This window comes from Ruania albidiflava DSM 18029, assembly GCF_000421225.1.
GTDB classification, from domain to species: Bacteria; Actinomycetota; Actinomycetes; order Actinomycetales; family Beutenbergiaceae; genus Ruania; species Ruania albidiflava.
Genome location: NZ_ATWL01000006.1, coordinates 114,742 through 228,098, shown reverse-complemented (window position 1 = coordinate 228,098; position 113,357 = coordinate 114,742). Strand labels below are relative to the sequence as shown.

Annotated in this window: 108 protein-coding genes (2 of these 108 only partly in view); 54 read left to right on the top strand and 54 right to left on the bottom strand. The window is 69.8% G+C overall.

Features of this window, described 5'->3' with window-relative positions:
• On the top strand, positions 1-77 hold the end of the coding sequence (locus K338_RS26190) for a type I restriction-modification enzyme R subunit C-terminal domain-containing protein (RefSeq protein WP_245542937.1). The gene continues 1,471 nt to the left of window position 1, outside the view; only the last 77 of its 1,548 coding nucleotides appear in the window; its start codon lies off the left edge, out of view; it ends in the stop codon at positions 75-77.
• A gap of 95 nt (positions 78-172) precedes the next feature.
• Here K338_RS26190 and mqo read toward each other — a convergent pair whose 3' ends face one another.
• Positions 173-1,642: a malate dehydrogenase (quinone) gene (mqo, locus tag K338_RS0109655; RefSeq protein ID WP_027286660.1), complete on the bottom strand. Its 1,470-nt coding sequence runs from the start codon at positions 1,640-1,642 to the stop codon at positions 173-175.
• Positions 1,643-1,725: 83 nt separating this feature from the next.
• Between mqo and K338_RS0109650 the strand changes: the two genes are divergently transcribed.
• Positions 1,726-2,163: an HIT family protein gene (locus K338_RS0109650; protein ID WP_022917971.1), complete on the top strand. Its 438-nt coding sequence runs from the start codon at positions 1,726-1,728 to the stop codon at positions 2,161-2,163.
• Between the two features lie 4 nt (positions 2,164-2,167).
• On the opposite strand, the gene K338_RS0109645 is transcribed toward K338_RS0109650, so the two are convergent.
• Positions 2,168-2,446, bottom strand: coding sequence for a PLD nuclease N-terminal domain-containing protein (locus K338_RS0109645; protein WP_022917970.1), 279 nt, complete (start codon positions 2,444-2,446; stop codon positions 2,168-2,170).
• Positions 2,447-2,545: 99 nt separating this feature from the next.
• Between K338_RS0109645 and K338_RS21690 the strand changes: the two genes are divergently transcribed.
• The 5 genes from K338_RS21690 (at position 2,546) to K338_RS0109620 (ending at position 7,324) form a co-directional block, all read left to right on the top strand.
• Complete coding sequence (locus tag K338_RS21690; RefSeq protein WP_084480917.1) at positions 2,546-4,033, top strand: MFS transporter; 1,488 nt, start codon at positions 2,546-2,548, stop codon at positions 4,031-4,033.
• 69 nt (positions 4,034-4,102) lie between these two features.
• Entirely contained in the window at positions 4,103-4,897 is a 795-nt protein-coding gene (locus K338_RS0109635; RefSeq protein WP_022917968.1) for a 2,3-bisphosphoglycerate-dependent phosphoglycerate mutase, read from the top strand.
• A 128-nt stretch (positions 4,898-5,025) separates the two neighbouring features.
• The gene (locus K338_RS21685) at positions 5,026-5,643 is read left to right on the top strand and encodes a P-loop nucleotide/nucleoside kinase family protein (RefSeq protein ID WP_157612337.1); all 618 of its coding nucleotides are present in this window, start codon (positions 5,026-5,028) and stop codon (positions 5,641-5,643) included.
• Positions 5,640-6,173 carry a P-loop NTPase family protein gene (locus K338_RS0109625; RefSeq protein WP_040653517.1) on the top strand — a complete coding sequence of 178 codons (534 nt, stop codon included), beginning with the start codon at positions 5,640-5,642 and terminating at the stop codon, positions 6,171-6,173. Before K338_RS21685 ends, K338_RS0109625 begins: the two co-directional genes overlap by 4 nt.
• On the top strand, positions 6,170-7,324 hold the full coding sequence (locus K338_RS0109620) for an AAA family ATPase (protein WP_022917965.1): 1,155 nt from the start codon (positions 6,170-6,172) through the stop codon (positions 7,322-7,324). The genes K338_RS0109625 and K338_RS0109620 overlap by 4 nt, the downstream gene beginning before the upstream one ends.
• A 60-nt stretch (positions 7,325-7,384) precedes the next feature.
• On the opposite strand, the gene K338_RS0109615 is transcribed toward K338_RS0109620, so the two are convergent.
• The 5 genes from K338_RS0109615 to K338_RS0109595 form a co-directional block, all read right to left on the bottom strand.
• Positions 7,385-9,940, bottom strand: coding sequence for an MMPL family transporter (locus tag K338_RS0109615; RefSeq protein WP_022917964.1), 2,556 nt, complete (start codon positions 9,938-9,940; stop codon positions 7,385-7,387).
• Positions 9,941-10,001: 61 nt separating this feature from the next.
• A complete protein-coding gene (locus K338_RS0109610; protein ID WP_022917963.1) occupies positions 10,002-10,652 on the bottom strand; it encodes a TetR/AcrR family transcriptional regulator in 651 nt (216 codons plus the stop codon).
• 138 nt (positions 10,653-10,790) lie between these two features.
• A complete protein-coding gene (locus tag K338_RS0109605) occupies positions 10,791-11,765 on the bottom strand; it encodes a C-terminal binding protein (RefSeq protein ID WP_022917962.1) in 975 nt (324 codons plus the stop codon).
• A 12-nt stretch (positions 11,766-11,777) separates the two neighbouring features.
• Positions 11,778-12,800: an L-idonate 5-dehydrogenase gene (locus K338_RS0109600; RefSeq protein ID WP_022917961.1), complete on the bottom strand. Its 1,023-nt coding sequence runs from the start codon at positions 12,798-12,800 to the stop codon at positions 11,778-11,780.
• 42 nt (positions 12,801-12,842) lie between these two features.
• A complete protein-coding gene (locus tag K338_RS0109595; RefSeq protein ID WP_022917960.1) occupies positions 12,843-13,616 on the bottom strand; it encodes a glucose 1-dehydrogenase in 774 nt (257 codons plus the stop codon).
• Positions 13,617-13,917: 301 nt separating this feature from the next.
• On the opposite strand from K338_RS0109595, the gene K338_RS0109590 reads away from it, so the two are divergent.
• The gene (locus K338_RS0109590) at positions 13,918-15,255 is read left to right on the top strand and encodes an enolase C-terminal domain-like protein (protein ID WP_022917959.1); all 1,338 of its coding nucleotides are present in this window, start codon (positions 13,918-13,920) and stop codon (positions 15,253-15,255) included.
• Positions 15,256-15,303: 48 nt separating this feature from the next.
• A complete protein-coding gene (locus tag K338_RS0109585; protein ID WP_022917958.1) occupies positions 15,304-15,993 on the top strand; it encodes a FadR/GntR family transcriptional regulator in 690 nt (229 codons plus the stop codon).
• A gap of 24 nt (positions 15,994-16,017) precedes the next feature.
• On the opposite strand, the gene K338_RS26580 is transcribed toward K338_RS0109585, so the two are convergent.
• Positions 16,018-16,314 (bottom strand): 5-deoxy-glucuronate isomerase, encoded by a 297-nt coding sequence (locus K338_RS26580; RefSeq protein ID WP_245542934.1) that lies wholly within the window; start codon positions 16,312-16,314, stop codon positions 16,018-16,020.
• A gap of 5 nt (positions 16,315-16,319) precedes the next feature.
• Entirely contained in the window at positions 16,320-16,592 is a 273-nt protein-coding gene (locus tag K338_RS26575) for a hypothetical protein (protein ID WP_051154731.1), read from the bottom strand.
• 150 nt (positions 16,593-16,742) lie between these two features.
• On the opposite strand from K338_RS26575, the gene K338_RS0109575 reads away from it, so the two are divergent.
• Genes K338_RS0109575 through K338_RS0109560 form a run of 4 tightly spaced genes read left to right on the top strand, consistent with a single transcriptional unit; the run spans position 16,743 to position 20,731 of the window.
• A complete protein-coding gene (locus tag K338_RS0109575; RefSeq protein WP_245542933.1) occupies positions 16,743-17,456 on the top strand; it encodes a FadR/GntR family transcriptional regulator in 714 nt (237 codons plus the stop codon).
• Positions 17,453-18,877 carry an MDR family MFS transporter gene (locus K338_RS0109570; protein WP_022917956.1) on the top strand — a complete coding sequence of 475 codons (1,425 nt, stop codon included), beginning with the start codon at positions 17,453-17,455 and terminating at the stop codon, positions 18,875-18,877. Before K338_RS0109575 ends, K338_RS0109570 begins: the two co-directional genes overlap by 4 nt.
• Complete coding sequence (locus K338_RS21675) at positions 18,874-19,101, top strand: GNAT family N-acetyltransferase (protein WP_022917955.1); 228 nt, start codon at positions 18,874-18,876, stop codon at positions 19,099-19,101. The genes K338_RS0109570 and K338_RS21675 overlap by 4 nt, the downstream gene beginning before the upstream one ends.
• A gap of 10 nt (positions 19,102-19,111) precedes the next feature.
• Entirely contained in the window at positions 19,112-20,731 is a 1,620-nt protein-coding gene (locus K338_RS0109560; RefSeq protein ID WP_022917954.1) for an FAD/NAD(P)-binding protein, read from the top strand.
• A 5-nt stretch (positions 20,732-20,736) separates the two neighbouring features.
• Here the strand turns inward: K338_RS0109560 and K338_RS0109555 are convergent, their stop codons facing one another.
• The 4 genes from K338_RS0109555 to K338_RS21670 all read right to left on the bottom strand — a co-directional run bounded on the left by K338_RS0109555 (position 20,737) and on the right by K338_RS21670 (position 24,350).
• Complete coding sequence (locus K338_RS0109555) at positions 20,737-21,351, bottom strand: response regulator transcription factor (RefSeq protein ID WP_022917953.1); 615 nt, start codon at positions 21,349-21,351, stop codon at positions 20,737-20,739.
• Positions 21,348-22,469, bottom strand: a complete 1,122-nt coding sequence (locus tag K338_RS0109550) for a sensor histidine kinase (RefSeq protein WP_022917952.1) — start codon at positions 22,467-22,469, stop codon at positions 21,348-21,350. Before K338_RS0109550 ends, K338_RS0109555 begins: the two co-directional genes overlap by 4 nt.
• Positions 22,470-22,569: 100 nt before the next feature.
• Positions 22,570-23,331 carry an ABC transporter permease gene (locus tag K338_RS0109545; protein WP_022917951.1) on the bottom strand — a complete coding sequence of 254 codons (762 nt, stop codon included), beginning with the start codon at positions 23,329-23,331 and terminating at the stop codon, positions 22,570-22,572.
• Positions 23,328-24,350: an ABC transporter ATP-binding protein gene (locus tag K338_RS21670; protein ID WP_084480894.1), complete on the bottom strand. Its 1,023-nt coding sequence runs from the start codon at positions 24,348-24,350 to the stop codon at positions 23,328-23,330. Before K338_RS21670 ends, K338_RS0109545 begins: the two co-directional genes overlap by 4 nt.
• 162 nt (positions 24,351-24,512) lie before the next feature.
• On the opposite strand from K338_RS21670, the gene K338_RS24430 reads away from it, so the two are divergent.
• Positions 24,513-25,142 (top strand): nitroreductase family protein, encoded by a 630-nt coding sequence (locus K338_RS24430; protein ID WP_169579539.1) that lies wholly within the window; start codon positions 24,513-24,515, stop codon positions 25,140-25,142.
• Positions 25,143-25,255: 113 nt separating this feature from the next.
• Here K338_RS24430 and K338_RS0109530 read toward each other — a convergent pair whose 3' ends face one another.
• Entirely contained in the window at positions 25,256-26,164 is a 909-nt protein-coding gene (locus K338_RS0109530) for an HNH endonuclease (RefSeq protein WP_022917948.1), read from the bottom strand.
• 40 nt (positions 26,165-26,204) lie between these two features.
• A complete protein-coding gene (locus tag K338_RS21660) occupies positions 26,205-26,981 on the bottom strand; it encodes a FadR/GntR family transcriptional regulator (protein ID WP_022917947.1) in 777 nt (258 codons plus the stop codon).
• A 144-nt stretch (positions 26,982-27,125) separates the two neighbouring features.
• On the opposite strand from K338_RS21660, the gene K338_RS0109520 reads away from it, so the two are divergent.
• The 11 genes from K338_RS0109520 to K338_RS0109470 all read left to right on the top strand — a co-directional run bounded on the left by K338_RS0109520 (position 27,126) and on the right by K338_RS0109470 (position 36,341).
• Complete coding sequence (locus tag K338_RS0109520) at positions 27,126-28,517, top strand: ABC transporter substrate-binding protein (protein WP_022917946.1); 1,392 nt, start codon at positions 27,126-27,128, stop codon at positions 28,515-28,517.
• Positions 28,517-29,479 (top strand): carbohydrate ABC transporter permease, encoded by a 963-nt coding sequence (locus tag K338_RS0109515; RefSeq protein ID WP_022917945.1) that lies wholly within the window; start codon positions 28,517-28,519, stop codon positions 29,477-29,479. Before K338_RS0109520 ends, K338_RS0109515 begins: the two co-directional genes overlap by 1 nt.
• Positions 29,476-30,315 carry a carbohydrate ABC transporter permease gene (locus K338_RS0109510; RefSeq protein WP_022917944.1) on the top strand — a complete coding sequence of 280 codons (840 nt, stop codon included), beginning with the start codon at positions 29,476-29,478 and terminating at the stop codon, positions 30,313-30,315. Before K338_RS0109515 ends, K338_RS0109510 begins: the two co-directional genes overlap by 4 nt.
• 36 nt (positions 30,316-30,351) lie before the next feature.
• Positions 30,352-31,470, top strand: coding sequence for a Gfo/Idh/MocA family protein (locus K338_RS0109505; protein ID WP_022917943.1), 1,119 nt, complete (start codon positions 30,352-30,354; stop codon positions 31,468-31,470).
• Between the two features lie 51 nt (positions 31,471-31,521).
• Positions 31,522-32,466: a dihydrodipicolinate synthase family protein gene (locus K338_RS0109500; protein ID WP_027286652.1), complete on the top strand. Its 945-nt coding sequence runs from the start codon at positions 31,522-31,524 to the stop codon at positions 32,464-32,466.
• Between the two features lie 13 nt (positions 32,467-32,479).
• The gene (locus K338_RS0109495; protein WP_051154746.1) at positions 32,480-33,427 is read left to right on the top strand and encodes an ROK family protein; all 948 of its coding nucleotides are present in this window, start codon (positions 32,480-32,482) and stop codon (positions 33,425-33,427) included.
• On the top strand, positions 33,427-34,110 hold the full coding sequence (locus K338_RS0109490; protein ID WP_022917940.1) for an N-acetylmannosamine-6-phosphate 2-epimerase: 684 nt from the start codon (positions 33,427-33,429) through the stop codon (positions 34,108-34,110). Before K338_RS0109495 ends, K338_RS0109490 begins: the two co-directional genes overlap by 1 nt.
• A gap of 69 nt (positions 34,111-34,179) precedes the next feature.
• Positions 34,180-35,019, top strand: coding sequence for an AraC family transcriptional regulator (locus K338_RS0109485; protein WP_084480836.1), 840 nt, complete (start codon positions 34,180-34,182; stop codon positions 35,017-35,019).
• A gap of 67 nt (positions 35,020-35,086) precedes the next feature.
• Entirely contained in the window at positions 35,087-35,671 is a 585-nt protein-coding gene (locus tag K338_RS0109480) for a dihydrofolate reductase family protein (protein WP_022917938.1), read from the top strand.
• A 53-nt stretch (positions 35,672-35,724) separates the two neighbouring features.
• Positions 35,725-35,955, top strand: coding sequence for an antitoxin (locus tag K338_RS0109475; protein WP_022917937.1), 231 nt, complete (start codon positions 35,725-35,727; stop codon positions 35,953-35,955).
• Entirely contained in the window at positions 35,952-36,341 is a 390-nt protein-coding gene (locus K338_RS0109470; RefSeq protein WP_022917936.1) for a TA system VapC family ribonuclease toxin, read from the top strand. Before K338_RS0109475 ends, K338_RS0109470 begins: the two co-directional genes overlap by 4 nt.
• Positions 36,342-36,360: 19 nt before the next feature.
• On the opposite strand, the gene K338_RS0109465 is transcribed toward K338_RS0109470, so the two are convergent.
• Both K338_RS0109465 and K338_RS21655 read right to left on the bottom strand, forming a co-directional pair.
• Positions 36,361-38,796, bottom strand: a complete 2,436-nt coding sequence (locus K338_RS0109465; RefSeq protein ID WP_022917935.1) for a leucine--tRNA ligase — start codon at positions 38,794-38,796, stop codon at positions 36,361-36,363.
• 175 nt (positions 38,797-38,971) lie between these two features.
• A complete protein-coding gene (locus K338_RS21655; RefSeq protein ID WP_051154745.1) occupies positions 38,972-40,750 on the bottom strand; it encodes a BCCT family transporter in 1,779 nt (592 codons plus the stop codon).
• A 490-nt stretch (positions 40,751-41,240) separates the two neighbouring features.
• Between K338_RS21655 and K338_RS0109455 the strand changes: the two genes are divergently transcribed.
• Entirely contained in the window at positions 41,241-41,831 is a 591-nt protein-coding gene (locus K338_RS0109455; RefSeq protein ID WP_157612335.1) for a DUF2510 domain-containing protein, read from the top strand.
• 41 nt (positions 41,832-41,872) lie between these two features.
• On the opposite strand, the gene K338_RS0109450 is transcribed toward K338_RS0109455, so the two are convergent.
• Together K338_RS0109450 and K338_RS0109445 are read right to left on the bottom strand one after the other, a co-directional pair.
• The gene (locus K338_RS0109450; RefSeq protein ID WP_022917932.1) at positions 41,873-43,126 is read right to left on the bottom strand and encodes an MFS transporter; all 1,254 of its coding nucleotides are present in this window, start codon (positions 43,124-43,126) and stop codon (positions 41,873-41,875) included.
• Positions 43,126-43,638 carry a MarR family winged helix-turn-helix transcriptional regulator gene (locus K338_RS0109445; RefSeq protein WP_022917931.1) on the bottom strand — a complete coding sequence of 171 codons (513 nt, stop codon included), beginning with the start codon at positions 43,636-43,638 and terminating at the stop codon, positions 43,126-43,128. The genes K338_RS0109450 and K338_RS0109445 overlap by 1 nt, the downstream gene beginning before the upstream one ends.
• A 146-nt stretch (positions 43,639-43,784) precedes the next feature.
• On the opposite strand from K338_RS0109445, the gene K338_RS0109440 reads away from it, so the two are divergent.
• Positions 43,785-44,498, top strand: a complete 714-nt coding sequence (locus K338_RS0109440) for a hypothetical protein (RefSeq protein ID WP_027286649.1) — start codon at positions 43,785-43,787, stop codon at positions 44,496-44,498.
• A 42-nt stretch (positions 44,499-44,540) separates the two neighbouring features.
• Here K338_RS0109440 and K338_RS0109435 read toward each other — a convergent pair whose 3' ends face one another.
• Positions 44,541-46,880, bottom strand: a complete 2,340-nt coding sequence (locus tag K338_RS0109435; protein WP_022917929.1) for a HelD family protein — start codon at positions 46,878-46,880, stop codon at positions 44,541-44,543.
• Between the two features lie 172 nt (positions 46,881-47,052).
• Between K338_RS0109435 and K338_RS0109430 the strand changes: the two genes are divergently transcribed.
• Complete coding sequence (locus tag K338_RS0109430; protein WP_022917928.1) at positions 47,053-47,952, top strand: sulfurtransferase; 900 nt, start codon at positions 47,053-47,055, stop codon at positions 47,950-47,952.
• Complete coding sequence (locus K338_RS0109425; RefSeq protein WP_022917927.1) at positions 47,949-48,416, top strand: SufE family protein; 468 nt, start codon at positions 47,949-47,951, stop codon at positions 48,414-48,416. Before K338_RS0109430 ends, K338_RS0109425 begins: the two co-directional genes overlap by 4 nt.
• Here the strand turns inward: K338_RS0109425 and K338_RS0109420 are convergent.
• From K338_RS0109420 to K338_RS21645, 3 genes are read right to left on the bottom strand one after another with little or no spacing between them, the layout of a single operon-like run.
• On the bottom strand, positions 48,413-48,760 hold the full coding sequence (locus K338_RS0109420) for a hypothetical protein (RefSeq protein WP_022917926.1): 348 nt from the start codon (positions 48,758-48,760) through the stop codon (positions 48,413-48,415). The two genes, K338_RS0109425 and K338_RS0109420, sit on opposite strands and share 4 nt — an antisense overlap.
• Positions 48,761-48,810: 50 nt before the next feature.
• Positions 48,811-50,328: a multicopper oxidase family protein gene (locus tag K338_RS21650; RefSeq protein WP_022917925.1), complete on the bottom strand. Its 1,518-nt coding sequence runs from the start codon at positions 50,326-50,328 to the stop codon at positions 48,811-48,813.
• Positions 50,325-50,759: a hypothetical protein gene (locus tag K338_RS21645; RefSeq protein WP_022917924.1), complete on the bottom strand. Its 435-nt coding sequence runs from the start codon at positions 50,757-50,759 to the stop codon at positions 50,325-50,327. The genes K338_RS21650 and K338_RS21645 overlap by 4 nt, the downstream gene beginning before the upstream one ends.
• 178 nt (positions 50,760-50,937) lie before the next feature.
• On the opposite strand from K338_RS21645, the gene K338_RS0109405 reads away from it, so the two are divergent.
• The 3 genes from K338_RS0109405 to K338_RS0109395 all read left to right on the top strand — a co-directional run bounded on the left by K338_RS0109405 (position 50,938) and on the right by K338_RS0109395 (position 53,483).
• Positions 50,938-52,074 (top strand): sensor histidine kinase, encoded by a 1,137-nt coding sequence (locus K338_RS0109405; RefSeq protein WP_022917923.1) that lies wholly within the window; start codon positions 50,938-50,940, stop codon positions 52,072-52,074.
• Entirely contained in the window at positions 52,071-52,730 is a 660-nt protein-coding gene (locus K338_RS0109400) for a response regulator transcription factor (RefSeq protein WP_022917922.1), read from the top strand. Before K338_RS0109405 ends, K338_RS0109400 begins: the two co-directional genes overlap by 4 nt.
• A 102-nt stretch (positions 52,731-52,832) precedes the next feature.
• Positions 52,833-53,483: a hypothetical protein gene (locus K338_RS0109395; protein ID WP_022917921.1), complete on the top strand. Its 651-nt coding sequence runs from the start codon at positions 52,833-52,835 to the stop codon at positions 53,481-53,483.
• Positions 53,484-53,520: 37 nt separating this feature from the next.
• Here K338_RS0109395 and K338_RS0109390 read toward each other — a convergent pair whose 3' ends face one another.
• Together K338_RS0109390 and K338_RS21640 are read right to left on the bottom strand one after the other, a co-directional pair.
• A complete protein-coding gene (locus K338_RS0109390) occupies positions 53,521-53,976 on the bottom strand; it encodes a GNAT family N-acetyltransferase (protein ID WP_022917920.1) in 456 nt (151 codons plus the stop codon).
• A gap of 172 nt (positions 53,977-54,148) precedes the next feature.
• A complete protein-coding gene (locus K338_RS21640; RefSeq protein ID WP_040653503.1) occupies positions 54,149-55,345 on the bottom strand; it encodes an Nramp family divalent metal transporter in 1,197 nt (398 codons plus the stop codon).
• A 520-nt stretch (positions 55,346-55,865) separates the two neighbouring features.
• Here K338_RS21640 and lpdA point away from each other — a divergent pair.
• Entirely contained in the window at positions 55,866-57,266 is a 1,401-nt protein-coding gene (gene lpdA / locus K338_RS0109380) for a dihydrolipoyl dehydrogenase (protein WP_022917918.1), read from the top strand.
• Here lpdA and K338_RS21635 read toward each other — a convergent pair.
• Entirely contained in the window at positions 57,263-57,793 is a 531-nt protein-coding gene (locus tag K338_RS21635) for a DUF4188 domain-containing protein (protein ID WP_022917917.1), read from the bottom strand. The genes lpdA and K338_RS21635 overlap by 4 nt on opposite strands.
• An 87-nt stretch (positions 57,794-57,880) precedes the next feature.
• On the opposite strand from K338_RS21635, the gene K338_RS21630 reads away from it, so the two are divergent.
• From K338_RS21630 to K338_RS25535, 6 genes are all read left to right on the top strand, one after another.
• Positions 57,881-58,654, top strand: a complete 774-nt coding sequence (locus K338_RS21630) for a MerR family transcriptional regulator (RefSeq protein ID WP_022917916.1) — start codon at positions 57,881-57,883, stop codon at positions 58,652-58,654.
• 96 nt (positions 58,655-58,750) lie between these two features.
• Positions 58,751-60,112 (top strand): ABC transporter substrate-binding protein, encoded by a 1,362-nt coding sequence (locus K338_RS0109365; RefSeq protein ID WP_022917915.1) that lies wholly within the window; start codon positions 58,751-58,753, stop codon positions 60,110-60,112.
• Positions 60,109-61,230 (top strand): carbohydrate ABC transporter permease, encoded by a 1,122-nt coding sequence (locus K338_RS21625; protein ID WP_022917914.1) that lies wholly within the window; start codon positions 60,109-60,111, stop codon positions 61,228-61,230. Before K338_RS0109365 ends, K338_RS21625 begins: the two co-directional genes overlap by 4 nt.
• A gap of 53 nt (positions 61,231-61,283) precedes the next feature.
• Positions 61,284-62,132, top strand: coding sequence for a carbohydrate ABC transporter permease (locus K338_RS0109355; protein ID WP_027286646.1), 849 nt, complete (start codon positions 61,284-61,286; stop codon positions 62,130-62,132).
• Between the two features lie 35 nt (positions 62,133-62,167).
• The gene (locus K338_RS0109350; RefSeq protein ID WP_022917912.1) at positions 62,168-62,740 is read left to right on the top strand and encodes a 1-acyl-sn-glycerol-3-phosphate acyltransferase; all 573 of its coding nucleotides are present in this window, start codon (positions 62,168-62,170) and stop codon (positions 62,738-62,740) included.
• A complete protein-coding gene (locus K338_RS25535; protein ID WP_027286645.1) occupies positions 62,691-62,924 on the top strand; it encodes a hypothetical protein in 234 nt (77 codons plus the stop codon). Before K338_RS0109350 ends, K338_RS25535 begins: the two co-directional genes overlap by 50 nt.
• Here K338_RS25535 and K338_RS0109340 read toward each other — a convergent pair.
• On the bottom strand, positions 62,921-63,751 hold the full coding sequence (locus K338_RS0109340; protein ID WP_022917911.1) for a MerR family transcriptional regulator: 831 nt from the start codon (positions 63,749-63,751) through the stop codon (positions 62,921-62,923). The genes K338_RS25535 and K338_RS0109340 overlap by 4 nt on opposite strands.
• A 225-nt stretch (positions 63,752-63,976) precedes the next feature.
• Between K338_RS0109340 and K338_RS0109335 the strand changes: the two genes are divergently transcribed.
• The 5 genes from K338_RS0109335 to K338_RS0109315 all read left to right on the top strand — a co-directional run bounded on the left by K338_RS0109335 (position 63,977) and on the right by K338_RS0109315 (position 68,643).
• Positions 63,977-66,187: an HNH endonuclease signature motif containing protein gene (locus K338_RS0109335; RefSeq protein ID WP_022917910.1), complete on the top strand. Its 2,211-nt coding sequence runs from the start codon at positions 63,977-63,979 to the stop codon at positions 66,185-66,187.
• Between the two features lie 98 nt (positions 66,188-66,285).
• Positions 66,286-67,038, top strand: a complete 753-nt coding sequence (locus K338_RS0109330) for a sulfite exporter TauE/SafE family protein (RefSeq protein WP_022917909.1) — start codon at positions 66,286-66,288, stop codon at positions 67,036-67,038.
• Positions 67,039-67,077: 39 nt separating this feature from the next.
• A complete protein-coding gene (locus tag K338_RS0109325) occupies positions 67,078-67,512 on the top strand; it encodes a hypothetical protein (protein WP_022917908.1) in 435 nt (144 codons plus the stop codon).
• A gap of 73 nt (positions 67,513-67,585) precedes the next feature.
• Positions 67,586-68,053 carry an RNA polymerase sigma factor gene (locus K338_RS0109320; protein ID WP_022917907.1) on the top strand — a complete coding sequence of 156 codons (468 nt, stop codon included), beginning with the start codon at positions 67,586-67,588 and terminating at the stop codon, positions 68,051-68,053.
• A complete protein-coding gene (locus tag K338_RS0109315; protein WP_022917906.1) occupies positions 68,050-68,643 on the top strand; it encodes a methylated-DNA--[protein]-cysteine S-methyltransferase in 594 nt (197 codons plus the stop codon). The genes K338_RS0109320 and K338_RS0109315 overlap by 4 nt, the downstream gene beginning before the upstream one ends.
• A gap of 10 nt (positions 68,644-68,653) precedes the next feature.
• Here K338_RS0109315 and K338_RS24425 read toward each other — a convergent pair whose 3' ends face one another.
• The 3 genes from K338_RS24425 to K338_RS0109295 are packed head-to-tail and all read right to left on the bottom strand — an operon-like array spanning position 68,654 to position 70,151.
• The gene (locus K338_RS24425; RefSeq protein WP_022917905.1) at positions 68,654-69,130 is read right to left on the bottom strand and encodes a pyridoxamine 5'-phosphate oxidase family protein; all 477 of its coding nucleotides are present in this window, start codon (positions 69,128-69,130) and stop codon (positions 68,654-68,656) included.
• A 53-nt stretch (positions 69,131-69,183) separates the two neighbouring features.
• On the bottom strand, positions 69,184-69,672 hold the full coding sequence (locus tag K338_RS0109300) for a MarR family winged helix-turn-helix transcriptional regulator (RefSeq protein WP_022917904.1): 489 nt from the start codon (positions 69,670-69,672) through the stop codon (positions 69,184-69,186).
• A 41-nt stretch (positions 69,673-69,713) separates the two neighbouring features.
• Positions 69,714-70,151 carry an MmcQ/YjbR family DNA-binding protein gene (locus K338_RS0109295; RefSeq protein ID WP_022917903.1) on the bottom strand — a complete coding sequence of 146 codons (438 nt, stop codon included), beginning with the start codon at positions 70,149-70,151 and terminating at the stop codon, positions 69,714-69,716.
• Between the two features lie 87 nt (positions 70,152-70,238).
• On the opposite strand from K338_RS0109295, the gene K338_RS21610 reads away from it, so the two are divergent.
• Positions 70,239-71,600, top strand: a complete 1,362-nt coding sequence (locus tag K338_RS21610; protein WP_084480828.1) for an LssY C-terminal domain-containing protein — start codon at positions 70,239-70,241, stop codon at positions 71,598-71,600.
• A gap of 64 nt (positions 71,601-71,664) precedes the next feature.
• Entirely contained in the window at positions 71,665-72,846 is a 1,182-nt protein-coding gene (locus K338_RS0109285; protein WP_022917901.1) for an MFS transporter, read from the top strand.
• 37 nt (positions 72,847-72,883) lie between these two features.
• Here the strand turns inward: K338_RS0109285 and K338_RS21605 are convergent, their stop codons facing one another.
• From K338_RS21605 to K338_RS0109265, 4 genes are all read right to left on the bottom strand, one after another.
• The gene (locus K338_RS21605) at positions 72,884-74,032 is read right to left on the bottom strand and encodes a PP2C family protein-serine/threonine phosphatase (protein ID WP_022917900.1); all 1,149 of its coding nucleotides are present in this window, start codon (positions 74,030-74,032) and stop codon (positions 72,884-72,886) included.
• Positions 74,033-74,157: 125 nt separating this feature from the next.
• On the bottom strand, positions 74,158-76,899 hold the full coding sequence (locus K338_RS21600; protein WP_157612333.1) for a lysylphosphatidylglycerol synthase transmembrane domain-containing protein: 2,742 nt from the start codon (positions 76,897-76,899) through the stop codon (positions 74,158-74,160).
• A 115-nt stretch (positions 76,900-77,014) separates the two neighbouring features.
• Entirely contained in the window at positions 77,015-77,743 is a 729-nt protein-coding gene (locus tag K338_RS21595) for a CPBP family intramembrane glutamic endopeptidase (protein ID WP_084480827.1), read from the bottom strand.
• Positions 77,744-77,904: 161 nt separating this feature from the next.
• A complete protein-coding gene (locus K338_RS0109265) occupies positions 77,905-79,209 on the bottom strand; it encodes a BNR-4 repeat-containing protein (RefSeq protein WP_022917897.1) in 1,305 nt (434 codons plus the stop codon).
• A gap of 76 nt (positions 79,210-79,285) precedes the next feature.
• Here K338_RS0109265 and K338_RS24420 point away from each other — a divergent pair, with 76 nt between their 5' ends.
• A complete protein-coding gene (locus tag K338_RS24420) occupies positions 79,286-79,897 on the top strand; it encodes a tetratricopeptide repeat protein (RefSeq protein WP_022917896.1) in 612 nt (203 codons plus the stop codon).
• A 219-nt stretch (positions 79,898-80,116) separates the two neighbouring features.
• On the top strand, positions 80,117-80,587 hold the full coding sequence (locus tag K338_RS0109255; protein WP_022917895.1) for an Hsp20/alpha crystallin family protein: 471 nt from the start codon (positions 80,117-80,119) through the stop codon (positions 80,585-80,587).
• A 96-nt stretch (positions 80,588-80,683) separates the two neighbouring features.
• On the opposite strand, the gene K338_RS0109250 is transcribed toward K338_RS0109255, so the two are convergent.
• Positions 80,684-80,905, bottom strand: a complete 222-nt coding sequence (locus tag K338_RS0109250) for a heavy-metal-associated domain-containing protein (RefSeq protein WP_022917894.1) — start codon at positions 80,903-80,905, stop codon at positions 80,684-80,686.
• Between the two features lie 31 nt (positions 80,906-80,936).
• Complete coding sequence (locus K338_RS0109245) at positions 80,937-81,248, bottom strand: metal-sensitive transcriptional regulator (RefSeq protein WP_022917893.1); 312 nt, start codon at positions 81,246-81,248, stop codon at positions 80,937-80,939.
• Positions 81,249-81,423: 175 nt separating this feature from the next.
• Between K338_RS0109245 and K338_RS21585 the strand changes: the two genes are divergently transcribed.
• Positions 81,424-82,566 carry a DUF2330 domain-containing protein gene (locus K338_RS21585; RefSeq protein WP_022917892.1) on the top strand — a complete coding sequence of 381 codons (1,143 nt, stop codon included), beginning with the start codon at positions 81,424-81,426 and terminating at the stop codon, positions 82,564-82,566.
• A 37-nt stretch (positions 82,567-82,603) separates the two neighbouring features.
• Here K338_RS21585 and K338_RS0109235 read toward each other — a convergent pair whose 3' ends face one another.
• From K338_RS0109235 to purB, 4 genes are all read right to left on the bottom strand, one after another.
• Positions 82,604-84,037 carry an NCS2 family permease gene (locus tag K338_RS0109235; RefSeq protein WP_022917891.1) on the bottom strand — a complete coding sequence of 478 codons (1,434 nt, stop codon included), beginning with the start codon at positions 84,035-84,037 and terminating at the stop codon, positions 82,604-82,606.
• 119 nt (positions 84,038-84,156) lie between these two features.
• Complete coding sequence (locus tag K338_RS0109230) at positions 84,157-86,112, bottom strand: ABC transporter ATP-binding protein (RefSeq protein ID WP_051154729.1); 1,956 nt, start codon at positions 86,110-86,112, stop codon at positions 84,157-84,159.
• Entirely contained in the window at positions 86,081-88,018 is a 1,938-nt protein-coding gene (locus tag K338_RS0109225; RefSeq protein ID WP_022917889.1) for an ABC transporter ATP-binding protein, read from the bottom strand. Before K338_RS0109225 ends, K338_RS0109230 begins: the two co-directional genes overlap by 32 nt.
• A gap of 255 nt (positions 88,019-88,273) precedes the next feature.
• Positions 88,274-89,707 carry an adenylosuccinate lyase gene (gene purB, locus K338_RS0109220; RefSeq protein WP_022917888.1) on the bottom strand — a complete coding sequence of 478 codons (1,434 nt, stop codon included), beginning with the start codon at positions 89,705-89,707 and terminating at the stop codon, positions 88,274-88,276.
• Positions 89,708-89,855: 148 nt separating this feature from the next.
• Here purB and K338_RS0109215 point away from each other — a divergent pair, with 148 nt between their 5' ends.
• Both K338_RS0109215 and K338_RS0109210 read left to right on the top strand, forming a co-directional pair.
• Positions 89,856-90,143: a hypothetical protein gene (locus tag K338_RS0109215; protein WP_157612331.1), complete on the top strand. Its 288-nt coding sequence runs from the start codon at positions 89,856-89,858 to the stop codon at positions 90,141-90,143.
• Complete coding sequence (locus tag K338_RS0109210; RefSeq protein WP_022917886.1) at positions 90,140-91,630, top strand: hypothetical protein; 1,491 nt, start codon at positions 90,140-90,142, stop codon at positions 91,628-91,630. The genes K338_RS0109215 and K338_RS0109210 overlap by 4 nt, the downstream gene beginning before the upstream one ends.
• 40 nt (positions 91,631-91,670) lie before the next feature.
• Here the strand turns inward: K338_RS0109210 and K338_RS0109205 are convergent, their stop codons facing one another.
• From K338_RS0109205 to chvE, 6 genes are all read right to left on the bottom strand, one after another.
• Positions 91,671-92,084, bottom strand: coding sequence for a phage holin family protein (locus K338_RS0109205; RefSeq protein ID WP_022917885.1), 414 nt, complete (start codon positions 92,082-92,084; stop codon positions 91,671-91,673).
• A 12-nt stretch (positions 92,085-92,096) separates the two neighbouring features.
• Positions 92,097-92,933, bottom strand: a complete 837-nt coding sequence (locus tag K338_RS21580) for an ATP-binding cassette domain-containing protein (protein ID WP_022917884.1) — start codon at positions 92,931-92,933, stop codon at positions 92,097-92,099.
• Positions 92,930-94,108, bottom strand: a complete 1,179-nt coding sequence (locus K338_RS0109195) for an ROK family transcriptional regulator (RefSeq protein WP_022917883.1) — start codon at positions 94,106-94,108, stop codon at positions 92,930-92,932. The genes K338_RS21580 and K338_RS0109195 overlap by 4 nt, the downstream gene beginning before the upstream one ends.
• A 108-nt stretch (positions 94,109-94,216) precedes the next feature.
• Complete coding sequence (gene mmsB, locus K338_RS0109190) at positions 94,217-95,395, bottom strand: multiple monosaccharide ABC transporter permease (protein ID WP_022917882.1); 1,179 nt, start codon at positions 95,393-95,395, stop codon at positions 94,217-94,219.
• Positions 95,392-96,933 (bottom strand): multiple monosaccharide ABC transporter ATP-binding protein, encoded by a 1,542-nt coding sequence (gene mmsA / locus K338_RS0109185; RefSeq protein WP_022917881.1) that lies wholly within the window; start codon positions 96,931-96,933, stop codon positions 95,392-95,394. The genes mmsB and mmsA overlap by 4 nt, the downstream gene beginning before the upstream one ends.
• A gap of 64 nt (positions 96,934-96,997) precedes the next feature.
• Complete coding sequence (chvE, locus tag K338_RS0109180) at positions 96,998-98,158, bottom strand: multiple monosaccharide ABC transporter substrate-binding protein (RefSeq protein ID WP_022917880.1); 1,161 nt, start codon at positions 98,156-98,158, stop codon at positions 96,998-97,000.
• Positions 98,159-98,818: 660 nt separating this feature from the next.
• Between chvE and pdhA the strand changes: the two genes are divergently transcribed.
• The 3 genes from pdhA to K338_RS0109165 are packed head-to-tail and all read left to right on the top strand — an operon-like array spanning position 98,819 to position 102,537.
• Positions 98,819-99,967, top strand: a complete 1,149-nt coding sequence (gene pdhA / locus K338_RS21575) for a pyruvate dehydrogenase (acetyl-transferring) E1 component subunit alpha (RefSeq protein ID WP_051154742.1) — start codon at positions 98,819-98,821, stop codon at positions 99,965-99,967.
• Entirely contained in the window at positions 99,964-100,986 is a 1,023-nt protein-coding gene (locus K338_RS0109170) for an alpha-ketoacid dehydrogenase subunit beta (RefSeq protein WP_022917878.1), read from the top strand. The genes pdhA and K338_RS0109170 overlap by 4 nt, the downstream gene beginning before the upstream one ends.
• 27 nt (positions 100,987-101,013) lie before the next feature.
• A complete protein-coding gene (locus K338_RS0109165) occupies positions 101,014-102,537 on the top strand; it encodes a dihydrolipoamide acetyltransferase family protein (protein ID WP_022917877.1) in 1,524 nt (507 codons plus the stop codon).
• Between the two features lie 49 nt (positions 102,538-102,586).
• Here the strand turns inward: K338_RS0109165 and K338_RS0109160 are convergent, their stop codons facing one another.
• From K338_RS0109160 to K338_RS21560, 8 genes are all read right to left on the bottom strand, one after another.
• Positions 102,587-103,957, bottom strand: a complete 1,371-nt coding sequence (locus tag K338_RS0109160; RefSeq protein ID WP_022917876.1) for a sn-glycerol-1-phosphate dehydrogenase — start codon at positions 103,955-103,957, stop codon at positions 102,587-102,589.
• A 100-nt stretch (positions 103,958-104,057) separates the two neighbouring features.
• Positions 104,058-106,427 (bottom strand): carbohydrate-binding protein, encoded by a 2,370-nt coding sequence (locus K338_RS25980; protein WP_211218209.1) that lies wholly within the window; start codon positions 106,425-106,427, stop codon positions 104,058-104,060.
• Between the two features lie 239 nt (positions 106,428-106,666).
• Positions 106,667-107,710: an extracellular solute-binding protein gene (locus tag K338_RS21565; protein WP_022917874.1), complete on the bottom strand. Its 1,044-nt coding sequence runs from the start codon at positions 107,708-107,710 to the stop codon at positions 106,667-106,669.
• A 95-nt stretch (positions 107,711-107,805) separates the two neighbouring features.
• Complete coding sequence (locus K338_RS0109145) at positions 107,806-109,497, bottom strand: ABC transporter permease (protein WP_022917873.1); 1,692 nt, start codon at positions 109,495-109,497, stop codon at positions 107,806-107,808.
• The gene (locus K338_RS0109140; RefSeq protein ID WP_022917872.1) at positions 109,494-110,606 is read right to left on the bottom strand and encodes an ABC transporter ATP-binding protein; all 1,113 of its coding nucleotides are present in this window, start codon (positions 110,604-110,606) and stop codon (positions 109,494-109,496) included. The genes K338_RS0109145 and K338_RS0109140 overlap by 4 nt, the downstream gene beginning before the upstream one ends.
• A 202-nt stretch (positions 110,607-110,808) precedes the next feature.
• A complete protein-coding gene (locus K338_RS0109135) occupies positions 110,809-111,738 on the bottom strand; it encodes a sugar-binding transcriptional regulator (RefSeq protein WP_022917871.1) in 930 nt (309 codons plus the stop codon).
• Between the two features lie 90 nt (positions 111,739-111,828).
• On the bottom strand, positions 111,829-112,737 hold the full coding sequence (locus K338_RS0109130) for a hypothetical protein (RefSeq protein ID WP_022917870.1): 909 nt from the start codon (positions 112,735-112,737) through the stop codon (positions 111,829-111,831).
• On the bottom strand, positions 112,734-113,357 hold the 3' portion of the coding sequence (locus tag K338_RS21560) for a vWA domain-containing protein (protein WP_022917869.1). It continues 453 nt past the right edge of the window; 624 of the gene's 1,077 nt are visible here — the last part of the coding sequence; its start codon lies off the right edge, out of view; the stop codon is at positions 112,734-112,736. The genes K338_RS0109130 and K338_RS21560 overlap by 4 nt, the downstream gene beginning before the upstream one ends.

The following is a 113,357-nucleotide window of genomic DNA, read 5'->3' as shown; positions in this document are numbered from 1 at the left end:
TCCCCGACGCGGTCGAGAACCTGGTCACGATCATCGACGAGGTGCGTGCCAATGCTGCGCCGGCAGGCGTGGCGTGAGCACAGCGGGGTTGCGCAGCTGGAGACTGTCTCCTACAGGCGCCCAGACACCTTAGGAACGTTAGGGCACTTTATTGGTTCTACCTAAAGCTGGCTCACACACCCGCCAGGCCGAGGGCGTCCGCCGTCTCCCGACGGATGTCCATCGCCCAGTCCTCGTCGGTGTTCATCGCGCGGCCCAGTGACGGCACCAGCTCGCGCAGCGGGCCGTCCCACCGGGTCGAGCGGTCCGGGAAGGCCTGCTGCAGCAGCCGGATCATCACCGAGACCGCTGTGGAAGCGCCGGGGGAGGCGCCGAGCAGACCAGCCAGGCCGTTGTCCGGCGAGACCACCAGCTCGGTACCGAACTGCAACCGGCCACGTCCCCGGGAGTCCTTGGCGATCACCTGCACCCGCTGGCCGGCGGTGATCAGCTCCCAGTCCTCCGCCTCGGCGCTGGGCATCATCCGGCGCAGCGCCCGCATCTGCTTCGCCTTGGAGGCGGTGATCTCCCGCACCAGGTAGGCCACCAGGTCGAAGTTGTCGACTGCGACGTTCAGCAGGGCGCCGATGTTCCCAGCGCGGATGGTGCGCAGCAGGTCCAGCCGGGAGCCGTTCTTCAGGAACCGAGGGTCGAACCCGGCGAACGGGCCGAACAGCACCGACCCCTCTCCCTCCACGGTCCGGTAGTCCAGGTGCGGTGCGCCGAGCCCCGGGACCCCCTGCTCGGCCCGGCCGTAGGCTTTCACCCGGTGCGCGGCGACCACCTCGGGGGAGCGGGTGCGCAAGAACTTCCCGCTCACCGGGAACCCGGCGAACCCGTCCGCCTCCGGGATGCCGGCCCGCTGCAGCAGCTGCAGCGCCCCACCGCCGGCGCCGACGAACACGAAGCGGGCCCGGCTGGTGCCAGTGCCTGCGGGGGAGCGGTGCGTGATCCGCCACGCGTCCCCGTCGCGGTCCAGGTCCACCACCCGGTGCTGCAGGTGCACTGCTGCGCCGGCGGGGGCTGCTGCATCGATGAGTGCCCGGGCCAGAGCGCCGTAGTCGACATCAGATCCGGACGCCTCATAGGTGGCGGCGATCGGCTCGTTCGCATCGCGGCCCTGCACCAGGGCGCTGGACCACTGGCCGATCTCGTCACGGGAGTCGCTGTAGCGCAGGTTCGCGAACAGCGGCTCGCCCTTGAGTGCGTCGTACCACTGCCGCAGGAACGCCACGTCCTGCGCACCGGAGACGAACGCCAGGTGCGGAGTGCTGTGCACGAACGTCTCCGCCGTCGGCAATACCCCCTTGGACAGCAGCGAGGACCAGAGCTGGCGAGTGATCTGGAACTGTTCGTTGATGGTGACGGCGTTGGTCACCTCCAGCGTGCCGTTCGGCAGCGGGGTGGCGTAGTCCAGCTCGCAGAACCCGGCGTGCCCGGTGCCGGCGTTGTGCCACGCGTTCGAGCTCTCCTGCGCGGCGCCGTCGAGCGCCTCGAAGACCTCGACCGACCAGTCCGGTTCCAGCCGCTGGATCAGTGTGACCAGCGTGGCACTCATGATGCCGGCGCCGACCAGGGCGACGTCAGCGGTGGTGGAGCTCATGCTCGAAGGGTACCCACGCAGCGCAGCGGTCACCGCTCCGGCGTCTGCGATGCGTCGGTGCATGGTTTTGACATGATCTGAGGATGACGGCTGAGACACGGACCGACTGTGTGTTCTGCGCGATGGTCGCCGGCAGCGAGCCCACCCCGGTGGTGCTGGACGAGCCGGACGTTTTCGCGTTCCTCGACTTCCGACCGCTGTTCAAGGGGCATGTGCTGGTGATCCCGCGGGAGCACCACGTCACCCTGCCGGACCTGCCCGCTGAGCAGGTCGGGCCGTTCTTCGCCGCGGTGCAGCGGGTGGCCGCCGTGCTCCCGGACGCCCTGGACGCGCACGGCACGTTCGTGGCGGTGAACAACGTGGTCAGCCAGACCGTGCACCACCTGCACGCGCACGTGGTGCCGCGCCGCCGCAAGGACGGGCTGCGCGGCTTCTTCTGGCCGCGACAGAAGTATGCCGAAGGCGAGGCGGCGCAGTACGCGGAGCGGATCGCCGCAGCGCTGAGTGCTTCGAGAAGCTGAGCGGTCAGCGCTTCCTGCCGAAGGCGAAGTAGCTGATCGGTCCGACGAGGTTCACGAAGCTCACCGCCGCCCAGATGCCCTTGCGGCCCCGCACCTCCTCGGCCGGCCGACGCTTCAGGTCCACCAGAGCAGCGACCAGCAGGCTGATCTCGACCAGGGCGGCCGCGATGATCGTCACCTGCTGCACCGGGGTGAAGTCCTGCCAGCGCACCTGTCGTTGCTCGGGTTCCACCTGCTCGTGCTCAGGTTCGACGTGCTCGGGTTCCGTGTGCTCGACGTCCATGTTTCTCAGCGTACGACCGGAGCATCCGTAGGGCCGGGTGTGGCCGGATCTACACTCGACCCGGGATGAAACGGGCCAGAGACAGTGTTCTCGCCGGTGATGACCAGGAGGGAACAACAGGTGCAGGCGCGCAGCGAGACCGGGGACGCCGACTTCGCTCCGCAACCCGTTCGCTGGCGCATCCTGATCGTGCTCCTCGCGGCGATCTTCATGTCGTTGATCGCGGTGAGCATCGTCAACGTCGCCCTGCCGTCGATCCAGAGCGGTCTGGGCGCCAGCGAGTCGGACCTGCAGTGGGTGCTCTCCGGTTATGCGCTCACCTTCGGTGTGGTGCTCGTGGCCGCGGGTCGCGCGGGCGACATCGTCGGGCGCGGCGGGATCTTCGTCATCGGGGTCGTGGTGTTCACTGCCGCATCGGTGGCGTCCAGCATCGCGCCGAACCCGGAGATGCTGAACGCGGCCCGGTTCGTGCAGGGGGTCGGCTCCGGCCTGCTCAACCCCCAGGGCGTGGGCATGATCCAGCAGTACTTCCGCGGGGCCGAACGGGGACGGGCGTTCGGATACTTCGGCAGCGTGGTCGGAGTGGCGGTCGGTATCGGCCCGGTGCTCGGTGGCCTGCTGATCCGGCTCGGCGGACCCGACTTCGGCTGGCGACTGACGTTCTTGGTGAACGTGCCGGTCGGCATCGTGACCATCATCTTGGCGTTCCTCTGGTTCCCCAAGCCGCTTTTCCGGCGTCGTCCCGCCGGGGAGGTGAGCAGCGCCGGCCGTACGTCGATCGACCCGGTCGGTTCTCTGCTGCTCGGGCTGGCAGTGCTGGCGATGCTCTTCCCGTTCATGGAGTCTCGGACCGCGGCAGGTACCTGGTTGCTGTTCCCGGTCGGTGTGCTCCTCGTGGTCGCCTGGGTGAAGTGGGAGCGTCGCTATGCCGCCCGTGGGCGCAGCCCGATGGTCGACCTGCGCATCTTCCGTACGAAGAGCTTCACCAACGGCAGCGTGATCGTCACCCTCTACTTCCTCGGGATGACCAGCATCTGGGTACTGGTCGCGATGTACATGCAGCAAGGTGCCGGGAAGTCTGCGCTCGAGGCGGGGACGGTCGGCATCCCCTCAGCGATCCTGTCCGCGATCGCGGCGAACTGGGCCGGCAAACGAGTCACTCAGCTGGGCCGGAAGATCGTCATCGGTGGGCTGTACTTCGCCCTGTTCGGCCTCGCCCTGAGTGTCGCGGTAGCGGTGCTGCACGAGGCCATCGGGCTGAGCGTGTGGTGGCTGATGCTCAGCCTGGCGTTCATCGGGATCGCCCAAGGGTCGGTGATCAGCCCCAACCAGACCCTCACCCTGGCCGAGGTGCCGTTGCAGTACGCAGGCAGCTCCGGGGCGATCATGCAGACCGGTCAGCGGATGGGCACCTCGATCGGCATCGCGGTGATCACCGCTGCGGTGTTCGTCTCCCTGGAGAGCACCAGCTGGTCGACGGCGGTGGCCATCGGCTTCGGCCTGATCGCCCTGGTGGTGACCACGGCTCTGGTGATGGCGTACAAGGACCAGTGGGACCGGCGGCGGGCTGGTACGCCGTACGCCTGAGGGAGGCACCTCGGTACGCTGAGTCCCGATGACCTGCGCACCGACCTACCGCCCTGCGCTGCTCCGGCCGTGCACCCGTTGACGGCAGCGGCCGGCGGTACGCCGTCGGCGGCGAACGTGGTGCTGCTGCGGCACGGGGAGTCGGTCGCCAATGCCCGGGAGCTGTTCACCGGCGTGATCGACGTCGGCCTCACCCCGGCTGGAGAGCAGGAGTGCCTGCTCGCTGGACGACGCCTGGCTGAGACGGGCTGGGCACCCGACGTGGTGTGCACCTCGGAGCTGGTGCGGGGCTGGCGCACGGCCGAGCTCGCCGTCACCGCCTGGCCGGAGCCCATCACCGTGGAACGGGACTGGCGGCTGAACGAACGCAACTACGGGGCACTCTCCGGCTACCTGAAGGCCGAGATCGCCGACCGGTTCGGCTACGAGCAGTTCCTGCACTGGCGCCGGTCTCTGCAGGGACGGCCACCGGAGCTGCCGGCTGAGACGCTCGCGCTGTGGCGCCGGCTCCCGCCGTTCGACCGGCTGCCGGAGGAGGCACTGAGCGCCACCGAGTCGCTGGCGGACGTGGTCGAGCGGGTCCGCCCGTGGACCACCGACGTGCTCGGCGGCCATCTCGCGGCCGGCCACCGCGTGCTGGTGGTGGCACACGGCAACTCGCTGCGCGCCCTGTGCGCGGTGCTGGACCGGCTCGACGGGGTGCAGCTGGCGGCGCTGAACCTGCCGAACGCCCGCCCGCTGGCCTACCGGCTGCACCCGGACGCGGCCGGTGAGCTCTGGCCGGAGGTCCGCGGTGGGCAGTACCTGGACGCGGCCGCCGCGCACGCTGAAGCCGCGGTGATCGCCGCCGAGGGCGGCACCTGAGCGGCCGGGTGTCCCCGGCTGCCGGTGCTGACTGGCGGTTCCCAGCGGAGACTGCGGTCCTGCCCAGCGGAGACTGCGGTGCCGCCGAGGCGGGAAAGACGTTGGCACCCGCCGCTACCGTTGCCAGCATGTTCCTGCTCGTCTCCGGCGCCTCCGGCTCCGGCAAGTCCACCGCCCGGCGGCACGCAGCAGCGCTCCTGCCGGAAAGCATCGAGGCCGTCGAGCTGCGCGATCTCGGGGAGGTGCCCGCGGTGCCGACCGTCGCCTGGCGGCAGCAGCAGGTGGAAGTCGCGGTGCGCCGCGCGATCGAGCTGGTCGAGCAGGGACGGCACCTGCTGTTCGCCGGCGATCCGGTCCCTGCCGGTGAGGTGCTGGCCGTCCCGTCCGCCGACCAGGTCGACGTGGCGGTCTGCCTGCTGGACGTGGACCAGGACACCCAGTCCGCCCGCCTGGACCAGCGCGGTGACCCACCGGAGCACCGGCACCTGCACCATGGGTTCGCCGACTGGATGCGCCGCCACGCCAGCGACCCGGCGCACCTGCCAGAGGCGGTCACCACCGACGCCTGGCCGCAGATGCGTTGGCACCGGTGGACCGGCCGCGACCCGGGCCCGGAGTGGGCGATGACCGTGATCGACACCAGCCCGCTCACCGAGGCGGAGGTCGGTGCGCAGGTGGCGGCCTGGTGCCGGGACGCGATCACCGGTCGGGCACCGGTCTTCCGCGCCGGCTGGTGGCAGCCGTGAGCGGGACGGAGCTGCTGCTGATCGGTGGCCGCTCCGGTGCCGGGAAGACGTCCGTGGCCTCGGCGCTGCACCACCTGCTCAGCAGCGCGCGGGTGCGCCACGCACTCATCGAGGGCGACATGCTCGACCTGGCCTGGCCGCCCCCGTGGGAGCACCACCTCGCAGAACGCAACCTGGCAGCGGTCTGGGCGGGCTACCGCGAGCTCGGCTACCGACGCCTCGTCTACACGAACACCGTCAGCGTGCTGGCCGCCGACGAGCTCTCGGCCGCGATGGGTGACGACCCCACAGTCACCGCTGTGCTGCTCACCGCCTCGGACGCCACCGCCGGCGCCAGGCTCGCCCGGCGTGAGCACGGCGACTCCCTGGTGGCGCACGTGGAACACTCGGCCCCTGCTGCTCGTCGCCTGGAGGAGCGCGCAGGGGCCCACGTGCACCGGGTTGCCACCGACGACCGACCGGTCCAGCAGATCGCAGCCGAGCTGGCCTGGCTCTGGCTCGGGGACGCCCTGCCGGCGGCGCATCGATGATCGACACTGTCGCGGTTGCCGGCTACCGCTCGCTGCGCAGCCTGGTGCTCGACTTCGGCCGGCTCACTGTGGTCACCGGCGGTAACGGCACCGGCAAGTCCGGCCTGTACCGCTCGCTCCGGCTGCTCGCCGAGTGCGCCCTCGGCGGCGCGGTCGGCGCCCTGGCCCGAGAGGGCGGCCTGACCTCCACCCTGTGGGCCGGCCCGGAGCAGGGCACCCGCCACCGCGACGGGCCCGCGCAACCAACGGTGCGCAATGCCCCAGCAGCCCTGCGCCTGGGGTTCGCCAGCAACGACGACCTGGGCTACGCCGTCGACCTGGGCCTGCCGCAGGAGGGCGGGAGCGCCTTCGCTCACGACCCGGAGATCAAGACCGAGCAGATCTTCTCCGGGCCGCTGGCCCGCCCCGGCGCCGTGCTCGCCGAACGCCGCGGACCAGCAGTGCGGGTCCGCGACAGCAGCGGTGACTGGGACCAGGTCGCCACGTTGCGCACCTTCGACTCGATGCTTTCCGAGGTGGTCGACCCCACCGGCGCCCCGGAGATCGTCGCGATGCGCGAACGACTGCGTGGCTGGCGGTTCTACGACCACCTGCGCACCGACGCCGACGCTCCCGCCCGGCAGGCGCAGGTCGGTACCCGTACGATGGCGCTCGCCCACGACGGCGCCGACCTGGCCGCAGCGCTGGCCACCGCTCGGGAGCTTGGCCGTGGGGAGGAGATCGACCAGGCCGTCGCGCTCGCCTTCCCTGGTGCGACAGTCAGGGTCCAGGTCGACGGCGGTCGTTTCGTGGTGCAGCTGTCTCGCCCGGGTCTGCTGCGTGAGCTGAGCGCGGCCGAGCTGTCCGACGGCACGCTGCGCTACCTGCTCTGGGTGGCCGCGCTGCTCAGCCCGCGACCACCGGAGCTGCTGGTGCTGAACGAACCGGAGACCAGCCTGCACCCCGACCTGCTGCCGGCGCTCGCGGAGCTGATGCGGCGGGCAGCGCAGGACTCCCAGCTGGTGGTGGTCACCCACTCCGAGCTGCTTGCCGAGGCGCTCGGCAGCGACGGCGTCACTCGCCACGAGCTCGAGCTGGACGCGGGGGAGACCGTGGTCGCAGGGCGGGAGGGGCCGCTGGACCAGCCCGCCTGGCACTGGCCGAAGCGGTAGTCCACGATCAGTGTCAATACAGAACGGTCACGGGTGACCGCTTCTGCGTGACGCTGATGGTCAGACGCTCGCCGTCTCCTCGGCGGGCTCCGCCTCAGCCTCGTGCGGGTGCCGGCGCTCCAGCTTCGCGCCCTCCACGTCCACGTCCGGCAGGATCTTGTCCAGCCAGCGGGGCAGCCACCAGGCACCGCGCCCGAACAGGTGCATCAACGCCGGCACGATCAGCATCCGCACCACGAACGCGTCCACCAGCACGCCGAAGGCGAGGGCGAACCCGATCGGGCGGATCATCGCCGACTCGGCGAAGATGAACCCGCCGAAGACGCTGACCATGATGATCGCTGCTGCGGTCACCACCGAGCGGCCGGCCCGGAAGCCGCGGGCCACCGCCAGCCGGGCCGGTGCCCCGTGGGCGTACGCCTCCCGCATGCCGGTGCCGAGGAAGAGCATGTAGTCCATCGCCAGCCCGAACAGGATGCCGACCAGGATCGTGGGCAGGAAGTTCAGGATCGGGCCGGGACTCTCCACCCCGAAGATCGCAGACAGCCAGCCCCACTGGTAGATCGCCACCACCCCGCCGAGCGCGGCGAAGTAGGACAGGATGAACCCGGCGGTGGCGATGACCGGCACCAGGATGGACCGGAACACCAGGATCAGGATGAGCAGGGACAGGCCCACCACCACGGCCAGGTAGACCGGCAGCGCCTCGGCCAGCTTGTCCGAGATGTCGATGTTGCCGCTGGCCTGCCCGGCGACGGCGATGCTCACGTCTCCCTCGAGGTCCAGCGTGCGCAGGTCGTGCACGAGCTCGTCGGTGGACTCGGCGGTCGGGCCCTCGGCGGGGATCACCTGTAAGCCGAGCACTGTGCCGTCGGTGGAGGCGCCGAACGGGGCCACTGCGGCGACGTCGTCCTCGGCGATCAGCTGTTCACCGATCGCCAGCTGCTCGGCGGGCAGCTCCTCCTCACCGACCGGGTCCGGCAGGTCGGCGACCACCAGCAGCGGGCCGTTCATCCCCTCGCCGAACTTCTCCGCGATGGTGGTGTACGCCTGGTACTGGGTGGAGTCGTGCGGCTCGGAGGACCCGTCCGGCAGGTTCAGCCGCAGGTCCAGCGCCGGGATGGCGATCACCACCAGAGCGGCGATACCGAGCACGGCCCGGGCGACGGCGCTGAGGGTGGACATCGGCTTCGGCGTGGCCTTGGCGGCGCCGCCGGAAGCCGCGGCGCCGTCAGCGGCTCCGCTGGCCTGGGCGAGCCGGGCGCGCTCCCGCCGGGAGAGCGCCCGCATGCCGATCAGCTTCAACCACGCCGGGGTGAGGGTGATCGCCACCAGCACCGCCACTGCGATGCTCACCGCGCCGACCGTACCCATCAGGCCGAGGAACGGGATACCGGTGACGTTCAGCGCCACCAGTGCGATCAGCACGGTGATCCCGGCGAACACCACGGCGTTGCCGGAGGTGCCGTTCGCCAGTCCGATGGACTCCTCCAGCTCGAAGCCGTCCTTGAGCTGCTGGCGGTGCCGGTTGATGATGAACAGCGAGTAGTCGATCCCTACCGCGAGGCCGAGCATCACCCCGAGGATCGGCGTCACCGACACCATGTCCACCACGCTGGACAGCGAGAGCGCACCGAGGGCGCTGATCGCCACCCCGATCAGGGCGTTCAGGATCGGCAGCCCGGCCGCTACCAGGGAGCCGAGCATCACCAGCAGCACCACGGCAGCCACCAGCACGCCGACCGCCTCGCCGACGCCGAGGATCGAGGGGATTCCCTGCACGATCTCGGTGGAGAAGTCGACCTGCACACCGTCGATCGGGTTGTCCTCGAACAGTGCGACCAGGGCGTCCTTGGTCTCCTGCGGCACCTCGAAGGCGGGGTCGTCGAAGGTGACCGGGATGACCGCCGCAGAACCGTCGTCGGAGACCTGCTGGACGCCGTCGGTCAGGTCCAGCATCCGCTGCCCGAGCTCGATCTGCTGCAGCTGGGCAGCGACCTCGCTCGCGCCCTGCTCCAGCTCCTGCTGCTGGGCGTCCATCTCTGCCAGGCCCTGGCTGATCTCCTCCAGCTGGGCGTCCAGCTCTGGCCCGACGTAGGCGATGGACCCGTCCTCCTCGGCCTGTGCGCGGGCGGCCTCCAGCTGTTCCTGCTGTCCTTCGAGCTCGGCGCGGGCGGCCTCGAGCTGTTCCTGCTGGTCGGCGAGCTCTGCCTGACCAGCCTCGGCCTCGGTGCGGCCCTCGGTGAGCTCGTCCGCCTGCTGGCTGCGTACTGCCTCGGTAGCGAACGGGTCGATCACGGAAGCTACGCCGTCGACCTCTTCGGCTTGTCCGACCAGGTCGGCGATCTCGGTCTGCTGCTCCTCGGTGAACGCCTCACCGTCGGAGGTGGTGGCCACGATCGAGCCACTGCCGCCGGAGGCCGCGGGGAACTCGGTCTGCAACCGCTCGGTGACCTCCGCAGTGGGCGTACCGGGGATGTCGATGGAGTCGGAGAGGGTGCCGGCGCCGACGGCGAACGCGACGCCGACCGCGATCGCGACGGCCGCCCAGGCGGCGAGCACGGCCCAGACGCGGCGTGCGGCCGCGCGGCCAAGACGGTACAGGAGTTCAGCCATCAGTGCGGTCCTTCGGTGCTGGTGGGTGTGCAGGTGAGGGTGTGCTGCGGCTGAGCCGGGGTCAGCGGGTGCTGGCGAACCCGGTGCGCAGCTGGTGGATGAGGCGGTCGAGCAGCTCGGCCCACACGGCGCGGGAGGCGTCGTCATCGGCTGCGCCGGTGCGCTCCCACCAGTGCGCGTGGCAGACGAGAACGCCGCCGGTGAAGGCGCTGACCAGCAGCTGCAGGTCGAGCGGGTCAGCCCCCGGATGGCGACGGCGGAGCACGGCGGTCAAACCTTCCCCCACCTGGCTCAGGGCTCGGGTGAGCAGGTTCGCGTGCCACGGGCCGCCGGCGTCCGTGCCGCCGAGCGTGCGGGTCAGGTAGGCCATCGGGGTGACCAGGTCGGTGCTGCGCACCACCTCCGCGAGCTCGTCCAGCATCGCGGGACCGGGCTCGGTGGTGGGTCCGCCGGTTGCGGCTGCATCGATCGGTACGGCCAGCTTCTCGATCAGCTCACCGAGAACTTCGGCACAGACCTCGGCGAACACGTCCTCCAGGGACGCGAAGTGGTTGAACACTGTGCGCCGGCTGACGTCCGCCCGCTCCGCGAGCTCGTCGACGGTGAACGCCGTGCCGCCAGTTTCATCCATCAGCTCCGCGGCCGCCCGGACGATCGCCTGGCGGGAGCGCTCCTTCAGCGCGGCGCGACGATCGGTGGCTGGTTCGGTCACGGGATTACACTAAGTGCAACGATGCACTGAGTGCAACGTAGTGTGACTGGGCTCACGTCCCCGTTCTCGCGAACGCTCCCGTGTGCGGCGGCGGGACCGGGTTTTGCCGCACAAGGGGGCGTTCGCGAGTGGTGGGTCTCAGTGCCACCGGGTCTGCAGCACCTCGGGGTTCAGGATGTTCTGCGGCTCGGTGCCGGCGAGCACGTCGATCACGTTCTGCACCGTGCGGCGCTTCAGCTCGGTGTAGGACTGCTCGGTGTAGAAGGCGGCGTGCGGCGTGAGGATGCACCGCTCGAACGTGGTCAGCGGGTGGTCTGCGGGCAGCGGCTCGTCCTCGAACACGTCCAGTCCTGCGCCCTGCAGGTGACCGGACGCCAGAGCTGCAGCGATCGCGTCGGTGTCCACCACACCGCCGCGGGCGGTGTTCACCACGGTCGCCCCTGCGGGCAGCCGGGCCAGCGTCTCGGCATTCAGCAGGTGCTGCGTGCTGGCATCCAGCGGCGTGTGCACGGACAGCACGTCACTGCGCTCGAGCAGCTCGGCCTGGGTCAGTACCGGCCAGCCCTGCTCGGTGCTGGTGCCCGCCTCCAGCCGGATGTCGGTCACCGCCACGTCGAACCCGATGCCTGCTGCCTTGCGTGCAGTGGCTTGCCCGATGCGGCCGAAGCCGAGTACCCCGAAGCGCAGCGTGGACAGCTGCTGGATCGGGGTCGCCTGCTGCAGGTCAGGCGCCCCGCTGCGCGCCTCGCGGTCCAGCACGCGCAGGCCGCGGACGGTCGCCAGCGCCAGGGCGATCGCATGGTCGGAGACTGCTTCGGTGCCGTAGTCGGGCACGTTGCACACGGCCACGCCTCGCTGGGTCGCGGCATCGACGTCCACAGTGTCCACCCCCACGCCGTAACGGCCCACGGCCCGGACCGAGGGCAGAGCATCCAGCACAGCGGCGGTGATCGGCGCGTACTGCACCACCAGGGCGTCGGCCCCGGAAGCGTTGGCGATCACCTCCTCCTCGGTGGCGGACTGGGTGAGCACGAGCTCGTGGCCCGCAGCGTCGGCCGCTTCCTGCTCGGCGTCGATGGTGGCGTGGTCGCAGTCGGTGATGACGATCTTCATCGCAGGTGCCCTTCAGGCGGTGTGGTCGGTGGTCAGGTCGAGCAGGACCTTGCCGGAGGCGTCGGAGTCCTTGGCGGTGGCGAACGCAGCCACAGCGTCCGTAGCCGGAAAGGTGTGGGTGAGCACGTGCTCGATCTGCGGGTGAGCGGCGAGCATCTCGACCGCGGCATCGATCTCGTCGTTGAACCGGAACGAGCCCCGCACGGTCAGCTCCTTGGAGATCATCGGTGCGAGGTTGATCCCGGACGGCGCGTTCGGGACCATCCCCACCTGCACGTAGGTACCAGCGCGGCGAGCAGCCACGAACGCTGCGTTGATCGAGGCAGGCACACCTGAGCACTCCAGCACCACGTCGAACGCTTCGGCGGGCAGCTCCTGCGAGGTCACGTCCACTGTGTGCGCCACGCCGAGCTGCCGCGCGCGGGCCAGTGGTCCTCCGAGCACGTCGGTGCTGGTCACCTCCGCGGCGCCGAGCGCTACTGCAGCGGCTGCCGTGACCAGCCCGATCGCGCCGGCGCCGGTCACCAGCACCCGCTGGTCGGCCACCCCACCGGCCAGCGCGATGCCGTGCAGACCCACCGCCAGCGGTTCTGCCAGGGCCGCTCGCTGCAACGGCAGCCCCTCCGGAAGGGTGCGCACCATGGCGGCATCGACGAGGAAGTACTCGGCCGCGGCGCCCTGGGTGTGCGGCCAGGTGGAGGCACTGCCCAGGTACGCCCCGTTCGGCCACAGGTGCGGTGCGTCCGCGAGGTAGGGCAGCTTCTCGCCGAACGTCGCCGGATGCACGGTCACCGGTGTGCCCGGCGCCAGGGTGCCGGAGGGGTCGGCGTCCACCGTCCCGGACATCTCGTGCCCCGGGACGAGCGGTTCTCGGATCACGAACGCGCCGTTGGCACCCTCGTAGTAGTAGTGCAGGTCAGAGCCGCAGATGCCGACGTAGGCAGTGCGGATACGAACCTGACCCGGGCCCGGCTCCGGTACGGGCAGCTCGGCGAGAGTGAGGTCTTCTTTGCCGTTGATGACGATGGCGCGCATGGCGGGGGTCCTTGCTAGACGTGCGGTTCGGGTCGGAAAGGATCAGACGATCGCGGTCATACCGCCATCGACGAAGATGTTCTGACCGGAGACGTAGGCGGAGGCGTCCGAGGCGAGGAAGATCAGCGTGCCGACCAGCTCTTCGGGCAGGCCCCAGCGCTGTGCCGGTGTGCGGGCGCTCACCCACCCGCTGAACTCCGCGTCCTGGACCAGGGCCGTGTTCATCTCGGTCTTGAAGTAGCCGGGCGAGATCGCGTTCACCTGGATGTTGTACCGGGCCAGGTCGGCGGCCATCCCCTTGGTGAGCATGAGCACACCGCCCTTGGAGGCCCCGTACGGGGCGATGGTCTGGCGGGCTAGCTGGCTCATCACCGAGCCGATGTTGATCACCTTGCCGCTGCCGCGTTCGGCCATCCCGGGGGTGATCTGCCGGGAGACGTAGAAGGCGCTGGACAGGTTCCCGGCGATCACCGCGTCCCAGTCCTCGGCGTCGAAGTCGTTGAACGGAGCGCGGCGCTGGATGCCCGCGTTGTTCACCAGGATGTCCGGTACCCCGTGCTCGGTCACCAGAACGGCCAGATTCTCGGCCACCGCCCGGGCGTCGGTGACGTCGAAGCGCACTGTCGGCGCCGGCTCCCCGGAGCCGGCCCGCCCCACCGCCTCGCTCGCCGCGGTCAGCGCCTGCGGGTCCCGCCCGTGCAGCACCACCTTCGCCCCAGCCTGCGCCAACCCGGTTGCCAGCGCGAGACCAAGACCTCGAGAAGATCCGGTCACGAGAGCGAGCTTGCCGGTGATGTCGAACAGGGGAGAGGTCATGGTGCATACCTTGAGGTCGGGAGCGACGTCGCGGGCCGGTCATCTGGGCACCGCAGTGTGAGTCCCCACAGTCCCACAAAGATAACACCTTTGGCAAAGGCGGTCCGGAGGGCGACGGCGGAACTTTCGTCGGATTCGCCCGTCAAGTAATCAGATCTACTCGGCGCGAGCTCGCGCTGGCGCGCCGCAGAACCGTTTGGAACCGCGACAATTCCCTGAACAACGCAAGGATCGCCGTCGACGACTTCCTGGCCACGGCAGGAAAAGTATGATGACTTGGATGCTCAGTGATGGAGGATGCATGCAGATCACCGATGTGGACGTCACGGACGTCCGTTTTCCCACCTCTGTGACCAAGGACGGTTCGGATGCGATGAACAAGGACGGCGACTACTCCGCCGTCTACGTCACGCTGCACACCAGTGGCACCGCCGGCGCCGGGTCCGGCAACAGCGCCGAGGGGAGGCTGACCGGATACGGCCTCACGTTCACCATCGGTCGCGGCAACGACGTCGTGGCGCTCGCCGCTGAGCAGATCGCCGCGCGGCTGGTCGGGGTGGACGTCGCGGCCATGGCCGCCGACATGGGTGGCACCTACCGTCGCCTGACCGACGACTCCCAGATGCGCTGGCTCGGTCCGGAGAAGGGAGCTGTGCACCTTGCGCTGGCCGCGGTGATGAACGCAGCCTGGGACCTGGCCGGGCGCTTCGTGGGCAAGCCGGTCTGGCGGATGCTCGCGGACATGACCCCCGAGGAGCTCGTCGACGTCGCCGACATGCGCTACCTCGCCGATGCTCTCACCCCGGACCAAGCGGTGCAGATGCTGCGCGCCCAGGAGGCGGGCAAGGCCGCGCGGATCGCCCAGCTGGAGGCGACCGGTTACCCGTGCTACACCACTGCTGCCGGCTGGCTCGGCTACTCCGACGAGAAGATGCTGCGGATCATCGGTGAGCAGGCCGAGCTGGGGTTCGGGCACGTGAAGCTCAAGGTCGGCGGAAACCTCGAGGACGACCTGCGGCGCTGCGCACTGGCACGGGAAGCGATCGGCCCTGAAGGCACGTTGATGATCGACGCGAACCAGGTGTGGGACGTGCCGACGGCGATCGACTGGATCACCCAGCTCGAACCGTTCGGGCTGCACTGGGTGGAGGAGCCGACCAGCCCGGACGACATCCTCGGCCACCGTGCCATCAAGGAGGGGATCGCGCCGGTCAAGGTGGCCACTGGTGAGCACTGCCACAACCGGGTGATGTTCAAGCAGTTCCTCGCGGCCGGGGCCATGGACTTCTGCCAGCTCGACGCCGGCCGGCTGGCCAGCCTGAACGAGATCGTCGCTGTGCTGCTGCTGGCCGCCCGGTTCGACGTGCCGGTCTGCCCGCACGCCGGTGGGGTGGGGCTGTGCGAGATGGTGCAGCACGCCTCGATGCTGGACTTCGTCGCCATCTCCGGCACCCGCGAGGGGCGACTGACTGAGTACGTGGACCACCTGCACGAGCACTTTGCGCACCCGGTGCGGGTGGCTGGTGGGGCCTACCAGGTGACCGGAGAGCCGGGGTACAACACCGAGATGCTGCCGGCCTCGGTCGCGGAGTTCCGGTTCCCGGACGGTCCGTACTGGTCGGGTCGACACGTCGGCTGAGCAGGCCGCTGCGTGCACCCGCCAGGGGCAGCAGGAGGTGAGGACGACATGAGCGACTCGCTCACCGACCGGGTGATCGACGGCATCCGGGCGATGATCCTCAGCGGACGGCTGGGTCCGGGAGACCAGCTGCCGGTGGAGGCTGACCTCGCCGCGGAGCTTGCCGTCTCCCGTGGGCCGCTGCGCGAGGGGGTCCGGGCGCTGTGCCAGCTCGGGGTGCTGACCAGCCGGCGCGGTGCGGGCACCTACGTCACCGGGCTGACGATGGCCGGCCTGCTCGAACCGCTGCAGCAGGTGGCCGACCTGCAGCGCGAGGCCAGCACCGCTCAGCTGCACCAGGTACGCCGCGTGCTCGAGGCCGAGGCAGCGGCCCTGGCGGCCATGCAGGTGCTGGCCGGCGCCTCCGCAGACGCGCTGCAGCAGAGCCTGGACGACGCCCGCACCATCCTGCGAGAAGACCCAGGTGACCATGAGGGTCTGCTGGCGGCGGACCTGGCGCTCCATCGCGGGGTGGCAGCACTGGCCGGCAACCCGGTGCTGGCCGGCTTCATCGACGTGCTTGCGGGACAGACGGCACGCTCCCGGCTGTGGCGGGCGCGGGTGGATGCCGGCGTGGCAGAGCGGTCAGTCGCCGAGCATGCCGCCGTGCTCGCCGCGATCAGCGACGGCGACCCGGAACGGGCCCGGCTACGGATGTCGGTGCACCTGCTGGAGCAGGAGGACTTCCTCGGCCCGTGACCGTTCCGGGCGCGGCGGCAGGCCTCAGCGCATCTCGGCGACCGGAAAGGTGTCCATGTCGTCGAAGGACTGGTTTTCCCCGGCCATCGCCCACACGAAGCTGTAGGCGGAGGTGCCCACCCCGGAGTGCACCGACCAGCTCGGCGAGATGATCGCCTCCTGGTTCGCCACCACCAGGTGCCGGGTCTCGTCCGGCTTGCCGGGGATGTGCAGCACCCGGGCGTCCTCGGGCAGGTCGAAGTACAGGTAGCACTCGGTGCGGCGGTCGTGGGTGTGGGCAGGCATCGTGTTCCACATGCTGCCGGTGTGCAGGGTGGTCACGCCCATCACCACCTGGCAGGACCGCACCCCGTCCTCACGTTCACGATGCCTGCTTCGCGATGCTCGAAGAAGTACTCCGAACGGACCTCCGGGTACGTCGGCATCGTGACCGGCTCGGCCGCAGGCGTGATACCGGCCAGCACTACCCGGTCCTCGTGGGCGTAGGAAGCCTGCACCGTTCCGGCCTGGAACAGGCCCGGCACCAGGTAGCGCTCGCGCAGCTCGGTGGTGTCCATGCCGGGGATCTGGTCGGGGTTGGTAGCGTGTCGAAGCCCCACGAGGAGGCTCTCCTTATGGACGTCGGTTCCTGCCTCATCAATGATCGCACCTTTTGATGGGTGTGGATCTAGCATGGAGCCGTGGACGGGTCGTGGGCGGCGACCGCGTCGCCCGAACGATCAGGCCTGGGAGGGTCATTGGCAGCACCGGTGCTTCACAGCGACATCCTGAACACGCTGGGCGCAGAGATTGCCGGAGGTGACCTCGCGGCCGGGGACGTGCTGACCTTGGCAGAGCTCGCAGAGCGGTTCAACGTCTCCCGCACGGTCGTGCGGGAGGTGATGCGGATCCTCGAGACGCTCGGGATGGTGCGAGCCAAGCGAAGGGTCGGCCTCACTGTGCAGCCCGCCGGGTCCTGGTCGGTGCTCGACCCGCAGGTGATCGCCTGGCGGCTGGCTGGTGCGGGCCGTGCGGAACAGCTCCGCTCGTTGACCCAGCTTCGAGTGGCGCTGGAGCCCACAGCGGCACGGTTGGCGGCGTCCACAGGCCAGCACGCTTGTCCCGAGCTGGTGCAGCTCGCGGCGCGGATGCGTCAGCTTGGGGAACAGGGCCTCGGGGACACCCCTGAGTACCTCGCCATCGATGTGCGGTTCCACACGCTGCTGCTCACCAGCGGTGGGAACGAGATGTTCGCCGCACTCGCGGGCTCGGTGGCGGAGGTGCTGACCGGCCGGACCAAGCTCGGACTGACCCCCGCGCACCCCGCGCACACCGCTGTGGAGAACCACGAGGAGCTCGCCCGAGCGATCGAGGTGGGCGACCCGGTGCGCGCCGAGGCGCACGCCCGGGCAGTGCTGGACACTGTGTGGGCAGAGGTCGACTACGCCAGCCAGGTGGAGCGTGGCAGGAGCACACCGGAGTGACCGCGACCGGCGGGGTGGGGCTGCGTTCCGAGCGCGGGCCGGTGCTGCTCTCGCTGATGCTCGCCACCGCGTTGGTGGCCCTGGACGCCACCATCCTGGCCACGGCCGCCACGACGATCGCCCGCGAGTTCGACGCGTTCGTGCAGGTGCCGTGGCTGTTCTCCGCCTACACCCTCGCCCAGGCGGTCACCGTGCCGGTCTACGGGCGGCTCGCGGACGTGTTCGGCCGGAAGCGACTGATGCTGCTCGGGGTGGGACTCTTCCTCGCCGGGTCGGTGCTCTGCGCGGTCGCGCCGTCGATGACTGCGCTGATCCTCTTCCGCGTGGTGCAGGGTCTCGGAGCCGGGGCGATCATGCCGATGTCGATGACCATCGCCAGCGACATCTACACCGTGGCCGAGCGGGCGAAGGCGCAGGGCTACCTGGCCAGCGTGTGGGCGATCTCCTCGGTGGCCGGACCGACGCTGGGCGGGGTGTTCGCCCAGTTCGTCAGCTGGCGGTGGATCTTCTGGATCAACGTGCCGCTCGCGCTGCTGGCCGCGGTCATGCTCTGGCGCCGGTTCATCGAGCCGGACCACGAGGGCCAGCGCGAGCCGGTGGACCTTCTCGGCGCCACGCTGCTCACCGGCGGCAGCACGCTGCTGGTGCTCGGCCTGCTGCAGGCCGGCACCTGGGGCTGGGCGGATGCACGCACCCTCGGGGTGCTCGTGGGTGGGGTGCTGCTGCTGGTCCTGTTCGTCATCCGGTCGAACCGGGTCCAGTACCCGATCCTGCGCCTGGAGGTGCTGCGGCGGCGACTTATCGCCACCACCACCATCGCCGCGTTCATGGTCGGGGTGATCGTGCTGGGGCTGTCCACCTACGTGCCGATCTACGCCCAGGGGGTGCTCGGCGCCGAACCGCTGGTGGCCGGGTTCGCCCTGGCGGCGTTGAGCGTGGGCTGGCCGCTGACTGCCACGTGGTCCGGTCAGGTGTACCTGCGGGTGGGGTTCCGCCGCACCGCCCAGCTCGGCGCTGCGCTGGTGCTCGTGGGCTCCGCGCTCGCCCTGCTGCTCGGGGAGAGCACCTCGATCTGGCAGGTGGCCCTCACCTGCTTCGTCATCGGAGCCGGGATGGGCCTGACCACCTCACCCTCGCTGATCGCCGCGCAGACGAGCGTGCCGTGGACGGAGCGCGGTGCGGTCACCGGCACGAACGTCTTCTCCCGGTCGCTCGGTTCGGCGGTGGGCGTGGCCGCCTACGGCGGCGTGGTGAACGCAGTGGCGACCGTCGGCCCGGACGGGATGCCGGTCGGGGCGGGGCTGGCGCACGGTGTGCACCTGGTGTTCTGGTGCTCTCTGGGGGTGGCCGGGCTGCTCGCCGTTGCGGTGACCCTGATGCCGAGGGACAGCAGGTCGCTGTGGCAGACTCCGAGTGCATGAGTGGGCCCCCGCAGCACACGGTGATCGAGCAGCCTGGTCGCTACCAGATCCTCATCGACGGGCTGGCGGTCGGGTTCACCGAGTACCACGACGAAGGGGACCGGCGGACGTTCCCGCACACGGTCATCGACGAGGACCAGCGCGGGCAGGGCTTGGCGAGCGCGCTCATCCGTGCTGCACTGGACGCCACCCGCGCTGCCCACGGCAGTCCGCGCAGGGCGTAGGTTGGGGCGGGTGACCGAGCAGCCCAGCACGCTTGCCATCGTCGGCGGGGGACCGCGCGCCGTCTACGCCCTGGAGGCGCTGGCCCGCCGTGCCGCAGACCGCCGCCTGCCGGTCCGGATCGACGTGTACGAGCCGCGCCCACAGCTGGGCACCGGGATGGCCTACGCCCCCGACCAGCCGGCCTGGGTGAGCCTGAACATCCCGGACCACGCGTTGCATGCCGGCCGGGTGCACACCGGTGCCGCACTGGTGGACTCCCCGCTGGTCGGCCCGTTCGCGGCCGAACCGGTGCTGGCTGACCGCCCGGACCACTATCCGCCGCGGGCCGCCGCCGGGCGGTACCTGACCGACCTGGCCGAACGCGCCATCGATGCCCTGGCACCCAGCACGGTCCGCCACCTGCGCCACCGGGTACGTCGGGTGGAACCGACAGGCCCGGGTACGGGTGCAGGTCTGCAGGTGCACACCAGCGAGGGGGCCACCGGCTACGACGCGGTGCTGCTGGTCACCGGGCACGCCGACGCCTGGCCCGGGCTGGACCTGCCCGCCGGCATCCCAGCGCTGCGGGTGTTCCCGGTGGCCGACCTGGTCGCCACCGCCGAACGCCGGCGGCCCGGCCACGTGCAGGTCCGCGGCGCGCACCTGAGCGCCATCGACGCAGTCCTCGCGCTCACCCAGGGCCTGGGCGGACGGTTCGTGCCGGCCGCCGCCGCACCGCACGACCCCGACCCGCTGCACTACCACCCCGGCGAGATCGACCCACGGCTCACCCTGACCAGCCGCACCGGCCGGCTGATGCACGCCAAGACGGACGCCGCGGTGCTGCGCCGCTACCGCAGCGAGGAGGCCGCCGCCCCGTTCCTGCCCGAGATCAGCACGACGGCGGAGCTCCCCGTGCTCCTGGACCGGATCGCTGCTGCGATCCTCACCCAGGCGAGGCGGACGTGGCAGCCGAGTTGCGCCGTCATCGGCCCGGAGCAGATCCACCCGGTCTGGACCACCCTGACCGGACCGGAGCAGGGCGACCCGGGGGCCGTGCTGCGGTTGAGCCTGGCCCACGCCAGGGGCACCGCGGTGCCGGACGAGACCTGGGCGCTGGGCCAGGCGTGGCGGCACGCCTACGCTGCCCTGGTCGAGCGGCAACGCACCGTGGCCGAGCAGGTCTGCCGCGATGGTGCTGCGGCCGGGCCGCCGCTGGGCTGGCCCGACTACCCGCACCTGGTCACTGGTCTGGACCGGCTCGCGTTCGGGCCGCCGCCGGGGAACGTGGCCAAGCTTCTCGCCCTGGTCGACTCCGGCCGACTGCAGCTGCGCCGTACGACCGACCCGCCCGAGGAACCACCTGACCTGGTCGTCGACGCGGTGAGCGCCCCGCCCGGGCTGCCCCGCGGGGACGAGCTGTGGGAGCAGCTGCTCGCCGACGGGTTGGTGCAGGTGGGGCCGACCGGTCGCGGCATCCTCACCGATGCCGCCGGTGCCTGCCTGGGCGCGGACGGCTCTGCCAACGGGCTCGCTGCTGTCGGCCGGATGACCGAGGACCACGTGATCGGCACCGACACACTCCTGCGCAGCATGCACCCGGAGCTGGAGCTGTGGGCCGACCGTCTGCTCGCCCACCCCCGTCCCTAGGGTTGTCAGAGCCAGCCGTTGCGCTCGGCGACCTGGGCTGCCTCCACCCGGTTGGTGGTGCCGGTCTTCCCGATCGCCGAGGACAGGTAGTTGCGCACCGTGCCGGCGGACAGGTGCACCCGCTCGGCCACGACGGCGACCGACCGACCGTCCAGGCACTGGCGCAGCACCTCGCGCTCGCGGTCGGTGAGCGGGTTCGGCCCACCGGCCAGCGACTCGGTCGCCAGCGCCGGATCAACCACCCGGCGCCCCGCGTGCACGCTGCGGATCGCCTCCGCCAGCTCCTCGGCGGGCGTGTCCTTGACCACGAACCCGCTTGCGCCCACCTCCAACGCCCTGCGCAGATAGCCGGGCCGGCCGAAGGTGGTGACGATGAGCGAGCGCACCTCGGGCAGCTCGGCGGCGAGCTGGGCGGCTGCGTCGATCCCGTCCATCCCGGGCATCTCGATGTCCAGCAGGCACACCTGCGCGTTGCTGGACCGGGCGGCCTGGAGCACCTGGTCGCCGGAGCCGACCTCGGCCACCACGTCCAGGTCCACCTCCAGGCGCAGCAAGGCGGACAACGCGCCGCGGACCAGGGCCTGGTCGTCGGCCAGCAGCACGCGGATCTTCTCGGTCACCAGTGCACCTCCAACCGGGTGCCGCCGCCCTCGGCGGCGGTGATGGACAGCGTGCCACCTGCGCCGCGGACGCGTTCGGCCACCCCGGTGAGGCCGGTACCACTGCGCCGGCCCCAGCTGAGCCCTCCGGACGGTGACGTCGCTGCATGACCCGGCCCTACGCCGTCATCGATGACCACGAGCGAGGCGCTGCCGAGCTGCACCGTGCAGCGGGAGGCCCGGGAGTGGCGGACCACATTGGTGACCGCCTCGCGCAGCACCCAGCCGAGCACCAGCCGGTGCCGCGGGTCCACCACGTCCACCTCGTCCGGCACCTCGGCCTCGATCCCAGCGTCCCGCAGCGCGGCGCCGGCGTGCTCCAGCTCGTCGCCGAGGCGCGCCACCCGAAGGCCCGCGACCGTGGCGCGGATCTCCGCCAGCGACTCCCGGGTCATCGACCGGATCTGCGCCAGCTCCGCCTTCGCCGCCTCCGGGTCGGCGTCCACGAGCCGCTCGGCCAGCTCGGACTTCACCGTGATCACGGTGAGACTGTGCCCGAGCACATCGTGCACGTCCCGCGCGACCCGCTCCCGCTCGGCGACCAGGTTCAGCTCCTGCGCCACGGCCATGTGCCGGTCCTGGCGGTCGTCGATCCACCGGATCAGGGCGGTGACCACACCGACTCCGACCGGGATGATCAGGAACACCGGCCGGGCGGCCAGCATGTCGGTCAGCAGCAGGACCACCAGCGTGAGCGCCAGCCATCCGACGGCCATCCAGAGCGCCCGGCGCAGCGGCTGGGAGAACATCCCGAACGCGACCAGGTAGGCCATCAACCCGAGTGCGTCCACGCCGATGATGAGTCCGAGGGCGAGCGTGAGCAGCACCATCGCGGCCAGCAGCAGCCACCGCTCCTGCTGACTGCCTCTGGCCCGGTTGAGCCGCACGAACCCGTATACGTACACGGCGCCGAACGCGGCGAGCAGCGCGCTCGCCGTGATCTTCAGGCCGAGGGTGCGGTCGGAGGTGAGGATGGCGGCCAACGGAAAGGCCAGGAACAGCAGCCAGATCCCGCCCATCAGCCAGCCGAAGCGGTCCCATGGTGAGGGCGCAGCGGTCGGGGTGGCGTCGTCGGTCATGGCGATGCTCCGATCGTACGGGAGGCGGGCGCGGCCGGGGCGTACCCCCGCGCCGGTGCGGCTGGTGCCCCTGAACGGGGCACCAGCCGCATCCACCGGGCTACTGACGGGAGCGGCCACGGCGCACCAGCAGGAACGCGGTGACGGCGAAGATGATGGTCCAGACCACCAGGTTCAGCACCGGGATCCACAGGCCGTTGCCCTCCACCGGCGGTCCCGTCGTGCTGATCATCATGCCCTCGGTGAGCGGGTACCGGGCCAGTGCCACCAGTCCGTACAGCGGGGTGAACTGTGCCACCGTGAGCATCGTGCCGGACAGCGGGAAGAAGATGTTGCCGAGGAAGGCGAAGATCACCAGCGAACCGCTCGCGGCACCGACCGCCGCCTCGGACCGGAACAGCAGCCCGGCGAGCAGGCCGTACAGGGAGAACACGGCGGCCCCGAGCACCACCACCAGGGCCGAGATCAGCCACGCGGTGCCACTGCCCTGGGAACCGGTGAAGTAGCCGAGCACGTAGATCAAGGTGATCGGGATGAGTGCGATCACGAACGCGACCCCGGCCTTCACCGCCACGTACTGGGCGTCCGACATCGGGGTCAGGCCCAGCTGTCGGCCCCAGCCCTGCATCCGTTCGACGGCGGCCATCCCGCCTACGCCGACGGTCGCGGTGACGGCGCCGAAGGCGGCCATCGAGATCATCGTGTACATGGCGGCGTTCCCGTTGCCGACCGGAGCGTCGGACCAGGACATCGCGGCACCGAAGACGATGTACATGAAGGCCGGCAGTACGGCGACGAAGAACATCGAGATGTAGTCGCGGCCGACCCGGCGCAGCTCGATTCCGGTGTAGGTGAGGTTCATCGGAGCGTTCCTTCCGGCTCAGTGGTGGACGTGGTGGCTGCGGCCGCAGTGGGGGCGGTGGCCTGGCCGTTGGTGTGACCGTGCGCGGCGGCCGGTGCACCGCCGGAGGTGAGGGCGACGAACGCCTGGTCCAGGGAGCCGGAGCTGACCTCCAGCTCGGTGCCGCCCAGCTCGGTGAGCAGGGCCAGGGCGATCGCGTCGGAGTCGGTGGCGTGCACCTGCACCCGGCCGGACTCGACGGTGACGCTGTGCACACCGGGCCGGCTGCGCAGCTGGGCCAGCGTCGCCTCGAGGGCGGACCCGTCCACGCGGGCGGAGACGGTGCGGCCGGAGGCGCGGGCGCGGATCTCGGTGGTGGTGCCGTCGGCGACGATCTGCCCGGCGGCCATCATCACGATCCGCTGGGCGAACGCGTCCGCCTCCTCCAGGTAGTGCGTGGCGAAGATGACGGTGCGGCCGCTGTCCGCGTCGGCGCGCATCGTGTCCCAGAACTCCCGGCGGGCGGTCACGTCCATCCCGGCGGTGGGTTCGTCCAGGATGAGCAGGTCGGGATCGGGCAGCAGCGCGAGGGCGAACCGCAGCCGCTGCTGCTCCCCGCCGGAGCACTTGGACACCTTGCGTCCGGCGAGACTGGTGATGCCAGCCTTCTCGAGCACCTCGTCCACCGGCCGCGGGTCCGGGAACGTGGAGGCGATCATCTGCACGGTCTCCCGGACGGAGAGGTCGCGGAGCAGCCCGCCGCTCTGCAGCACCGCCGAGACCCGCCCGGCGCGGACCGCCTGCCGGGGCCGTTGGCCGTGCACGCTGACGGTGCCCGTAGTCGGCTCGGTGAGGCCGAGGACCATGTCCAAGGCAGTCGTCTTCCCGGCACCGTTCGGGCCGAGGAAGGCCATGATCTGCCCGCTCGGCACCTCGAGGTCGATGTTGTCGACGGCGACCACGGGCCCGTCGGCAGTGCGGAACTGTTTCGTCACGCCGACCAGCTGGACAGCTGGCGCGGTGGTTGCTGATGTGCTCATGGCCACCAGACTGCCGATCACCAGGGGTGGCGCGCGATGGTGCGCCGTCATGAATGGCACATGACAGGTGTCATCTCCGCACTGGTGCGTGCGTCATCTGCGCAGGTCACAGCGCCGCACGGACGTGCCGGCTGGCTGCCGGGCGGTGCCCAGACTTGGCCGATGCCTGAACGCGAGCCCGCTCCGGCGACAGTGGCGCTACCACCGGGCGCGCCCACAGCGCTGACCCCGCTGCTGACCGGGCGCCGCTCGGTCAAGGAGCTCACCGGCGACGTCCTGGACCTGGAGGAGGTGGCAGGGCTGCTCCGGCATGCGGCCGGCGTGGACGGCGCCGGGCACCCTACCTACGCCTCCGCCCGGTCGGCGCACCTGGTGTCGGTCACTCTCGTGGCCGGTGCGGTGGCCGGTCTGCACCCGGGGTCGTACCAGTACCAGGCCAGTCGGCACCTGCTGCGCACCGAGGCACTCGGCGACCAGCGCCCGGCGCTGGCCGCCGCGACCGTGGATGCGCACTGGGTCTCTGGAGCGCCCGCAGTCCTCGTGCTCACTGCCGACATCCGGGCGGCCGATGCCCGGTTCGCTGAGCTCGGCCCCGGCCAGGGTGACCGGTTCGCCTGGTTGGAGGCCGGGCTGATCACCCAGAACGCCTATCTCTGGGCTGCCGCGGTGGGCCTGGGCGTCGCGTTCATCGGCGGGCTGGACCGGGCCGCGTGCGCGCGCGAGGCGGGGTCGGTGCTGCCTGCCGGGCACACGGTGCTCGGCCTGCTCCCGGTGGGAAACCCGGCGTACTAGTGCGCACGTGAACTCCTCACCGCCGCTCCCGCGCCCACCCACCCACCTATCGCGAGCGCTCTGGTTTGCGGCGGGGATGCGCTTACCCAGCGCAAACCAGAGCGTTCGGGACCTCAGGCGCGCTGGCGGAACTGCTCGAAGCGCCAGGCGAGGCGCTCCCGGCTGGGGGCGTCCCCGCGGCGCGCGGGTAGATGCAGCGACCGCCCGTGCATCTCCTGCAGGCCGTGGCGCAGCATCGGCCCGTCGGTCTCGGCGAGCAGGTCCAGGGCGATCTGCACCCGGTAGTCCGGGCTGATGCCGAGCATGTTCTGGTCATAGGCACTGTGGTGGATCTTGCACAGCGAGAGCCCGTTGTCCACGGTGGGAGCACCGTCCAGACCGTCCGCTGCGCCGGCGTGGGAGTCGGGGACGATGTGCGCGGCATCCAGCAGCGACCCGTGGTGCAGCCGGCACACCGCGCACCGGGTGGTATAGGCGTGGATCACCCGGGTGCGGAACGCCGGCTGGTGCAGCCGCTGCTTGGCCAGCCGGCGGGCGTAGGCACGCTGCGGTTCGCCGAGGTCACGCAGATCGCCGAAGTACCGGAACGCCTCGTCGAAGGCAATCACGAACGCCCGCTCCTCCGGGTAGTCCTCCACGACGTACACCGGGGCCACCGGGGTGTAGATGTTCGGCTGCTCCTTGCGGAAGAACAGCAGCGGCGCACCGGTGGTCATCGCTTCGCGGAGCTTGCGGTTGTCCCCGCCGAAGGGGTCCCCGGACCGGTAGGCGTAGTGCAGGAACCCGTCCTCGGACTCCACATCGTCATAAGGGCCGTGTGCGGAGCTGACGATGGACAACGTCGCGGAGAACGCCGCCGGGTTGCGGATCCCGCGGGAGAAGTCGATGAGCGGCAGCCGCTCGCCACCGTGACGGAAGCCGAGCAGCTCCTCGCGGTGCAGGAACCCGCCGTTCGCCTCGGCACGCTCGAGCACCCAGCCGATGATCAGCTCACGCAGCGTGCGCTCGGAGACGGGGTCCACGCCCAGAGCTCACCAGGTGTGCAGAGACTTTGCAAGCAGGTCAGGTGTGCGCAGTCTCCTCGGTTCCGACCTGCGCAGCAGATCGGTGTCCCTCAGAGAGGGTGCGTTCCACCGCCCGCTGAAGAGGCCGGTAGTGCGCCAGCACGGCTTCTCGGTAGCTGCCGACGTCGCCAGCCTGTACCGCCTCCAGCATCTGGCCGTGCGCACGAGCTGTCTCGACGATGTCTGCGCCCGGAGCCACCCCCAGGTGGGGCTGCAGGTCCGTGTGGATCGTCCAGAATGCGCCGACGAGCTCGCTGATCAGGGTGTTGTCGACCTTCTCCAGCAGCAGCTGGTGGAACGCCCGGTCCTCATCGATGAACAGCTCACCCTGAGCGGCCTTGGCGGTCATCGCATCGACGAGAGCGGCCAGATCGTCGTCCTGGGTGCCGGTGTACTCCGCCACGAGCCGATCGGCCATCGCAAGGTCGAGAGCGATGCGCACCTCCAGGACCTCCCGGAGCGTGCGGAGGTCCTGGTCGGCGTCCGATCGAGCGCGGAAGATCAGCCCGTTCACGAGCGGGGCCAGGCTCAGGCCGCCGACGAAGGTTCCATGACCGTGCCGCACCTCGATGATGTCCAAGCTGGCCAAGGTGCGGATCGCCTCACGCACCGACGACCGCGAGATGCCGAGCCGCTCGCACAGAGAGGTCTCAGTCGGCATGGGGTCCCCGGGCCGGAGCCCTTCGGCAAGGATCAGATCCTTGATCGCCTCGGTCGCGGACCAGGCCGACTTACGAGTGCTGGTCGTTCCGATCGTGCTCGTCGATGGTCTCATCAGGATGGCCCTCCACAGTTGCGCGGCCAGTCTAGGTTGATCGGACGTCCGATATCGCCAAGACGAATCTCTTGACGACCGCGCTGACTCATGCCAGTCTACCCAGACAACGGACATCAGACATCGGACACAGAGGAGGTCTCGATGCATGGCACCGGCCCGGGGCGGTGGCCCACGTCTGCTGCCAGCGCGCGGCCCACGAGACGCCAGTTCGCTGCCCTGGCTGCGGCGTCTGTCGCTGGCAGCGTGACTGCTTGCGGCTCGGACACGCGCAGCCCCAACACGCCCGACGGTGTGCTCAGCGGGGACCTGCTCGTGTGGACCAGTTTCACTCAGGGCCCCCGCGCTGAGTGGATGCAGCAGATGGCCCGGGCGTTCGAGTCGGCGCACCCCGACGTACGCGTGACGATCGAGACGTTCTCCTGGCCTGACTTCTACACCAAGTGGACGATGGGTCTGGCCGCGGGACAGGTGCCCGACCTCTCCAGCGCGTTGCCGACGCACGTTGCCGAGCTGCTCGATGTGGACGCCCTGGTCCCGCTGGATGATGTGATCGACCAGATTGGTCGGGACCGCTTCGCAGCGGCCGCCCTGGCCGAAGGTGAGATGGGCGGAGCGAACTATTCGATGCCGCTGTACACGCATGCTCAGGTCATGTGGTACCGGACCGACCTGCTGGACCAGGCAGGTTTGGAGGTGCCCTCGACGTGGGAGGAGCTGCGGCACGCGGCGGAGGTGCTCACCACGGACGACGTCTACGGACTCTCTGTGCCGATGGGGTCCGGCGACATGATGGCGACCAGGTTCCTGAACTACTACGTGCAGTCCGCCGGGGACCGCCTCCTCAACGATGACGGATCGGCCAACCTGACCTCCCAGGCTGTGCTGGACGGGATCGCCTACTGGGTGGACATGTACCACACCGTGTCACCGGAGGGGTCGATCAACTATGACGTGCTGCAGCAAGCGACCTTGTACTACGAGGGCAAGACGGCGTTCGACTTCAACTCCGGTTTCCAGATCTCCGGTGTGCAGCAGAGCAGTCCGGAGCTGGTGGAGTACGTCGCAGCTGCCCCCTTGCCAAGGCTGAACGACAATGACTCGCTGTACGGCGGCGAGACCTCGAACACTCCGATGATCGTCTGGGAGGCCTCCGACATGCAGGAGGAGGCCAAGGCATTCCTGCGCTCCCTCTATCAGACCGAGGAGTACATCGAGTTCCTGCACTCGGTGCCAGGGGGGATGTTGCCGGCGCTCTCGGACATCTCCGACGATCCGGGGTACCTCGATGACCCGGTGCTCGAACAGTTCGCTGACACAGTCGAGGTGATCGACGAGGCAGTGCCGCTCGGCACGGCGATCGGCATGGAGAACGGTCCCACGGTCCAGGCCAGCATCCTCACCAGTCAAGGCATCGTGGAGCGCCTCTTTCAAGACATCGTCCTCACCGGGACGCCGGTCCCAGAAGCTGCGCAGGCCGCTGAGGAGCAGCTGAACTCACTGTTCGAGATGGCCGGCGTGGAGATGGAGCACTGATGTCCAGCATCACGGTCAACCGTCCGCCTGCTCCGACTGACCCGTCACCACGGCGACGAACGGTCACCGGCCTGTGGCGGAGGCTGGCACGCGCAGACAAGGTCGGCGTGGCGTTCGTGCTGCCGAGCATGGTCGCCGTCATCGGCCTGCTCATCTATCCGGTCCTCTCCAGCGTCTACTACAGCCTGACCGACCAGAACCTGCTCCGCCGCGACCATGAGATCGTCTGGCTGGACAACTTCAGGACGCTGATCACCAACGCGGACTTCTGGTCGGCGTTTGGAACGTCGATCCGGTGGACGGCGGGGTCGATCGCGGGCCAGCTCCTGCTCGGGCTGCTGCTGGCCCTGTGCCTGGACAAGGTGCGACGGTTCTCCGGACTCTACCGGGTGCTCCTGATTGTCCCGTGGGCCTTCCCGCCGATCATCATCGGGTTTGGCTGGCAGTGGATCCTGGACGACGTCTACGGCTTCCTGCCCAACCTGCTCACCGCTCTCGGGATCACTACGGAGAATGTGAGTCCGCTGGCCGACCCGGCCACGGTGTTCTGGGCGGTGCTCGGCATCAACATCTGGTTCGGCGCTCCGTTGTTCATGGTGAACATCCTCGCCGCGCTGAAGACGATTCCGAAGGAACAGTTCGAGGCGGCCCTCATGGATGGGGCTAACGCCTGGCAGCAGTTCTCCTTCATCACCCTGCGGCACATCCGCAACGTGATCGGTCTCCTGGTGATCCTCCGCATCATCTGGGTCTTCAACAACTTCGAGCTGCTGTTTCTTCTCACCGGCGGAGGGCCAGGCAACTTGACGACGACGCTCCCCATCTTCGCTTATCGCACCGGCTGGGGCCTCCATCAGCTGGGGATGGCGTCGGCGATCACCGTCCTGCTGCTGGTGTTCCTCCTGCTCATGGCGCGCATCGCGTTCGCCGCCCTCAACTACTGGGAGCGTGAAGACTCATGAGGTCGCTCATCCCGGGAAGGGTCGCCGCCTCCACGGCCCGGCACCTGTTCCTGATCGCGGTCGCAGTCGCGTTCGTGTTTCCGCTGGTATGGATTGTGATCTCGTCCTTCACACCCAGCGCCGAGCTGACCAGCGATCCGCTCGGAGTGCTTCCTGACTCGGCCACGCTCGAGCACTACCGCACTGTGATCACCGAGCTGGGCTTTCTCACGAACCTGCGCAACAGTGTCCTCATCTCCCTGGCCTCGACGGCGATCACGATCGTGCTGGCAACTCTCGCAGCGCATGGAGTGGTGCGGTTCTTCCCCCGGGTCGGCCGACGCCTCACCCGCATCTTGATCGCGACCTACATGTTTCCGCCGATCCTGCTCGCCGTGCCCTACGCGACGATCATGATCAAGCTGAACCTGGTGAACACCTACACCAGCCTCATCCTGGCGTATCTGTCCTTCACCCTCCCGTATGCAATCTGGATGCTGGTGGGCTTCTACCAGACCGTTCCACTCGAGATCGAGGAGAGCGCTGCGGTCGACGGCGCCGGGAAGCTGCGCATCTTTGCCAGGATCAGCACACCGATCGTCGCACCGGGAATTGCCGCGACTGCGGTCTATACATTCATCAACTGCTTCAACGAGTTCCTCTATGCGCTGCTCTTCATCAGCTCGACGGAGAAGATGCCCGTCGCGGTGGCCCTGTACTCGATCACCGGAGCCGAGGTGCTCGACTGGGGAGCCATGATGGCCGCTTCCGCCCTCGTCGTCGTGCCTTCGGTGCTGTTCTTCATGTCGATCCAGAAATACATCGCCGGTGGGCTCACCGAAGGCGCCGGCAAATAGCTCGTCTTGTTACACCACCCAGCGAAGTGAGAGTTCATGATCAAGTACGGAATCGTCGGTGCCGGATACTTCGGTGCAGAGATCGGGCGCGTCCTGCAGGAGCGGAACGATGCCACAGTGACCACGCTCTACGACCCGGAGAACGCTGCCCGGGTGGCTGCGGAGCTCGGTGCGGCGGTCGCTGGTTCGGCCGCGGAGGTGGCGGCCTCTGCGCAGGTCGACGCCGTGGTGGTCGCCTCGCCCAACTGGGCGCACCAGGATGGTGTTCTTGCTGCTGCCCATGCCGGCAAACCGGTGTTCTGCGAGAAACCCATTGCTCTGAGCTATACGGACTGCGTGGCGATGCTCCGAGCGGCGGAGGAGGCCGGTGTGCTCTTCATGGCCGGTCACGTGATGAACTTCATGGCCGGTGTCCGGGAGGCGAAGCGGCTCATCGCATCGGGAGAGATCGGAGACGTGCTCGTCGTCCGTGCGGTGCGCAACGGCTGGGAGGACGTGCAGGAGAGCGTCAGCTGGAAGAAGAAGCGGTCGCTCTCGGGTGGTCATCTGTATCACCACATCCACGAGCTCGACTTCGTGCAGTCCGTGCTGGGGCCGGCGACCAGCGTGTTCATGACCGGTGGCAACGTGGCCCACTCGGGCCCGCAGTTCGGCGACGAAGACGACATGTTGTTCCTGTCGCTGCAGTTCGACGGATCGAAGTTTGCCACCTTGGAGTACGGCTCTGCCTTCCGGTGGCCGGAGCACTATGTGCTCATCCAGGGGACCGAAGGAGCCCTTCGTATCGACCTCCAGGATGCTGGCGTCGAACTACGTACTGCCGAGGGCTCGCGGCGTTTCCTGCTGCATCGCACCGAGGCGGAGGATGCCGATCGGACGGCGATCTACCGAGGCAGCAGCACCGACGGCGCGGTTCAGTACGGCAACCCGGATCGTCGCCCGCCGTTGTGGCTACGGGGCATCATCGAGGAGGAGATGGGCTACTTCCACGGTCTGATGCGCGGTGGACGCCCGGAGGCCGAGTTCGCAGGTCTGACCGATGGCAGCGCAGCAGCAGCCTCGATCGCAACCGCTGATGCGCTGACACGTTCACTGCGAGAAGGCCGGCGGGTCGACGTCTCGGAGATCACCGGTGCCGCCGCCCTGCCCGGCTGAACAGATACCGCTGCACCTGCCCTCGCTCGACCCCCAGGAAGAAGAATGTCGATGACCGCCGCCACCCCCGCCCCTGCCGACGTCCAGGGGGTCATCCCGCCGCTGCTCACCCCGCTGACCGCCGACGGCCGGCTCGATGTGCCCAGCCTGGAGCGACTCATCGAGCACCACCTGGCCGGCGGGGTCGACGGCCTGTTCGTGCTCGGCTCCAGCGGTGAGGTGGCGTTCTTCGAGGACGAGATGCGCGAGCAGGTGCTCGCCCAGGCGGTGCGCCTGGTGGCTGGCCGGGTGCCGGTGCTCGCCGGCATCATCGACACCCAGACCCGTCGGGTGCTCGCGCACCTGCGCCGGGCGGAGCAGATCGGCGTGGCCGGGGTGGTGGCCACCGCCCCGTTCTACGCCATCACCGGACCGGAGGAGATCGAGAACCACTTCCGCGCCATCGCCGCAGCCACCGACCTGCCGGTGTTCGCCTACGACCTGCCGGTGTGCGTGCACACCAAGCTGGACCCGGCGCTGCTGGTGCGCCTCGGTAGCGAAGGTGTGCTCACCGGGGTGAAGGACTCCTCCGGGGACGATGTCGGATTCCGGCGGCTGGTGATGATGAACGAGGCCGCCGGGGCGCCGCTGACCCTGCTCACCGGGCACGAGACGGTCGTGGACGGTGCGTACCTGGCGGGCGGGCACGGGTCCGTGCCCGGGTTGGGCAACGTGGACCCGGGCGGCTTCGTGCGCCTGGACCGGGCCGCCCGCGCGGGAGACTATGCCACGGTGCGCACCGAGCAGGAGCGGCTGGCGGCACTGTTCGAGATCGTCTTCGCCCCGGTGGGCAAGACCGGTCCCGCCGCCGGCGTGGGTGCGTTCAAGACCGCGCTGTACCTCATGGGTATCGTCGACACCAACACGATGAGCGCACCGATGACCGCGCTCGAAGGAGAGAACGTGGAACGTGTCCGGGCCGTGCTCACCGGCCTCGGGGTCGAGCTGGTGCGATGACCGGACCACACCGATGATCCAGACTGTGCCGGCGGCCCAGCCCGCGCCGGTGCTCGCCGCCGACCTCGGCGGCACGAAGATCAGCGCCGGCCTGGTGGACGGTGCCGGGCGGGTGCACGCCCGGCGCACGGTGCCCACCGGGGCGATGGCCGGTCCGGTCGCTGTGGTCGCCACGCTGGTCGAGGTGCTCACCGTGGTGCGCGAGGATGCTGCCGCCCAGGCGCTGGCCCCGGCTGCGGTGGGCATCGGCACCGCCGGTGTGGTGGACTCGGGCACCGGCCGGATCGTCTCGGCCACCGATGCGATCCCCGGTTGGGCCGGCACCGAGCTGGGCACCAGCGTGGCAGCGGCGCTCGACCTGCCCACCCGGGTGCTCAACGACGTGCACGCGCACGCGCTCGGTGAGGACACGTTCGGCGCCGGGGCGGGGGCTTCCTCGCTGCTGCTGGTGGCGGTCGGCACCGGCATCGGCGGCGCCCTGGTGCAGGGCGGCGCTGTGCTCACCGGCACCCGCGGGGTGGCCGGGCACGTCGGCCATGTGCCGGTGCCGGAGGCCGATGGGGTGCCGTGCACCTGCGGACGCACCGGTCATGTGGAGGGACTGGCCTCCGGCCCGGGGACGCTGGCCGCCTACCGGCGTGCCGGCGGGCGGGCCGGCGACACCCGCGAGGTCGTGGCCCGGGCAGAGGGCGGTGAGGAGCTCGCTGCCACAGTGCTGCGCACGTGCGCGCTGGCCATCGGCCGGATGGTCGGCGGCCTGCTGAACGTCCTGGACCCGGAGGTGGTGGTGCTCACCGGAGGGATGGCCGGGTCGGGCAGGTCGTGGTGGCAGGGGGTGCACGACGGCGTTGCTCACGAGGCGATCGACCTCGTCGCGGGCACGGAGGTGCTTCCCGCCACGGCCGGGGATGCCGCGCTGCTCGGTGCCGCACAGTTCGTGAACACACGGGAGGAACCCTGATGACCCACCCGATGCTCGAGCCGCTGCGTGGCGGGCTGATCGTCTCCTGCCAGGCCTATCCCGGGGAGCCGATGCGGCACCCGGAGACGATGGCGCAGGTCGCCGCATCGGCGGTGGCCGGGGGAGCGGTGGCAGTGCGCGCCCAGGGGCTGGCGGACATCTCCCTGGTCGCTGACCGGGTCGACGTCCCGGTGATCGGCATCTGGAAGGACGGCCAGACGGGTGTCTTCATCACCCCGACGCTGGCGCACTGCCGCGCAGTGCTGGCCGCCGGGGCGGACATCCTCGCCCTGGACGGCACCCAGCGGGATCGCCCGGACGGTCTCACTCTCGCCGAGACCGTCCACCGGGTGCGTGCGGAGAGCGACGTCCCGGTCATGGCCGACTGCGACAGCCTGGAGTCCGCACTCGCCGCCGCCGAGGCCGGGGTGGACATCGTCGGCACCACTCTCGCCGGGTACACGCCCACCCGGCCGGCGACCGACGGTCCCGACCTGGAGCTGCTCGCCGAGATCGTCCAGGCCCTGCCAGAGGTGCCGGTCGTGGCCGAAGGTCGCATCCACACACCCGCCCAGGCCCGGGCAGCAGCCCAGGCCGGGGCGTACGCCGTAGTGGTCGGCACCGCGATCACCCACCCGACCACGATCACCGGCTGGTTCGATGCCGCCGTGCGCCGCGCCTGACCGGACCCGCACACCTGCCGGGTTGCGGCGATGCCCCGCGACCGGCGCGGTGTCGGCGATACTGTGCGGATGCAGTACGTGTCCAGGGTGCCGCGGCTGCCGCTGAGGGCGCTGATCGACGACCTCTACTACCTGGAGGGTGCGCCGCCGTACGCCCGGCTGGTGCTGCCGCCGATGCCGGGCGCGCTGCTCATCGTCAACCTCGGCCAGCCGTTCCGTCTCCGCAGCGGCAGCGACCCCGAACCAGCCGAGTACGCCGACGGGTGCGTGGTCACCGTCCCCACCCGAGCGTTGGAGTTCGGCTATCCACCCCGGACCCGGTCCGTCGGCGTGCACGTCAAGCCATGGGGCCTGGCACCCTTCCTGCCGGTGCCCGCGGCCGAGCTGCGGGACTGGCCGGTGACCCTCGAGCAGGTGTGGGGCCGGGCCGCCACCACTGAGCTGCGGGACCGGCTGGCCACCGCCGACAGTCCGCACGAGATGCTGGTGCTGCTCGAGCACGAGCTGGTGCGGCGACTCTCCGCGGCGCCAGGACTGGGGCTGGTCCGGCAGACGAGCAGCGTGCTCGCGACCACCCGAGGAGCGGTGCCGATCGGTGACCTGACCGCGGCGACCGGTGTCAGCAGCACCCACCTGGCGCACCGGTTCAAGCAGCTCATCGGTGTCCCGCCGAAACGGCTGGCGCGTACCTACCGGTTCGCCGCCACGGTGTTCTCGATCGATCCCGCCGGCCCGGTCGACTGGGCCCGGACCGCCTATGAGGCCGGCTACTTCGACCAGGCTCACTTCGGCCACGACTTCCGCGCATTCACCGGGTACACGCCGACCCGATACGTGCAGATCCGGCGGCAGTTCCTGCGCGAGCACCCCGGTCACGTGCTGGACAGCTGGCCGCTGCCAGCCGCTTGATTTCTTACAAGAGCACCGGCCCACCCGTGACTAGCTTAGGGGAAAATCCGCAGCAGAAGGAGACCCCGTGGGCAAGGTGATCATGTACAGCGTGGTGTCGGTGGACGGTTTCATCGCCGACGAGAACGACCACCCCGGCCCGTTGTTCGACTGGTACGGCAACGGAGACGTTCCACTGGACGCCAGCGGTGAGATCAACGTGTCCCGGACGTCCTACGACTACATCCGGCCGTACTGGGACCAGATCGGGGTGACCATCGTCGGGCGGCACGTCTTCGACCTGACCAACGGCTGGGACGGGACGCCCCCGGGCGGTGTCGACCACGTGGTCGTCGTGACGCACCGGCCGGCCCCCGAGAGCTGGCCAGCGGAGGCTCCTTACCACTTCGTCGACAGTGTCGAGGCAGCGATGACCAGAGCACAGGAGCTCGCCGGTGACCGTGTGGTCGAGGTCGCCGCCGGCGATGTCGGTGGTCAGCTGCTCGCCGCAGGGCTGGTCGACGAGGTGCGAATGGACGTCGTCCCCGTCGTGCTCGGTGCGGGCAAGCGCTACTTCGGGTCGGTCGACACGCAGCACCTGCTGGACGGTCCGGACGAGGTGGTCCAGGGGAACCGGGTGCTGCACCTGCGCTACCAGGTGCGGCGTGGATAGAGCATCGTTGCTCCGAGCAGCTGCATCAGATCTGAATCAGCTATGATGCAGAGATGAGGACGACTGTCAACCTCCCGCCGGCGGTGCACCGTCGCGCGCAGGAGATCGCCGCCCGCCGTGGTCAGCCGCTGTCCACCGTGCTGGCCGATCTGACGATCCGTGGGCTGGCGCAGCTGGATGAGCCGGTCGATCTCGCCGTGGATGAGCGGACCGGGCTGCCGGTGCTCTCGATCGGACGGCGCGTCACCACTGCCGAGGTGGCAGAGATCCTGGACGACGAGTGACCTTCCTGCTCGACGCGAACGTGCTCATCGCCCTCACCGTCGCTGAGCACGAGCACCACGACCGTGCGGCTGGGTGGCTCCGCGGGATCGAGCGGTTCGCGCTGTGCCCGATCGTGGAGGGCGCGCTGGTGCGGTTCGTGGTGCGGATCGGGGAGCGTGCCCGCACCGCACGCCTCATGCTCGAGCAGATTGCCGCCCACCCGCGGTGTGAGTTCTGGGCCGACGACCTGTCCTACCGGGACGTGGACGTCGACGGACTGCAGGGGCACCGGCAGGTGACGGACACCTACCTGGTAGCGCTCGCGGCGGGACAGGGCGCCCACCTGGCCACGTTCGACCGCGCCCTCGCCCGGTCCCACCCGACCACGACCCTCCTGGTGCGCTGAGCCGCTGAACGGCCGACCCTCAGGGCACCACGTTCACCAGGTGTGGTGCACGCACGACCACCCGCCGCGGCTCGGCGCCGGCCAGCCGGCGCCGCACAGCATCCAGCCGCAACGCCTGCCGGCGCAGCTCCTGCTCGTCCACGTCCGCCGGCACGCGCAGGTGCCCGCGCACCTTCCCAGCCACCTGCACCACGGCCTCCACCTCCTCGGCGACCAGCAGCGCCCGGTCCACCTCCGGCCAGCGCGCGCGGGCCACCGACGGTTCGTGGCCCAGCGCTGCCCACATCTCCTCCGCGGTGTACGGCGCGAACAGGCTGAGCATGACCGCCACCCCCTCGGCCAGCTCACGCACTGCCAGCTCGCCGGCGCCCGGCCCGCCATCGATCGCCTTCTTGCCGACCGAGACGAGCTCCATCAGCCGCGCCACCACTACGTTCAGCCGTCGCATCTCCATCAGCTCGGTGATCTCGGCGATGGTGCGATGAGTGCTGCGCCGCACCTCCACCGCTTCCGCGGAAGCGCCGAAGCCGCCCGAAGCCCCAGAGGCTCCGGCCGCCCCCACGTCCCGGGCCAGCCGCAGCGCCCGCGCCTGGAACCGGTGCATCGCCTCCGGGTGCACGTCCGCCCAGTCCAGGTCGTCGGCCGGCGGGCCGGAGAAGATGATCGCCAACCGCACCGCGTCCACGCCGTAGGTGTCCAGCTGCTCGGCCAGGTCCACCCCGTTGCCCAGCGACTTGCTCATCGCCGCACCCCGGTTGATCACCTGGCCCTGGTTCAGCAGCGCCGCGAACGGCTCGTCGGTCTCCAGCCAGCCGGCGTCGCGGAGCACCTTGGTGACGAACCGGGAGTAGAGCAGGTGCAGGTTCGCGTGCTCCACGCCACCGACGTAGGTGTCCGCCGGCATCCAGTCGCGGGCATCGGCCGGGTCGAACGGCACGTCCGTGCGCCCGGGGGAGAGGTAGCGCAAGAAGTACCAGGAGGAGTCCACGAACGTGTCCATCGTGTCCGTGTCCCGCTGGGCCGGTCCGCCACAGGCCGGACAGCTCACCGTCAGCCAGTCCTTCGCGCCCGCCAACGGCGAGACCCCCTCCGGCACCAGCTGCTCCCCGCGCAGGTCCGGCAGCTGCACCGGCAGGTCCGCCTCCGGTACCGGGACCACCCCGCACCGCGGGCAGTGCACCATCGGGATCGGCGCGCCCCAGAACCGCTGCCGGGAGACCAGCCAGTCCCGGAGCCGATAGCTGCGCGCACGCTCGCCGGCACCGGCGGTCAGCAGCTGCTGCACCATCTCGTCCGGCTCCGGCCAGTCCGGCTCCGCACCGGGCAGGACAGCCAGCCCGGCAGGTGCCTGCGGGATGCCCATCGCCGCGGCGAACGCCGCATCCCGTTCGTCACCAGCGGGCACGCCCATCACTGCGCCGGTGCCGTACCCGGCGAGCACGTAGTCGGCCGCCCACACTGGGATCGGCTCACCGGTGAGCGGGTGGCGCACGCTGGTCCCCAACGGCACCCCGGTCTTGGTCTGCCCGACGGCGGAGCGTTCGATCTCCGTACGCGTCGCCACCTGCTCGCGGTACTCGGCCAGCGCAGCGCGCGCCCCCGGCGCGCACCAGTCCCACGCGGTGGCGCTCTCCGGCGCCACGGCCAGGAACGTCACCCCGGCCAGGGTCTCCGGCCTGGTGGTGAACACCTCCAGGTGAGCCGACCTGCCCGGGTGAGCTCCGCCGTCGTCCGCGAACCGGATCTGCACCCCTTCGCTGCGTCCGATCCAGTTGCGCTGCATCGCCAGGATGCGTTCCGGCCACCGTCCCTCCAGCTGCGCCATGTCGTCCAGCAACCGGTCCGCGTAGTCGGTGATCCGGACGAACCACTGGGTGAGCTCTCGGCGCACCACCTCGGAGCCGCAGCGTTCGCACCGGCCGGCGAGCACCTGCTCGTTGGCCAGCACAGTGGCGTCCTGCGGGCACCAGTTCACCCAGCCTGCACCGCGGTAGGCCAGGCCGCGCTCATACAGCTGCAGGAACAGCCACTGCGTCCACCGGTAGTACTCCGCCTCATGGGTGTGCAGCCGGCGGGAGAAGTCGAAGCTCACCGCGTAGCGGCGGATCGAGGCCGCCTGGGTGGCGATGTTCGTCTCGGTGTAGGTGGCCGGGTGCTCCCCGCGGGCGATGGCGGCATTCTCCGCGGGCAGGCCGAAGGAGTCCCAGCCGATCGGGTTCAGCACCCGGTGTCCGCGCAACCGCCAGTACCGGGCGAGCGCGTCCTCGATCGCGAACACCTCGGCATGACCCATGTGCAGGTCGCCGCTCGGGTACGGGAACATCGTGAGCAGGTAGCGCGCGTCCGCGCCTGGCTCGAGCCTTCCGGGCGGCACGGTCCACGGGTCCAGCGCATCCCACACGCGCTGCCAGTGCTCTTCGCGCTCGCGGGAGATCGGTGGGTCGACGGCAGTCATCGCAAATCCTCAGCAGTGGTCGGGGAGAGCACGTTCCACCCTGCAGCAAGGGGGCACGCCGCGCTGAGGTGTGCTCCGGGTGCGGACTCAGCGCGACCCGGTTAGCAGCTGCCTCTCGACGACCATGAGGACCACGATAGCGCCGCCCTCCCGGTGGAGGAAAGCGCCGGTGACGTCAGTCCGGGTTTTTCTCCTTCGTGGTGGGCCGGCGCAGGTTGAACGCTGCCCTGGTCCGGGAGATCCGGTAGTCGATCCGGTCGTCCACGTAGGAGGCGAGCTCGGGGTACCGGGAGAAGTCCGCGGTGACCTCCTCGGTGACATGTGTGGTGACCCGGTCCAGGCGAGCGCGCAGAGCGTTCCGCTCCCGGACCATGTGGTCCAGCCGCAACGCCCTGATCGTGGCCACGCACATCAGCAGCAGGATCACGCTGAACGGTAGTGCGGTGGCGAGTGCTGCTGCCTGGAGCGACTCCAGACCACCGGCCATCAGCAGGGCCGCCGCAAGGAGCCCTTCCAGGACTGCGAAGAGCACCCGGGACCAGGTGGGTGGGTTCGGGTGCCCACCGGAGGCGAGCATGTCCACCACCAGCGATCCGGAGTCGGAGGAGGTGATGAAGAAGATCGCCACCAGGATGATCGCGATCACGGAGAAGACCGCGCCCAGGGGCAGGTTCCCGAGCGCCTCGAAGAGTACCGCCTCGACCTTCAGGCTGCCGTCGTCGTTCAAGTTGCCGGCGGTCAGGTCGGCGCTGGTGAACAGCTGCTGGAAGATGCCGACACCGCCGAGCACGGAGAACCAGATGAACCCGACGATCGTAGGCACCAGCAGCACGCCAGCGACGAACTGCCGGATCGTGCGCCCCCGGGAGATCCGTGCGATGAACACACCCACGAACGGGGACCAGGAGATCCACCAGCCCCAGTAGAAGATCGTCCAGCCGGCGAACCAGTCCGCCGCGCCTTCACCGCGCTGGTAGGCGCCCACGTCGAACGTCATGTTCATCAGGTTCGCCAGGTAGACGCCCAGGGACTCCACGAGGTTCTGGAACAGGAAGATCGTCGGGCCCAGCACCAGCACGCTGACCAGCAGCACCCCGGCCATCGACAGGTTGATGTTGGACAGCCACTTGATGCCCGCACCGACACCGCTGACCACGGACAGCGTGGCCAGGAAGGTGATCACCACGATGAGGATGATCAGCAAGATCTGGTCGTCCTCCCGCACCAGGCCCATCGAGGCCAGGCCGGAGGAGATCTGCTTCACACCCAGGCCGAGCGAGGTGGCGATACCGAACAGGGTGCCGAAGATTGCCAGGATGTCGATGAGGTCACCCGCCCAGCCCTTGACCCGCTCCCCGAGCAGCGGTTCCAGCGCCCACCGGATGGACACGGGCCGGCCCCGCCGGTGGATGGCGTAGGCGAGAGCGAGCCCGATCACGGCATAGATCGCCCACGGGTGCAGTCCCCAGTGGATGAACGTCTGTGCCATCGCCAGGCCGGCGATGTCCGCCTCGCTACCGGACCAGCCCGGTTTGACGCTGGTGGTGATATAGCTCAGCGGTTCACCTACCGAATAGAACACCAGGCCGATACCCATCCCGGCGGCGAACAGCATCGCGAACCAGGACATCAGGCCGAACTCCGGTTCCTCGTCGTCCCGGCCGAGGCGGATCTTGCCCATCCGGGAGACGCCGATACCGATCGCGACGGCGACGAAGACGGCCACCACCAGCATGTAGTACCAACCGAGATCGGCCACGATCCAGTTGTTCATGCCCTTGAACACGTCCTCGGTGAGGCCAGGGGCGATCAGCGCGAACGCGACCACAGCGAGGACCGCGACCAGTGCGGGCCAGAACACCCGGGGTGCGACCAGGCCTTTGCCGATCTTCGCACCGTGCCGGCGCAGCTTTGCGGTGATCGCCTTGTCCTCGTCCTCGTCCTCGATGCGCATCCCACCGGGCAGGTGCACAGTCTCCGGGAGGTCATCCGGCAGATCGGTGGCCAGTGCGTGCGCCACACCGTTGCCACCGCTCGTGCTGCTGTCGGTGCTCGCGTCTGCCTGGTTGTCCGTGCCGGACTGCGCCCCCTGCTCCGACGTCTCGTGTCCGTCGGTACTCACATGCCCTCCATCGTCGACTGACAAAAAACCGCTACCAGCCTGGCGGCATCAGCACGAGGAGGCAAGCCCAGAGGAGTTGGTGGCGAGTCATCTGCTCGCTCCGCGAGGTGTGCACCGAAATCGGGTACACGTGCCGATCGTGAGGTCTACAGTGCTGTCAACGGACACCGCATACGGGTGTTCAAACCGACTGAGCATCTCGGCTCGAGGTGGGCCGCTGGTAGTAGGAACGTGAGCACCGATGAACCAAGGACCGAGCAGTCCCCCTGGGTGGTATCCGACGCCGGACGGCCACCAACGTTACTGGGACGGTGGCCAGTGGTTGGCGATCCCGCCGCCGGAACCCGGTCCGGGGCCGTCGAAGCGGCGGCGCACGATCGTGCTGTTTGTCGCCACGCTCGTCCTCGCCGCCATCGTCGGTGGTGGCCTCGCTCTCCTTCTCGAGCAACGCGAGGCGCGGCAGGAGGCGGCTGAGGCTTCCGCTGCCGCGGCGTCTGCCGCTGAGGAGAGCCGACAGGCAGCTGAGGAGGAGAGCGCCCGTGCTGCCGAGGAGTCTGCGAGCGCAGCGGCGGCCGAGCAAGCCTCCACCGAGGCTGCTGCACGTGAAGAAGCAGCGCAAGAGGACGCAGCGCGGCAGTGGCGCAACGATGTCGTCGAGGAGATCGAGGCCGCTATCCAGACCATGGCCGAAGGCGATCTCGAGGATGGCCTGATCGGGGGAGATGAGGTCTCCGACGTCAGCTGCTCCCCGGTCGCTGGTGGGTCGGTCGGGGACCTGGACCAAGAGACGACCGCGGTGCAGTGCTTCGCATCGACCGAGGAGAACGATGACGGTACGTGGTCGGGGTACTACTACGAATCGACGGTGAACTGGACGACTGGCGAGTACACCTACGGCCCGGCTCAGCAGTAGCGCCGATCGGTCATCTGCAGGGTTCGACGCTCGTTCGCCAGTCAGCCGCCAGCGCCCGGCAGCTGCGGGGTCGGCGGTCGGTAGTCGCGCAGCCCGCGGTTGCGCCAGCCGACGAAGGCCACCCCGAGAACGCACGCCAGACCGCCACTGACCAGGGCGAGCGGCGCGGAGGTGAGCCCCGCCACCACACCACCACGGAAGTTCCCCACATCCGGGCCGGCCTGCCCGATCACCGACTCCACTGCGGAGACCCGCCCCCGGTGGGAGTCCGGGGTGTCCAGCTGCACCATCGCCGCGCGGATCACCACCGAGATGGTGTCGGCGGCACCGGCCACGGCGAGCAGCCCGAGCGCCAGCCACAACGGCTCGGCCAGACCGAAACCGGCCAGTGCCAACCCCCAGCTGCCCGCCGCGGCCAGCTGCACCAGCCCGGCCCGGCGAGCCCGGGTGACCGTGCCGGAGAGCAGCCCGGCGACGATCCCGCCCACCGCCACCGCCGACAGGAAGAAGCCGAGCGTGCTCGCCGACCCACCGAACCTCACCTCGTTCACCAGCGGGAACAGCGAGATCGGCATCGCCAGGATGGTGGCGAACAGGTCGGTGGCCAGCGAGCCGCGCAGCACCGGGCGGCGCAGCACCAGGCGCACCCCTGCGACCATCGCAGCCAACCCGGGCCGGTCCGCACCGGCGTCCGGCGGCAGGTGCGGCAGCCGGAGCACCCCGAGCCAAGCGAGCACGAAGGTGACCGCCTGCACGCCGAACGCCCAGGTCAGCCCGAGCTCGGCGATGACGATCCCGGCCAGCGCCGGACCCACCAGCATGGACACCTGGAAGCTCAGGTGCTGCAGCGCGATCCCGGCCGGCACCTGCGCCAGCGGCAGCAACCGCGGTGGCAGCGCCCGGCGGGCGGGGACGCCCAGGGCGCCGAAGGTGGCCTGCGCCCCCACCAGCGCAAGCAGCAGCACCAGGGACTGCACCTGGGCCAGCGCCTGAGCGGCCAGACCGCTGGCCGTGACCAGCTGGGCGGCGGTGGTCCACCGCACGATCCGCCGTCGGTCGGTGGCATCGGCGAGCGTGCCACCCACCAGGCCGAACACGATCAGCGGCACCGCCCGGACCAGCCCGATCGCGCCGGTCCAGAACGCGCTGCCGGTCAGCTCCCACACCTGGTACAGCACCGCGACAGTGACGAACTGCCCGCCCAGTGCCGAGGCGGAGGAGCCCAGCCACAGGTCCCGGAACGACCGGCTGGCGCGTAGCGGGCTCAGGTCGAGCACAGCCGAGGAGAGCCTCATCAGGACAGCCGGGCAGCGACCCGGTCGGCGAAGGACCGGTGGGCCAGTGCCCGCTGCAGGTCGGCGACCACCTGGGTCATCGGGTAGGGCACCTCGGCGTCCAGCTCGGCCACGGCGGCCTCGGTCGCGCGCCACTCCTCCTCCAGGAACGGCACGAGTGCAGCCGCCTTCTCGGTGAGCACCACCTCGCGGGTGCGGGCATCAGTGCCGCGAGTGCTGCGCACATAGCCCGCGGACCGCATCGCCGCGACCGTCTGGCTGGTGGCCGAGTGCGTGCCGCCGATCGCTTCGGCCAGCGCTCGGATAGTCATCGGCCCGCCGCGTGCGAGCTTGATCAGAGGCTTGGTGAACCGGGGCCGGAGGTCCTCGATCCCGCGGTCCTGGTAGAGGTGTGCGATGTCGTCGTCCATCTGGGCGAGCAGCTCGCGCAGCCCGGCCCAGTGCAGGTGGACGGTCGGGTCTGGGCTGGGCGGTTCGGAGGGCGGTTCGGCGCGCCGGGAGATCGAGGACACCGACGAGAGTGTAACAGTGCTGTTATATCGGTCGGTGGTCGCCCGGCTCGGCATCGGAGGTCAGCGGCGCGGTCTGAGGCTGTCCGCGCGTACCTCGAAGCGCATGAGGTACCTCACATGTGCAGGGCCGCGGCTACGCTGGGCGTGTGGACCACATCTGGGGCTTCTGGTGGCTGATCTTCCCGCTCAGCGGGATCATCGGCGGCTGGATCAAGGGCGCCCAGAAGTGGGACGAGAAGCGGCGCCGGGACAAGATCGAGCTCGCCCGGATCAAGTACGGCCAGGCGGCGGCAGCACCCGGACCACCCGCTGGCGACGTGGCCACCCCTGCTGCACCGGCAGCTCCGACCAGCACCGAGATCGACCGGCTGCTCGCCGAGCACACCGACACCGAGCGCCGCTGGCTGGACTACGAGCTGGACGTCGGCAAGCTCATCGACTTCCCGGTGATGACGGACATGCGCGAACCGGTCACAGTCGACTTCCACCGCGCCAAGCTGGAGGCAGACCGGCTCCGCCCGGAGGACCCCAAGGAGCTGCGCGATGCGGACCTGCGCGCCCGCTACGCCGACGCGGTCCGGGAGTACACGCTCGCCTTCGAGATCGCCGAACGGGAGGCCAAGCGGCGCCGTGCGGCCGACTTCTCCCCGGAGGAGCGCCAGCACCTGGAGCGGGCGAAGAAGCTGCTCTCCCTGGCGGAGGACTCCGGTGCCACCCAGGCGGAGCGGCAGAGTGCCTACAAGCGCGCCACCCACGAGCTGCAGGGCCTGATCGTGCTCCCCGAGGCCACCACGGACGCGATCGAGCAACGTATCGCCGGCGCGCTCGGACCCGCCACGCCGCCGCACCAGGACCACTGACATCCGGGACAGGGCGAGCCGGGTGCCGTGCAGCGGCGTGCCTCAGCCGCCAGCAACCCCGGCAAGCTCCTCGGGCACCGGACCGTCGCAGAGCAGCCCGAGCCGTCGGGTCGCCCGCGTCATCGCCACGTAGAGCCCGTTCACCCCGCGCCGACCGGCCAGGATCGTCGCCGGGTCGACCACCAGCACACCGTCGAACTCCAGCCCCTTCGCCTGCTCCGGGGTGAGCACCACGCACGCGGCGGTGAGGTCCACCTCGGAGCCGAACGAGGTACCGGGCAGCGCACCTTCGACGGTCATCGCCATCTCCACCAGCCGCTCGCGTGGGGCGATCACTGCGAACGTCCCGCCGGTCACCTGCTGCTGCTCCTCGACGACGGCGCTCGCCAGCTCTCCGGCGAGGTCACCCTGGGCGATGCGCACCCAGGGCGGCGCTCCTTCGGTGCGGGCGCACTCGGGCAGCAGCGCTCCCGGTTCCGCAGCGCGCAGCACCTCGGTGGCTGCCACCATGACCGGTTCCGGGGTGCGGTAGTTGATGCTCAGCTCCACCTGGCGCACCTGCAGGGAGGGGTGGTCGGTCACCAGCTGGTCCCAGGCGGTGGTGCCGGCGACCGCAGCGGTCTGGTGCACATCCCCCACCACGGTCAGCGAGCGGGTCGGCACCCGGCGCAGCACCATCCGCCACTGCATCGGCGTGAGCTCCTGCGCCTCGTCCACGATCACGTGCCCGTAGGCCCAGGTACGGTCCGCGGCGGCCCGCTCGGCCAGCGGTCGGGTGTCGGTCTCGGTGAAGCGGTCCGCGAGCTCCTCGGCGGAGACACCCAGGCCACCGCTGGCGGCGATCACCTGCCGAGCGTAGGCCAGACCCGCCTCCCGCCGGGCCTGGCGCTGCTGCTCGGTGGCACTGTCGTCCGCTCCGAGGAGCTCGGCAGCCTCGTCCAGCAGCGGGACGTCCCCGCTGGACCAGCCCCCGCCTGGCGCACGGCGCAGCGCGGCCCGCTGCTCGTCGTCCAGCTCCGGGGCCACCTCGGCGAGCAGACCTTCCTCGGCGTACAGGGCCTCCAGCAACCCGGTCGGGCTGAGCCGGGGCCACAGGTCCTCGAGCAGGTGGCGCACGGCACCGTCGGCAGCCAGCTCGCCCCGGATCCGGGGCGCTTCGTGCCGCGCGGCCAGCCCGGTCACCTCGGTACCGCCACCCTCCACCGCCGCGGGCAGGGAGTCGGTGCCCCTGGCCAGGGCGGCATCCAGAGCCGCGATCTCCGTCTCGAAGCCGCGGTCGGCGTCGTCGTAGAGCTGTCGGTCGTTCGTGATCACCTGCTCGGTGAGGTGGTCGAGCAGCTCGGCCACGAACGTGCGCCTCGCCTCGTTGTGCGGCAGCCCGGTCAGCCGGGCCCGCTCGGTGCACCGGGCGAGCACGTCGGCCCCGAGCCGGTACGCATCCCCCTGGTAGGTCACGGTCACCGGTACGTCGCTGCCCTGGTGCCGCCGGACCGCCCGGGAGACCACGTCCGCCATCACCGGCAGCGCTTTGACCGCTGCGGCGGCCACCGACTCGGTGCGGGTGGCGACCACCCCGGGCAGCAGCGTCTCCAGGGTGGCCGTCACCGCCTGGGTCTCTCCGAGGGAGGGCAGCACCTGCCCGATGTAGTCCAGGAACGCCGGGCTGGGGCCGAGCACCAGCACCCCCCGTTCGGCGATCGTCGGGTAGGTGTAGAGCAGGTAGGCCACCCGGTGCAGCGCCACTGCGGTCTTGCCGGTACCCGGACCACCCTGCACCACCAGCATGCCCTCCGGACCGGTGCGGATGATCGCGTCCTGCTCGGCCTGCAGCGTGGTGACGATGTCCGCCATCCGACCGGTGCGCTCGGCGGCGAGCGCCTGCATCAGGGCCGCCTCCCCGACGAACTCGTGCGCGGGAGCGGACCCGCCCACGGGCGCTCCGCCGTCATGATCGAGCTGGAGCAGCTCGTCGTTCACGGCGACCACCTGCCGGCCGCGGGTGCGCAGGTGCCGGCGCCGGCGCACGTCGGAGCCGCTGGCCGCAGTGGCGGTGTAGAAGTCCGCCGCGGCCGGGGCACGCCAGTCGATCACCAGCGGTTCCAGGTCGACCGCGCGCAGCCCCATCCGGCCGATGTAGGTGATCGAGTCGTCGGTGCGGTCCAGCCGACCGAAGCACAGCCCCTGCTCGGCGCGGGCCAGGTCAGCGGTGCGCTGCTCCAGGCGGGCCACCTGGGCGTCCCGGTCCAGCAGTGCGGTGGAGTCGGTGCCCGGGGCACGCAGCATCTCGGCGAGCTGGTCGGCGGTCTCTGCGCGCAGCTCGTCCACCCGCTGGTACAGCCGGTCCAGGTACTGCTGCTCGAGCCTGATGGCGTGTCTCGACACGGAGCCCCTCTCTCCTGAGTGTGGACGGACTCGGATACCAACGAACGGTGGTGCCGGGTTGTTCCCACCACCTGGTTCACATGATGGACGGTCCGGAGCCTGGTTTCGAGACGCCGGGCGCCGGTGAGAGGATCGGGGCAGAGACATTCGCCCCAGCTGATGAGGAGCTGCGATGAGCCTGCCCCAGGACAACGACCCGAAGTTCGCCGCCTACGCCCACCCGGAGAAGCTGGTCTCCACCTCCTGGCTGGCCGAGCACCTGGGCAGCGAGGGGCTGGTCGTGGTGGAGAGCGACGAGGACGTGCTGCTGTATGAGACCGGGCACATCCCGGGTGCGGTGAAGGTCGACTGGCACACCGAGCTGAACGACCCGGTCACCCGGGACTACCTGGACGGTGAAGGGTTCGCGAAGCTGATGTCCGCCAAGGGCATCAAGCGCACCGACACCGTGGTGATCTACGGCGACAAGAACAACTGGTGGGCCGCCTACGCGTTGTGGGTGTTCGCCCTGTTCGGCCACGAGGACGTGCGGCTGCTGGACGGCGGTCGCGCGCTGTGGGTGGCTGAGGGCCGGGAATTCACCACTGAGGTACCCACCCCCGCGCCGACCGAGTACCCGGTGGTGCAGCGGGACGACTCCAAGCTGCGGGCCTTCAAGGAGGACGTGCTGGACTTCCTCGGCGGTCAGCTCGTGGACGTGCGCTCGCTGCCGGAGTACACCGGGGAGCGCACCCACATGCCGGACTACCCGGACGAGGGCACTGTGCGCGGCGGGCACATCCCCGGTGCGCAGTCGGTGCCGTGGGCCCGCGCGGCGAACGAGGACGGCACCTTCCGCTCCCGCGGTGAGCTGGAGGAGATCTACCGGCACGAGAAGGGCCTGGATGCTGCGGAGCCGGTGATCGCCTACTGCCGGATCGGGGAGCGTTCCAGCCACACCTGGTTCGTGCTGGAGCACCTGCTCGGCTTCGAGAACGTGCGCAACTACGACGGATCTTGGACCGAGTGGGGGAACACGGTCCGCGTGCCTATCGCTGTGGGCAGCGAACCCGGAGAGGTCCCGAACCGATGACTGCTGGTGCCACCGCCGAACTGCCGGAGGCCCTGGCCGCGATCGTCGAGGACTTCACCGCGCTGTCCCAGACCGACCGGCTGCAGCTGCTGCTGGAGTTCAGCCAGGGGCTGCCGGACCTGCCGGAGCGGTACACCGACCACCCTGAGCTGTTGGAGCCGGTGCCGGAGTGCCAGTCGCCGATCTTCCTGATCGCTGAGCTGGACGACGCTGGTGGCGCCGGCCCGGACTCGGTGGTGCACCTGTACTTCTCCGCCCCGGCCGAGGCGCCCACCACCCGTGGGTTCGCCGGGATCCTGCACGAGGGTCTGGACGGGCTGACCGCCGCCGAGGTGCTCGCCGTGCCCGGGGACGTCTCCGACCGGCTCGGACTGGCGCAGGCGGTCAGTCCGCTGCGGTTGCGCGGGATGGGCGGCATGCTCGGCCGGATCAAGCGCCAGGTGCGGGAGAAGACCGCCGGTTAGCTCCCGGACGGGGTGCCTGCCTGCTGCCAGGTCTGCCCCGGCGCCCCCGGCTGCGGGTGCTGCCCCGGCTGCTGTGGCCAGCTCTGCCCCGGCGCCCCCGGGTAGGGCTGCTGCCCAGCGGCTGGAGGCTGCGGCGTCGCGGCCCCGGGAGCCGAGGGCTGCTCCGGTCCGCGAGCCAGCACCCCAGCGGTCACCAGCACCGCACCAGCAATGACCAGCAGCGGCGCGAACTGGAGCGTCGCGGCGTTGTCCGGCAGCTCTGGTCCGTCCACGAAGGCAATGACCGTCAGCACCAGGCCGACCGCGACGAGCACCCACCCTGCGACACGCGTGAACTTCCCCATGTCGGGACAGTAGTGCAACGCTGCTGCGGGGTGGAGAGGGTTCCGACCCACTACTCGTGCTCGCGGTCCGCACCGGAGATGAGCGACGGGTCCGCCTCCTGGCCGGGAGTGACCACCACGAACTGGCCCATCAAGCCCTCGTCCTCGTGCCGGAGCAGGTGGCAGTGGTACATGTACGGCCACTGGGAGTCGGTGTAGTCGGTGAAGGTCAGCAGCAGCTCGTAGTCCCGGTGCGGTTCGGTGTACACCGTGTCCTTGCGGCCGGCCAGCTCCGGAGGCGGGGGTGCGCCGTCGATGGCATGCACCTCGAACTGCACGTCGTGCACATGGAAGTTGTGCGGGAACAGGTCCAGGTTCCGCACGGTCCACAGCTCGGTGCTGCCCACCTGCACGGTCTCGTCGATGCGTGCCATGTCCATCCGCGCCCCGTTGATCTGGCGGCCCTGCAGCTCGAACCGGCGCCGGACGCTCACCGCGCCGGCGTCCAGGCCGAACGAGGCCAGCTGCTCGGGGACCTCGGCCGAGGCGGTGAGCTCCTCGGCAGCGACCAGGGCGAGCACGTCGAACGCATCATTGGCGCCGACCGCGAACGGTGCCGCCACCTGACCCAGGTCCGGTGCGAAGGAGTGCAGCCGCACGTCCTGGCCCGGCTCGAGAGCCACGAGCACCTCGGCTCGCTCACCCGGGGAGAGGCGTACCTGGGTGACCTTGAGCGGAGCACGCAACAGTCCGCCGTCAGAGGCGATGATCACCATCTCCTGCTCCGGCAGCCCGAGCGAGTAGGTGCGGGCCGTGGACGCGTTCAGGATCCGCAGCCGCACCAGCCCGGTGGTCACCTCCAGCCGCGCCCCGGCCACCCCGTTCACGGTCACCACATCACCGAGGAGACCCACCTCGTTGCCGCCGTCGTCGATCACCAGCTCGCCAGCCTCGTCGAAAGACTTGTCCGCGATCACCACCGGCACGTCGTCCACCCCGTAGGTGTGCGGCAGCTGCTCCTCGATCGCCGCCGCCTCCGACCCGGGCGCCGGGACCAGCTGGAACATCCCTGCCAGGCCGCGGTAGACGTGGCGCTCGGTGGCGCCGTGCGGGTGCGGGTGGTACCAGAGCGTGCCCGGCGCCTGCTGCACCACCCACTCCGCCCGCCAGGTGTCACCCGGTTCGATCATCTGGTGCGGACCGCCGTCCATCTCCGCCGGCAGGTGCATCCCGTGCCAGTGCGTGGAGGTGGCCTCAGGTAGCTCGTTGGTCACCTCGACCGCGACCCGCTCACCCACCGCCGCACGCAACGTCGGGCCGCCGTACGGCCCGTCGAAGCCCCACGTGGTGGCCTGCTGTCCGGACTGGAACTGCCAGCTGCCCTCCTGCGCTGTGAGGGTGAACGTGCGGATCCCGTCGACCATGCGGCTGTCCGCCAGCGGCGGGATGGGCAGCGGAGTGTCGAACGCCTCCGGTTCGCTGACGCCGGTGACGCTCGCGCCCGAGCAGCCTGCCAGGGCGGCGATCCCGGCACCGGCCGCCCCGGCGGCACCGGAGGCCAGCAGCTGGCGGCGGGTGAGGCCCGTCATCGTGGGGCCCGCAGCTTCTGCACGCCGGCGGCGAGCAGCCCGGCCAGCACCCCCCACAGCGCCCCGCCACCGACCAGGTCGAGCAGCAGGAACGGTACTGCCACCGCCCCCAGGCCACCGGAAGCCCCGGTACCGACCAGCAGGTCCGCGAGCAGCAGATACCCGCCGCCCGCCATCCCGGTCAGGGTCAGGGTGAGCACCGGCCGAGGCAGCCGGCCGAAGCCGACCACCCCGATCCACGCGGCACCGACGAGGGCGACCACCAGCAGTGCTCGGGCCGGGGTGCCGATCACGTCGGCGAGCCCGGTGAGGCTCGTCAGCGGCCAGAGCAGCACCAGGGCGCCGAGACCGAGCACCGCCTGCCACACGATCGGTGGGCGGCGCGTTCCGGGGGAGCCGGTGGGCGGGTGCGGGACAGGTGGTGTGTTCATGTCCTCGACGCTAGGAACAGCCACCCGGGTGGCACATCCGCCTGCTGTCGTCGATCCGCCTCGCCTGCTGCGGCAACGACCGGTCGCCTGCTGAGGAGGCGGGTGTCGCCCCGGAGCGACCTGTGTCTCCGTCGCCGGGACGATCCCGCCGGGACGGACCGGTCCGTAGGCTGCCGGTGTGAACCCTCGCGTGACGGACCTGCTGCTCGGTGCCGGGATCGTCCTCGGCGTCGCGCTGGTGATCGCCGCCGACTGGCAGCAGCAGGTCGCGCAGAGCCCGTGGGCGTACCTGTTCGCGCTCGGCTTCGGCGCAGCGATGGTGTGGCGGCGTCAGGCACCCCGGGTGGTGCTCGCCCTGACCGTGCTGGGGATCTTCGCCTACTACGCCCTCGACTACCCGCCGATCGGCATCGCCCTGCCCGCCGTCGCAGCGCTGTACTCCTGTGCGGAGCAGCGGCACACCCTCGTCGCAGTGGTCGGCGGCAGCGTGCTCACCGCAGTGTCCGCCTTCTTCCGGGTGCGTGAAGGCCTGCCCACCACCTACCTCGCCTCCTACGAGGTGATCACCAACGTGGCACTGATCGCCGCGGCCGTCGCCCTCGGGGTGAGCGTGCGGCTGCGGCGGGAGGCGCGGCAGCAGGCCGAGCGGATCGCCGACCTGACCGCCGAGGCAGCTGTGCAGCAGGTGCGCACCCGTGCCCAGGCGGAACGTGTGCAGCTCGCCCGCGACCTGCACGACGTGATCGGGCACACCCTGTCGGTGGTGTCGGTGCACGCGCACGTGGCCGAGGAGGCGATCGGGGTCGATGACGGCGCAGCTCGCCGTGCGCTCCAGCAGGTCCAGCAGGTCATCGGTCCCGCCATGCGTGACCTGCGCGGCACCGTCCGACTGTTGCGCAGCGACACCGACCTGGACGCCCCGGTCACCACCGACCCGCCGGGCCTGGCCGGCCTGCCTGCCCTGGCGGCCGCACTACGAGAGGTGGGAATCGCCGTCGAGCTGGAGCAGCGGGTACCGGAGGGCGGGCTGTCGGTCCCGATCGAGGCGGCCGCCTACCGGATCGTGCAGGAGGCGCTGACCAACGTGCTCCGGCACGCTGCCGCGACCACGGTGCGGGTGCACGTGCGGCTGGCCGGTGACCGGCTCCGGATCGAGGTGCGCGACGACGGCCGGGGAAGTGCAGCACCCGCGGGGCACGGTATCGCCGGCATGGTGGAACGGGCCCGGCTGCTCGGCGGAACGGTGATCGCAGGTTCCCAGACCGGGGGCGGCTACGCGGTGTCCGCCGATCTTCCCGCCAGGCTGGGACCATGATCACCCTCGCGCTGGTGGACGACTCTGCTGTGGTGCGTACCGGGCTGCGCGCCCTGGCCACCCACGACGGCGACATCGAGGTGGTCGCCGAGGCGGGCACCGGGCGTGCCGGCCTGGCCGAGGTCCGCCGCACCCGCCCGGACGTGGTGCTGATGGACCTGCGCATGCCCGAGCTGGACGGGATCGAGGCCACCCAGGCGATCGCTGCCGACCCGGAGCTTGCCGACGTGCGCGTGGTCATCCTCACCACCTTCGACGAGGACGCCGAGATCCTCGCCGCGATCCGCGCCGGGGCGGCCGGCTACCTGCTCAAGGACGTCTCCCCGGGCCGGTTGCGGGAGTCGGTGCGCCTGGTGGCTGCCGGCGAGCCGATCTTCTCCCCGACGGCGGCCCGCACGCTGGTCAGGTCCGCTGCGGCGCACTCGGCGTCCGTGGTGGACGCCACGCCGCTGGCTCAGCTGAGCGACCGGGAGCGGGAGGTGCTCACCGCGGTCGGACGGGGACTGACCAACGACGAGATCGCCGTCGAGCTCTATCTGAGCCCGGCCACCGCACGCACCTACGTGAGCCGGCTGCTCGCCCGGACCGGGGTACGTGACCGTGCCGGGTTGGTGGTGCTCGCCTACGAGACCGGGCTGGTGCGGCCAGGAGAGTGACCGGCTCCCCCGCGGGCGGACATGCCGCAGCGCGGGTGCGCACGTCAGGCCTGTGCAAGCAGCACCGGCTACCGTGTCGTCACCCGATGACGTGGAGGCGTGATGCACGAGGCGGAGCCCCCGCCGCTGCAGCGTGCCGGCGGAGGTGCCGGTGCTGTGGTGATGCTCGCCTGCCTGGTGCTCCTCGTTGCCTCAGCCGTCGGCGCCCTGCTGCTGGGGCCACTGAGCAAGAGCCCGGTGCCCCAGCCCGGTCTGCCGGAGGCCCCGGCCTACCTTGCCACGCACGTGGCCGCAGTGTTCGGGGTGGCGGCCAGCGACCTGGTGGCAGCCGCTGCGCTGTACATCTATGGCGCGTACGTGCCGCACGTGGTGCACTCGCTGCGGCGGATACGGTTCGCGCTGCTGGTGGCAGTGGCGGCCCTGACCCTGGCCGCGCTGGCCGGGTTCGCGCTCGCAGTGGTCGCCCCGGTGGCCAGCGACAGCGTGATCCACGTGCTGCACACCGCCTCCTGGCTCTGTGGCGGGGTGCTGCACATCGGCACGCTCGGGCTGTATGTCGCCTGGCTGGCCCGCTCGCTGTTCTGGTCGCCGACGCTGCGGGTCTACGGTGTGCTCGCGGGCTGGTTCGCAGTCGCCGCGATGGCGGTGCTGGCGTTCGGCGAGCTCAGTCCGCTGGCGACTGTGGCGCGCGTGGCGTGCCTGCTCTGGCTGCTGCTGGCAGCGCACCAGAGCGCGTTCCGGGACCCGAGCTGACCGCCTTGCCCGTGGGTCGGCGGGCGTCGGTGCCGAGTCAGAGGGCCTTGGCGAAGCAGCGGGAGTCCGGGGAGTCCTCGTACGGCGGGTAGTTGTCGATGATCCGGTACCCCTCGGAGGTGTACAGGCCGATGGCCTCCGGCTGCTTGATACCGGTCTCCAGCACCAGCTGTTCCAGCTTGAGCTCGACGGCGATCGCCTCCAGCTCGCGGAGCAGCTCCTTCGCGATGCCGCGACGGCGGTACTCGGGCTCGACGAACATCCGGCCGAGCTCGGCAGTGTTCTCCGCGAAGGAGGGCACCGGGTGGGTGAGGATGCCGGAGGCCACGACCTGCTCGTCCACGCGGGCGACCACTGCGCCCTTGACCGTGGCCGGGTCGACGTCGGGCACCTCCTCTGTGTCCTCGTACCGGGCGTCGATCTCAGCCTTCTGTGCCGCGACCAGCCGCTGCAGGTCGGGGTTCGCCCACTCGACTCGCTCCAGCGCGACCATTCGGTCCTCCATCCGCTCGGTTGAACGAAACGTTACCTGGAATTGGCGGGAGCGGTTCGTGTTCTGTGCCCGGCCCGCAGAGATCCACCGTAACTGACCATGGGGAGGCGCAGGTGCGCGTGCAGCGCCTGTCCGAGCGGGTGTGCCCGGGGCGGCGCTGCGCACGTGCGGTTCACCCGCCGGCGAGCGTGAGCACCACCAGGGCCAGGTTCAACGCCACCACTGCGACCACGACGACGGCCAGCACCCAGCGCACCCCGGTGCCGCTGGCAGAGCTGCCCATCACCGACCGGTCCGAGGTCAGTCGGAGCAGGGGCACCAGTGCGAACGGGATACCGAAGCTGAGCACCACCTGGGAGACCACGAGCGCCCAGGTAGCGTCCACCCCCACGGCGAGCAGCACGAGCGCCGGGACCGCGGTGATCGCGCGCCGTACCAGCACCGGGATCCGCTTGTGCAGCAGCCCGGCCATGATCGTGGCACCTGCGTAGCAGCCGATCGAGGTGGAGGCCAGGCCGGAGGCGAGCAGCCCGATCGCGAAGGCGATGCCGATCCCGGGGCCCAGAGCTGCTGTGACTGCGGCGTGGGCGCCCTCGATCGAGTCCGTCCCGCTCACCCCCTGCAGGCTCGATGCAGCCAGCAGCAGCATCGCGATGTTCACACACCCGGCCACTGCCAGCGCGATGATCACGTCCCACCGGGTGGCGCTGAGCAGCCGGCGGCGCAGCCGCGAGGTGCGGGCGTGTCCGTGCCGGTCCCGGGCCAGGGCGGAGTGCACGTAGATGGCGTGCGGCATCACCGTGGCACCGAGCATCCCGGCGGCCAGCACCACGCTGTCGGTGCCGGCGAACCGGGGGAGCAGCCCCCCGGCCATCTCGGCCGGGTCCGGTGGGGCGACGAACAGGCCGGCCACGAAACCGACCGTGATCACTGCGAGCAGGGCGAGGATCACGTGCTCGAACCGCCGCTGACCGTGCCGGTCCTGCACCAGCAGCAGCGCCATGGAGACCACCGCCACGATCAGCCCGCCCCAGAGCAGCGGCAGCCCGAAGAGCAGGTGCAGTGCGATCGCACCACCGATCACCTCGGCGAGGTCGGTGGCCGCGGCGACCAGCTCGGCCTGTGCCCAGTAGGCCAGCCGTGGTCCGCGACGCAGGCGGTCCCGGAGCAGCTCAGGCATCGTGCGCCCGGTGACCAGACCCAGCTTCGCTGACTGGTACTGCACCAGCACTGCCATCGCGTTCGCTGCGACCAGCACCCACAGCAGCAGGTAGCCGTAGCGGGCGCCAGCGGTGAGGTTCGCGGCGACGTTCCCGGGGTCCACATATGCGATCGCGGCCACGAACGCGGGACCCAGCAGCGGCACCAGACGACCGTGCGGGCGTGGTCGTCGCGTGCGACCGGAGCTGTGGCCCGAGGTCGTTTGTCCATCGTTCTCCCACGCACCCGATGTCGGGGTGCCAGCTGTGTCGGCAGTGCCAGGGGCTACGGTCGCGGGCTGCCCCGGGGCGGGGGACTCCTCACCGGTCACTGTGTCGTCTCGCTCCATCTGTTTCGGGTCCTGAGCAGGTCATCCACGAGCCGAAGTTCGGGGATCCAAACTTCGGCTACCCGAACTCTAGGCCCGAGGTGTGCAGATGTCACCTGCGCACAGCCGGGCGGCGTGCCGCCACGTGCCATGTGCTAGCTGTGCCGGCTTGACTACGGACGCTGGACTGCTCCAGCAGCTCGACTGCAACCCACAGCGCCGACGCGGTGAGCCTGACCTGCCCCGGTGAGCTACGCCGTCGACCCGGAGGGCACGTGCAGTACGCGTGTGGCCACGGGTGTGACCAATGGCTCACCGATCCCGCTGCCACGGATCGGCCTGCGGCAGTAGAGTCGGCACCGTGACTGCACAGTATGACGTCGTTGTTCTCGGAGCCGGTCCCGGTGGATACATCGCCGCCATTCGCGCGGCCCAGCTGGGCAAGTCGGTCGCGGTGGTGGAGAAGCAGTACTGGGGCGGTGTCTGCCTGAACGTGGGCTGCATCCCGTCCAAGGCGCTGCTGCGCAACGCGGAGCTTGCGCACGTGCTCACCCACGAGAAGGAAAAGTTCGGTATCACCGGTGATGCCACCATGTCCTACGAGCCGACCCACGCCCGCAGCCGGCAGGTGTCGGCCGGCATCGTCAAGGGTGTGCACTTCCTGATGAAGAAGAACAAGATCACCGAGATCGACGGCTGGGGCACGATCACCTCGCCGACGACGCTGTCGGTCCAGGCCGATGACGGCGCCACCTCCGACATCGAGTTCTCCCAGCTGATCATCGCCACCGGTGCGACCACGAAGATGCTCCCGGGTGTGCAGGTGAGCAAGAACGTGGTCACCTACGAGGAGCAGATCCTCGACGCCGAGCTCCCCGGTTCGATCATCATCGCCGGGTCGGGCGCCATCGGCGTGGAGTTCGCCTACATCCTGAAGAACTTCGGCGTGGACGTGACCATCGTGGAGTTCCTCGACCGGATGGTGCCCACCGAGGACCCGGAGGTCTCCAAGGAGCTCGCCCGGCACTACAAGAAGCTCGGTGTGAAGGTGATGACCTCCACCAAGGTCGAGGGCGTGGAGGACACCGGTTCCGGGGTGAAGGTCACCGTGAGCCCCGCAGCCGGTGGTGAGTCGCAGGTGCTGGAGGCGGACCGGCTGCTCTCCGCCATCGGGTTCGCACCGCGGTTGGAGGGCTACGGCCTGGAGACCATCGGGGTGCAGACCACCGAGCGCGGTGCGATCGCGGTGGACGCCCGTGGCCGCACCAACGTGGAGAACGTCTACGCGATCGGCGACGTGACCGGCAAGCTGATGCTCGCCCACACCGCCGAGGCCATGGGAGTGGTGGCCGCGGAGACGATCGCCGGTGCGGAGACGATGGAGATCGAGTTCGACTTCATCCCCCGCGCCACCTACTGCCAGCCGCAGATCGCTTCCTTCGGCTACACCGAGGAGCAGGCCAAGGAGCGCGGCTACGACGTGAAGACCGCCAAGTTCCCGTTCAGCGCGAACGGGAAGGCGGCGGGCCTGGGCGAGGCGGTCGGCTTCGTGAAGGTCGTGGCCGACTCGACGTACAACGAGATCATCGGCGCGCACATGATCGGCCCGGACGTCACCGAGCTGCTGCCGGTGCTCAACCTCGCCCAGCGCTGGGACCTCACCGCAGACGAGGTCTCCCGGAACATCTTCGCCCACCCGACCCTCGGTGAGGCGATCAAGGAGGCCGTGCACGGGATCTCCGGGCACATGCTCAACCTCTAGCTCCGCTCCGCCGGCGAGGGTTCGCGCTGTGCTGCAGCGGGGCCCGGCGCCACCGGGTTCCGGAGCCGATCCCGCGCAGTACGTCCGCGCCGGGCGGCGGCGATGCTGCCGGTCGCCCGGGCGAGGCCGAACGGCCGAGGTGCGTCGGAGTAGAGACTCTCGTGGCCGCCGGCGGGCACCGCGTAGGACTCGTGCCAGACCTGCACGGCGCCTGGTACGCGGCGGGCGCGGCGGTAGAAGGCGAGCCAGGCGGGCCGGTGCTGGCGCTCCCGGTCGTTGGCGTAGCGGTAGATGTCCTCGATGCTGCGCCAGTACTGCACCACGGTGACCCCGCGCAGGTCCGCGTCGATCGCCGTACGCGCGTGCAGCAGTCCGGCCTCGGGCTCGCGGGCCAGCTCGGCGAGCATCGGTCCCATCGCAGCGAACGCGGGGAACCAGGCGTCGGGTCGCCACGGTCTGAGCACCCGGGCGCCGATGAGGAACACCGCCAGGTCGCCCTCCAGCCGGTGGGTGGTCAGTGTCGTCACTGGTCGTCTCCCATTATTAGATAGTGTCACTCTCCAATAATGGATAGTTACACTCTCCAGTGTCAAGGGCTCAGCGAGGGAGAGTGCATGCGGATCTCGAAGCTGGCGGAGCAGACCGCCGTTCCGCTCGCCACGCTGAAGTACTACCTGCGTGAAGGGCTGCTGCACCCGGGGCGGTCCACCGCTCGTACCCAGGCCGTCTACGACGGTACGCACGTCGAGCGGGTCCGCCTGGTCCGGGCGCTGACCGAGTCCGCGGGCCTGAGTCTCGGTTCTGTCCGGGACGTGCTCGAGGTCCTCGACCACCCGCCGGCCACCCGGCACGAGCTCCTCGGTGCTGCCCAGGACGTGCTGCTCGTCGATGAGGGCGGGCACCTGCGGCCGGGCGGGGAGCAGGCCGAAGGGGAGGGGCCCTGCGGAGAGCGGGCCCACCCGGCCGCGGCGTCGGCGGCCGCATCGGCTGACCCCTGGGTAGCCCGCGCCGCAGAGCTGGCTGCGGGTCGCGGCTGGTGCACCACCGACGAGCCGCTGGTGCACCGGCTCGCCGACCAGCTCCGCGCAGCCGACGCGGCCGGGATCGACCTGACCGACGACCATCTGGGCGCCTTGGCCCAGGCGGCTGACGGAGTGGCCGCCGCCGACATCGCCGCTGTGCCCGCCGATCCGGGCGCCGCGGTGCGCCACGTGGTGGTCGGGACGCTGCTCACCGACCCGGTGCTGCTCACGATGCGTCGGCTGGCGCAGCAGCGGGCGAGTGCCGCCAGCCAGGACAGTGCCGCCAGCCAGGACAGTGCCGCCAGCCAGGACAGCGCCGGCGGCCAGGACAGCGCCGGCGGCGAGGCAGCCCTCCCCGAGCGCTGAGCCTGGCCCCCGTTCCTGTTGCCGGACCAGGCTGCCGGGTCTAGCGTTCAGCCATCATGAGCGTCGGTCCCGCGGCGCCAGGATGAAGGAGTCCTGATGAGCGTGTCTCCCCGGCGCACCCTGGCGGCCAGCTGCGGCCTCGCTACGGCGACCCTGCTGCTCGCAGGCTGCCTGCAACCGCCCAGCACAGCCGGTGAGGGCGGGTTCGGTCCGGACAACGCGGAGACCGATGCGGACGGGGTGGTCACCATCCTAGGTGCCTTCGGTGGTGACGAGGCGACCCTGTTCAACGAGTCGCTCGCCGAGCTCAGCGAGCGTACCGGGACCACCGTCCAGTACACCTCGGACCAGGACTTCACGAACACGATCCGTGCGCGGGTCGGGTCCGGGCAGGCGCCGGACATCGCGATCTTCCCCCAGCCGGGCGGTCTGCTGGAGCAGGCGGAGGCCGGTACGGTGCAGCCGGCCGACCTGTTCCTGGACATGGACTCCTTGGACCAGACGCTCGTGCCCGGCTTCCTCGATGCCGCCACTGCGCAGGACGGCCGCATCTACGGTGCGCCGATGCGGATGGCGGTGAAATCCATCGTCTGGTACCCGCTGCAGGCCTACACCGACGGCGGGTATGACACCGATCCTGCCGACCTGGACGAGCTCGCCGAGATCGCAACCCAGATCCGGGACACCGGCACCACCCCCTGGTGCATGGGGTGGAACGCCGACCAGGCCACCGGGTGGGTGGGTACCGACTGGATCGAGGAGTACATGCTCCGGCTCTGGGGACCGGACGTGTACGACCAGTGGACCTCGCACGAGATCCCGTTCAACGACGACCGGGTGATCGCAGCGTTCGACGCCTACGGCGAGCTGGTGAACACCCCGGACAACGTGTACGGCGGCACCAGCGCGATCCTGTCCACATCGTTCAGCGAGGCGATGCTTCCGGCCTTCGAGGACCCGCCCGGCTGTCTGCTGGAGCGGCAGGGCAACTTCGTCACCGGGTTCTTCCCCGAGGACGTCCAGGAGAACCTGGACGAGGAGGTCGGCATCTTCGTCTTCCCCCGGTCCACCGACGGCGACTACGACGGACAACCGGTGCTCGGAGGCGGTGACCTTGCCGCACTGATGAACGGCAACGACCCGGACTCGGTCGCCGTGATGCAGTTCATCACCTCACCGGAGTTCGGCGGGCCCTGGGCCGCCGGCGGCGGGTGGCTCTCCCCGCACACCACTTTCGACACCGACCAGTACCCGGACGACATCACCAGGCAGACGGCGCAGATCGTCTCGGCGGCGGACGTGTTCCGCTACGACGGGTCGGACCTGATGCCGAACGCGGTCGGTGGTGGGACGTTCTGGACCGGCATGGTCCAGTGGCTCAGCGGTGACAGGACCGCCGAGCAGGTCACCACCGACATCGAGAACAGCTGGCCCACTGCTGAGGAGGCCACGTCGTGACCGCGGTGACGGCGGCCCCGCTGGGCACCGCCGCGCGGACGTCGACCCGACCGGTGCGGCTGGTGCTCGGCGCCATCGGCACCTGCCTGGTCGCCTGGCTGATGGGGAACACCTTCCTGGCGCTGTCCTACTACCCCGGCTGGTTCTTCGACAGCCGGGTGCTGATGGCTGTGGTCGGCATCATCGCTGGTCTGGGCGGGGCCGCGCTGCTGTTCTACTGCGTCAACGTCTTCGTCGAGGCGCTGCCGCAACGCTTCTCCCAGGGCCTGATCCCGTACGCCTACGTGCTGCCGGCGCTCGCCCTGATCGCCCTGATGCTGGTGTATCCCACCGTGCAGACGATCAACTACAGCTTCGCCAACGATGACAGCACCGCCTATGTCGGCCTGGACGCCTACCGGGCCATCTTCACCGACGGTGAGTTCTGGCTGTCCATCACCAACAACGTGCTGTGGTTGGTCGTGGTGCCCACCCTGACCGTGATCATCGGTATTGCCGTAGCGCTGTTCGCCGACCGGCTCTCCGCCAAGGGGGAGAACGTCGCGAAGAGCCTGATCTTCCTGCCGATGGCCATCTCCTTCGTCGCCGCCTCGACCATCTGGGGCATCCAGATGTACTCCGCCGACGCCGACGTGGGTCTGCTGAATGCGATCGTGACCGCCTTCGGCGGGCAGGCTCAGGACTGGATCCGGGTGGATACCGCGCGGCTGAACTCCTTCCTGATGATGGTCATCCTCGTCTGGATGCAGGCGGGGTTCGCGATGGTGCTGCTCTCCGGGGCGATCAAGGGGGTGCCGGAGGAGACGCTGGAGGCCGCGCGGATCGACGGCGCGAACGAGCGGCAGGTGTTCTTCCGGGTGATCATCCCGCAGATCAAGGGCACGATCATCACCGTCGCGATCACGGTGATCATCCTCGTGCTGAAGGTCTTCGACATCGTGTACGTCCTGCTCAACGGCCAGGCGCGCACGAACGTGATCGCGGTCCTGTTCTACCAGGAGCTGTTCACCTTCCAGCGCGCCGGCATCGCGTCAGCGATCGTCGTGGTCCTGCTGCTGCTGGTCACCCCCGTGCTGGTCTACCAGGTGCGTCAGTACCGGAAGGAAGGTGTGCGGTGACCATCGCCTCGCAGCCGGTCCGTCGTCCCCGGGCTCGCCGGCAGCCGTCGTACATGAGGGACGGTCGTCCGCGGAGCTGGACGTCGATCATCGTCATGGTGGTGCTGGTCATCCTCTGGTCCGTCCCGACCCTCAGTCTGCTGATGAACTCCTTCCGCGGTCGGGACGCCGTCGTCTCCAGCGGCTGGTGGACCGCACTCCTCAATCCCTTCGGCCAGGACTGGACCCTGGACAACTACGTCGGGGTGCTCCAGGGCTCGGACATGGCCATCGGCTTCCTGAACACGATCGTCGTGGCGGTGCCGGCCACGATCCTGCCGGTGATGTTCGCGGCGTTCGCCGCCTATGCGTTCACGTTCATGCACTTCCCCGCCAAAGAGGCGCTGTTCGCCGTCATCATCGGCGTGATGGTGGTGCCCATCCAGGTGTCGTTCCAGCCGATGCTGAACCTGCTCGGTCCGAACGGCATCGGCATCTCCGGCCAGTTCGTCGCCGTGTGGCTGCTGCACACCGGGTTCGGGATGCCGCTGTGCGTGTACATCTTGCGCAACTACATGGCAACGCTGCCGTACTCGGTGGTGGAGTCGGCGAAGATCGACGGGGCCAGCCACTTCCAGACGTTCTGGCTGCTGGTGGCGCCGATGGCGATGCCGGCGATGGCGGCGTTCGCCACCCTGCAGTTCCTCTGGGTGTGGAACGACCTGCTGATCGCGAAGCTGTTCCTGCGACCGAGCAATACCACGGTGATCGTGCAGCTGCAGCAGCTGCTCGGCACCCAGGGGCAGGGTGTGGAGCTGCTCACCGCCGGAGCGTTCCTGTCCATGACTCTGCCGCTCGTGGTCTTCTTCTCCCTGCAGCGGTTCTTCGTCCGCGGGCTGACCGCCGGCTCGGTGAAGGGGTAGCCGCTACCGGTACCGGGCTGACGTAGGTTGGGGTGATGAGGATACGTCGGGCGTTGGCGAGCGTGTACTGGGCGCTCAGTCGCTGGCGTCCACGGCTCGAGCAGGCACCCGACGAGGACGCAGGCATCCTGGTCGGCGCACCGCACACCTCCAGCTGGGACTTCGTGCTGATGCTCGCGCTGAGCTGGAAGTTCGGGATCCGGGTGAAGTTCCTCGGCAAGCACCAGCTGTTCGCCGGCCCGCTCGGTCCGCTGATGCGAGCGCTCGGGGGAATCCCGGTGGACCGGCGGGACCCGTCCCGGGTGGTTGCGGAGATCGTTGCGCGGCTCGAGGCGGGGGAGCGGTTCTTCCTGGTGGTCACGCCTGAGGGCACCCGCAGCCGCGGTGCGCACTGGCGCTCCGGATTCTACCGGATCGCGCGCGAGGCCGACCTCGCGGTCACGCTCGGCTACGTGGACCGCACCACGATGACCACCGGGCTCGGACCCACGTTCCGGCTCACCGGCGACGTGCGTGCGGACATGGACCGGATCCGGTCCTTCTACCAGGGTAAGACCGGTGTCCGACCAGGCCTGGGTACGCAGCCGCGACTCCGCGAGGAAGGCTGAGGCGCAGAAGGACAGCCGTTGGGAACGGGCCTACGCAGGTCCGGCGACCGCCGTCGTGCCGGACGACCGGGCCGTAGCGATCGCCACGCCCACCGGCATGCTCGCCCGGGGAGACCTGCTCCGCGCAGCGGCGCCGACCGGGGCCCTGAGCCCCAGCCGGCGCCGGCCAGCAGTGCGGTGCTAGCTCGGGTCGAACTGCGCGGTCTCGGCATAGACGCGCATCGCCTCGCGGACGTACTTCGCGCCGTCGGTGCCGCCGTAGTTGGCGGCGAACCGGTCGTCGGCCACGTAGAGGTCGGCCAGGCCGAGGAAGTACTCCCGGGTGATGGTCGGCACGGGCCCGCTGAGCCAGCGGTGCAGCCGGGTCGTGACCGCCTGCACCCGTTCGTCGCCCGGCTGCAGGCTCTCCTCGTAGGCGGCGGCGTAGTCCGCCTGGATCTGCTTCTGCTCCTGGCCGAACGACTCCTTCTCCGCGGCGGTCAGCGAACGCCACCACTGGTCGCTGGACTGCCAGGCCCTGCGGCCCCAGCGGGTGGTCACCTCCTCCTCGAAGATCGTGTGGTCGAATCCGTCGAACATGGTCTCTGGCATCAGGGGGGTCCCTTCGTCTCGGTGGTCGAGGGTGGTGGACACTGCGGCGATCCGCCGGTCCAGCTGCTCACGTTCGAGCCGCAGCAGGTCCAGGTGGGTGAGCAGCGCCTCGCGCTCGCCCAGCCGGGCGTCGAGGATCTCGCCGATCTGCGTCAGGCCGAGGCCGAGGCGCCGCAGCAGCAGGATCCGCTGCAGGCGGAGCAGCGCGTCGGTGTCGTAGTACCGGTAGCCGTTCGCGCCGATCCGCGAGGGCGGCAGCAGCCCGACCTGGTCGTAGTGCCGCAGGGTGCGGCTGGTGGTGCCGGTGTGCCGGGTGATCTCGTGCATCGACCATTCTGACGGCGGAGCGTCAGTGGCCGCAGTGCCCTCCCCTCGGGTCCTGGCCGCCTCGTCTCGGGCGGCCCCGGTCGTCGTTGCCATGGCTTCTCCTTCCGTGGCCGGTGGTCTGCGCGGTGTTCTCCGTGCGTGCTAGACGAGCATCCACCTTGACGCAGCGTCAGAGTCAAGTCCTCGACGTGATCGAATGTCAGAGGTCGGTGCGATGCTGGTCACAGCCAAGGAACAACGATCGAAGAGAGGAAACGGTCTCGGGACACGCCGCACCAGATGCTTGATCGGCGGACCGCAGCATCGTACATATGTTTCATGACGGTAGACGACAGCTCCGCTGCTGCCGGCGAAGGCGCCGGTGGCCAGGACCCGCGCGCCGATGCTGCGGGTCAGGACGCTGACGGTCGCCGCCCCGGTGGCCTCGGTCGGGACATCTTCGGGCACGAGACCGACCTGTGCACCGACCACATGGTGGCCGGGCCGTTCACCGTGCCCAGCTATCAGCCCGAGGGACTCGTGGAGCTGGTCCGGGCTGCGCAGCGCGCCGATCAGCGGCACCCGAAGTGGCGGCCGTCCGTCCCGCACTCCCAGACCTCTCTGGTGGTCGGTGCTGCCGATCCGGGCCTGTCGCTGGCGAAGCTGCTGGCAGCCGAGACAGACCCGGTCTCCGCGTGGTCGGGGGCCGACTTCCCGCCGGAGATGGACGACGGCACGCTGGTGGAGATGGTGGCCGGCTGCCAGCGGATGGTCCACCACTATGTGGCGCTGCAGGCGAGGTTCGTACAGGATCTCGTCGAGCGGCGGCAGGAGACGTTGCGGACGGTGCAGTCCTTGGGTGACGAGATCGGTGCGCGACTGAGCGTGAGCAGCTATGCCGGCGGACAGGTCGTCACCCGTGCGCTGGCGCTCGCAGACCTTCCGCGGGTCAGCGATGCGCTGTCCAAGGGACTGATCAGTCCGCGGAAGGTGGACATCATCACCGCTGCGCTGGCCGGTCTGGAGGAGGAGCAGGCGGAGGTGGTGGAGGACCTCGCGCTGGAGATCGCGCCGACGCACACTCCTTCCCAGCTGAAGAAGAAGCTGGCCGACGCGGTGCTGGTGGCAGATCCAGAGGCAGCCGAGGAACGGCACCGGGTACAGCGAGCCCAGCGGCACGTGTCCTGCCAGCCCGTGGAGGACGGTATGGCCTGGTTCGGCGCATACCTGCCCGTGGAGGACGCCGCTGCCGCGTTCACCTGCATCGACAGCATGGCAGCGCACCGGAAGGACGGAGACGAGCGTGGCATCGAGGCCCGCCGTGCGGACGCGTTCACGCAGATCTTCACCGAGGCGCTCGCCCACGGGCGCACACCCGGCGGCCAGACGCTGCCGCTGCACCAGGGGGTGCCTGCACACCTGCGGTTGACCATCACCGCACCGGTGCTCGCCGGTGATGCCCAGACGCCGGCACTGCTGCACGGTTTCGGTCCGATCACCGCCCCCGCTGCTCGGCGGCTCATCGGTGAGCGCGGCTGCGCGGCGGCCGCCACGAGGTGCGCAGAGAGCGGTGGTCTGGTCGGTGCGCCACGCAACGACCACAGCCTTCTCAGCGACGACAGCCTTCTCGATGCGCACCCTGACCCAGGCGATGCCTTCCGCTCCACGGCGTTCCCCACCGGTTACCTAGGGGTGCTCGGCGCTGCGAGCCCGCCGGCGGAGCTGCCGTTCGGGCCGAGGGTCGGGCCGGACGGGGATCCACTGTTCCGGTATGCACCACCAGCATGGCCGGCGCACCTGCCCGACGGTACTGACCCGCTCGCACTGGCCGCCTGGGTGAAGCACAGACTCCGCTCCGACCAGGCCCCACCCGGTGAGAGCCGCGCTACCCACGACAGGTGTGCCCTGATCGAGCGGCAGCTGGGACTGGTCGCGGCTGATTCCTATGCACCGTCCCGCAGACTGCGCCGTCGCATCATCGAACGGGACCAGATGTGTCGGTTCCCGGGCTGCCAGGTGCCCGGCTGGCGGTGCCAGCTGGACCACATCGTGGCCTTCGACCCGCAGCTGCCGGCCTGGGCGCAGACGGTGGAGACCAACCTCCACCTCCTCTGCGCACACCACCACCAGCTGAAGACCGCAGGCCTGTTCCAGGTGGAACGGGATGTACGCACCGGGCAGACCACCTGGCACGCGCCCACCGGGCACATGTACATCCGGGGACCAGAACCGGCCGACCTGGTGGCACTCGAAGCACACCTGCGCGCTGACCTGGACGCCAACCGCTGCACCCAGCGCTACGCCCGGACCCAGACGAAGCGTGTGCAGTCCGCCGCCCAGCTGGCGGCAGCGTCCGAGGCGTGGTCGAACCCGTTCCTGGCCGGGGTGGACTGGATCGACCCGATGTCCCCGCCGCGGACCCGGGGTAGCCGGTCCGCCCAGCGCAGCCGGTCCTCGTCACGCAGCCAGCCCCCCGCGCGCGCCCGCTGCCCCGAGCATGCGCACTCGGCGACTGCCAGCGCCTGGCCCGAGGCAGAACCGCCGTTCTGATCCGGAGGTCTGGACGTCGCCCACCGGCATGAGCGACCCATGTGCCAACTGGTGGAAGCTTTCGCCAGCTGCGCTCCGCCGTCATTAGCGTGTCCCGCATGCCCGAACTCAGTGTGCTCGCGTGGCTGCTGCTGGCGATCGCGGCCCTCCTCGTCGGTCTCTCCAAGACCGCGCTGCCGGGCTCGAACACCATCTCCGTGGCGATCTTCGCCGCGCTGCTGCCCGCGAAGGAGTCCACGGGCGCGCTGCTCGTGCTGCTGATCGTCGGCGACGCCTTTGCCGTGTGGTCCTACCGCCGGCACGCCAGCTGGCCGGTGCTACGGCGCCTGGTGCCCACAGTGCTGGCTGGACTGGTGCTCGGCGCACTCTTCCTCGCCGTCGCCTCCGATGCCGAGGTGCGGCGGGTGATCGGCGTGATCCTGCTCGCCGTCATCGCGCTCACCCTCGCGCGCCGCCACCTCACCCGGCACCGGCAGGAGCAGCCGGAGACCAAGGCCAGGCAGCACCTGCAGTCCGGGATCTACGGCACCCTGGGCGGCTTCACCACGATGGTCGCCAACGCTGCCGGACCGGTGATGTCGATGTACTTCCTCGCCTCCCGGTTCTCGGTGAAGACGTTCCTCGGCACCGCCGCCTGGTTCTACTGCGTGGTGAACCTGGTGAAGGTGCCCTTCTCGGTGAGCCTGGGACTGATCACCGGCCAGACCTTGCTCATCAATGCCGTGCTCCTGCCCGCCGTGGTCGCCGGAGCGCTGGCCGGGCGGGCGCTGGTGGCGAAGATGAACCAGAGCCTGTTCGACCGGCTCGTCGTCCTGCTCACCATCGGCGGCGCGATCTACCTGCTGATCTGACCTGTGGACTGCGCACCGCTTCCGCGGGACGATGGCCGGATGGGCACGCTGCCGGAAGAGGGACGCGCACGGATCCGCGCCTCCGCGATGTGGCTGATCGCCGCGGTCGTCGCGGTCGGGTTCGGGGTCGCGGCCTATGCCGCCTTCCTCGGCTTCCCGGTGTCCACGCAGACCACCGTCACCGCCGCGGCCGTCATCAACGACGGTCACGGGCTGCTCGTGCGGTACCAGGTCGGCTCCTCCAGCTGCCAGGTGCCCGGTGAGGTGACGGTGACCGAGACCGAGGACACGGTCACGCTCGTCGGCTCAGCAGTCGACCCCACCGGCACCCGGGTGGTCAACAAGGGCTGCACCGACGACCTGTACTCCGTGGTGGGCACGGTCTGGCTGGAAGAACCACTGGCTGACCGCACAGTGCGGGACGCCGACGGTACCGAGATCGAGCTCACCGACCCGGCCGAGGTGCTCGGCTGATGCGCCGCCACCGCCGGTCGATCCGGTCGCAGACCGGACCTCACGATCTGCTCAGCTCGTGCGTCTACAGAGTGTGACGCCCTTCGAGCAGGTGGTCGCCGACCACTCCGTGACCGTGCTGCGGGTCTGCCGTGCCCTCACCGGCCCGGACCTGGCCGACGACGCCTGGTCGGAGACCTTCCTGTCCGCGCTCACCGCCTACCCATGCCTACCGGCAGAGGCGAACGTCACCGCCTGGTTGGTGACGATCGCCAAGCGCAAGTGCATCGACCTGCTCCGCCGCAGCAGCCGACAGATCCCCACCCACCCGCTGCCGGAACGCCGCAGCACCGATCCGGAGATCGGCGGTTGGACCTACGACCTGCACGAAGCGCTCGGTGCGCTGACCGACCGGCAGCGCACCGCCGTCGTCGCCCACCACCTGGCCGGACTGCCCTACTCCGAGGTGGCGGACCTGCTCGGCGGCACCCCCGCGGCCGCGCGCCGCGCGGGCGCGGACGGTATCGCCAAGCTCCGAACGATCTACAAGGAGACGCCATGAGGCTCACCAGGGCTCTGGACCGCCCCGACGACGACGCGCACCTGGCCGACCTGCACGCTCACCTTGCCCAGCGGGCCGAGCAGGACCAGCTGCTCGACGTCTCCTACCGCACCGTCGCCTCTCCCGTGGGGGAGCTGCTGCTGGCCACCACCCAGGTCGGCCTGGTCCGGGTCGCCTTCGCCCGGGAGGACTTCGACCAGGTGCTCAGCCTGCTCGCCGACCGGGTCGGCCCGCGCATCCTGGCGCACGTCGCGCCGCTGGACGCCGCGGCCCGTGAGCTCGAGGAGTACTTCACCGGCCAGCGGCGCCGGTTCGACCTGCCGCTGGACCTGCGCCTGACCCACGGGTTCCGCCGCCGCGTGGTCGAACAGCTACCGACGATCGACTACGGCAGTACCGCGAGCTATGCCGAGATGGCCCGGAGGGCGGGCTCCGAGCGCGCCGTACGTGCCGTGGGCAGCGCCTGCGCCACCAACCCGTTGCCGGTCGTGCTGCCCTGCCACCGGGTGCTGCGCACCGACGGGTCGCTCGGCGGCTATCTCGGCGGCCCCGAGGCCAAGCGGACGCTGCTCGCACTCGAAGCAGCCTGAGTGCGGCACCTCAGGATGCCGGGGTGATCTCCAGACCGACCGACGGGCCGCCCCGCCTGCGCCACCGGCCGAACCAGGAGACCAGTCTGAAGAAGCGGAACTTCGCACCGTACTTCGCGCTCAGCGCACTGGTGGCCGTCCGCAGCTGGGACCCCGGCAGCAGCCGTGCGGTGGCCGGCCACGACGGGCCCATCGCCTCACCGCGAAAGTCCGACGGCGCCACCTGTACCCGCCCGTCGCGGGCGATCCGCTTCGCCTTCCCGGACCGGCTCGCCGTGTAGACGTACCAGCGTCCGTCGGCCGGCGCCACCTGTACCCGCCCGTCGCGGGCGATCCGCTTCGCCTTCCCGGACCGGCTCGCCGTGTAGACGTACCAGCGTCCGTCGGCCGGCGCCATCCAGACCGGCGTGGACACCGGCGTGCCGTCGCGCCGGTACGTGGTCAGCGCGAAGAAGTCCTCGCCGGTGTCGTCCTGCTCGAACCGCATTGCCGTCCATCCTGCCACTGCTGTGCAGCCTCGCCCGCCGCGGACCAGCATGCTCAGCTGGACTGCCACCCGTCCACCCGGTCGAGGATCTGCCAGGCGACCTTCCCGAACGTGGCCAGGTCCTCCGGCGCCACAGCATCCACGACCAGCTCCCGGGCCCGGCGCACATGACCAGGTGCAGCCGACTCCACGCGCTCACGACCTGCGTCGGTGAGGATCGCATTCGTCGCCCGCCGGTCCTCCTGGCACGTCTCCCGGCGGACCAGCCCCTGGCTCTCCAGCCGCCGCACCACGTGCGAGAGCCGGGACAGCGACCCGTTGGTCAGCTCGGCCAGTGCGCTCATCCGCAGCGTCTGCCCTTGGTGCTCGGCGAGCATCGCCAGCACCATGTACTCGAAGAAGCTGAGGTGGGAATCGCGCTCCAGCTGGCTGTCCAGCGCCCCCGGCAGCCGGACCAGCAGCCCGGTGAGCGCCAACCAGGCATTGCGCTCGTCCCGGCTGAGCCACTGCGGCTCACCCGTACCCGAGAACGATTGACCCATCAAGGAATTGTGCCACGAGACCTGTGCATGATGGTCAGAGGTTATCCGAAGTCCGACGGCGTCAGCCCGGTCTCGTCCAGTCGGCGCACCTGGTCCGCGCTGCTCAGCGCCCGGTAGGAGGAGTCCACCAGCTCGAAGACCTCTGCCCAGTCCACCTGGTCTGGCGCCGTGCCGTCGTGCGCCAGGTTCCAGCCGATCCACCCGTACGGCCCGTAGTAGGCGGGCACGAACGAGCGGGGGTCTTCGGCCAGGGCTGGCTGCTCCGCCGGATCTGGCAGGAGCAGCAGCGCGTGGTCGTAGCGCACCCGGTTGCGGGCAGGACCCTTCGTGCCGCCGCCGTAGACGACGAACACCTTCTGCGACCGGAACGTCGGGCGGCCGTGCGCCACCTTCTCGGTCGCGTCCGGGAACGCCAACGCCACCCGGCGGGCCCTGGCCAGGTAGGGATCGTCGTCGTCGAACATCTGTGGGTGCGCCATCGAGTGCCCATGATGCCAAGAGCTGCTGCCCGTCGTGCGCAGAACCGCGGGGCGGGTCTGCTTCGGGACCGGGATACGGTAGTGCCCATGGCCCGTACGCTCAGCGAGCGCGCGCATGCCGCTGTAGGAGTGGTGCAGGAGAACCCGGTCCGGTTCGCCGACCAGGTGTTCTTCGTCCTGGCGACCCTCGCATCCGGTTGGCTGGCGTTCCTGCTCATCCACCAGCTGGTCACCGCCGGCTGGCGGCACCTGTGGGCGTTCATCCCGTTCTGGCTGATCGTCACCTACCTGCTGCTGCCCCGCCTGCACTCGCTGCTGACCCGCGTGTACGTGCCGAACTACTTCATCGGTCGGTCCCGCACCCGGGAGGGGCTGCTCGGTGACCCGGTGAACCTCGGCTTCCGCGGCACGGTGGAGCAGCTGCACACCGCGATGATCCGCGCTGGCTGGCACCGGGCGGACGAGGTGAACCTGGAGTCCGGACGCCGGATGGTGCTGGCCACCCTGCTGCGGCGCAGCTACCCGGACGCTCCGGTGAGTCCGCTGTTCCTGTTCAGCTCCCGGCAGGCGTTCACCTACCAGCAGGAAGTGGAGGGGAACCCCGCCCAGCGGCACCACGTGCGGTTCTGGGCGTGCCCGCAGGGCTGGCGGCTGCCCGGCGGGAAGAAGGTGGACTGGCTCGCCGCCGGCACCTACGACCGCTCGGTCGGGCTGTCCCACTTCACCCTGCAGTTCACCCACCGGATCGACGCGGACATCGACGCCGAGCGGGACCACGTGCTCGGCACGCTCACCGCCCCCAGCTCCGGGAACCACGGCATCACCGTGCGCCACCTGCGCAACTTCTCCACCGGCTACCACCACCGCAACGGCGGCGGCGACGCGATCCGCACCGACGGCGACCTGCCGATCGTTGACCTGCGGCAGACCCGACCGCCCACACCGGAGATCCTCGAGACGATCCGGGCCGACGAGGCGGAGGGCCGGCACCGGCGCGCAGTACCGCTGACCGTGGCGTTCGGACTGTTCCTGATGCTGCTGCGGGTGGCAGTGGGGGTGGTGTCGCTGTCCTGGCTGGCCTCGTTGACGACTCTCGGGATCGCCGACCTGAAGGTGGTGGGCCCACTGCTCGACGCCGGTGTGCCACCGGATGTCCTCTCCGTGGTGGTGCGGTCGGTGCTGGCGGCCTACCTGCTCGCCTACCTGGTGCTCTCCGTGTTCATCTTCCGGCGCGCGAACCGAGCACGGATGCTCACCCTCACCCTGAGCGCAATCAGCGTCGGCACGTATGTGGTGCTCTGGATCACCGGTGCGCCGGAGTCCACGCTCGCCACGCAGGTGTTCGGCTCTGCCCTGGAGATCCTGGTGATGCTCGCGCTCTCCGGTGATACTGCCCGCATCTTCACCACCACCCGAGAACCGGCCACGGGGCAACGGCCCAGCTCATAGCAGCAGTCGCCGGGCACGGCCGGGCACGTCTCGGACCGGTGCGTGCCGGTCGTAGGCTGCGACCATGACGTCCGCCCCTGCTCGGCTGCCGCGCTGGCTGCTGCTGGTCGGCATCGTGGTGGTGGCGATCAACCTGCGCCCGGCGATCGCGGCCGTCGGCCCGGTGCTCCCGGTGCTCGGCGCGGACGTCGGGGTGGGCAGTGTGGCGCTCGGGCTGCTCGGCGCGCTCCCGGTCGCGGTGTTCGGCGTCGCCTCCAGCGTGGTGCACCGGCTGCTGCACACCTTCGGCGTGGAACGCACCACCGCAGGCGCGCTCGGGCTGCTCACCATCGCCACCCTGCTGCGCTCGTGGCCCGGCCCGGAGGCGAACCTCTGGGTCGGCACCGTGCTCGTCGGCGCCGCGATCGCGGTCGGCAACGTCACCGTGCCCGTGCTCGTGCGGCAGGACTTCCCCGGTGCCGCGGCCCGTGTCACCGGCATCTACGTGGCCGTGCTCGGCTTCTTCGCCGGCCTCTCCGCCGCGGTCGCTGTGCCGCTGGCGAACCTCAGCACCCTCGGCTGGCGCCTGGCCCTGGGCGTCTGGGCGGTGCTCACCCTGCTCGGGCTGCTGGTCTGGTGGCCCCGTGCGCACCGTACCTCACGACCCGACCCTGCCAGGACGGACGCGCCCGCTGGCGGCCCGCTGTGGCGCACCGCTGCCGCGTGGCAGATCTCGGTGTACATGGGGCTGCAGTCCTCGTCCTTCTACGTGGCGCTGACCTGGCTGCCGACCGTGGAACAAGACCTGGGCTTCCTGCCGGAGGTGGCTGGCTGGCACATGTTCCTGCTGCAGATCGTGTCCATGGTGGGCAACCTCGGCGCACCGGTGCTGATGCGCCGCAGCCGTGACGAACGCTTCCCCGCCACCCTGGCCGGCCTGTGCGTGCTCAGCGGCACGGTCGGCTTCCTGCTGCTGCCTGGTGCCGCCGTGGCCTGGATCGTGCTCCTCGGCCTCGGCATGGGGGTGGCGTTCGTGGTCTCGTTGACGCTCATCGCCGTGCGGGCCGGTGACCTGCGCACTGCGCCGCGGCTGTCCGCGATGGCGCAGTCGGTCGGCTACCTCATCGCTGCCGTGGCGCTCCTGGTCGCCGGTGTGCTGCACGGTGTGGCCGGAGGCCCGGCGGTGCTCGGGGTGATCGTGGCTGTGAGCACCGGGACGGCAGCGCTCGGGCTGCTGGTGGGGCGCAGCGCAGCGATCACTGCCTGAGCAGCCACCGGTCGGCGCCCCGGGCCACGCTCGGGGATCAGCCGAGCAGCAGGTAGAGCAGCGCTACCAGGACCACCACCGCCGCAGCCGCCAGCACACCCGGGAGGGAGCTCGAGGGCGTCTGCGGGACCGGCACGACGTCCGGGTCGGTGCCCCTGGGAGCACCAGCGGTCTCGCTGCGGGCCGTGGCCGTCCCGGTCGGTCCGGTCGGCCTCGTCTTCGGTGAGGTCGCTGACGACAGCGCAGCCTCCTCGGTCTGCTCGCTCACCGGGGTGTGGCTGCTCTGGTCGTCGCCGCTGGCTGCGGCAAGACCGCGGACGCCGGCCATCGGCGCTGTGGCGTCGAACGGCACCTCGGGCAGGCAGCCGCGCAGCGCAGCCGCCGCCTCAGCGGACAGGGATACCCCGTCCTCAGCGGCACCGACGACCACCGGTGCGCCGCCTGGGGGCCGGCCGTCGGGCTGCTCGTCATCGGTGACCACGTCGGCGACCACCACGGTCACGTTGTCCCGGGTGCCCACGGACAGCGCAGCCTCGATCAGGTCTGCGGCCGCCTGCTCCCGGTCGGGTGCCATCAGCGTGGCTCCGATGACGTCCGGCTCCAGGTAGTCCGACAGCCCGTCGGAGCAGAGCAGCACCCGGTCACCGGGCTCGATCTGTGCCTCGATGATGTCCAGGTCCGGCCCCGCCGGCTGATCGTCCAAGGACTTCAGCAGCATCGACCGGTACGGGTGGGTGCGGGCACGCTCGGGAGTGAGCTCACCGCTGTCGATCAGCCGCTGCACGTGGGTGTGGTCGGTGGTGAGCTGGTACAGCGCACCGTCGCGCAGCGCATACACCCGGGAGTCGCCGATGTGCCCGACACTGACCCGGTCACCATCGGAGCCGACGGTGACCAGCGTGGTGCCCATCGACTCCAGCAGCGGGTCCGCCTCGGACATCGCGAACAGGGCACGGCGAGCCAGCCGTCCGGCGCGGAGGAACTCCGGCGCCAGCTCGGCTCCCTCGCGGTGGTCCACCTCGGCGAACACCCGCAGCGCCACGGCGGAGGCCACCTCGCCCGCAGCATGCCCACCCATACCGTCGGCGAGCACCAGCAGCCGCGGGCTGGCGAACGCGGAGTCTTCATTGTTGGTGCGGACGGTGCCGAGATCGGTGCGCACGGCGTAGCGGAAACTGACCGCCATCGTCCACCGCCTCAGATTGTGTCGTCCACCGGTTGCCAGCCCCTTGCGACCCTCACCCTACAACCCCGCGACCCTGCCCAGATGCAGGTGACGAGGGTGCGCAGGACCGCCCGGTCAGCTCGGGTTCAGAGCAGGTTCTGCCGCTGCAGGTGGCGCAGTGCCCACCAGCCGAGCGGCACCCGGATCCAGAACGTGAGCACCCGGAACAGCACTGCGGTCGAGGCCGCTGCCGCGGTGGCGATGCCCGCGGTGGTCAGCCCGGTGGACAGCGTCAGCTCCACAGTGCCGATACCGCCGGGAGTGGGGATTGCCGCCCCCACCGCGTTACCGGTGAGGTACACGATCGCCAGCGACGCCAGCGGCAGCGACTGCCCGAACGCCGCCAGGGACGCGGCGAACGCCGCCAGGTAGCCCACGGTCATCAGCAGGTTGCCGCCCAGCGCCATCGCCAACCGGTGCGGCTGCCCGATCACCCACACCAGCCGCGGCCACACCTGCTGCAGCGTGGGGCGCACCTTGGCCACCACCCAGCGGCGCAGCGAACCGACCGCCAGCAGCACACCGGCCAGCACCAGCACCACGCCCACACCGATGAGCACCGCACCGGAGGGCACCTGCTGCAACGGTCCGGAGGACCCGGTGAGCAGCGCGATGACGACCAGCAGCAGCACGGTGGTGACGAACTGGGACACCTGCAGCAGCGCCACGGTTGCCACCGCCATCGGGGTCGCAGCCCCACGCTTCTGCATGAACCGCAGGTTCAGCGCCGCCGGACCCACCCCGGCCGGTGCCACGAGGGTGATCACCGATGAGGCCATCTGCACCACCACAGTGCGCCACAGCCCGAGCCGGTCCGGGGAGAACCCGACCAGCCCGAGCGCCGCACCCAGGAAGGTGAGCATCCCGCAGCCGAATGCCACCACCATCCACACCGGGTTGGCGTCTGCGACCACCTCGGCGATGGTCTCGAAGTTCAACGTGGTGAGCAGGATCCAGCCGGCGACCACGGCCACGGTGAGCGTGATCGCCGTGCGCGCGTTGAACCGGGCCAGTTGGATCGGCGCCACCTCGCTCGCCGTCGGGATGAAGTCCACCAGGTGTGCCCGCAGCGTGGACATGCCGGCCTTGTTCGCCCGGGCGGCGGCGCGGGTCTGCGCCGGCAGGGCGATCGGCTGCAGCAACGGGGCGATCTCCGCCAGCTGGGCGATCGACAGCGACCGCGAGGCTGCCGCGATCGCCCGCTGCGGACCCACGCGGAGCGCGAACAGGGTGAGCAGCTGGGCCAGGTCCACCCGGCGCGCCAACGACGTTGCGGCGATCTCGCCCTCCTCCCAGCCGTTCAGCCACACCTGGTTCTCCGCCGTACCGGAGGTGACCACGTACACCGTGTCGGCGGAGATGTTCCGGTGTGCGAGCCCGGCGGTGTGCGCGATCCGCAGCTGCTCCCAGGCGTTCATCATCACCTCGTCGGTGATCACAGCGTCGGGCACGTCGGCCAGCTGGCGGGCATCCGGCACGTGCTCGCCGAGCAGCAGCACCGACGCCCCGGCCTCAGCGATGCCGTGCAACCGCGGGCAGTTCACCCCCGCGGCCGCAGCCGCGTAGTACATCAGCGAGGCACGTTCGGCACTCTGCCGCAGGCTCACCGAGGTGCGCCGGTCCAGACCACGCCGGGTCAGGGTGGTGATCAGACCGTTCAACCAGCCGATCACCTGCCGGTCGGCATCGAGCACGACGGCGTCCCAGCGGCGTCCGTCGGTGTCGGTGACGGCGTAGACCCGGTTGGCGCCCTCGCGTTCGGTGGCGACCGTGGCCGACTCCTGGACGTGGTCCGGTGTCGCGTCCGTCATCAGCGGTGCGGGTGAGCGGGCCGGCTGCGCAGCTGCTGCGCCCCGCTGCGCTGCGGCTGGCCGCGGACCGGGCGCTTCCTGCTGCGCCGGTAGGCCCCCATCCGCCGGCGGCGCGCCTGCCCGAGCACCATCGCTGGAGGTGGGCTGGTGGGGCAAGCTGGCTGTGCCGTCGTCGACCGTGCTCTGCGGTGCGCTGGCCGGGACGTACCCGATCGGGTTGGCGGCCACGACGGACTCGCTCTGCAGGCTGGCGGTGTCTGTGGAGTCACCGATCCGGATCACGCTCACCGCATCGACCCCGGCGCGGCGGATGCCCTCCACCAGCACCTGGCCGTGCGCGCGGCGGCTGAGCACGCCCGAGGCGTACCGCATCCCCAGGCCCACCGCCCGGCCGAGCAGCACGGAGACGATCGCCCCGGTCAGCGTGGAGTCACCGGCGATCACCGAGACCACCAGCACCACCCAGAGCAGGTTCCAGGAGATGCCCACCAGTCGGCTCTCGTCCCGGGTGCCGGTGCCGGTGAGGAACGCCGCCAGGCCCGCCACCATCGGGGTGATGGTCATCACCAGCTCGACACCGTTGTGCAGCCGCAGCGCACGCAGCATCGCCTCCGGTGCATAGCTGTTCAACAGCCATACCGCTGCGCTGGTCACCAGGATCGCCACCAGCGCTGCCGCCAGTGCGTCCACCACGGCGCGCACCTGCCGGCGGACCAGCTGTTGCACGATCACCACGATCGGCAGGATCAGGGTGAGGAAGCTTTCGATCGCATTGACCGGCACCAGCAGGATGTTCCGCAGCACCCGGGCCAGCGCCGACTGCACGTCCAGCGTGACCGCAGTGGTGGTGCGGTAGGCGTACACCGACAGCACCAGCACCGCCGCCAACCCGGCGACCGTGGCCAGCATCAGCACCAGGTCGATCGGCCGGCGTACCCGGACCAGGGGAATGTCCAGCACGGTGGTCGTGCGCACCCGGCCGCCTGCGGGCGGTTCCTGGGCGGTCCCCTCAGCCATGGTCTCGATGGTATTCGACAGGTGGCTGCCCACTCCGGTGCGACGGGCGGGTGCGGACCGTCGGGTGACCTGGCTCACTCGCCGGAGGAGCTGGTCGTCTCCGCGCCGACCTCGGTCAGCCGGCGACGCTCACGCCGATCGCCGTCAACCACTCCTCGGGCAGCAGCTGGTAACCGACGAACGCGGTCACGTCCAGCAACGTGTGCGCGACCACCAGCGGCAGCACCCGCCGCCGACCCTTGGACAGGTAGAAGGATGCGAAGATCACACCCATCAGCATGTTCGCGAAGAACGGCCCCCAGCCCTGGTACAGGTGGTAGGAACCACGGATGACGGCGGAGAGCAGCACGATCGCGACCGGTGACCAGCGCTTCTCCGTCAGGCGTTCGGCCAGGTAGCCGACCACCACCACCTCTTCGATCAGCCCGTTCTTCAGGGCGGCGAGGACCAGCACCGGCACGGTCCACCAGTACGGGTCCAGCGCAGAGGCCTGCACCGCCACCGTGATCCCGAGCGCACGACCGGCCACGTACAGACCGAGGCCCGGGATGCCGATCACTGCGCCGAGGCCCACGCCCCAGAGCAGGTCCCGGCCCGGACGGCGGGCATCCAGGCCGATCCGGCGCCACGGGTTGTGACCCCGGTCGGAGAGCAGGTACAGCGCCAGGGCCACCGGTACCAGGGTGAAGGCGATGGACAGCAGCTGGTAGGTCAGGTCCAGATACGGCCGTGGCGACTGCGAGGGGTTCAGAGAGGTGGTCTGCTCGCCCAGCGGGCCGCGGGTCAGGGCCGCGATGATCGCCACCACCGCGTACACCCCGGACTTGCCCAGCGAGAGACCCATCACGATCCAGATCTCCGCGGTCAGACGGCGGGACCGAGACCTCTCCAGGGGTGCGGGCTGGTGGGGCACACCCCGTTATATCGCACCCTGTTCCCCCGCGGCGCAGCGCGCTGCCTCCGATCGAGCGGTCGGCGCCGTGCGGTGCGGTGCGGAGGGGCGGGTCAGCGGGGCTCGACCAGGCCCACCACCTCGCAGTCGTAGTGCTGCGAGGCGGTCATGGTGCCGCGGAACCACAGCACTGCCCGGGTGTCCGGGTCGCCGGGGACCACGATCGGGCGGAGGTTGTCCACGCCTGATCCTTCGGTGACCGGCGTCCAGGACCAGGTAGCACCGCCGTCGGTGGTGCGGCCGTGGAAGATCTCGTGGTGGGTGAGCGCGCGGCCGTCGCGCGGGTCGAACGGGGCGGACAGGTAGACCGAGTCCAGGTCGTAGGGGTCGATCGCGGCCAGCCCGGTGTAGTCCTCCTCGTGCGGTAGCAGGTTCGCCCCGGCCAGGGCGAGGTGGAAGGTCTGCCAGGTGCCGCCGTCGAACCGGGCATAGACGAACCGGTGGTCGCTGAAGTCGGAGTCCTCCGGCTCGTCCCCGGCGCGGGCGGTGAGCACTGCGGCCAGCTGACCGGCCTGGTCGCCGCGGCCTTGGCGGAGGTCGCAGGTCCAGGCGTGGGTGAGCCGCGCACCGCCGAGCTCGGTGCCGGTGGGCAGGATCGTGGTCAGCTCCACCTGGGACGGGGCCTGGGCGCTGAGCACGGTCGCGTCGACCACCGCGTGGTCGCTGCGGTGCAGGGCGCCGCCGGAGATATAGCCGTGGTAGATCGAGTTGTCGTAGTCGCGCGGGTGGTGGTCGGTGGTGACCAGGTCGATGCGATCGGTCCCGTTCGAGGCGTACCGGGTGTAGCCGTTCACATAGCCGACCTTCGGACGGGTGAACAGCTTGCCGCCGTAGCTGAACGTGCTGCCGTCGTCGGTGGAGACCAGGATCGAGGGGTCGTCGTTGACCGCGCGGGCGAACGCGTACAGCCGGCCCTCGGCGGAGAGGTGGTGCAGGTTCGAGTAGGTGGCGCCCCGACCACCGGTCAGCTCGGTCCAGTCGAACGTCTGCTCCGGGTCCCACTCGGTGGCGTCGTGCGGCCGGGTGGAGATCCGCCAGCGGGTGAAGTTGTCCGTCTTGTGCTTGGTGTACATCGCCAGGTAGCGCCCGTCCGGACGGACCCACAGCGCGGGCACGTTGTGGTCATCGGCCTCCAGGTTCGGGTGCAGCACCACCACCTGGGTCTGGCCGGTGGCCAGATCGTGCACGGCAAGCTCCACATTCCCGGCCCGGTGCGCACCGCCAACGCCCTCGGGGGCGGCAATCGATCCGACCAGCAGCGTGCTGGCCACCGGGTCGATGAGCGCCCGCTCGTCCTGGAACCAGCACCAGGCGCCATTGTCGTTGAACGTGTGGACCGTGGGCACGTGCGGTGACATGGCGACGATCCTGCCATGTTTGGATAGCGGTTTCCAGGCATTGTGTCGACGAGCTGTGGCGAGCGAGGATTGCCGCATGGCTTCACCTGCGCCCACCTACACGATCGACGACGACACGTTGCGGGACGTACCCGACGACGCGGACGCCGCGCGTGCTCGGGCAGCCGAGCTGAGGGCGCAAGGACCGGTCGGTGACGCCGAACGCATCGGGTGGTTGCGGATGCTCGGTGACCTGGACGAGGCCGAACGGATCGGCTGGTGCTCGCTCGCCGCTGCAGGGGGACCAGGGACTGCAGCTGAGGTCCCGGTGGCCAGAGCAGAGGTGGACCTGCCCATCGAAGCAGTCGGCGCAGCACTGCGGCTGGCGCACGTGCTGCAGTGGCAGCGCCGGTTCGAGCTTGCGGATGCACTGTTCCGCGCCGGGCGGGAGCGCGCAGATGCCACGGCACGCAGCGCGGGGGCGGGCACAAGGGACTATCGGGTGGCCGTGGCGATGCGGTACTTCGCCCGGCAGCACGGCGGCAAGTCCTTGTTCGACCAAGGCCGCTACGACGAGGCGCTCGGCATGTTTGCCCATGCTCTGGCACTGCGCCTCGCTGCAGGCGCTCCGCAGGATCAGATCGATTCCAGCAGGCAGGCAGTACGTGCTGCTGGTCGGCGACTCATTGCCGCCCGCCGCGCCACGTGAGCGGCCCGCTGCGCCGCCTCCGGTCCCCGGCAAGCCATCACCGAGACGAGGAAAGCGGCACCATCATGCCGGAAACAGGGCCTTGAGCCTCCTACGCTCAACTCTGGGAACAAACCGGACCGACCCCGCGTTGACCCAGATGTCAGACCGATTCCGGTCCGCCACCGCGTGGACCGGCCGAGCGGCTCGCGGTGAGCCGCGCGAGTGGAAGGAGTTGTGATGGCCCTGACATTTGACCCGTTCCGTGAGATGGACCGACTGGCCGGCGCTCTCACCGGCCCTGCGCGCGGACCGCGCTGGATGCCGATGGACCTGTACCGGGCCGGCGACGAGTTCGTCGTCGACATCGACATGCCCGGTGTGGCCCCGGAGAGCATCGACCTGGACGTGGACGGCAGCGTGCTCACCATCCAGGCCGAGCGCACCATCGCTCAGCCGGAAGGCGGCCGTTGGCTCGCCCAGGAGCGGCCCTCCGGTGGCTACCGCCGCCAGCTCACCCTCAGCGACGGGCTGGACGTCGAAGCGATCAGCGCGTCCTACGCCCACGGTGTGCTCACGCTGCGCATCCCGGTCGCCGAAGCGGCAAAGCCGCGCAAGATCGCGGTGCAGACGGCCGACGCCCCGGCCGTGGCCGGCGCCGAGCAGGCCGCCGAGGTCGAGAGCGGTGCGGAGGCGACACCTGTCGCCTGACACTTCCCGCGGTATGACGATGGCCCGGGGACCGATCGGTCCCCGGGCCATCGTGCTGCTGGCGTGGAGTCTGTGCTTGGCTCGCCGACGACCGGCTCAGCGGATCGCGGTGACCTCGTAGCCGGCCTCGTCCACGGCCTCCCGCAGCGTCGCCTCGTCCAGCGGGTCGGTGGAAGTCACGGTCACCGGCGAGATGCCGCCGGCGTTCAGGTCCACCTCCACAGAGCTGACGCCGGTCAGACCGGTCAGCTCCTCGGTCACGTGCTTGACGCAGTTGCCGCAGGTCATGCCCTGGACGTCGATGACGGTGGTGGTCACTTCTGGCTCCTTCTCAGGTCGGGTGTCGGGGTCAGGACCGGACGAGGCGGGCGATGGCGGCGGAGGCCTCCTTCACCTTCTCCTCACCGGCCTCGTGGGAGGTGCGGGCGGCGTCCACCACGCAGTGGCCCAGGTGGTCCTCCAGCAGGCCCAGGCCGACGGCCTGCAGAGCCTTGGTGACTGCGGCGATCTGGGTGAGCACGTCGATGCAGTAGACGTCCTCGGCCACCATCCGCTCGATCCCGCGGACCTGCCCCTCGATCCGCCGCATCCGCTTCAGGTAGGCATCCTTCTCGGGGGTGTAGCCGTGCTCGGCATGGGTGAGCGTCTGCTGGGTGGTCATCGATCCTCCTGGTGCCGGTGCCGTCGTGCACATCCCGTCCATCATACCCCCTGAGGGTATTTCTGTGTGCGTCTCGTGTGTGCACGACAACGGAATGGTCACGATCTGGGGCTGCACGATATCGATCCGGTATCAGGGGCCGATCTGCGTTCGGGGCTCCCATACCGTGGCAGCCATGGGAGAGCTCGTGCGTCTGCGGCGCGCTGTCGCGACGGCAGCGGCCGTCGTCCTGCTCACGTTCGCAGGGCTGCTGCTGGCCGAGCCGGCGCAGGCGTGCGCATGCGGTGGAGCGGTCGCTCCGGAAGGTGCGGAGCTGACCGTCGACCGGGAGGTCGCGGCACTGGCGTTCGACGGCAGCACCGAGGACATCGTCATGCAGCTGGACATGAGCACCGATGTCGCTGATGCTGCGGTCATCATGCCCACCCCGGCCGAACCAGCCGTCCAGCTCGCCGACGCGTCCTTCTTCGCCGACCTGGAGGCGATGGCCGCACCGCGGGTGGAGTACGACTACACCTGGTGGCCGGAGGGGGCCGCCGGCGCAGGAGATGCCGATGCCGGCGCTGCGCCGGTGGGTGGGGTCGAGGTGCTGGACGTGGTACCGCTCGGCCCGCTCGAGGCCACAGTCCTGTCCGCCACCGACGCCGACGGCCTGACCGACTGGCTGCGTGAGCACGAGTACGTGATGAGCGACCCGATGGCGGATGCGCTCAGCCCGTACGTCAGCGAGGGCTGGTACTTCGTCGCGATCCGGATGGTCGCCGAGGAGGGCACGCTGGCCGGGGAGGTCCAGCCGGTGCACCTGAGCTTCTCGTCGAGCTCGCTGATCTACCCGATGCGCATCTCCGCGGCGGCCGAGACCGACCAGCACGTGACCACCTATGTGATCGCTGATGGTCCGGTCCGGCACACGGACCCGACGGTCACGAGCACTCCGGGCGAGCTGCTCTTCGCAGGACCGATCGCCGAGGGCCAGCGGACCAGTCCCACCTGGGACGAGCTGGCCGGGGCCGGTGACTACCTGACGGTGATGGCCTACGAGTTCGACGACCCGGCACGGCAGATCATCTCCGACTTCACCTTCGCCAGCGCTCCGGACGCCGCCGACTACCAGCAGGTGGTCACCCAGACGCGGATGCGGATGATCGCCGGCTTCCCGGCCGGACCGGTCCTCCTGGTGCTCGGGCTGGTCGGTCTCGCCGCGGCGTACGTCGGTGTGCGCCGTCGCCTTCCGGCCGGGGACGGCGGAGCCCGCCTCGGCCCGTCACCGCACCCGGTCCGTGCTCGTCCAGAGCAGCAGTACAGCGCTCCGCGCTGAGACGTCCCGGCTGCCGCGGTCGGAGCGGGTGCGCTGGTCAGGACAGCCAGATGTAACGGGCCAGCAGCAACGCTGCGAGCAGGTACAGCAACCAGCTGGCCTCCTTGACCCGGCCGCTGCACAGCTTGATGACGGCATAGCTGATGATCCCCAGGGACACCCCGTTGGCGATGGAGAACGTGAACGGCATCGCCACCACGGTCAGGAACGCTGGCAGCGCCTCGCCGATGTCACCCCACGCCACGTTCTTGACCCCAGCCATCATCAGCGCGCCGACCAGGATCAGCGCCGGGGCGGTCGCGGCGCCCGGCACGGCGCCGATCAGCGGCCAGAAGAACATCGAGGCGAGGAACAGCACCCCGGTGGTGACCGCCGTCAGCCCGGTCCGGCCCCCTTCTTCGACCCCGGCCGCGGACTCCACGTAGGCGGTCGTGGTGGAGGTGCCGAGCAGGGCTCCGGTCATCGCGGCCAGACCGTCCATGGAGAACACGGTCTTGGCGCGCGGCATGTTCCCGTCGGAGTCCAGGTAGCCGGCCCGCTGGGCCAGTCCGGTGAGCGTCCCGGTGGCGTCGAAGAAGTCCACCACGAAGAAGGTGAGCACCACGGTGAGCATGCCCACCACCAGGTTCTCGCCCCGCAGCAGGTGGTGGAAGTCCATCTGGAAGGCCAGGTCGGAGGGCCACATCGGCAGGCCCACGATGCCGTCGGCGAAGCCTTGGAACGGCACCAGCCCGTCCGGTCCGGTGTAGACCGCTGCCCGGCTGACGATCGCCACCGCGGTGCTGGCCAGGATGCCCCAGAGGATCGCTCCGGTGACCCGTAGATTCATCAGCACTGCGGTGAGCATCAGTCCGAACAGTGCGAGCCAGACTGGCGCGGAGCGCATGTCACCGAGGGCCACGAAGGTCGCCTCGTCGGCCACGATGATGCTGGCGTTCTTCATGCCGAGGAATGCCAGGAACGCACCGATGCCCGCAGTGATCGCCAGCTTCAGGGTCAGGGGCAGTGCCTGCACGATCGCCCGCCGGGCGCCGATCACGGACAGCAGCACGAACAGGGCACCGGAGATGAACACTGCGGCCAGTGCCGCCTCCCAGGTGTAGCCCATGCTGAGCACCACGGTGAACGCGAAGAACGCGTTCAGCCCCATGCCGGGGGCCTGGGCGAACGGGTAGCGGGCGACGATGCCCATCACCAGCGACCCGACCGCAGCGGCCAGGCAGGTGGTCATGATCAGCTGGGTGAACACGTTGTCCACACCGGGGATGACGATGGCGTTGCTGAGCACGTCCGGGTTGACGAACACGATGTAGCTCATCGCCAGGAACGTGGTCAGCCCGGCCCGGATCTCCCGCGGCAGGGTCGAACCAGCCTTGGTGATGCCGAAGTAGCGGTCCAGCACACCGCGCTTGGCCGGGTCCGATGGTGGCGGAGGGGTCTTCGCTGGATCCTGCTTCGCGTCGGTGGTCATAGGGGTGCTCCTTTGCACGGATTGGTGGTGCGCTCCCGGGGAGTCTAGGCATCTTCCGCATCTCGGTAAAGAGATTTCGAGCCCGAGGTGATATGGGGTGTCGTGGTCCGGCGGCGGTCTCAGCTGGTCCAGGCACGCCACAAGGCGGCGTACTCGCCGTCCGCGTCGATCAGCTCCTCGTGGCTGCCGAGCTCGGCGATCCGACCGTCGATCACCACGGCGATCCGGTCCGCGTCGTGCGCCGTGTGCAGCCGGTGCGCGATGGCCACCACCGCCCGGCCCGCCAGCAGCTGCGCCATCGAGGACTCCAGCGTCCGCGCTGTCCGCGGGTCGATGAGCGACGTCGCCTCGTCCAGCACCAGGGTGTGCGGGTCGGCGACGATCAACCGGGCGAGCGCGACCTGTTGCGCCTGCCCCGGGGTGAGGGCAAGCTTCCCGGAGCCGACCAGCGTGTCCAGACCGTCGGGCAGCTCTTTCACCCAGGCCCAGGCGCCGACCGCGCGCAACGCCTCGACCACCACCTCGTCCGGGGAGTCCTCCCGGGCGAGGACGATGTTGTCCCGGACGCTGCCGACGAACACGTGGTGCTCCTGGGTGACCAGAGCGACCTCGGTGCGCAGCACCTCCAGCGGTAGTGCGGTCAGCTCCACCTCACCCACGGTCACCGACCCGGTCCGCGGGCCGTGGATCCCGGCCAGCAGCCGGCCGAGAGTGGACTTCCCGGACCCGCTGGGCCCGACCACGGCGAGCCGTTCGCCCGGGCGCAGGTCCACGTGCACACCGTGCAGCACGTCGTGCCCGGTGCGATAGGCGAAGCGCAGGTCGCTGCCCTGCAGGTGGACGCCGGCGGGCCGGTCCGGGCCCGCCTGCCGGTCCGGCGGGACGGCAGCGATGCCGAGCAGCCGGGTGGTGGACGCCGCCCCGACCTGCAGCTCGTCCAGAGAGTAGATCAACCGGTCCAGCGGCTCCACCACCGCCTGGATGTACAACGCCGCGGTGGTGATCTGGCCGAGGGACGCCCAGCCGTTGGCGTAGCCCACACCACCGAGCAGCAGCGTGGTCACCAGCGGGGAGTTGTAGGCGAAGTCGATCACGCTGAACAGCAGGTTGCGGATCGACATGGTGTACCGCTCCGCCTGCGCGGAGACCGCCACGTCATCGTCCCCGGCGGCGATCCGGCGCTCCTGCAGACCGAGCGCCTCCACTGTCCGGGCACCCTCGACCGTCTCGGTGAGCGTGGTGTTGATGGCCGAGTATGTGGCTCCCTCCGTGATGTAGCCGGCCGGTGCCCGCCTCAGGTACCGGCTCACCGCGAACGCCAGCGCCGGTACGGACAGCAGCAACGGGGCCGCGAGCAGCGGCGAGTTCAGCACCATCGCCGCAACGGTCAGCACAGTGGTGACCGCGGCGATCACCGCCTGTGGCAGCGCCCAGCGCACACTGTCGCTCATCGCCGAGACGTCCCGCGTCACCCGGGTGACCAGGTCACCGGTGGAGGCGCTCTCCACGGTGCTCAGCGGCAGCCCGAGGACCGTGTGCACCACGTACTCGCGGGCCTCGGCGAGCAGGTCCTGACCGAACACGGCCGCGCTGCACCGGGCGGCGAAGGTGAGCAGCGTCTGCAGCAGCACCACACCCGCCACGGTCAGCGCGAGCGTGTTCAGCGTGGTGACCAGCGTGCCGGTCACCGAGGCCACGTCCACCAGGTGACCGAGCACCCGGGGCACCACCAGACCGGCGATCGCAGCCAGGGCGTGCAGCACCAGCACCCCGGCGACCAGGGGGCGCCGGCGCCCGATCAGCCGCTGGACGAACTCCCAGGCGGCCCGTCCCGCGGAGACCGGCAGCCCGCGCTCCGGGTTCCGGGACCGGTGGTACTCCGCGCGGGCGCGTTCCTCCCGGAGCAGGTGCCGGGAGCGCCAGGCACGCAGCCGCTGGCGCAGCGAGCCATGACGTGGCGGCCGCAGCTCGACCGGGACCGGGGGACTGTGCTTCGGTGGCTGCCAGGTGCTGGCGGAGCCCGGCAGCAGCTGCTCGCTCAGCTCATCGAGCGAGGTCACGGGTGTCTTGGACATCGCTGGCCTCCTCGTCCTCGTCCATCGCGCGGACCACGACGCGCTGGTAGGCAGCGTTGTCGGCCACCAGCTCCTCGTGCGTGCCAGATCCGGCCAGCTGCCCGTCGACCAGGAACACCACCCGGTCCGCCCAGCGGGTGAGCAGCGGGGAGACGCTGGTGACCACTGTGGTCCGCCCGCGCCGGTGCTCGGCGAGCCGTTCAGCGATCCGCGCCTCGGTGTGCGCATCCACCGCCGATGTCGGCTCGACGAGCACGAGCACCTCGGGGTCGGTCGCCAGCGCCCGCGCGAGGACCAGCCGCTGTCGCTGACCGCCGGAGAGTCCCCGGCCACGCTCGTCCAGGTACCCCTGCCAGCCGCCGGGCAGCGCCTCGAACACGTCCTCGGCGGAGGCGACCAGCATCGCCTGCTCCGCCTCGGTGCGGCTGAGCCGGCCGTGCGGGTCCAGCGCCCTCTGCAGGGTGCCCCCGAAGACCATGCTCGCCGCATCGCTGACCAGGATGCGTTCGCGCACCCGGGCCAACGGCACCTCGGACAGATCCACCCCGCCCACGGTGACCCCCCACCGCCGGGTGGCACGCTCCCGGTCGGCCTCCGCGCGCTCGCGCCGCTGGGCCAGCCGCTGTGCCCGGGTCTGCCGGGCGGTCCGACCCTTGACGTCCTCCTCCAGCTCGGTCGACACCGGCCCCGCCGCGGCAGGCAGGTACCGACCGATCCGGTCGGCCAGCGCAGCGGAGTCGTCCGGTAGCGCGGAGACCACCACGGTCAGCTCACCAGGGTGGATCTGCGCGCCGGAAGCCTCGTCGTGGATCACTGCGTCCCTCGGCAGGTCCCGCGGCTCGGCTGGGGCGCGCCAGGGTGGCTCAGTCTCCAGCAGCGCGATCGTCTTGTGCGCCGAGACGAGCGCCTGGATCCACTTCTGTGCCAGCTCGAAGAACGTGTAGATCGGCATCACCATGAACGTGGCGAAGCCGAAGAAGGAGATCAGCTGCCCGATGGACAGCTCCCCGGCGACCACCTGGCGCGCCCCCAGCCAGGTGAGCAGGACCAGGAACAGCCCGGAGACCAGCACCCCGGTGGCATCCACCGCACCCTGCCAGATCCCGGCCGCCACGCCCGCCTGACGCACCCGCTGCGACTGTGCCGCGTAGTTGCGGCCGAAGGTGCGCTCGCCGCCGATCCCGCGCAGGATCCGCAGCCCAGCGACGATGTCCGTGGCCAACGAAGTCAGGTCCGAGGTGCGGGACCGCTCCACCGCCTGGCGCCGCTGCAGCGGCCGCAGCAGCGGGGTGGCCACGAACACCAGCACCGGGGCAGCCACCAGGGTGAGCAGCCCGAGCGGCACCGAGGTGTGCAGCACCAGGGCTACCACCACACCGAAGGCGAAGAACGCCGAGGCGGCCCGACCCACGGTCTCGGAGAGCGCCCCGTACTTGTTCGAGTCCCCGGAGGCTACCGACAGCACCTCGCCAGTGGGTAGCCGCTGACTGAGCACGTGCCCCATCTGCGTGGACTTGCGGGTGACCAGCTTCGTGGTCTGGTACAGCGCGAGCAACCAACCCCGCACTGCGAACGTGTGCATCGCCACCCCGACCCCAGCGCCGAGGGCGATCACGCCGAGCAGGATCAGCGACCAGGTGAGCAGACCGGACATCGAGCCCGCAATAATCCCCTCGTCCACCGCTCGGCCCACCAGGTACGGCCCGAGCGCACCGGGCAGGAACACCAGGATGCCGGTGGCGAACACCGCCAGCAGCACGTCCCGCTGGCGACCGAGCAACCACACCAGGAACCGTGCGGGGGAGCGGGTGTCCGGGAAGGAGCGATCGCGGCCGCGGGACCCGGAGGCCTCGGCGCTGGCCGAAGAAGTCGGGTACGCGGGGACCTCCGGGGGGAAATCCTGCATAGCTGCTCCAGCCTAGAGAGGGGGGACGGCGGATCGCCAGGGGTTAATGTGGTCCCCACCCGACCCCGCGAGCGCGGCGACGGGCCAGCGACTGGCGCGCTCCGCCGTCGTGCTCCTGCCCCGGAGCCAGACCGGTGCCTGCACGACCTCTCGGCACCTGCACGGCTCCCTGCCCGACCGCAGCAGGCCACCCGTGCCGCAGACGGGTGTGCAGCGGGGGGATGTGGCCGGGCGGGTGTGGCAGGGGCCGGGCAGTCAGTCCAGGTGCCGCACCAGCTCCGGGGCCAGACCCACGTAGTCGCCCGGGGTCAGCGCCAGCAGCCGCGCGGCCACCTCCTGCGGGAGCCCCAGGTCGGAGATGAACTCCCGCATCGCCGTAGCGTCCACCCGCCGGCCACGGGTGAGCTCCTTGAGCCGCTCGTACGGGTCGGCCATCCCGGTCACGCCCGCGATCCCGGCAGCGCGCATCGCCGACTGCACCGCCTCGCCGAGCACCTCCCAGTTCGCATCCAGGTCGCGGGCCATCGCCTCGGTGTCCACGTCCAGGCCGGCCAGCCCGCGGCGCACGTTGTCCAGGGCGAGCAGCGAGTGACCCAGCGCCACCCCGATGTTGCGCTGGGTGGTGGAGTCAGTCAGGTCCCGCTGCAGCCGGGAGGTCACCAACGTGCTGGCCAGGCTGTCCAGCAGCGCGCAGGAGACCTCCAGGTTCGCCTCCGCGTTCTCGAACCGGATCGGGTTCACCTTGTGCGGCATCGTGGACGAACCGGTCGAGCCCTGGGCGGACAGGCGCTGGGTGAAGTAGCCCAGCGAGATGTAGGTCCACACGTCGGTCGTCAGGTTGTGCAGCACCCGGTTGAACCGGGCGACGTCCGCGTACACCTCCGCCTGCCAGTCGTGGCTCTCGATCTGGGTGGTCAGCGGGTTCCAGACCAGGCCCAGGTGCTCCACGAAGCTGCGCGCCACCTGCTGCCAGTCGACGCCGGGCACCGAGATGCTGTGCGCCCCGTAGGTGCCGGTGGCACCGTTGATCTTGCCCAGGTACTCGGCGGCGGTGATCCGGCGCAGCTGCCGGCGCAGCCGGTGCGCGAGCACCGCGAGCTCCTTGCCCAGGGTCACCGGGGTGGCCGGCTGCCCGTGGGTGCGGGCGAGCATCGGTACGTCGGCGTGCTCCCGGGCCAGGTCGGCCACGGCGTCAGCCGCTGCTGTCGCCGCCGGCAACCACACCTGCTCGACGGCGTCGCGCACCGTGGTGGCATAGCTCAGGTTGTTGATGTCCTCGCTGGTGCAGAAGATGTGCACGATCTCGGTCACCTGGGGCAGCACCGTGTCCGGGCCGAGCACCTGCGGTGCGGCGGCCAGACGCCGCTTGAGGAAGTACTCCACGGCCTTGACGTCGTGCCGGGTCTCCGCCTCGATCGCGGCCAGCTCCGCGATCTCGTCGGCACCGAAGGTGCGCACCACCTGGCGCAGGTAGCCGGTCTCCTGCTCGGACAGCTCCGGGGCGCCGGGCAGCACACGCTGGGTGGTCAGGTGGATCAGCCACTCCACCTCCACGTGCAGCCGGGCGCGGTTCAGTGCAGCCTCGGACAGGTGGTCCACCAGGGGGGCCACCACAGTGCGGTAGCGCCCGTCCAGCGGGCCGAGGGCGATCGGCGGGGTGAGGGTGGCCAGCGAGACGGCATGCTCCATGGCTCCATCATCCCAGAGCCCAGAGCCCAGAGCCCAGAGCCGCTGTGATGCCGCGTTGTCCACACCCCGCCCCGGCGCCGGGCGCCTGCCGGTGGCGAGGTTCCTAGCGTGAGCGGGGTCGAGGTGAGGACGAGCAAGGAGGATGACGATGCATGGTCTGCCAGCACCGATGCCCGGTGCGGGGCCCGGTGTAGCCACGCTGCTGGCTGCCGCCCAGGACGTACGTGGCAGCGCGTCCCGTGCCGCCACCCTCTCCCCGGAGCACTGGCGTGCGCCGTCGGCCGAGCAGTACCGGCAGCGGGTGCGCGAGCTGGTCGCCGGTGCTCGCCGTGCCGCTGACCAGATCGACCTGGCGGTCGCGGCCGCCCAGCAGCACGCCGCCGAGCTGGAGTACGTGCGGCAGGCCCTGCTCCACGGTGACCAGGTGCCGCGGTGAGCCGGGGCATCGCACCGGTCCCCGACGGTCCGGTGGGGCACGGCCGGCCCGCCTACGACGACAGCCAGCTGCAGGTGATCGGCTCCTCGATCGACGCCGACACCGGTGAGCTCACCTATCTGGCCGCACTCCTGGAGGGGGTGGGTGACGCGCTGCGGGACGCCGCCGGGCGGGTCGCCGTGGCACGGCAGGCCGTGGCGGCCTCCACGAGCTGGGCACCCACCTCCGGGCGGCAGGCGCAGCTGGCCTGCCGGGTGGCACAGTCGGCGGTGCTGGACGCCAGCAGGCAGGCCGACGACGTGGTCGACCGGCTCCGGGCGGCCGCTGAGGCCTATGCCGAGGCGGAGGCAGCGGCCCGGAACAGGTTCGTGCTGCAGATGCCGGGTCTTGCGCGGTGGTTCGTGCCCGATCCGTACAGAACGCTCGTCGTGGCCAACCTGACCGGCCTGAACATGCTGGTGCGCGGTCAGTGGACGCCGAGCGACCCGCAGTTCGGCTACTTCCTGGAGGAGATGTCCTGGACCTTCACCGGGGGACCGCTCTACCCGGACTGGGCGCCGATGGCTGAGGACCGGATCCAGCTCCTCGCGACGGTGACCAGCGCCATCGTCACGGGCAACATCACCGTGCAGCGAGGGTTCACCCCGACCGGGGTGCAGCTGGAGCGGATGTGGCGCGGCTACGACCTGGCCGGAGTCCGGTCCGGGCCGGTGAACGCCCATGGCGCAGCGGACGTCGGCGACCTGAACGCTGGGATCTCCGACCTCTACTACGGGGCGGGTGTGCCGGCCGGGACGATCCGGCTGGACCGGGTGACCGGAGCCAACGGTGAGGTGTTCTGGCAGGTGTACATCCCTGGCACCCAGACGCAGCGGGAGCTGGGGGATCCGGACACCGGTGGACCCTTCGGCGCGGCGGTCGCCAACGAGGTGCCGCAGGACTGGGCGACCAACCTCCAGGTGTTCACCGGTCAGGAGAACCCGGTGCAGAACGGGGTGATCGCGGCGCTCGGCGCGGCAGGGGTGGGGGCAGGTGAGCCGGTGCTGCTCGCCGGGCACTCCCAGGGCGCGATGGTGGCGATGGCGGTGGCGAACAGCCCGGTGGTGCGCCGGAGCTACGACGTCCGCTCGGTCGTCACGTTCGGCGGACCGGTCGGGCACATGCGCACCCCGGAAGGAGCGGCCACGCTGAACGTGGAGCACGAGGGGGACCTGACCCCCGGGCTGGAGAACGAGGCCAACCCGGTGGAGCCGAACCGGACCACCGTGCGCCGCGACATCGCCGCCTCCGACGACCCGGAGGACGCCGGGGTGGTCTCCGTGACCCAGGCGCACGACCTGCCCGCCTACCAGCGCACGGCCGAGATGATCGACAGCTCCGACCAGGGGCCGATCACCTCCTGGCGGGCGCAGTCAGCGGACGTGCTCGCCGGTGACACCGCCACTGTGGAGACGTACTACTACGTGCTCCGGCGGGAGGAGTGGTGAGGGCGCCACCGCCGCCAGTGGTCAGCAGCCGTCGGCGGCGTCAGCGGCGGGAGTGCTCGCGCCGCCTCCCGTCCGGCAGGATGACGGTGAGGATCAGCGAGATGATCGAGATGATCAGCGCGGCGAGCACCGCCGTCCAGAACCCGTCCACCCGCAGCCCGTAGTCGGTGAAGCCGGTGATCCAGCTGGTCAGCATCAGCATCAGCGCATTCACCACCAGGAAGAACAGGCCCAGGGTGAGGATGTAGAACAGGAACGAGACGACCTTCACGATCGGCTTGACGATGGCGTTCACCAGGGTGAAGACCGCCGCGACGATCGCCACCACGATCACCGTGTTCAGCACCGGGCTCGTGGTCAGGTCGTGGTCGGTGATGAAGTCCACGCCGCTGACCCACAACGAGGTCAGCCACAGGGCGATCCCGTTGATCAGGACCTTGATGACGAAGCGCATCGCCCTATCGTCTCATCCTCCCAGTCCGCCGAACCTGGTGGCACCGGTGATCGCGCCGATCAGGTCGCTCTGTGCCGCATCCGGGCCGAACGTGCCGTTGTTCTGCCCGTGCCGCAGCACCTCGATCCGGTCGGCGACGGCACGGACGTCGGTGAGGTTGTGACTGATGAAGATCACGCCGAGGCCCAGGTCCCGGAGGCGTTCGATGTGGGTGAGCACCTCCGCGGTCTGTGCCACGGAGAGCGAGGACGTCGGTTCGTCCAGCACCACCAGCCGGGGTCGGCCGATCAGCGTCCGGGCGATCGCCACGGCCTGGCGCTGGCCGGCGGAGAGCTGGTTCAGCGGTGTGTGGATGGACGGGATGTTCGCGCGCAGGTCGTGCAGCACCGAGCGGGTGTGCGCCTCCATCTGTCCGTCGTGCATCAGTCCGCTGCGCTTCAGCTCGCGGCCGAGGAACAGGTTGGCGGTGACGTCCAGGTTCTCGCACAGCGCCAGGTCCTGAAACACGGTGGCGATGCCCAGGGCGTGCGCACTCGAGGGGGAGCCGATCTGCACCGGTTCGCCGCCCAGCTCGATCAGGCCGGTGTCCGGCTGCAGCGCACCGGCGATCACCTTCGCCAGCGTGGACTTGCCGGCGGCGTTGTCTCCGACGAGCCCGACGACCTCACCCTCGTGCACCTGCACGGACACGTCCAGCAGCGCCTCCACCGCCCCGAACCGCTTGGTGATGCCCTGCAGGCAGAGCACCGGTGTGCGAGGCAGCGGCGGCTGGCCCGGCGGAGACGGCGGGCACGGTGGCGGTAGGGCTGCCGGCGGGTGCGCAGGGTGGGTCAGTGGTCGGTTCGTCATTGTCCGTCACCACCTTGAGCGAAGAGGTCTGTGGAGTCGAGCACCTGGACGAGGGCGCCCTTGGCCACCTCGTCCCCGCGCAACGGGGAGGCGAGCACCTCCATCGGGGCCACCCGGTTGGGCAGGATGTGCTCCTGCACTGCTTCGGCCAAGGGTGCCAGAAAAACGGATCCGGCGTCGGCCAGCTCACCGCCCACGCACACTGCCTGCGGGTTGACCGCCTGGCACACCCCGGCCACCACCCGGCCGATCGTACGGCCCGCGTCGGCCAGCACCCGGCTGCAGCCGGGGTCGCCGTCGACGGCCCGGGTGATCACGTCCCGCAGGGTGAGCGGACCGTGGCTGGTCTGCAGCGAGGCCAGCAGCGCCTCGGCGCCGACCACCGTGTCCAGGCAGCCGCGCCGCCCGCACCGGCAGATGTGTCCGTACGGGTCCACCTGCACGTGCCCGATCTCTCCAGCGGTGCCGCCGAACCCGCGGTGCAGCCGCCCACCCAGGATCACCCCGGCACCGGTGCCGTAGGAGGCGCGCACGTAGACGCTGTCCGCATACGGGTGGGTGGCGCCGAAGGTCATCTGCGCCAGGGCGCCGAGGTTCGCGTCGTTCTCCACGTACACCGGTCGGCCGAGCCGTTTGCCCATCACCTCACCGATGTGCTCGGAGTCCCAGCCCGGGAGCACGCCCCGCACCGAGAGCATCCCGGTGGAGACGTCCACCGGGGCGGGCAGCCCGAGCGCGATTCCGGCCAGCTCGTCCAGGCTGGAGGCGACCAGCTCCAGCATGTCCACGATCAGCAGCGCCACCCGGTCCAGCACGGTGTCCATCGGGTGCTCCCGGGGCAGCGGCATGCTCTGCTCGGCCACGATCTCCCGGTTGAAGTCACTGAGCAGCACCCGCAGCGAGCGGTGGCCCACGTGTACCCCGGCGGCCAGACCGGTGGCGCGGGCCAGGGTGACCAGCTGGGCGCGGCGCCCGCTGCGCGAGGTGGGCCGGACCTCGACCAGCCGGCTCTCGGTGAGCTGCTTGACCAGTGTGGACACCGTGGCCGCGGACAGTCCGGTGGCATCGGCGAGCTCCACCTGGGTGAGTCCGCCGAACTGCTTGATCGTGTCGACGAGCAGGCCCTTGTTGGCTTCACGCAGCGAGGACTGGGATCCCGCGGTCAGGCGGCTCACGGCTGGAGTCTAGCCGGGACGAGGGTACGGCCCACCGCACCGGTCGACCCTCGACCGGTGTCGGTGGGCGGGCACCAGGTGGTGCTGGGCCACCTGTGGCAGCGGCGCTCAGCGGGCGACGCCGGCGCGCTTCTTGTTGTACACATCGAAGGCCACGGCCAGCAGCAGCACCAGGCCCTTGACCACCTGCTGCACGGACTGGTCCACACCCATCAGCTGCATGCCGTTGCTCATCACCGCCATGATCAGGCCACCGATCATCGCCCCGGTGACCCGGCCGACCCCGCCGGTGACCGCTGCCCCGCCGATGAAGCAGGCGGCGATCGCGTCCAGCTCGAACATGTTCCCGGCTCCCGGCTGGGCGCCGTTCATCCGGGAGGAGTAGACGATGCCGGCCACGGCGGACAGGAAGCCCATGTTCGCCATCACCCAGAAGTTCACCGTCTTCACCTTCACCCCGGAGAGCTGGGCCGCGTGCAGGTTGCCGCCGATGGCGTAGATGTGCCGGCCGAACACCGACCGCTGTGCGATCACGCTGTAGCCGATGATCAGGATCGCCAGCAGGATCAGCACGTTCGGCAGGCCGCGGCTGTGCGCCAGCTGCCAGGCGAACCACATCACGATCGCGGCGACGATCACGATCTTGACCACGAACAGAGGGAGGGACTCCACCACCTGCTGGTAGCGCAGCTTGGCCATCCGGGAGCGCCACTGCATCACCGCGTAGCCGACCACCGCGATCGCGAAGATCACCAGGGTGAACACGTCGAAGCCCATCCCGCCGAGCAGCCCGTTCTGGAAGCCGTTGGCGATCTGGTAGTAGGTGCCGCCGAAGGGGGACAGCGAGATGGAGTCCAGCACCACCCAGGTCAGGCCGCGGAACAGCAGCATGCCGGCCAGCGTCACGATGAACGCCGGGATGCCCACGTAGGCCACCCAGAACCCCTGCCAGGCACCGGCGAGGAGCCCCACGCCGATCGCGGCGAGCACCCCGACCCACCACGGTTGGCCGCCCTTGATCACCACGACCGCGGCCACCGCCCCGGTGAGCGCTACCAACGAGCCGACGGACAGGTCGATGTGCCCACCGATGATCACCAGCACCATCCCGATCGCCAGGATCAGGATGTAGGAGTACTGCAGCACGATGTTGGTGATGTTCCCCGGGGAGAGGAAGTTGGAGTTCAGCACCGAGAACAGCGCCACGATCGCCACGAAGGCCACCGCGATCCCGCTCTGGCGCATGTTGCGGGTGGCGAGCTCCCACACGTTGGCGATTCCGGTCATGACACGAGCTCCTTTTCAGTGGTCATGAGGTGCATGAGGTCTTCCTGGGTGGCCTCGGCAGCGGTCAGCTCACCGGTGATCCGGCCGGAGGCGAGGGTGTAGATCCGGTCGCAGACCCCGAGCAGCTCGGGCAGCTCGGAGGAGATGATCAGCACCGCCTTGCCGTCGGCGACCATCCGGTTCACGATCGTGTAGATCTCGTACTTGGCACCCACGTCGATACCGCGGGTCGGCTCGTCGAGGATGAGCACCTCGGGGTCGGTGTAGATCCACTTGCTCAGCACGACCTTCTGCTGGTTCCCACCGGAGAGCTGACCGACCGGGGTGAGCACGTTCGGTGCCTTGATGTTCAGGCTCGCCCGGTACTCCTCAGCGACCCGGAGCTCCTCGTTGCCGTTCACCCACCCCCGGGAGGACAGCTGACGCAGACCGGCTGCGGAGATGTTCCGGCGGATGTCCTCGATGAGGTTCAACCCGTAGTACTTGCGGTCCTCGGTGGCGTAGGCGATGCCGGCCCGGATCGCATCGGAGACGGTCGCCGTGGAGACCTCCCGGCCGTGCATCAGCACCCGACCGGTGATCTCCCTGCCGTAGGTGCGCCCGAACAGGCTCATCGCGAACTCGGTGCGCCCGGCGCCCATCAGGCCGGCGATGCCGACCACCTCACCGGCACGCACGTTCACGTTCACCGAGTCGACCATCACCCGGCCCACCTGGGTGGGGTGGTAGACGGTCCAGTCCTCCACCCGGAGCACCTCGTCGCCGATCTGCGGTGTGCGCTCGGGGAACCGGTGCGACAGGTCGCGTCCGACCATGCCGCGGATGATCCGGTCCTGGGTGGATGTGGGGTCGGACATGTCGATGGTCTCGATCGTCTGCCCGTCCCGGATGATCGTGGTCCGGTCGGCGATGTCGGCGATCTCACCGAGCTTGTGGGAGATCAGGATCGAGGTGATGCCCCGGCCCTGCAGCTCCCGGATCAGACCGAGCAGGTGCTCGGAGTCGTTGTCGTTCAGGGCCGCGGTCGGCTCGTCCAGGATGAGCAGGCGCACGTCCTTCGACAGTGCCTTGGCGATCTCGATGAGCTGCTGCTTGCCGACACCGAGCTGGTTGATCGGGGTCACCGGGTTCTCCTGCAGGCCCACCTGCGCGAGCAGCCCGGCGGCCTCGGCGTTCGCCCTGTTCCAGTCGATGAACCGGCCGGTGCCACGGCGCTCGTTGCCGAGGAAGATGTTCTCCGCCACGCTCAGGTGCGGGATGAGTGCCAGCTCCTGGTGGATGATGACGATGCCTTCGGCCTCGCTGTCGTTGATGGAGCCGAACGACATCGGCCGGCCGTCGAAGACGATCTCGCCGGCATAGCTGCCGTGCGGATAGACGCCGGAGAGCACCTTCATCAGGGTGGACTTGCCTGCGCCGTTCTCACCGCAGATCGCGTGGATCTCTCCGGGCTGGACGCTCAGGTCCACATCCTGCAGCGCCTTGACCCCGGGGAAGGCCTTGGTGATGTTGCGCATCTCGAGGATGGGCTCGCTCATGAATCCTCCGTTGATCGGGCAGGGACGGGGTGTGCCTCCCGCCGGCAGCACACCCCGCCACTGACTACTCCGAGTCCGAGACGCCGGACTCGACCTCTTCAGCGGTCCAGTAGCCGGAGTCCACGAGGAGCTCCTGGATGTTGTCCGCATAGACGGTGTCGATCTCCAGCAGGTAGGAGGGCACCACCTTCACACCGTTGTCGTAGGTCTCGGTGTCGTTGGCCTCGGGCTCCTCGCCGGAGAGGAAGGCCTGCGCGGTCACCACGGCCTGGTCGGCCAGCTTGCGGGTGTCCTTGAAGATCGTGGAGTACTGCACTCCCTCGTCGATCAGGTGCACCGAGGCGATCTCGGCGTCCTGCCCGGAGATGACCGGCAGTCCCTCCTCGATGGTCGGGCCCATGCCGTCGTTCTGCAGCGCGGTGATCACGCCACGGGAGATGCCGTCGAACGGGGAGAGCACAGCGTCCAGCTCGGTGCCGTCGCTGTAGGCGGAGGTGAGCAGGTTCTCCATCCGCTCCTGAGCGGTCTCCTGGGACCAGCGCAGGATCGCCGCCTGCTCGATGTCCATCTGCCCGGACGGGACCTCCAGCGTGCCGTCGTCGAAGTACGGCTGCAGCGTCTCCATCGCGCCCTGCCAGAAGAAGTGGGCGTTGTTGTCGTCCAGCGACCCGGCGAACAGCTCGATGGTGAACGGGCCCTCGGGGGCGTCCTCGGCAGGTTCGCCCGCCTCGTCGACCAGGCCGAGGCCGTGCAGCACGGAGGTGGCCTGGGCGACGCCCACCTGGTAGTTGTCGAACGTGACGTAGAAGTCCACGTGCTCGCTGTCGCGGATCAGCCGGTCGTAGGAGATGACCGGGATGTCCGCGGCTGCGGCAGCGTCCAGCTGGCTGGACAGCGCGGTGCCGTCGATCGAGGCGATGATCAGCAGGTCGGCCCCGCTGGTGATCATCTGGTCGATCTGCCGCGACTGGGTGGGGATGTCGTCGTTCGCGAACTGCAGGTCCACGGTGTATCCGGCGTCTTCCAGACCGGACTGGACGGCGTCGCCGTCGGCGATCCATCGCTCCGAGGTCTGGGTCGGCATCGAGACCCCGACGAGCACGTCCTCGGGTGCCTGGCTCTCTCCGGCCGGGTCCTCTGCACTGCTGCCGGCACCTTCGCCCGCGCACGCGGACAGGGCGAGCATCCCCGCCATGCCGAGCGCGACGAATGGGTACTTGCGCATCCTGGGCTCCTTCGCTCCGTCAATCTGTCGGCCCACCACGAGGTGCCGCGGTGGTGGTGTGGTGATCTCGCCGAAGCATGATGCGTTCCTTGGCGAGCAGCCCCACTGTCCTTGAGTTCGAGCCTCGAAGTCAAGGATTTGGTGGTCACGATTCGATCACGACGGCGAAACGTCGCTTCCGGAGTCGTGTTTCGTTGGCATTGTGCCAATGTGAGCGCGCCCATCGCGTGCCGGTCAGAGGGTGGTCGGAGTGCGGGCGGGGCAGCGGATTGAGTTTGAGCCACAAAGGCAGAGCTGCCGTCGGGCTCGCTGTTCTCGTCCCGGTCGTGTCCGGGTGTGCGCCCTGGCCCTCTTCGGATGTGCGTCCGGCCATCCGCCGGATCTGCACCCCGGCCCCCGTCCGGATCTGCACCCCGGCCCCCGTCCGGATCTGCGCCCCGCCGAGCGCGTTCCGTGGCGAGAAGTTGTCGAAGGTGTCACCCTGGAAGCGCGCTAGTGCGCCTCATTCGACGCTCTTCATCGACGCAGAGTTGGAGGTTTCCCACAAACGACCACCCCAGAAGTGATGGCATCTCTTGTGCGGCAACTTACGGTTCCGTAGCCTACGCTGGCGTAGGTTGCTTCCGCGCAAGCCATCCCCACCAGAAGGAGTTCGGTGTGATCACTACCGACACCACCGGGGCGATCCCCCCAGTCGGAGAAACGGATGACGACCTCATCCAGCTGCTCACCCCCGAAGGCGAACGCGTGTACCACGAGGCCTACACGCCGCGGATCGAGGACCTCGACCGCGCGGCGCTCGAAGGTCTCTACCGCGACATGGTCCTGGTTCGACGGTTCGACACCGAGGCCACGTCCCTGCAGCGCCATGGGGAACTCGGCCTCTGGCCCCCGTGCCTAGGTCAAGAAGCCGCCCAGATCGGCTCGGGCCGAGCCCTGGCGCGTCAGGACTACGCCTTCCCGTCCTACCGAGAGCTCGGTGTGGCCTGGACCCGCGGTGTGGACCTGCGCAAGGTGCTGCACCAGTTCCGCGGTGAGGACCACGGCGGCTGGGACCCGGCGGAGCACAACTTCCACCTGTACACCCTGGTGATCGGCTCGCACGCGCTGCACGCCACCGGGTACGCGATGGGCATCCAGCGCGACGGCGACGTCGGCACCGGCGACCCGGACCGGGACCGTGCCGTGGTCGCCTACTTCGGCGACGGTGCCACTGCTCAGGGTGACCTGAACGAGGCACTGACCTTCGCCGCCGTCAACGACTCGCCGGTGGTGTTCTTCTGCCAGAACAACCACTGGGCGATCTCCGAACCCACCACGCGCCAGTCCCGGGTGCCGCTGTTCCACCGGGGTCGCGGCTTCGGCATCCCCTCGGTACGGGTGGATGGCAACGACGTGCTCGCTTGCTACGCGGTGACCACCGAGGCGCTCGAACGCGCCCGCAGCGGCGGCGGGCCCACCTTCGTCGAGGCAGTGACCTACCGGATGGGTGCGCACACCACCTCCGACGACCCGACCCGCTACCGGACCAAGGCGGACGAGGAGGTGTGGCGCCGCCGCGACCCGATCGACCGGCTCGAGGTGCTGCTGCGCGCCGAGGGCACCGGTGAGGAGTTCTTCACCGCCCTGGACGCCGAGGCCGACGAGCTCGGCGAGGACGTCCGCAGCTACTGCCGGGCCATCCCGGTACCACCGGCCAGCCGGATGTTCGAGAACGTCTACGCCACCGAGAACGCGCTGGTCAGCACCGAGCGGGAGTGGTTCACCGAGTACTCCGAAGGGTTCCTCACCGAGGAGGTGGCACGATGAGCACCAGCACGACCCCCGCGCCCGACACCCAGCGGCTCGCGATGGCCAAGGCGATCAACCTCGGGTTACGGCGGGCGATGGAACGCGACCCCAAGGTGCTGCTGATGGGGGAGGACATCGGCGCCCTCGGTGGCGTCTTCCGGGTCACCGACGGTCTGCAGAAGGACTTCGGTGGCGACCGGGTGGTGGACACCCCCCTGGCCGAGTCCGGCATCGTGGGCACCGCCATCGGGCTCGCCGTGGCCGGCTACCGACCGGTGTGCGAGATCCAGTTCGACGGGTTCATCTTCCCCGCCTACGACCAGATCACCACCCAGCTGGCCAAGCTGCACTACCGCTCCCGCGGTGCCGTGCAGGTGCCGGTGGTGATCCGGGTGCCCTACGGTGGCGGCATCGGCGCCGTGGAGCACCACTCAGAGTCCCCCGAGGCACTGTTCGCGCACACCGCCGGCCTGCGGGTGGTCAGCCCCGCGAACCCCGCGGATGCGTTCACCATGATCCAGCAGGCGATCGCCTGCCCGGACCCGGTGCTGTTCCTGGAGCCGAAGGCCCGGTACTGGGACAAGGCGGACGTCGAGGTGTCCGCTGCAGACCAGGTGGCCGGTGGCCAGGCAGGTCTGAACACGGCCCGCGTCGTGCGCCAGGGCAGTGACGTCACTGTGGCCGCCTACGGGCCGAGCGTGGCCACGGCCCTGCGTGCCGCCACCGCTGCGGAGGCGGAAGGGCACAGCCTCGAGGTGCTGGACCTGCGCACGATCTCCCCGATCGACTTCGGCACCATCGCCGACTCGGTCCACCGCACCGGCCGCCTGGTGGTGGTGCACGAGGCTCCGGTCTTCTTCGGTGCCGGCGCAGAGATCGCTGCCCGGATCAGTCAGGAGTGCTTCTACCACCTGGAGGCGCCGGTGGCCCGCGTGGGCGGGTTCCACGCGCCCTACCCGGTGTCCAAGCTGGAGCACGAGTACCTGCCGGACCTGGACCGGGTGCTGCACGCCGTCGACGACGTGCTGGCACACTGAGCGAAGCGACCACGAGGAGAGTGCCTGATGCCGCAGCACGTCGAGTTCCGCCTGCCCGATGTGGGTGAAGGCCTGACCGAGGCCGACATCGTCGAGTGGCTGGTCAGCGTGGGCGAGACCATCACGGTGAACCAGAACATCGTGGAGATCGAGACCGCCAAGAGCCTGGTCGAGCTGCCCAGCCCGTACGCCGGGGTGGTCACCGAGCTGCTCGTGGGCAGCGGGGACACCGTCGAGGTCGGTACCCCGATCATCCGGATCGACACCGACGGTACCGGCGGTCCCAGCGGGCAGGGCGGTGGCAGTGGCGAGGTCGGGGCCACGTCGTCGACGGCGGAGCCTCCTGCCGCTGTGCAGTCGCCCGAGCCGGAGGGCAGCGGGGACGTGCTGGTCGGCTACGGCACCTCCCGTGCCGCGGCCACGCGCCGGCCGCGGCGGCAGTCTTCTGCCGGTGCACCGGCCGGCGGCGCCGCCGGAGCGGCCCGTGCGGGCTCGACCGCACCAGCCACCGAGGCCGTGCAGGCGGGTGTCGAGGTGGGAGCGGATGCTGCTGCTGAGGCGGCGCCGTCCCCGGAGCCGCCCGCCCCGCCTGCCCACGCTGCTGCCCAGGCGGGTGAACCGGCCCCGGCGAGTCCCGCCGTCGACGTGCGGGTGCTGGCCAAACCGCCGGTGCGCAAGCTGGCCAAGGACCTGGGCATCGACCTGAGCCGGGTGCCGGCGACCGGACCGGGTGGGATCGTCACCCGCGCGGACGTGCTCGCCGCCGCGGAGCGGTCCGCCCCGGAGAAGCTGGTGAAGAAGGCTGACGACGACCGGCCCTGGCTGGACGGCGGCACCGTCTCGGCCGACGGGCGGCAGACCCGGGTGCCGGTGCGCAGCGTGCGCGCGCGGACCGCTGATGCGATGGTGGCCTCGGCGTTCACCGCCCCGCACGTGACCGAGTTCGTCACCGTGGACGTGACCAAGAGCATGCGCCTGGTCGAACGGCTCAAGTCCGACCCGGACTTTGCCGACGTGCGGGTGACCCCGCTGCTGATCGCGGCCAAGGCCCTGACGCTGGCGATCCGGCGGCACCCGATGATCAGTGCGTCCTGGGACGACGAGACCCAGGAGATCGTCTACAAGCACTACATCAACCTGGGCATCGCTGCGGCGACCCCCCGCGGGCTGGTGGTGCCGAACATCAAGGACGCGCACCGGCTCTCGATGCTCGAGCTCGCCCAGGAGATCGCCGAGCTGACCGCCACCGCCCGGGCCGGCAAGACCCAGCCGGCGGCGATGAGCGACGGGACCGTCACGATCACCAACGTCGGCATCTTCGGCATCGACACCGGCACCCCGATCCTCAACCCCGGGGAGTCGGCCATCCTCGCGCTCGGTGCGATCTCGCAGCGGCCGTGGGTGCACAAGGGCAAGGTGAAACCGCGCTGGGTCACCCAGCTGGCGCTCTCCTTCGACCACCGGCTGGTGGACGGTGAGCTCGGCTCCCGGGTGCTGCACGACGTCGCGGTGATCATGGAGCACCCGGAGCGCGGCCTGGTCTGGGGCTGATCGCTGTGCCGCTGTCCTGCCTGTACCCGGGCCAGGACAGGGCTTGGTTTCAGCTGCCTGTGTCCGGCGAAGGGCGTCGACCCCAGAACCCGCTCGGAGCGAACAGTCGGTCGACCACCGCCTCGAGCATCCCCAGGTCCGCGAGCAGATCGAGCACGGTGTAGCGGCTGCGGATCCGCTGCGCTGCCAGATGGGTTCGGCGGAAGTGGTCCATGCCGATGCCAATCTGCTCCGGATGGTGCGGGGCGCCGGCCCGCTGCAGCATGGTCGCGGCCCCACGGGCGGAGACCAGCTGCTCGCGGCACCGCTCCCGCAGGGACGGCCAGACCTCCTGGATCCGTGCGACCCGGGCACGCAGGGCATCGCCCTCCGCTCGTTTGGCCAGGGTGAGCGCCACGCATTCGTCGGCCATCGCCGCCGGCAGCGTGGCTCGTACCGCGGCCTCCACCTGTTCGGCACTCGGCGCGTCAGCGACGATCGTCTCCGCATCGAGGGCGGCGACGTCCATCGCGAGTGCCTCTTCCCACAGGGCGCACGATGCGACCGTACCGATGCCCACCTTGAACCCGTGCGAGAGCGGTGGTTCCCAGTCCAGCCCGTGCCCCTCCATCTCCCACGTGTGCGAGAACTGGTGGCCGGCGCCGGATGCGGGCCGGGAGGACTTGGTCGCTTGCATCGCCAGACCGGAGAGGAAGTGGCACTCCGCCATCTGTTCGATCGCCTCCGGCTCGGCGGCTGCGATCTGCTCGGGCCGGTCCAGCACGTCCCGTACGGTCGGCTGGATCAGCTGCCAGGCGACCTCGTGCACAGGTTCGACCCCCAGAGCGTCGGCGAGCAACCAGTCCGCACCCGCCGGGATCTTCTCCAGCAGATCGCCGTAGCCGGTGGCGGTCAGCCGCGCCGGTGCGGCGACCAGGTGGTCCAGGTCGGCCACGAGCCCGGCAGGGGCCGGGCAGGTGCGGGTGATCTTGAAACCATCGACGGTGATCGCGGCGCCGAATGCGCTGTATCCATCCACGGAGGCGGCTGTGCACACGTTCAGGTACGGCCGGTCCAGCTCACCGGAGGCCAGCTTGGTGATGTCGTTGAGCGTTCCGGAGGCAATCGAGCATGCCACCGCTGCAGGCAGTGTCGCGAGCTGCTCCCGCACCACCTGCACGTTCGGGTAGTCGGCATAGAGCGTGGGGCTTCCCGGGAAGATGAACGGTTCGTCCGCCAGCGGTACACCGGCTTGCTCGAGCGAGGCGAGGACCGCTGCGCCGGCGACGGCGAAGGTGTTCTCGTCTGCGACGACCAGCGCTGGTTGGCCGGGGAACAGGTCGGCGAACATGCTTCCGGTGCGGTGCACGGCACCCGGACCGAGAGCGATCGCCCTGGTCTCGTCGGCGGTGGTCAGGGCGTGGTCGAGCAGGGCAGACATCGATAGGTGTCCTTCAGAGCGCGTCGTCAGCTGGGTGCGGCTGGCTGGTCAGAGGTGCTGGGTCCCCGGCCGCTGTCGGGGACCCAGCACCGTGGGCTGGTCAGTCGATCGCACGCCAGGGACCGTGCGCGGCGCCCGGCTCCTGGTTGCGGGTCCACCACTGCGCCTCGTACCGGGTGCCGTCGTGGCTCACCACGTCACCGGCATCGAAGATCCGCGAAGGAGTCCACACTGCGGTCCCGTCCGAGGTGGTGACGATCTCCTGCCACGGCCCGTAGGGGTCGCCGGGCTCCTGGCCCCGGGTCCACCAGGACGCCTGCCAGATCGATCGCGCGTGCGCCACGGTGTCCCCGGCGGTGTAGGTGGCCGCACCGTCCCAGCGGGAGACCGGGTCGAAGTCCGCCGTCACCGGCACGAACGGGTCGTCGGCATGTCCGGTCCACGTCTCCAGCGTCAGGATCGAGCCCTGGCCGCCGTCGTTCGTCTGCGTACTGAGGTAGTACAGCCCGTCACCGAGCGACTGGATACCGACCGAGGCGGTCTCGTACCAGCCACGGATTCCGGTGGCCTCGTCGAGCAGACCGTCCTCCGCCAGCGGCAGGAGCAGCCCCTGCTCACCGTCCAGACCGGTGAGCGTCTCCAGGCTCGGCGTCGACTCGGCATCGACTGCGAACAGCTCGTAGTTCGGATACTGGTCCTTCTTGCCCACGTACACGCCCATGAACCACCGGTCCAGCCACGGGTCGAACTCGAGGTTCTGCACACCGTAGGTGGTGTTGCCGGTGAACACGAAGTACTTGCCGTCGACTGCGTCCGGGCCGCTGTGGTGCGGGTCGGACTCGGCCAGCGGGCGCTCCAGCCCCGTCCAGTCGCTGATGTCGTACTGCAGCAGGACCTGGTGATCGTTGTCGGTCCGCTCGGTGTTGGAGTAGATGCCGTAGGCCACGGTCAGGAGCTGCGGCCCGTCCACCTCACCGAATGCAGGGCCGAACCCGACACCGTCGATACCAGAGCTTCCGTACCGGTGATCGGCAGTGTCGCCAGTGTCACCGTCGAAGACCCCGTCGCCGTCCATGTCGGCGGTGTAGTCCTCGACCACCTCTTCGAGGTACACAGTCGAGACGATCGGGGAGTTCTGGGCATCCATGCCGACCTCGTCGATCTCGTCCACGTCGAAGATCGCGATGTAGAACGCTTCTGCGTCCTTGTACTCCAAGGAGCCGTACAAGCGGCCGTCCTCAGCGTTGAAGTCGAGGTCGCCCAGGTGCCCGGTAAAACCACCGACCGTCCCGATGATGTTCCCGGCCAGATCTGTCTTCACCAGCAGGGTGGTGAACGAGTAGTAGACGAAGCCGTTCTCCTCGTCCACTGCGATGCCCTGGACGTGGGAGGTCGGCCACGGGCCGCTCTGCAGCTGGAGCTTGTACCCGCCGACAGTCTCCGCGCCCCGCATCGTCACCACGGCAGCCTGCTCGCCGGTCAGCCCGATGCTGTTCGTCGCCCGGACCTGCAGCATCTGCTCGGCATCGCCGGGCAGGTCGGTGAAGGTGTGGCTGCTCTCCGCGGCGGCCGGTCCCCAGACCAGCTCGTCGCTCGGTGTGCCCGCAGGGGCAGCGGCAACTTCGTAGCCGGTGATCGTCGCCGGCTGGCCCTGGTCATCGATGCCCGGGTCCGCAGGAGCGTCCCAGGTGATGGTGGCCGCGTCGGCCTCCTCGGTCAGGTGCACGTTCTGCGGAGCGCTCGGTGCGCTGGCCTGCGGGGCGATCTCGGTGATCCGGACATCGTCGAAGGCGACGGTCGACCTGCTGTAGCGGAAGCCGAAGCTGCCGTCAGTGCGGCGCAGCTCATCGGTCCGCAGCATCTCCTCGCCGTCGATGCTGGCCACCAGCGACGATCCGTGCACCTCGAAGACCAGGTCGTGCGCCTGGCCGGTGCCCATGTCGAACGGACCTGGGTAGGCGCTCAGCGCGTTCGACCCGCTCTGCGGACGCTGCACGAACTCCACACCGTTGTCCGCAGAGGTCTGGCTGCGCAACCCTACCCAAGCCCCCCAGTGCTCCTCGGCGTGGTAGTCCAGACCGACGCTGAGCCAACGAGCTGGATTCTCCACCTCGACGAACTCGGCGCTGACTTCCACCCGGAAGTTCTCCGGTGCCTGCGGGCCGAAGCCGATGCGGGCTGCCTCATCACCGCTGGTGGAGCGCAGCTGACCGTCGACGACCTCCCAGTCACCGACCACCGGCAGCCAGTCCTCAGGCAGTGCGCCGCTGGAGAAGTCCTCCTCCAGCAGCACCGTCTCCTCGAAGTCGGACGCGTCCGCCGGTGCTGCGCCCGTGGCGGTCGAGGTGTCCTCCTCGGGTGTGGCCGCCGCGGGCCCGGCGCTGATCGCCAGGCCGGTGGTGGCCAGAGCGGCGCCCAGCGTGCCCGCGATCACCCCTCGGGCTGTGCCTCTGATCGTTCTGGTACTCACCTGTGTTCTCCTTCTCTCCTCCGCCGACCGGTGCGGGCGCACCGGCACGGTTGCGGCGTTCGGTGGAGGTCGCAGCGCCTTCGCTCACGGGCAGGCTCGACCTGTTTCAGGCATGGCGGCACCGCCTCGCTGCTCGGCGAGACCGGTCCCCCCGGTTCGGCCGGACTACGTCGGCCAGCTCTGGTGCTCCCGGTGGGCTGCTGTGCACAGTGCGGGAGCAGCCCACCGGGAAACGGGGCTCAGGAGCCCTGGACGCTGGTATACAGCTCGGTCCACTGCTCCACCACGTCGGACCGGTTCTCGGTGAGCCACTCGATGTCCCGGTCCACCCAGGTGATCTCGTCGTGCGCAGGCAGGAACTCCAGCGTGTAGTCCGCGCTCGTGGTCATCCGGACCGTGCCGTTCGCCTCGGCGAACGCGATCTGGCCCTCAGGGCTCATCAGGTAGTTGATGACGTCCTTGGCGAGGTCGCCGTTGGGTGCGTCGGCGATGACCGCTGTGGCGAACGCCGAGGCGCTGGTGCCCTCCTCGGGGTAGACCAGCCGGATGTGGGAGGCGCCGGACTTCAGCAGCGCGGCGATGCCGTCCTCGTAGGTGAGGCCAACGGCGTACTCACCGTCCTCGGTGCTCGCGAACGGGATGGAGGACGAGGATGCGATCACCAGACCGTTGTCGAGGAGCGCTTCGATGTAGTCCCAGGACTCCTCGGAGTCATAGCCGTACACCGCCATGATGTTGCTGATGTTGTTCCAGGCGGAGGACGACGAGGTCGGGTCGGCCATCGCGATCCGGCCGTTGAGCTGCGGGTCGAGGAGGTCCTCGTACCCGTTGATCTCGATGCCGAGCTCTTCTTCGATGTCCGTGTTGACGGCGAACGCCACTGTGGACAGGTGGTCGACGTTGTAGAACCCGTTCGGCGAGCGGTACTCCGGCAGAAGGTTGTCCTCGTAGTCGGACAGCCAGTGCTCGAAGATGTCGGAGTAGCGGTCTCCGTCCGCAGTGTCCAGACCGCCCCACATCATGTCGCCCTGCGGGTTGCCGGACTCGGACTGGATCCGGGTGGTGAGCTCACCGGCAGAGCCGTTGACGATCTCGATGTCGATGTCCGGGAACTCAGCGGTGACGATGTCGGTGAAGACGTTCAGGTCGTTGTCGGTCATGCTCGAGTAGAGGACGAGATGGTTCTCGTCGTTGCCGCCACCGCCGCCGCCGTTGCAGGCAGCGAGGGCGAGCGCTGCGGCCACCAGCACGCCGCCAGCGGCCAGGGTCTTGCTGCGTCTCATGTGTGGGTACTCCTCGTCGTCAGGGTTGTGGTCGTGTCCGGGGGATGGGGTCGCTGGACCGGGGGACGGCGGTCCTGGGGGAGGGGGAGGCGGCGTCACATCTTGACGTCCTCCTCCTTGGTGAACTTCAGGTACACAGCCAGCAGCACAGCGGTGAGCACGGTGAGGATCGCGGAGAACGCACAGGCCAGCCCGTAGCTGCCGCGGGTGATGGCGACGTAGGCGGACATGGTCAGCGTGATGGTCTGGTTGTTGTAGAGGATGATCCCCGCGGACATCTCGGTGACGATCGCCACGAAGCTCAGCACTGCGCCCGAGGCCACACCGGCGGACATCATCGGCACAGTGATCCGCCAGAAAGCCTTGAGCTTCGAGGCACCCAGGCTGCGTGCCGCCTCCTCCATCGACATCGGCAGGTGCATCAACGTGGCGGTGGCCGACCGGATGGTGTAGGGCATCCGTCGGATCACCAGCATGATGATCATCACCGTCATCGTCCCGGTCAGGGCCAGCGGGGGAGAGTTGAACGCGATCACCAGGCCGATGCCGATCACTGCTCCCGGCATGATGTAGGGCAGCATCGAGACCGTGTCCAGGAAGTTGTTCACCGCGTTGCTGCGCCGGACCACCAGGTAGGCCAGCAGGACGGAGACGGCGATGATGATCACCAGCGCTACGACGGCGAAGAAGATCGTGTTGTACACCGACCGGCCGAGCAGACGGCTCATCGCTTGCCGGTAGTTGTCCAGCGAGTAGCCGGGCAGGAACACGACCTGGTTGTTGTTCCGGAAGGACAGGTACACGATGTACAGCTGCGGCAGCAGCGCCAGGCCGATGAGTGCGTACATGTACAGGTAGACCAGTGCGCCACCGATACCGCGTGGGCGCCGCTTCTGCACCGGGCTGCCGGCCTTCAACGAGAAGCTGAACTTGTTCGCCGCAAACTTCTGCAGCAGGAACACCGCGGCGGTGACCACCACGCCGACGATGCCGATCGCCGCCGCAAAGTTGTGGTTCTGCCCGATCTCACCGAGGTACTGGTTGTAGATCTCGACCGTGAACGTGCGGTAGCCCTCGCCGATCAGCATGGGTGTTCCGAAGTCCGCGAAGGCGCGCATGAACACCAGCAGGGAGGCGGCCAGCAGTGTGGGCACGGTGAGCCGGATCATCACCTGCCAGATGCGCCGCAGCCCCGTGCTGCCCATCAGGGAGGCGGCTTCCAGGAGCGAGATGTCCACGCTCCGGAAGGCGGCGTTCATGTACACCGACACCAGGGGAAACAGCTTGAGGCTGAGCACCAGGACAATTCCACCGAAGCCGTAGATGCTGCCGATGCTGAAGGGAAGCACGGCCTCGAGGAGGCGAGTCGCGATCCCGTTCCGGCCGAGTAGCAGGATCCAGGCGTAGGCACCGATGAACGGTGCCGACATGCAGGACAGCACCGCACCGACGAAGAGGAACTTGGCCCCGCGAAGCTTGAAGAACGTGTAGAAGTACGAGAACGGCACGCCGATGACCAGCGAGACGACCGTGACCGCGAGGCTCACCATGAAGCTGTTCCGGATGGTGCCGAAGTAGTAGTCGTTGGCGAAGAACTTTGCGAAGTTGGCGAAGGTGAACCCGCCCTCGCCGTCGAGCACCGACTCCTTGAGCACTCCGAACAACGGGTACAGCAGGAAGAGTCCAAACAGCAGGAGCAGTCCGAGCGACGTGGCCGTCCACATGTCCAGCTTGAAGAACCTGCCCCGCCGGGTCTGGGCCCCGGGAGTGGTCATGATCGTCGTCATGAGCCGACCACCTCGGCTGCGGCACGGGTGCGCAGGTTGTGCTCGCCGGCGCTGTCGAAGATGTTCACCTTGTGTCGTTTGACGTCCAGGAACACGGTGGCTCCGGGCTCGAGCGCCTCGTCGAACTCGGACTCCTGGATCGCCTCGATCGCGGTGCCGTCGGCGAGCGTGAGGAAGTAGTGCGTGTTCACACCGAGAAAGACGCCATGGTCGACGACCGCCGGGATCCCGGTGGTGGCCGCAGTGTCCAGGACGAACTCCTCGGGGCGCACGGCCACCTTGACCGGCCCGACGGCATCCGCTGCAGAGGGCAGGTCGGGGATCACCAGGTCGGCATCGGCGACCACCAGGTGGGTCTGGCCGTCGCGTACGGTGAGCTGGCCGTCCAGAGTGTTCGTGCGGCCGATGAAGCTGGAGACGAACATGTTGGCCGGGCGATGGTAGAGCTCTCGTGGCGTACCGAGCTGTTGGATCACCCCGTCCTTCATCACGGCGATCCGGTCGGAGACGGCCATCGCCTCCTCCTGATCGTGGGTGACGTAGACCGTGGTGATGCCGACTCGTTTCTGGATCTCACGGATGACCTCGCGCATCTCCACCCGGAGCTTCGCGTCCAAGTTGGACAGCGGTTCGTCCATGAGCAGCACGTCCGGTGAGGTGACCAGCGCTCGGGCGAGCGCCACCCGCTGTTGCTGTCCGCCAGAGAGTCGGTCCGGCATCTGGTCGGCCCACCGGCCGATCTGCACCAGCTCGATGAACTCCTGCGCCTTGTCCCGCACCTCCTTGCGTGGGAAGTCCATGTTGCGCAGCCCGAACTCCACGTTCTTGCGCACACTCAGGTGCGGGAAGATTGCGTAGTTCTGGAATACCATCCCGATGCGCCGCTTGGAAGGTTCGACATCATTGATGCGCTTCTCGTTGAAGTGGATGTCCCCTGCCTCCACCGTGTTGAAGCCGGCGATCATCCGCAGCAGAGTCGTCTTCCCGCAGCCTGATGGGCCGAGCAGGGTGAAGAACTCGCCACTGCCGATCTGCACCGACAAGTCCGAGATGACGGTGGTGTCGCCGTATCGCTTGACGGCATCGGTGATGGTGATCGAAACGCTCAAGATCGTTGCTCCGTAGAACTCTGGCGGGACAGGCTGCGCCGACGCCCTGGACCCAGCCGGTCGCAGCGACCAGGCATCGTGGATGCGCCCTTGCAGGGGTGGTGCGACCCGAGAGTAGGACGAGTGCTGAGGCCGTCCGGTTGGTCGACCAACTAGATCGCTCATTTGAGCGATAACGCTTTGGTAACGCTCGCAGTCGCCGTCAGTCGGCCAGGGTGCTCGTGACCTCCGGGAGCCTGAGCAGCGTATGGGCGAGCTCGACGTCCAGCACCAGCTCGTTGATGACCGCCGCTTGGCACACCGCCCGCACTGCCTCCGCCTTGACCGGATGCACGGCTGCACCGATCACGCGCTCGATCCCGCGCATCTGGTCCGGTGTGATGGTCAGCAGGTGTCGCCACAGCGGGGACTCCACTGTGTATCCCTCCCGGGAGAACAGGTTGCCGCAGATCTCCCCGACCGCTCCAGAGTCCAGCAGGCTCTCGGTGAACCGACGTGGCATCGATGAGAAGGCGATTGTGATCGGTTGCGGCCATACCGTCCCGACCGAGACGACTGCTGTACTGATCTGGTCAAAGCCCGCAACCACTGCTGCCACCTCTGGATGGCGCCGCAGCGCGTTGACTACCCGCGCATCGTCGACGAAGAACGGGGCCGGGATCGCATGGAACGCGCCGCCGGTGAGGGCGACGGCCCGGCGGGTGAGCTCCGCAGCGGCATTGCGCCGGTCGGCTTCGAACCGTCCAGAGAGCTGGATCACCTCGACTTCCGGCAGGTGCTCGACCCCATCCATCATCGAGTCGAGGGTGCGCCCCCACCCGATGCCCAGCGACTCGCCGTCGCGGAGGACCTCGGACAAGCGGGCGCCCGTGGCCCGCCCTACCGCCGTCCGCAGGCTGTCCAGATCGCCATAGACCTCGACTACGTGCGCGTCCCGGAGGCGCAGGTGCGCTCGGACGCGTTCGGACAGCTCAGGCATCGGCGCACCACTGTTCAACGTGATCGAGACGATGCCCACGTCCCGGGCGGCAGCCAGCGCGCGAGCCACGCGAAACCGGGAGATCCCCATCTCCGCGGCGATCTGCACCTTGGACAGCCCATCGATGTAGAACGCCTTGCTGACCAGCATCATCGTCCGGCGATCGATCGTGCGCCGGTCGCGGGGCCGGGAGGCCCCCGCCGATGCTCGAGGAGTCACAGAATGCTCACCGCGCAGCCGCTACTACCAGTTCTGCCCGGAGCCGTCCCCGCCGCCGGACTGCTGCTCCTCCGCCTCGCGCGACTCCTGTGCCTCCTGGTTGCGCTCCTCCAGCTCATCCTGCCGCGGATCGGTGGACTCGCCGGGGGAGGGGGACTGGCTCTGCTCGCCGCCGGACTCGCCCTCCGAGGGGGACTGGCTCTCCTCGCCGCCGGACTCGCCCTCCGAGGGGGACTGGCTCTCCTCGCCGCCGGACTCATCCTCGGAAGGAGACTCGTTCTCCTCCTCGCCCTCACCGTCGCCCTGCTGCTGCTCTTGCTGTTCCTGCTGCTGCTGGGACTCCTCCTGGCTCTGCTGCTGGCGCTCCTCGGCCTGTTCAGCCTGCTCGCCACCGTTGCCACCGGACTCACCGCAGTCGGCGAGCATCGTCTGCGCCTGCTCGTAGTAGTCGGTCGCCATCGCGAAGTCGGAGGCGATCATCGCCTCGTCGCCGAGCCCCTCGAGGGAGAGCGAGTAGTTGGTACGCACCATGCACTCCTCCTCCCCGCGCGGTTCACCCTCAGGGGCCGTCGGCACCAGACCGAGAGCCACGTCCAGGTGCTCCTTGGCAGTGAAGAAGTCGCCGGTGGCGTAGACCGCGGTGCCCTCGTTGAACGGCGCCTTCCACGGCTCCACCACGTTGAAGAACGCTAGTGAGGCGAACCGGTCCGTGGCCGTGACATAGTTCTGCTTCTCGTAGGCGCTGGTGCCCGCCAGGTTCAGCAGCACAGCACTGAGCAGCTTGGCCGCAGCGAGGAACACCACCAACACCACCGGTGCCGACCAGAGCAGCATCAGCTTTCGCCGCCGCGCCAGCTTCTCCGCGAGCTTCGCGTCCCGGATCTCCTGGGTGGTGCGGAACTCCCCCGGCGGGGGCAACAGGTCGACGCTCATCGCCTACTCCCTCCAGAGACCAGGTCCTTCTCCCGTGCGGGCTGCCGTGACGTCTCGTCCGTGCCGCGCTTCCGCCCGGACCTGGGCACCTCGCGGGTGAGGTCCCACGCCTCCCAGGCCAGCAGCAGCGCCAGCAGTATCGCAACCGGCCAGTAGACGTCCTCGTAGCTGGTCACATCACGGCGGCCGTCGGCGGTGATCTGGCCGATGTCCACGTCTGCCACCAGGTCATCGACCGGGCCCGGTTCGATGCGGTGCACGTAGTCCACGCCGAGCTGGTTGGCCACGGTCCGGAGGTTGTCCTCGTCGATCCGGGAGACCGCCGGCTGGCCGGTGTCGTCGGTGATGTACGGCGCATCGGTGCCGAAGCCGGTGCCCGAGGTGCCGTCGTAGGAGCGCATGTTGCCGCCGTCGGCCGTGCCGTAGCCGAGCACCGCTCCGCCATCGACCAACGGTTCCAGCTCGGCGAAGGAGCTGAAGTCGCCACCGGCGTCCGAGGCGGAGCCGTCGGTGTTCTCCCCGTCGGTGAAGAGGAACACCAGCCGGACGTTGCCCGGGTTGCGCTCCTCGGCGGAGGTCAGCGACTGGGTCAGCTCCTCCAGCGGCCGGTCGATCGTCGA

Excerpts from the sequence above, each read along its gene's own strand:
- K338_RS0109245 (WP_022917893.1), bottom strand. The coding sequence starts at position 81,248 with ATGACCACCCAGCAGACGCTCACCCATGCCGAGCACGGCTACACCCCC.
- K338_RS0109605 (WP_022917962.1), bottom strand. The coding sequence starts at position 11,765 with ATGAAGATCGTCATCACCGACTGCGACCACGCCACCATCGACGCCGAG.
- chvE (WP_022917880.1), bottom strand. The coding sequence starts at position 98,158 with ATGCGCAAGTACCCATTCGTCGCGCTCGGCATGGCGGGGATGCTCGCC.
- mqo (WP_027286660.1), bottom strand. The coding sequence starts at position 1,642 with ATGAGCTCCACCACCGCTGACGTCGCCCTGGTCGGCGCCGGCATCATG.
- K338_RS0109400 (WP_022917922.1), top strand. The coding sequence starts at position 52,071 with ATGATCACCCTCGCGCTGGTGGACGACTCTGCTGTGGTGCGTACCGGG.
- K338_RS0109350 (WP_022917912.1), top strand. The coding sequence starts at position 62,168 with ATGAGGATACGTCGGGCGTTGGCGAGCGTGTACTGGGCGCTCAGTCGC.
- K338_RS21565 (WP_022917874.1), bottom strand. The coding sequence starts at position 107,710 with ATGAGACGCAGCAAGACCCTGGCCGCTGGCGGCGTGCTGGTGGCCGCA.
- K338_RS0109335 (WP_022917910.1), top strand. The coding sequence starts at position 63,977 with ATGACGGTAGACGACAGCTCCGCTGCTGCCGGCGAAGGCGCCGGTGGC.
- K338_RS0109315 (WP_022917906.1), top strand. The coding sequence starts at position 68,050 with ATGAGGCTCACCAGGGCTCTGGACCGCCCCGACGACGACGCGCACCTG.
- K338_RS0109390 (WP_022917920.1), bottom strand. The coding sequence starts at position 53,976 with ATGGTCGCGCTGGAGCGAGTCGAGTGGGCGAACCCCGACCTGCAGCGG.
- K338_RS0109295 (WP_022917903.1), bottom strand. The coding sequence starts at position 70,151 with ATGGCGCACCCACAGATGTTCGACGACGACGATCCCTACCTGGCCAGG.
- K338_RS0109475 (WP_022917937.1), top strand. The coding sequence starts at position 35,725 with ATGAGGACGACTGTCAACCTCCCGCCGGCGGTGCACCGTCGCGCGCAG.
- K338_RS0109450 (WP_022917932.1), bottom strand. The coding sequence starts at position 43,126 with ATGAGGCTCTCCTCGGCTGTGCTCGACCTGAGCCCGCTACGCGCCAGC.
- K338_RS0109510 (WP_022917944.1), top strand. The coding sequence starts at position 29,476 with ATGAGGTCGCTCATCCCGGGAAGGGTCGCCGCCTCCACGGCCCGGCAC.
- K338_RS0109485 (WP_084480836.1), top strand. The coding sequence starts at position 34,180 with ATGCAGTACGTGTCCAGGGTGCCGCGGCTGCCGCTGAGGGCGCTGATC.
- mmsA (WP_022917881.1), bottom strand. The coding sequence starts at position 96,933 with ATGAGCGAGCCCATCCTCGAGATGCGCAACATCACCAAGGCCTTCCCC.
- K338_RS0109215 (WP_157612331.1), top strand. The coding sequence starts at position 89,856 with ATGCATGGTCTGCCAGCACCGATGCCCGGTGCGGGGCCCGGTGTAGCC.
- K338_RS21645 (WP_022917924.1), bottom strand. The coding sequence starts at position 50,759 with ATGAACACACCACCTGTCCCGCACCCGCCCACCGGCTCCCCCGGAACG.
- K338_RS0109165 (WP_022917877.1), top strand. The coding sequence starts at position 101,014 with ATGCCGCAGCACGTCGAGTTCCGCCTGCCCGATGTGGGTGAAGGCCTG.
- K338_RS0109490 (WP_022917940.1), top strand. The coding sequence starts at position 33,427 with ATGACCCACCCGATGCTCGAGCCGCTGCGTGGCGGGCTGATCGTCTCC.
- K338_RS21685 (WP_157612337.1), top strand. The coding sequence starts at position 5,026 with ATGTTCCTGCTCGTCTCCGGCGCCTCCGGCTCCGGCAAGTCCACCGCC.
- K338_RS0109615 (WP_022917964.1), bottom strand. The coding sequence starts at position 9,940 with ATGGCTGAACTCCTGTACCGTCTTGGCCGCGCGGCCGCACGCCGCGTC.
- K338_RS24420 (WP_022917896.1), top strand. The coding sequence starts at position 79,286 with ATGGCTTCACCTGCGCCCACCTACACGATCGACGACGACACGTTGCGG.
- K338_RS21585 (WP_022917892.1), top strand. The coding sequence starts at position 81,424 with ATGGGAGAGCTCGTGCGTCTGCGGCGCGCTGTCGCGACGGCAGCGGCC.
- K338_RS0109205 (WP_022917885.1), bottom strand. The coding sequence starts at position 92,084 with ATGCGCTTCGTCATCAAGGTCCTGATCAACGGGATCGCCCTGTGGCTG.
- K338_RS0109285 (WP_022917901.1), top strand. The coding sequence starts at position 71,665 with ATGACGTCCGCCCCTGCTCGGCTGCCGCGCTGGCTGCTGCTGGTCGGC.
- K338_RS0109145 (WP_022917873.1), bottom strand. The coding sequence starts at position 109,497 with ATGACGACGATCATGACCACTCCCGGGGCCCAGACCCGGCGGGGCAGG.
- K338_RS21630 (WP_022917916.1), top strand. The coding sequence starts at position 57,881 with ATGCGGATCTCGAAGCTGGCGGAGCAGACCGCCGTTCCGCTCGCCACG.
- K338_RS0109465 (WP_022917935.1), bottom strand. The coding sequence starts at position 38,796 with ATGACTGCCGTCGACCCACCGATCTCCCGCGAGCGCGAAGAGCACTGG.
- K338_RS0109340 (WP_022917911.1), bottom strand. The coding sequence starts at position 63,751 with ATGGCAACGACGACCGGGGCCGCCCGAGACGAGGCGGCCAGGACCCGA.
- K338_RS21675 (WP_022917955.1), top strand. The coding sequence starts at position 18,874 with ATGAGTGGGCCCCCGCAGCACACGGTGATCGAGCAGCCTGGTCGCTAC.
- K338_RS21610 (WP_084480828.1), top strand. The coding sequence starts at position 70,239 with ATGGCCCGTACGCTCAGCGAGCGCGCGCATGCCGCTGTAGGAGTGGTG.
- K338_RS21605 (WP_022917900.1), bottom strand. The coding sequence starts at position 74,032 with ATGGCGGTCAGTTTCCGCTACGCCGTGCGCACCGATCTCGGCACCGTC.
- K338_RS0109355 (WP_027286646.1), top strand. The coding sequence starts at position 61,284 with ATGAGGGACGGTCGTCCGCGGAGCTGGACGTCGATCATCGTCATGGTG.
- K338_RS0109650 (WP_022917971.1), top strand. The coding sequence starts at position 1,726 with ATGACGGCTGAGACACGGACCGACTGTGTGTTCTGCGCGATGGTCGCC.
- K338_RS0109255 (WP_022917895.1), top strand. The coding sequence starts at position 80,117 with ATGGCCCTGACATTTGACCCGTTCCGTGAGATGGACCGACTGGCCGGC.
- K338_RS0109500 (WP_027286652.1), top strand. The coding sequence starts at position 31,522 with ATGACCGCCGCCACCCCCGCCCCTGCCGACGTCCAGGGGGTCATCCCG.
- K338_RS0109515 (WP_022917945.1), top strand. The coding sequence starts at position 28,517 with ATGTCCAGCATCACGGTCAACCGTCCGCCTGCTCCGACTGACCCGTCA.
- K338_RS0109430 (WP_022917928.1), top strand. The coding sequence starts at position 47,053 with ATGAGCCTGCCCCAGGACAACGACCCGAAGTTCGCCGCCTACGCCCAC.
- K338_RS0109550 (WP_022917952.1), bottom strand. The coding sequence starts at position 22,469 with ATGACCGACGACGCCACCCCGACCGCTGCGCCCTCACCATGGGACCGC.
- K338_RS0109300 (WP_022917904.1), bottom strand. The coding sequence starts at position 69,672 with ATGGGTCAATCGTTCTCGGGTACGGGTGAGCCGCAGTGGCTCAGCCGG.
- K338_RS0109235 (WP_022917891.1), bottom strand. The coding sequence starts at position 84,037 with ATGACCACCGACGCGAAGCAGGATCCAGCGAAGACCCCTCCGCCACCA.
- mmsB (WP_022917882.1), bottom strand. The coding sequence starts at position 95,395 with ATGACCGGAATCGCCAACGTGTGGGAGCTCGCCACCCGCAACATGCGC.
- K338_RS0109505 (WP_022917943.1), top strand. The coding sequence starts at position 30,352 with ATGATCAAGTACGGAATCGTCGGTGCCGGATACTTCGGTGCAGAGATC.
- K338_RS0109620 (WP_022917965.1), top strand. The coding sequence starts at position 6,170 with ATGATCGACACTGTCGCGGTTGCCGGCTACCGCTCGCTGCGCAGCCTG.
- K338_RS21600 (WP_157612333.1), bottom strand. The coding sequence starts at position 76,899 with ATGGCTGAGGGGACCGCCCAGGAACCGCCCGCAGGCGGCCGGGTGCGC.
- K338_RS0109600 (WP_022917961.1), bottom strand. The coding sequence starts at position 12,800 with ATGCGCGCCATCGTCATCAACGGCAAAGAAGACCTCACTCTCGCCGAG.
- purB (WP_022917888.1), bottom strand. The coding sequence starts at position 89,707 with ATGGAGCATGCCGTCTCGCTGGCCACCCTCACCCCGCCGATCGCCCTC.
- K338_RS0109325 (WP_022917908.1), top strand. The coding sequence starts at position 67,078 with ATGGGCACGCTGCCGGAAGAGGGACGCGCACGGATCCGCGCCTCCGCG.
- K338_RS21660 (WP_022917947.1), bottom strand. The coding sequence starts at position 26,981 with ATGAGACCATCGACGAGCACGATCGGAACGACCAGCACTCGTAAGTCG.
- K338_RS0109130 (WP_022917870.1), bottom strand. The coding sequence starts at position 112,737 with ATGAGCGTCGACCTGTTGCCCCCGCCGGGGGAGTTCCGCACCACCCAG.
- K338_RS21655 (WP_051154745.1), bottom strand. The coding sequence starts at position 40,750 with ATGCGCATCGAGGACGAGGACGAGGACAAGGCGATCACCGCAAAGCTG.
- K338_RS0109230 (WP_051154729.1), bottom strand. The coding sequence starts at position 86,112 with ATGTCCAAGACACCCGTGACCTCGCTCGATGAGCTGAGCGAGCAGCTG.
- K338_RS0109365 (WP_022917915.1), top strand. The coding sequence starts at position 58,751 with ATGAGCGTGTCTCCCCGGCGCACCCTGGCGGCCAGCTGCGGCCTCGCT.
- K338_RS21690 (WP_084480917.1), top strand. The coding sequence starts at position 2,546 with ATGACCAGGAGGGAACAACAGGTGCAGGCGCGCAGCGAGACCGGGGAC.
- K338_RS21650 (WP_022917925.1), bottom strand. The coding sequence starts at position 50,328 with ATGACGGGCCTCACCCGCCGCCAGCTGCTGGCCTCCGGTGCCGCCGGG.
- K338_RS24430 (WP_169579539.1), top strand. The coding sequence starts at position 24,513 with ATGCCTGAACGCGAGCCCGCTCCGGCGACAGTGGCGCTACCACCGGGC.
- K338_RS0109590 (WP_022917959.1), top strand. The coding sequence starts at position 13,918 with ATGCAGATCACCGATGTGGACGTCACGGACGTCCGTTTTCCCACCTCT.
- K338_RS0109545 (WP_022917951.1), bottom strand. The coding sequence starts at position 23,331 with ATGAACCTCACCTACACCGGAATCGAGCTGCGCCGGGTCGGCCGCGAC.
- K338_RS0109395 (WP_022917921.1), top strand. The coding sequence starts at position 52,833 with ATGCACGAGGCGGAGCCCCCGCCGCTGCAGCGTGCCGGCGGAGGTGCC.
- K338_RS0109520 (WP_022917946.1), top strand. The coding sequence starts at position 27,126 with ATGCATGGCACCGGCCCGGGGCGGTGGCCCACGTCTGCTGCCAGCGCG.
- K338_RS0109420 (WP_022917926.1), bottom strand. The coding sequence starts at position 48,760 with ATGGGGAAGTTCACGCGTGTCGCAGGGTGGGTGCTCGTCGCGGTCGGC.
- K338_RS0109170 (WP_022917878.1), top strand. The coding sequence starts at position 99,964 with ATGAGCACCAGCACGACCCCCGCGCCCGACACCCAGCGGCTCGCGATG.
- K338_RS21670 (WP_084480894.1), bottom strand. The coding sequence starts at position 24,350 with ATGAGCACATCAGCAACCACCGCGCCAGCTGTCCAGCTGGTCGGCGTG.
- K338_RS0109160 (WP_022917876.1), bottom strand. The coding sequence starts at position 103,957 with ATGTCTGCCCTGCTCGACCACGCCCTGACCACCGCCGACGAGACCAGG.
- K338_RS21580 (WP_022917884.1), bottom strand. The coding sequence starts at position 92,933 with ATGACGAACCGACCACTGACCCACCCTGCGCACCCGCCGGCAGCCCTA.
- K338_RS0109495 (WP_051154746.1), top strand. The coding sequence starts at position 32,480 with ATGATCCAGACTGTGCCGGCGGCCCAGCCCGCGCCGGTGCTCGCCGCC.
- K338_RS0109225 (WP_022917889.1), bottom strand. The coding sequence starts at position 88,018 with ATGCAGGATTTCCCCCCGGAGGTCCCCGCGTACCCGACTTCTTCGGCC.
- K338_RS0109425 (WP_022917927.1), top strand. The coding sequence starts at position 47,949 with ATGACTGCTGGTGCCACCGCCGAACTGCCGGAGGCCCTGGCCGCGATC.
- K338_RS0109265 (WP_022917897.1), bottom strand. The coding sequence starts at position 79,209 with ATGTCACCGCACGTGCCCACGGTCCACACGTTCAACGACAATGGCGCC.
- K338_RS0109135 (WP_022917871.1), bottom strand. The coding sequence starts at position 111,738 with ATGATGCTGGTCAGCAAGGCGTTCTACATCGATGGGCTGTCCAAGGTG.
- K338_RS24425 (WP_022917905.1), bottom strand. The coding sequence starts at position 69,130 with ATGCGGTTCGAGCAGGACGACACCGGCGAGGACTTCTTCGCGCTGACC.
- K338_RS0109585 (WP_022917958.1), top strand. The coding sequence starts at position 15,304 with ATGAGCGACTCGCTCACCGACCGGGTGATCGACGGCATCCGGGCGATG.
- K338_RS21595 (WP_084480827.1), bottom strand. The coding sequence starts at position 77,743 with ATGGGTCTCTCGCTGGGCAAGTCCGGGGTGTACGCGGTGGTGGCGATC.
- K338_RS0109330 (WP_022917909.1), top strand. The coding sequence starts at position 66,286 with ATGCCCGAACTCAGTGTGCTCGCGTGGCTGCTGCTGGCGATCGCGGCC.
- K338_RS0109595 (WP_022917960.1), bottom strand. The coding sequence starts at position 13,616 with ATGACCTCTCCCCTGTTCGACATCACCGGCAAGCTCGCTCTCGTGACC.
- K338_RS0109645 (WP_022917970.1), bottom strand. The coding sequence starts at position 2,446 with ATGGACGTCGAGCACACGGAACCCGAGCACGTCGAACCTGAGCACGAG.